Raw genomic sequence first — 88,344 nt, 5'->3', positions numbered from 1 at the left:
GGTATTATCCGCATAATCTTTTAAATTTTTAAATGTGGCATTTTGAAAGTCTGCAAAAAAATTATTTATATAATTATCTATAAATTCTTGCTCTTTTTTGTAGTCTTTTATCTTACCAAGCTCGGTTCTAAAGTCGATTAAATTTTGAGCCTGGGTCTTTAGGCAGGTAAAATCCAATAAACTTTGTGCAAAAATAGTAAATTCGAGCTTTGAGATACCTTTTGCTTTTAACCCTTTGTTTTTACAAATTTGATTTACTTCGTTTATTAGATGAAGTGTCGCGATAAAGGGCTTTATATTGTAAATTTTTGCATCCGCAAATTCTTTATCGACGGGGTTTGGATACTGCCATTTTAAAAAACTTTTTAGATAAAGTTCGCCTAAATCAAGCTTGTCTAGTAAAAAATCTCGCCCCAAATCGGTAATTTTTATAAATTTATTTTCTATCGTAGCAAGTCCAATTTTTTCAAGCGGTTTAAAAGAGGTTCGCCCACGCATTGCGGGGTCTTCATAGTTTTTTGCCTCAAAAATTTCCATCGCCTTATCAAGCGAAATCTCGTTATTCGGGTTATCTATAAGTTTAATTAAATTTTTATCTAACCCGTTATAAAACTGCGAATTTGAAAATCCGTAAACGCGATTTTTAATAAGTCTAGCTTGAAATTCCATCTGAGCTAAGCCGTCCCAAGCTCTGCCGTCCATTTCACTTAACGTAGCTAAAAAATCTTTAAGCCTCTCTGGGTTTCTAACGGTTGTCGAAATCGACCAAACTTTTTTATTCATTGTATTTTTCTTGCAAAATCTTCGGTTGTTATATTTCTAGATTTTATTGTTACCACTTGATATTCCGGCTCTGATGTTTCAATAACTTCTTCTGTATGTTCTTTTGTGCCACCAATTAAATTATAAATACTACTTGGACGCATATTATCTGTATTGGTTTTTTTAGTTATGATTTTTTTAGTGACTGGTTTAATAATCTCTTTTTCGGCACTCTCTAAAATGGTCATTTTTTCTTGAATGTCAAAAACTTTCATTTTAAGTTTTGGAATTTCTAAAATACCCAAACTCTCATTTGTATCTGGATCAAATATCTCTCCGTCTTTTTGAAATACAATAAATATATCGGTTTGATTTATATTATCAATCCTACCTTTATTTATAGTTACCTTAGTATTATCTATTATCTTTATTATCTTTGCTTCCATTTTTCATTCATCTCCTCTTAGTTTTTGAATATCGTAGTTTTTTAGTATTAAGCTAAAGTATAATTTTCGCATATTATTATCTCGCTTTTCATTTAACCAATAAAATTTAATATGATAAATTATATTATCACTTTGTATATGTTTAACACACCCAATCCCTATAAAATTTTCTACATCATATTCATCTATATAATAAACTTTTATTATATCTTCGTAACTTAACTTTATAGGAGAGTTGTTTTTAAATAAAAAACACCCTTGTAACTCTTTTTTTAAATCCTCTAATGGAAGTTTTTCAAACATATTATAAGTTAAAAAATATTTTTGATTACAATTGTGTATATACCCAACTAAAAGCGTTATAATAACAATAGATATAAATATAACAAGAATAAGCCATTTTATACTTAATACTGAATTTATATCAATACAAAGAGTAACTATTGATGATAAAAATCCTGCAGTAGCGATAGATACTGAAAAGATGTGTTTTTTAAAATAATCAACAATACTTTTTATCATTTATCGACCTTTACAAAAAACACTCTCTCAAAATTATTATCTCGTCTTGTGTTGCCTACGTTAAATTCCCTATGTTTTTGCTCAAAAATTTTAACTTTTCCTCTAGCACCCAAAATTCGCACTATATCTTCATCGCTGATTTTCGCATTACTTCTGTGGTTTCCTTTATTTGCCATATTGTTGTATGAAAAAAGTATAAATTTACACTTTGCATTTTGCACTAAATCCGCAAAAAGCTTTGTCGCATTTACGCCGCTATATCCGCTTTTTATCTTGCTTCTATCAAATTTTTTAGCCACTCCAAATACTTGCGGTTTGCTCCAAAGTGCCAAATTTTCAAGTAGATGATAGCTATCGCTATATTGTCTTGAATTATATGGTGGATCAAGATACAAAACTTCGCAACTTATCCGTTTTATTAGCTCATTTGCGTTAAGTTTGTAAATTTCGTTTTCTTTGTTATTTTGCCTGTTGATTTGCGGCAACAAAAGCTCAAATTTACGCTCTTTTATCTCTTTTTTGATATACGCGTCGTAGTGCCCGACGGTGTTTGCTATCTTATCTATGGCATAAATTAGCGAAGTTATAAGTATAAATTTCTCTTGTTCGTTTATCTTTTTTGCTTTATATAAATTTTCAATTTCTTCTCTTATTAGACCTATTTTTACGGCATTTTCTAAGCTAAAATAAAGGTTGCCGAAATTTGACGAGAAATAGTTGTCTTTTTTGCTTTTTAGCCCGTTTAATTTTTTTAATATTTCTAAAATTTTGCTCTCATCAAATTTTTCAATCCCTAAAAACGTGTTTAAATTTACAAAATTATGATAAAGCAAATCATTTGATATTATTTTATTATCAGGTTTATTAAAATACTCACCCACAACGCCGCTTCCTGCAAATATATCGCAAAATTCTGCGAAATTTCCTATTTCATTTTGCACTATTTCGCCGATGAAGGGCAAAATTTTAAATTTATTTCCAAGATAGCGTCGTTGGTGGATTTTCAAAATTTTAACCAGCTTTCTATCTCATCTATCTGCACTTGCACACTAACATTTGCCGTGCCGCCTTTTGAGCTTCTAGCCTCTTTTGACGCATTTAGATCTAGAAATTTCACGACATCAGCACTTAAGCTCTCATCTATACTTGAAAGCTGTTCGCCTGTTAGTTCGCTTAGATCTACGCCCAAATTTTCAGCATACGCCACGGCTTTGCCCGTGATAAAGTGTGCGGTTCTAAACGGCACGTTTTTCTCACGCACAAGATAATCAGCCAAATCCGTCGCACTCAAATGTCCTTTTTTAGTAGCTTTTAGCATATTTTGCTCGTTAAATTTAGCCTCTTTTAGCATCTCATTTAGTATATGCACGGACGTGAGTGCGGTATGGACACTATCAAATACGCCCTCTTTATCCTCTTGCATATCTTTATTGTAAGCAAGTGGAAGTCCTTTCATAGTGGTTAAAAGTGCTATCAAGTTGCCATTTACGCGTCCTGTTTTACCGCGTATCAGCTCTGCTACATCTGGATTTTTCTTTTGCGGCATTATCGAGCTTCCTGTTGAGTATGTATCGCTTATCGTTACGAAGCCAAATTCTTGCGAACTCCATAAAATTAGCTCTTCGCAAAGCCTTGAAGCGTGCGTCATCAAAACGCTTATGTTAAATAAAATCTCTAACGCAAAATCACGGTCAGATACGCTATCCATCGCATTTTGCGTAGCACCTTTAAAGCCAAGCTCACGTGCCGTCATATCCCTATCTATCTTGTGCGGAGTGCCTGCAAGTGCGGCAGAGCCTAGCGGAGATAGATTATTTCGCTCAACAGAGCTTAAAAAACGCTCAAAATCGCGTCTAAACATAAATGCATAAGCCATCAAATGATAAGCAAGGCTAACAGGCTGTGCGTGCTGAAGGTGCGTAAAACCTGGCATCAGCGTGTCTTTATGCGACTTTGCAATATTTGCTAGTGTGGCAATGAAAACGCGTAGTTCAGCCATTATCTCCTTGCCGCTTCTTAACACGAAAAGGCGAAAGTCAAGAGCTACTTGATCATTTCTGCTACGCGCGGTGTGAAGCCTACCGCCAAGCTCCTTGCCAATGATCTCACTTAGGCGCTTTTCCACACTCATATGGATATCTTCATCCTCTATCTTAAACTCAAATTTACCACTCTCTATCTCGGCTAAAACCTCATCAAGCACTTTGATGATAGCCTCAGCCTCGTTTTGCTTTAAAATCCCGCAACTTCCAAGCATTTTTGCGTGCGCCTTAGAGCCGGCGATATCCTCACGGTATAAATTTTTATCAAAGCCGATAGATGCGTTAAATTCCTCTAAAAGCCTGCTACTCTCACCTGAAAATCTCCCCGACCACATCTTTTTCATAACTTTTCCTTTGTCAAATTTAAAAGCGTTATTGTATAAAATTTAAGCTAAAAAAGCGCTCACGCCACACCGGTGCGCAAAATTTCACTATGCGTCTTTGGCGGAACGCCAAACATCCTGGCATACTCGCGACTAAATTGCGAAGGACTCTCGTATCCCACGTCAAATGCAACCTGTGCAACGCCGATCCTTTTGTTTGCCAGCAAGTTTTTAGCCTCCTCTAAGCGGATCTTTTTTTGAAAGGCAAGCGGAGATAGCGACGTGATAACTTTGAAATTTTGATAAAGTGAAGACTCGCTCATATCATAACAGCGCGCAAGCTCTTTAACGCTTAGCTTCTCTTTAAAATCGTTTTTTATCTTAGCGATAACTCGTGAAATTTTATTAGATACACTGCCTTGCATCGCAAATTTGCTTAGGAAATACCCGCTTTTGTCGTTTGTTACAAGGGTATAGAGTATCTCTTTTTTTGCAAGGTCCGCTAGATAGTTTATCTTTGATTTTGGCTTTTCAAGTAGCCAAACAAGCTTTAAAACCGGCTCTAAAATTTCATCAGTTGGCTCGCTAAAAAATACACCTTTCTCACTTTTTTCACTCTTTTGTAAACTTCCTTCGTTTATATCTACGCTTTTTAGCACCTCATAGACCTCTTCAAGGCTAAATTTTAACGCCAGCGAGATATACGGCTGTTCCTTTGAAGCTTGTGAAATTCGCACTTTTAATGGCACGTGAGTAGATGAGAGAAGATAGGTGTTTTCATCATATCCGTACATATCGTCACTAAAGCCCACTGCTTTAGCTCCTTGTAGAATTATACATAACGATGGTTCGTTTATCACGCTTAAAAAATCATGCGTAGTATCACTGATATAAAAATTAAGTGAGTCGATATCACTTTTAGCCAAGCCGTTTATGCCGTATTTTCCAAGCAGAAATTCTTTTGTTTGTTCTTTAAGTTGTTTTATACTAGTCATCTTTCCCCTCTCTTTAAATTTTACAAAATTATAGCTAATTTTAGTAAATTTGTAGAATTAGGCATAAAGTTATAAATTTTTAATAAACGCGGTGTCATTTTATAACATAGCAATCAAAAAGAAAGAAAATTTAAAATTTTAATCTAAAAACAAGTATTATATGCTTAGAATAATAAATAACACTATTGCGTTAAGTCAGAAAAATGATATAATCGAGGAACAATATGGGAAATAAATTAAGAGTGCGATTCGCGCTCGCTAAAAAGTTAATTACAATCTACCTATTTACCCATATTGCTTTATAATTTATGGAACTAAATCAACTCAACTCACTGAAAAATATCTCAACAAGCTTCAATGTTCCAATAGACTTTCTACAGTCAATCTTATATAATAAACACAATAAAGAATATATTGAAATTTTTAACATACCAAAGAAAAATCCAAAACAAATAGAGAAATATAGAGAAGTTATAAAGATAAATACCCCATATAATATATTTTACAAAGAGTTTCTTTTTAATATCGAATAAGAAATAAAGCAAAATCAAGACCATTTTATCAGCGATATAGCACATGGTTTTATAAAAAATAAAGGCATACTAACAAATACACAAACGCATTTAAATAAAATATGCATTGATGACCTAAGAAGTGGATTAACGGATACATAAAAAACAAGCTTTTTCACTACTGCGAAGACAATATGTCAATAAGAGAAAAGTATATTTCAATACTCAGAGAATTAAATATTGAAGCTCAAATAATGTTTAAATCAGAAGATAAATCAATTGATGAAATGAGCAAAGAAGTCTATCAAAGCAACTACTACACTTTATTTAATTGTTTGATAAAAAATGTATTAAGAAGATATAGAAATAATACAAACATTATAACCTTTGAGGAAAATTCAAAAATTTCAGCAACAAGATTGCAACAGATTGTTTTAGAAAGAAAAGATTTTCCCAACCACCATAATAATTAAAAGTGACAAAGACGACATTTTGCTATCCATCCCAGACTACATTTTAGGGATATTAAGAGACTGCATGAAAGAAGACTTTTCCCAAAGAATAAAAAAACCAAAACCAGGACAGCGATTATACCAAGATATAAATTTTTATAAAATTTCAGACAAAATTAGATTAATTGCAGATTTAACAAATGGTCGATTTTTCACTAGGCAAAATAAAGATAAGGCGGATTGTTTAAAAATCAATGAACATATACATAAAAATCGTAACACAACTTGACACATATGCTAATGGATATCAATCCAAAACACACATAAAAAACCACGATAAACCAAGTATATAATAAAACCCAGTAATCATCTACAATGAGCAGATATTTTAAAAATCAACAAAACAAAGTTAAAAGATAATAAAGAGAAAAAGTAGTGGTGGGTTCACCAGGACTCGAACCTGGGACCATCCGGTTATGAGCCGGATGCTCTAACCAACTGAGCTATGAACCCGCCAGTTGAATTGAAGTTGTGATTATACACGAAGAAAGCTTATTAAAAACTAAAATTTAAAAAATTTAGTAAAAAATTTCAACGCTCATGCCTTGTGGCGTTTTTATCGACAAAATGAAATTTTGTATCTGTATTTTGTGAAAAACCACTGTAATTTTGGCTTTTACCGCCATGCATATCAATAATGCCCTTTTGACTAGAGATCAGTAGCGAAATAAAAATAGATAAAATAATTAAAGTTCTCATATATTTAGCCCCAAATTTGGGGCTTTTGTATTATTTATAGTTTTTTATCGCAGAGTCTAGTATAGCTTGTGCTTCGCTAGCACCTTTAAATTCTTTGACCTTAACCCATTTGTTAGGTTCTAAAATTTTATATGTTTCAAAGAAATTTTTAACCTTATCAAGTGTCGCTTTTGGCAAGTCTTCGTAAGATTTTATCGCGTCATATCTAGGGTCGATCTTACTAACAGGCACAGCAAGAAGCTTTTCATCCATACCGGCTTCATCTTCCATGACCAAAACGCCGATCAGGCGACAAGGTATCACACTGCCCGCTTGAAGAGGATATTCATTTAGCACTAAAATGTCAGCCGGATCGCCGTCAGCTGCTAATGTGTTTGGCACAAAACCGTAGTTTGCAGGATAAAACATGGCCGAGTAAAGCACTCTGTCAACTACCACTGCACCACTTTCTTTATCTATCTCGTATTTTATGTTTGAACCATAAGGTATCTCTATAACTGCATTTATTTTATCCGGATTTGAGCCGACTTTTATCTTTGAAATGTCCATTTTGTTCCTTTATAGTTAATATGATCCAAAATACTAATACAAACTTGCTTTTAATCTAATAAAGTCACCATTTATTGCCTTTTTATTTACATCAAAACATCTTTATAATATAATACCATTTGGTTTTCTTATGTTTAAACTAGGAGTATATTTTGTCTTTGCTGATTTTAGGAAATAAATATAAATTTGATCAACTAGACATTGATAGATTGATGTTTAAATTTCAAAATATAGATTTCGTAAAATACCGCGACAGACCGTCAAGGGAGGTAAGAAAAGAGCTAGAAAGCTTACTGGGGGATAAGCCATATAAATACATAGTCATAAACACAAAAGCCTCCGTGGATCCAAAAATGATAAAATACCTAACTCTTTTGCAATTTAGACTTCAACATAAACGCATAAAAATCATCACGATAGAACGACTACTGGAAAAATATCTATACAAATGCTATATCCCGGATGATGATAGGGATTTAAATTTTTTAAGCGACATAGAACCATATAATACCATAGAATACGCAATGAAAAGAGCTATTGACTATTTTGGTTGCATGCTACTAGTTTCTGTCCATTTTTTCATCAAACCGTATATTAAGAAAAAAACAAGAGAGCAATCTCCCGGGAAAATATACTTCGCGCAAAAAAGAGTAGGCATAAACAACCGTGAATTTAACTGCATAAAATATCGCTCAATGTCACTGGATGCCGAAAAAAATGGTGCTCAATTTGCAACAGATAACGACGAAAGAGTATTTAAATTTGGTGACTTTATGCGAAAAACAAGAATAGACGAGATACCTCAATACAAAAATGTATTATGCAGCGAGATGCACCTTATAGGTCCAAGACCGGAACGTAGACACTGGATAAATATATTCGAAAAAGAGATACCATACTATAACGAACGCCATTTGGTGCGACCAGGCATTACTGGCTGGGCACAAGTAAACTACCCATACGGCGCTAATTCGTATGATGCCAAGCAGAAGCTAATGTATGATCTTTATTATATAAAACACTGGTCGCTATGGCTGGAGATAAGGACTATCATAAAAACAATATTGGTAATTTTAGGCAAAAAAGGTATATAGGCTTTTTATTTAGGCGACTAGCCATCTATGAAAATATACACTTAATCCAATTGTTTAACGAGTATTTATCATAAATATCTTGCCTAATATTAACATAAGGCATATTTAAAAAACAATCATTTATTATAGGTTTTTTTCTATCTATCACCAATATATTTAACTCATTATAAAAATCATATTTTTTAATGCTTGAGTTGGTGGTTATAAATTTCTTGCCAGCTCCAAGCATTTCAATAGTTCTCATCGTTAAACCTTTTTGGCTTGGATGCTCTATATCTATTACCGCCTTAGAGTCACCAATTATACTTAGTAGCTCATCCTTACTTAAAGAATTGAAGTGGATGTCGTTTTGGTCTATACTCTTAAAGCTACCTTTAAACAATCTTTGTAGCCCAAACAATAACCTATTTGGTGAATAAAAATAATGAAATACCTTAAAATCTTTTTCCAGCTTCTTTACAATAGGATATCTATCGCTATGAATAGTACCAACGAAAGATATATCATACTGTGGGCTTTTAGTAGCATGCTTTAAATTTTTATAATCGTCAACATAAAATAGCGGCAGGAACTGTATTTTTTTATCAACGTTAATATCATCCGGATCAAATGTAAAAAATTTATCTGCTACGCCAAGCAATTCAAATCCATTTTTTTTATTTTTTATAGAGTCCCACATATAAACATAAGTTTTAATATCAGGATGTAATGATTTTATATTATTAACCAATTCACTATTGATGGTTTCTGGAGAAACCAAAAACAGATAGTCGATCTTTAATTTTTTAGTCTTAAGGGTAATATCACCATAGTATTTATATATGCTTTTCTTGATAAAAAATTTAAAATTAAGACGAATAAAAACCTTTGTTAAAAAATCATTCTTAGGTCTTTCATCAAAATATATTACACTTGCGCCAAAGTTTTCCAACTCTTTTTTTATTTTATTTTCATAACCAAAGAATTTTGGAGCCAATAGCAGAATCGTTTTACCATCTAGATTCATAACTATTTATAAAGTCCTTTCTTTTTCATCTCTTCTATACTTTTTTCATAATTATCTTCGACAGTCTCCTGTGCATTTACCCAAGATGTAAATCTTTGCATCCCCTCTTCAAAACTCACCCTTGGCTCAAACCCAAGCTTGTTTTTTATCTTAGTCAAATCAGCATAATTATCCTTTATATCCCCAAGCCTGTAATTGCCAGAAATGGTTATCTTAGAACTGCTTTTATAGGCCTTAACTAATGTATTTGCAACAGTATTAACATCTACAGCTTTCCCTAAGCCCACATTAAAAACTTCATAATTGGCTTCATCTTTTTCTATGCCTAAAATAGTAGCCTCAACAACGTCATCCACATAAATAAAGTCCCTACTCTCTTTGCCATCTTCAAATATATTGATATCATTTCCATTTTTTATACGAGTTGAAAAGATAGATAGTATCCCCGTATATGGATTGCTTAACGATTGCCCTGCTCCATATACATTTTGATATCTAAAAGCGACGGCTGGTATATTTAAGGATTTACCCATTAACATAAATATCTGCTCTTGCACTTGTTTTGTGATGCCATAGATAGAACTTGGATGTATTTTACTCTCTTCGTCAGTGGCAAGAAGTTTAGCGTTTTCTCCACATACGGGACATTTTACAGCAAAGTCACCCCTTGACATATCCCTATCTTTTCTTTCATTCGGATATACTACACCACACTTTTTGCATTCGTATTTTCCCTCGCCATAGATAGACCTAGATGATGCCACTACCATTTTCTTTACACTGTGTTTTTCGTTTGCCAAAATATCTAGAAAAATAGAAGTACCTTTTATGTTCACATCGGTATATTTTTTTATCTCATACATAGACTGACCAGTTCCTGTTTCAGCTGCTAGATGGACTACGACATCAACACCATCAAGCGCCTTTTTCCAATCATCATAGTTTAAAACTGTGCCTTTTATAAAATTCACTTTATCCTTAATGCTCTCATAAAGTGGTGAGTAGTCTCCGTGTATTTGAGGCGAAAGGTTATCCAAAACCGTTACACTATACCCTTTTTCTAATAGCTTTAAACTAAGATTTGATCCTATAAAACCAGCTCCACCTGTTATTAAAACATTTTTATATCTCATCTATAAATTCTCCTTTTTTATCTGTTTTTCTCCATATTTTAGCTTCCTCATCATATCTCTTTACTATCCTAGCAGGAATACCGACTATAACACAGTAATCAGGGAAATGTCCCCGTACAACCGCATTTGCGCCAACTACGCACTGCTTTCCAAGTATGGTACCCGCTTGTATAACCGCACCATATCCTATAAAACAGTTTTCGCCTATACATGTTTCTTTGATTATATTTTTTTGATCCAAGATATGCTCGTTAATCTCTTGATAGTCATGGTCAATATTTGTAATCATAACATTTTCTAAAATAGTTGTATTTTTTTCAATCACCAAGTTTGATGCGGAAGTAACATGTAAATTTTGACCTACAGATATATTTTCCTCAAAAGTTATAGAAGCATCATTGCCAACAACTTCGATCCTAGCTCCTGGAAAAATCCTAACTTTTTTATTTATAAAAATCCTCTTAAAATTTCCTATAAAAACAGGCTTTCCTATATATGATGGAAGTTCAAATTTGCCAAAAAATGGTTTATATAACAATCCCCTTAAAATCCAAAATAGCTTAAATATCATTTAGATATCCTTACTATAAGCATTCTTCTAATATATTTTGCAGTTAGCCATAAATAAAAACCAAAATATTCAAATAAATTTATTTGTTTTCTTTTTTTTGCTCCTTTTAAAGCCAAAATCTCACCTTCATACATTTTTGGCATATTTGCAGAAAGACCTGATTCTCCAAAACTTCTTTTTCCGCCACCTGTATATACCAAAAATTCATTTAAAACATAAATTTTTGTTTTACTAGCGCACCTAAGCCAAAAATCGCTATCCTCTGCGCCAACTAATTTCTCATCATATCCTCCAACCTCAAAAAAAAGACTTTTATGAAACATTACAGTGGGAGTGCTTGGCCACCATTTAAATAATATCTCTTTTGAGCTTACACTATATAGCCTTTTTTTTGACTTTCCAAAAAATGGATATACTTCATTGTTTCTATTAGTCCCTATAAATTTTATATCAGTATTTTTAATAACCTCATCTATTTGTTTTTGTATTTTATCAGGAAGCCAAATATCATCAGAATCAAGCAATGCTATCCATTCACCAGAGGACTCTCTGATGCCTATATTTCTAGCACTAGAAACACCTCCGTTTGGTTTATTTATAAGCTTTATGGTTCTATTTGTTTGATTATTTAAAATAATCTCTTCAACTATTTTTTCACATCCATCAGTTGAACCATCGTTTACTACAATAATTTCTAAAGGTCCTTTATATGTTTGATTTAATATAGATTCAATAGCATTTTTTATAGTAAATTTTGAGTTATACATGGGAATTATTACACTAAAATTAATATATTGCATTATAAAATTTTACCTTTAAAGAATTTAATAACAGGAATTTCAATTTTCAAATGAAATATTATTGACGCTATAATACAAGTAAAAAATATAACGAAAAAAGCAATTACTGCTGTGGTAATTTTATAACTAACTAAATCTAAAATCACAAATATTTTTGCAACAACTACCATAATGGGATAATGCAAAAGATACAATGAATATGAAGCATTGCCTAATAAATTAAGTTTTTTAAATTTTTTAAAATTATAACCCTCAATTTCAGTCCTTACAATAAATAATATAATTAAACTACTAGCTACTCCGTAACAAATAATTCTATATTCTTTTAGTAAATTGTATTCAAGCATAGTATCAAAAGCTATTATAAAATATAAACCAAATCCAATAGAGCCTATATATTTGATAAAAATACTTTTCAGACTATACTCACTTATTTTTGAAACCATTATACCCATAAAAAATAAAATTATATAATGACTAAGAAAAAAACTAATCGGGAAAGATGATATTATTCCATAATAAGCTATTTGCAAAAATAAGAAGAGTAATAAAAAAATGAAAAAAGTAAATTTATTTAATATAAGCAATGCAAAAAAAATATAAAATATAATTTCGTACTGCAAAGACCATGCAACAGCAATAACGGGAGCGCCTGTACCACCTACAATATCAATGTTCTGCGGAAACAAAAGTAAAGATTTAACTATTGTTGCGATATCCTTGGGTAATACGTTAGATGATGATGAAAACAATGCTAAAATATATACTATCACAAAAACCATCCAGTAAGTTGGGAATATTCTTACAAAACGTTTTTTTATATAATCATAAATCTTATTTGGCTGGGATAAATCATTTTTATGAGCATTATAAATAATAAATCCACTTAAAACAAAAAAATTCAACACCCGAAGAACCAAAAGAGAAAGGTAAATAAAATTCTGATATTCCAAAATATCTCTCACTATACATAATTCCACCCAAATGAAATAGCAAAACAAATACTGATGCGAATGCTCGTCCTATTTGAAGTGAAAAATACATTATTTAATTTCCTTTTTATATTTTAATTCTTGTAATTTTAAAATAAAAATAAATAATATCAAATAAATCCACCCCCCCAACGTACCAGGCAAAAATAAACTAAAAACAGCATATGAATATATATACTCCAAATTCTCATAAGTTAAAGTATTTTTAGCAATATAATATAAAAGTAATAAAAATAATAATGTATAAATAAAACCATACATTGTTAAAAAATCAAGAAGTCCGCTATGTACTTTATATTTTATATCATATTTTTCATTTGAAGCATAATCTGAACCTAACCCAAATAAAAAGTTTTTATTACTAGCAAATAATTTCTCCATTGCATCTCTATTTATTTTAAATCGAATATAATTTGATTCATCAAATAATTCAGTAATTCTTGAATATGTAAAAGATGAAACTTCTGTAAAATTTATATTTTTTACAAAAAACGAAAATGAAACTAAAAAAATATTTAGTAAGATTAATAATGTTACAAAATTAATTTTCAATAGTTTATAAATACTTTTTATTTGTTTTAAATAGTTCAAAGCATACAAACATAAAATAGCAAGAATAAAATTTCTACTTAATGTTAGTATTCCCAATATTAAAAATATCGACATTAATATTTTTGAATTAATTTTTCTTGATAAATAAAACGCAAATAGTATATATAGCCCTGTAATATTAGGGTCAATAGAATTAGAACTAAATCTATTAGTAAAACAAAAACCCATTTTATTAATATATTGTATTTCAAAATAAATAAAAGTAAAAACTAGAAATATAAGTAATATTGTAAAAATTTGCTTATTATATTTATCGCTATCAAAAGTGAAAAATAAGAAAGGCACAATTAAAATAGGTTTTATATATAATTTCAATTCAATTTGTGTAAAAAATGATTCAATATACAATACAGTATAAATTAAGATAAATATTATAGATATTAAGACAACTTTTTCTTTTTTAATTTTTTCTGCGAATAAATAAACACCAAAAGATATAAGTAGTAATATATATATAATGTTTTTTATATTTTCAACAAACAAAAAACTACTTTCAACAAAAGTATTTGATATTAAAGCTAATAAAATTAAAAATAATAGTATTTTTATAGCTACATCTTTTTTGTTATAAAGAAACAAAGAATTATTAAGTTTTAAATCATTTTCTTTTAATAAATTATTTAATAACACTAATAACCCCATATAAAAAATATTTTGAAAAAATTGATTTTATATTTTTGTTAATTATAAAATTTAAAAGCCATCTATTACCTAGCATTTTATAAAGCGTGAAGCTATCTGCAAAATTATTCCTATTATTTGATTGAACAATTTTGTCAAAATAGACTTTAAGTTTGTTTAAATCAATTTTATTGGCTTTAATTCTATCTTTATGAGAGATTATAAAACTTAATTCAATTTCTTCTTCTGTTCTTTTGTAATTGATTAGATTTAAAGCTTCATTGAATATATTTGTATAAACTTCTTTTCTTTGTGACTCATTTTTATCCGCCACTCTTGTTATACTTGTTTCTAAGAATCTATAATTTAAAAGGACTCTTGGAATATTATAAAATTTACCAACTTTTGCAAGTTGAGTCCAAAGGTGATAATCCTCTGCATTTTTAAAATTCTCATCATACCAAATATTATTGTCCACAAAAACACTTTTTCTCATTATCACGGATGGATGAGCAAAACAGCAAGACATAATAAGATTTGCCTTTATTTCTTTATCTTGTTCAAAATATTTAAATACCTTATCTTTTCTATTTTCACCAAAAATATTCACCCAGCTTCCACAAACAACAATATTCTTATCATTTTCCATTATTTTTAATTGCTCTTCAAACCTAGTGGGCAAACTGATATCATCAGCATCCATTCTAGCTATATATTTACCTTTGGCTATTTGTATGCCTTCATTAAGGCTTGCTACTATGCCCCTGTTCTCTCTGTCTATTAAAACTATTCTTTCATCTTGTTTTTTATATCTTTCTATTATGCTTAAACTATCATCAGTTGAACCATCATTTATGATGATAAACTCGCAATCTTTATAGGTTTGATTTAAAATACTCTGTATTGCTTCATCTAAATACTTTTCTGCATTATATACAGGCATAATGACCGATATTTTCATTAATTCCCTTTTCTTTTCCAATTTTCCCAAACAAAATAATAATCATATGTCAAATAGTGCGTTTTTGATAATTCCGCCCTTATTAAATCACGTTTTACGTGAGCATTGTCTATAAATTCGTGAAACTGAACTTGAATATTATCTATTATTTTTATTAATCCACTATCTATTAATGCTGGTAGTATTTCAAATTCTCCACCCTCTACGTTAATTTTAAACAGATCTATTTTGTTTATATCAAGTTCTTGCAACACATCAACAACCGATCTAATTTCTATCGTTTCAGTATTATGATTTATTAAAAATGTAGATGATGCATCATCTTGTAATGATATTTGCATTGCGCCATCTTTATCTGAAAGTCCGCATTTAAAAACAGAAACCGATTTATTATCTTTAAAAAGCAACTTAATATCATCTGCATATTTAGACACTGGCTCAAATATAAAAATTTTAGATCCATATCTGTCAAATATATTCCTTGAAAAATCACCTTTATACCCCCCCCCATCTATCACAATACTATTTCTGTCCAATGCATATTCCAACCTTAGTGTTTCATCGCCACGATCCTTAACCCACCTAATATGTGCTAACAAAAATTTATCACGAAGCACATGCGCTTTAAACAAATAAGAAATTCTTCTTATAATTGTCAACACAACCTCTTTTATCCTGCTCATAAAGTCTCCTTATTTAAATTTTTATCCACTCTTCGCAAACTATATCCTTACTTTGTTCTTGTAGTTTTTTATCTGCAAACCATATCTTTGGTGCTACCACAATTTTATTTTTATTTTGATTTAGCCAAGCACCCCACCAGCCAAACGTACTATTAGCAATAATATTATGATTGCATAAACTCATAAGATAAATATCTTCATGTGGAATTCTCTTTTTTTTACAATCTATATAGATACCATTTTGTATAGATAAATTATTTTTTACCCACTCTATATCATCGGAAAATACAAAATAGCTTATGTTTGCTATTTTATCTTCTAAGTACCTCATAGACTTATTATAATATTCAATACTGCAAGCTCCATGAATTAAGATGTTGTTATTATTTACAAAATCGCCTCTTCTTATATGAATAGAGCAACTATTTTGTGAATTTAGTATTTTTTTTTCTACATCTTTTGTGTAGTTTGAAAATTCTTGATTTATAGTAAATTGTTTCAAAACAACTTCTCTAATATCTTTAAAATATTTTTCACATTGAAAATATCCATCTAAATAACGATTGTCTTTAATTTCTAAAAGCTTTTTATCAAAAAGTAAACTATTTTCTCTAATTATTTTAAAAAAATCAATTCTCAATCTTTTTAAAACTTTATGAAAAATAGTATTTTTATAAAATCTATTATTTTCATCTTTTGTTGAATAATCCAAATCAATATAGTATTTATCCAATTGGTAGCCGCCATGAAGCTTATAGGTTTCAAAAGCTGATATATCTATTTTAACTTCATATCCTTTTTGTTGCAAGGCTTTTGCATAGGCATATCCAAACATCTGATTTCCAAGACCGCCTATTATTTTAACTATAATCATAACCCAAACCTTTTTTATAAATAAAATATATTGTTCCCAAAAAATAGATTCCAAAACTACCTACAACTAATAAATTTAAAATTAAACCAGTCTCAAAATTGAATAAATAAGTAAAAAAATATGGAAGAGAGACTAAAAAACTAAAAAAAATCAATTTAAAATCTATTTTAAAATCTATTAACTTTTTCATAGAAATATACATAATAATCATTGTAGATAATCCACCTATTAATAATGCAATTGGCAGATAAAATTCACAATTCTCTCTTAAACTACTAAAATAAACTAAAATAATAGTTACCAAACTTCCTATAACATAAGGTATCATAAATTTTTTTGTATTCATTTCTGATTGAGAAATATTGCCGAAAAGATTTGAACTTATTCTAAAAAACTCAATCCATATTCCAAAAATAGTAAAAATATAAACACCATAATACTTCTTATCGACTAAAATTTCAACCATATATTTTGATAAAAAAGTTAAAAAAATAGCTAACATAAAATAAATAGGTAACGATTTATTTATTAAACTTTCAATAGCTTCTTTTCTTTCTCGTGTAGTCACATTTGTTATTTGTTTATAATATATAGGATGAAAATATTGCATAACAATTGATTCAACAGTAGAAGCAATTTGCGAAGACACAGCCAATCCAATGCCAAGAAATCCTAAAAATTCTAAACCTATATTTTGCTCTATTAAAATTCTATATCCACTATTTTGAAGCCACATAAAAAGTGTAGCTACAGATAAGGGGAGTACAAATACTAGAATAGATTTTATTTTTTCTTTTGTAATTTTTTTTAAACCGTAAGAAAATCCATGAAATTTTTCATTTAATCTATTTTTTAGTATAAAAAAGCCGATAATTAAAAATAAGGTATTTGAGGCTAATGTCCCTAGCAGCCAATTTTCCGCACTATTTCCAAAAAGACTTATAAACAAACACCCAAACAATATAATCCCAAATGCTGTTAAACCTGTTAAAATGGTAAAACTAAGCCTATAATATAACATGTTTAATAATGGCAAAATAGTTTGATTTAAAGTCATAAATAAAATAAATAAAAAAATTAAACTAAGAAAATATTCTAGTTTTATCTCTTGTGAAACACCAAAACTATAAATAAAAAAACTTACTATTACTGAAAATATCGAGATACCCATCAAATATAAAAAATACAATCCTAGATTATCAAGCAATAATTTTTGCTTATGCCATTGATGGGTATGTCGATTTATGTATTGCCCAAATGGGCTAATAAGTGACAAGACAAAAAAAGTATAAATTGTAGTAAATATGTAAATATTTCCCATCTCTTTTGGCTCTAATAGTGATGTAGAAACTCTAATAGCAAGAATCATAAGGATAACTTGAAGTAGTTTTCCTACCACAATGATTAAAAAGTCACTTTTTGCTTTATTTAATATCATTTAAAATTGTTTTCACTATGGTATTTGCAAAAAACTCTGCTCTAAACTGATCTGCCTGAGAACTATTTAAATAATTCTCAATAGCATCTAAATAGTTTAGATATTTTTCATCTGATAAGTTAGTTATATATTCATATAATTTTTCATAACTATCAAATTCTCTTTTATCTATAAAGCACTCTTTTGGAATATGTTCTGTTATATTATTTGCACCCCAGTATATTGGGATACAACCAGCAAAAAAACAATCAAATATTTTTTCTGTTATATATCCAACTATATCTCTTGCATTTTCATAACAAATAGCAAATTTATATTTTTCTAAAACTTCTTTTTTAGAATCTATCTTACCTTTATAGCTTGGAAAATTTGATTTAAAACATTTAAATAATTTGGATAATTTTAATTTTCTAAACCCATATCTAACATATTTATTGCTAAACAAATATTCATCCCACCCCACCCCATAAAAATCAAAATCATTAGGATGATTTTTTTCAAACCATCTTATAGCTTCTATTCTTCTACTGTAAAGTTCTAGTTGATGATTTACTTTTTTATTTCCTGCTATTAATGTACAAAGTTTTTCTTTTTTAGACAAATCTTTATTTATGCTTTTTGGGAACAAATGAGAGAAATTTATCTTAAAATATTTTTTATTATCAATAATTTTATCATTCCATGTAAATATTTTATTAAAATATTTATGCTTTTCCAAATTCCAATTTTCAGGCTTAATTAACTCACTTTCAAAAAGTAAAAGGTATGATTTTTTAATATCTTCTCTGTTTGGTAAAATTTTTGGCATATCATTATAAATAACAATTTTTGATTCGTTTATAGAATTAATATCTTGTGTTGACAGATTAATTCTATTTTCAAAGAAAACATCTTTTAGCTTAAAATACAAATACGCACTATTGTCCCTATTAACAATAAAATCATTTATGTCAAAAACTTTATTTTTCAAATAAATACTTAAAAAAAAAGATGCTTTAATCATTCCAATTCCAACCTTTGAAATATATTTTTGGCTTCTGAGGGGGGGCTAATCCACCATTGTGAATTTTCAATTATTGCTATCTTTTTTTGTTCAAATCTATATCTAAGAATTCTTGCCGGACTTCCTACAACTATTGCATAAGACGGCACATCTTTTGTTACAACAGAATTTGCTCCTATTACCGCACCATTACCTATTTTTACACCTATTTTTATTATTGAGTCCACTCCTGTCCAAACATCATTACCAATTTCACAACAATTTTTTGTTAATTCCTCAAATGCGTTTTCATAAAAAATCGAATTTGTAAAAATTTTACTTAAATCATGTTCTCCTTGTCCAATTGAAACATTATTTGCAATAGAGCAATAATTGCCAATATTTACCTTTGTTAAGTAACAATATTTTCCTATATAACAATAGTTACCAATGGCTGTAAAATCATCCGTTACACAACTTTCCATAATCGTCACATTATTTCCAATCCTGGTTTTAAAATTAACAAATTCTGATTTAATAATTAGATATTTATTTCTATTCAAAAATTTTATTGTTAATAATTTAATAATTCTGATAGATAGTATTAATTTAATTATATGTTTAATCAATAATATAGAACCTCTGCTAAATATTTAATCTCATTCCCCAAATCAATCTGATGATTTCCTACAAATAATCCATTTTCATGTAAATAATCAGCATTTTTGAGTTTCCCGTGTATCTCATAATCAAAATATTTCATAACATCATTTTTTGTAAAATTTCCGGTAACTATTGGTCTACAATCTATTTTTGCATTCGTAAGTTTTTTAACTATATCCACTCTATTAAGTTTTGAGGTAGGTTTTATAATAAGTGAAAAGCCAAACCAAGAGCTATTGCAAATATCTTTTTGAATAATAAAATCAGGATGATTTGAGAATAACTTTTGAAAAAGCTTTGCATTTTCTCTTCTTTTAGCTAAAAAAATTGGAAGTTTTTTAAGTTGCTCTACACCAATTGCTCCGCTCATTTCTACAGGCCTAACATTATATCCTGGAAGCACAAACCTAAATGACTCTTCAAACCAATTATCACTTTTTATACAAACTTTGTTTTCTTTAGGCAAATTTCTTGTCCATCCATGGGCCCTAAGAGATAATAAAATATGGTAAAGCTCTTCATCATCTGTCACTACAAATCCGCCCTCCATTGTTGCCATATGATGAGAAAAAAACGTAGAAAATGTTCCCATTATTCCAAATGTTCCTGTTTGTTTGCCTTTGTATGTTGCACCCATTGACTCGCAATTATCTTCCAATAAAATAATATCTTTATCTTTAATTATTGAAAAAATTCTATCAAAATCATTTGGATTTCCAAGAAGATTTACAACCATAATCATTCTAGTCTTATACGATATCGCCTCTTGTAGCGCATTCAAATCATAATTTAAGGTTTCTAAATCTATATCTACAAATTTTAATTTTAATCCGTATTGATAAAGAGGATAATATGTAGTAGACCACGAAACGGCAGGAACTATTACTTCATCTCCTCTTTTTAATTTTGAGTTTTTTGTATAAAAGAGTGCTGCTGTAGCTATTAAATTTGCCGCTGAGCCAGAACTTACCATAACCGCATATTTACTACCAACAAAACTACAAAAATCCTTTTCAAATTGTGCTACACTCTCACCCATGGTGTACATATCTCTTTTAATAACACTATTAATTGCTTCCAGCTCCTTTTCATCCCATGTTGATGTTGCCAATGGATAGTTAATTGTCATTTTAATACCTCTTTATTTATTAATTTTTTACCTAATTCTATAAACGGCTGCTCCACAAATCTATAAGTAATCACACTTAAGATTAAAACAACTATAAATACGAGGGAGCATAGTAATATATAATTTAAAATTTGGTTTTCAAACACCATCACCCCCCCCCCAATAAAATTATTCTTAATATATCCTATAATTGGGAAATGTATCAAATATATTGAAAACGATAGTTTGCCTATTTTTTTTAAAATAATATTATTGAAAATAAAGATATGATTATAGCTATTTAAAATAAAAAATAACCCTAAAATAAAACTAAAAATCAACGCCGTTCCGGTGATTTTTACATAAGACAGGACAATAAATGCTAATACCAAAACAATAACAATAGGACTTTTATACTTAATAGATATACTTTTTATTAAATTATTATTGTGATACTTATATATTAATCCTCCAAATGTAAAAACTACAAACCATATAATAGGTGAAAAATATAATTGGATTCTTTCTAATTCTGTAAAATTTATAATTTTTGAAGCCATAAAACCCATTAACGCTAATAACAAAAAAAACACTGTTATTTGCAATAAATACTTTCTATAAACATATAATAATGGCAATATTATATAAAATGAAACCTCAACAAAAATAGTCCATTCAACACCCAATATGCTATTAAAATAGTTAGTAAAAAAACCATTAATAAAAAATATATGTGCAAATAAATTAAAAATACTATTTACACTTTCTATGTCTTCCATATAGTACATTTGACCATCAGAGATACTAAATACAACTATTAAAACTAAATAATACGCTGGTGCAATTCTAAAAAATCTGCGAAAATAATATGCTCTATATCCACATTCTTGACGTACGTCTAAACTACGAAACAAAGTAAATGCACTAACTATAAAGAATAAAGCTACTCCATATTTTCCTGATCGTAAAATATTTTCTATTCCTAATGGCAAATGCTCTATATTATAGAATTCTAAAAATATTGTAAAGTGAACAGCTAAAACCATTAATATAGCAATACCTCTCATAGAATCAATATAGTCAAGATTAAATTTATTCACTTAAAAATTCTTTTAAATAATATTCATAAGTTTTTTGAATTCCATCTTTTAAAGATGTTTTATATCTCCAACCAAAATTTTTAAGTTCAGCATCGTCTATAAGCTTTTGCTTCATTCCTACTGGTTTTGATAGGTCATGAGTAAAATTACCTTTGTATCCAATAACTTCTGCTATAGCTTTATAATACTCGTTTATAGTATAATCGTGACCCAAACCAACATTTATATTTTGTGGCATTTTTTCATAGTTTTCTAGTGCAAAATATGTAAAGTCTGCCAAATCTTCAACATACATAAACTCTCTTCTTGCTTTTCCATCGCCCCAAATCTCAACAGTATTCTGATTATTTACTTTCGCTTCATAGATTTTTTTAATAACAGCTGGAAGCATATGCGAATCTTTTGGATTAAACTTATCATATCTTCCGTATAAATTACATGGGATAATTGTTTTGTATTGAAACTCTTTATTTTCTCTATTAATATATTCACAAAGTCTTGTTGATGTTATTTTTGCTATTGCGTACCCTTCATTTGTCGGTTCAAGTTCGCCTTTGAGTATCAACTCTTCTTTTAAAGGATTAATAGCATTTTTTGGATACATGCAAGAGCTACTCATATTTATAAATTTTTTAACCCCATTTTCATACGAACCCATAATGATATTTAGTCCAATCTGAGTATTTTCAGCCAAAAAGGCAACAGGATTAGCCAAATTGGCTTGAATACCACCAACTCTTCCTGCACAATGGATTACAATATCAGGCTTAGTTTCTTTAATATAATTATCAACTAATTTTCTATCCAAAAGATTTAAATCTTTACTCGATGGGGTTAGAAGAACATGTTTTTTTGACTTCTCAAACTCAACTATATTTCTTCCAACCATTCCGCTAGAACCAGTTATTAGTATTTTTTGCATACAAAACTCTACTCGTAATAGCTCATAATTTTATATCCACCATTTTTAAGATAGACATCTTTTATCATAAGTTTTAGGTCTGACTTCATCATATCATCTACCAAATCTTGCAGATTAAATTCCCTTTTCCAGCCTAGTTTTTGCTCAGCCTTAGTAGGATCGCCCAGCAATAAATCAACCTCTGTTGGTCTAAAATATCTAGGATCTACGCAAACGACTATTTGCCCTATCTTTAGATGAGATATATCTATGCCTAGCTCTTTAGCTTTTTCTAAATTTAAAGACTCAACCACGCCAACTTCATCTACGCCGTTTCCTTCAAATTTTAAATTTATCCCAGCATATGCAAAGGCAAATTTCACAAAGTCCCTAACAGCCGTTGTTTGTCCAGTTGCTATAACCCAGTCTTCTGGCTCATCAGCCTGAAGTATCATCCACATCATCTTTACATAGTCTTTTGCATGTCCCCAGTCTCTTTTTGCATCAAGGTTTCCAAGGTATAGCTTGTCCTGAAGTCCTAGTGCTATTTTTGAAGCTGCTCTTGTTATTTTTCTTGTTACGAATGTCTCACCGCGAACAGGGCTTTCATGGTTAAATAAAATTCCATTACAAGCAAACATTCCGTAGGCCTCTCTATAGTTTACAGTTATCCAGTAAGCATACATCTTGGCTACTGCATATGGGCTTCTTGGGTAAAATGGAGTCTTTTCACTCTGTGGCACCTCTTGTACTTTTCCATAAAGCTCTGAGGTTGAAGCTTGATAAATTTTTGTCTTTTTAGTAAGTCCCAAAAGTTTTACTGCTTCAAGAATTCTTAAAGTTCCAGTACCATCCGCATTTGCTACGTACTCTGGTGTCTCGAATGACACGTGAACATGACTCATGGCAGCTAAGTTATATATCTCATCAGGCTGTGTTTCTTGTATGATTCTAGTTAGGTTCATACTATCGGTCATGTCGCCATAGTGTAAATGTAAATTTACATTTTTTTCATGTGGATCTTGATAAAGGTGATCTATTCTATCCGTGTTAAATAGCGATGAGCGTCTTTTTATACCATGTACTACATACCCTTTTTTTAACAAAAACTCAGCCAGATAGCTTCCGTCTTGTCCAGTTATGCCTGTAATCAGTGCTACTTTTTGTTTTATCATTTAATATTCCTAATAATTTTTAATCTCTTTTAAAATCATCTTCAATGCGTATTATATCATCTTCACCTGTATATTCACCAACTTGAGCTTCTATGAGAACTACAGGAATTTTTCCTTCATTTGACAATCTATGAATCTCACCCATTTTTATATAAGTTGATTCATTTGGTCGTACAAGTTTTGTTTCATTTCCTACTGTTACTGTAGCTGTTCCAGAAACAACTATCCAGTGCTCATTTCTATGAAAGTGCTTTTGTAAAGACAGTCTTTTGCCTGGCTTTACTTCAATGCGTTTTATCTTGTATCCATTTGTTTCTTCTAGTATAGTGTAAGAACCCCAAGGCCTATGGCCCACAAGATGAGTATCTATAAGGTATGAATTTATGCTTTTTAGATTTTCTACTACTTTTTTTACTTTTTGGCTAGAACTTTTTTTTGATACAAGCAATGCATCTTTTGTGTCCACAATCGCCAAATCTTCAACATCAATTGTAGCTATTTGTCTGCTTTCACATAAAATTAGATTATTTTTAGAATCAATTGAAACATGCTTTTCGCACCTAGTATTTCCATCACTATCTTTATCAAGTTCATCATAAAGTGAATCAAAACTGCCAACATCACTCCATTCAATACCACTAACTATCATTTTTACTTTATTAGATTTTTCCATTACAGCATAGTCTATTGAGTTTTCTGGGATTTTCATCATATCATCATGCTTGATACGTATAACGTCTGTTTTAGAGGCATTTTTAAAAGCGATTAGCGATGATTCATAAATTTTAGGAGAGTATTTTCTTAGCTCATCTAAAAACACTCCAGCCTTAAACATAAACATACCGCTATTCCAATAGTAATTGCCGGCTTCAACATATTTACTAGCAGTTTTAAAGTCCGGCTTTTCATGAAACGCTTTTACGTCACCCAGTGTGTTCTTAAGCTCTATATATCCAAAACCAGTTTGTGCAAACTCAGGATTTATACCAAACGTTACAAGAGTATTATTCTCTGCAAATTCTTTTGCCTTTAAAACAGCTCTTTCATACTCTTTTTGATTCTTTATCAGATGATCAGAAGGAGTAACAAGTACTGTCTCTTCTTTGTCAATAGCAAAACAAGCAAATGCTATTGCTGGCGCAGTGTTTTTACCGAATGGTTCTAGCAAATAATCATTTTTTATTATACCCATCTCTTCGCTTTGATCGAGTGCCAAAAAATATTGTTCACAACTTGAAACAATAAGACTCTTATCGCACAAAGATGAATTTCTCTCTAGCGTTGATTGAAACAAAGATTTACCATTAAACAATTTAATAAACTGCTTAGGCATAAGTGTACGGCTTATAGGCCATAGACGAGTGCCACTACCACCACAAAGTATTATATTTATCATTTGATTTTTCTTATTAATATTTCAATTTTCTCTTGAATTTCATTCAAAAATATCTCATTTTTAGCTTCAAATCTTGTTACAATAACAGGAGTAGTATTTGAAGCGCGTACTAGCGCCCAGCCCTCTTCAAATTGGATTCGAACGCCGTCTATCTCGATAAGATTTAAAATTTTAGGTAAGTCACATTCATTATGTTTTATACGTCTTTTAAGCTCTTCGACTATTTTAAATTTATCCTCTTCGCTTACTTTTATCTTTATCTCATCGGTACTAAAAACAGGTGGCATCTTGTCAAGTTCACCATCAAGATCAAAGCCTTTATTAACAAGCTCCAAAACTCTCATCATCGCATAAAGTGCGTCATCAAAACCAAAATATCGCTCTTTAAAAAAGATATGTCCACTAACTTCGGCAGCAAGATCCACATTTAGCTCTTTCATCATCTTTTTTATATTACTATGTCCGGTTTTGCCCATGAAAACTTCACCGATCTTAGCGATCTCGTCATACATATTTTGCGAGCATTTTACCTCACCTAGAACGCGTGGATTTTGCATATTTAACGCATAAAGATAAGCTAACTCATCACCCTTTATATCACGCTTTGGAGTGATCACCGCTATACGATCGCCATCGCCGTCAAAACCAAAGCCAAGCTTTACATCACCACCGTCAATAAACCTAAAAATGTCCTCTAAATTTTCCTTTTCACTTGGATCCGGGTGATGGTTTGGGAAATTTCCATCGGGCTCAGGGTATAAAATTTTAGCATTTAAGCCAAGTTCCTTTATGATAGGTACGACACTCACGCCTATCGCACCATTTGCGCAGTCGATCACAAAAGGCTCTTTAAAGCTCTTTAACCCCGCAAATTCTTTAACAAAAAACTCTTTATATGGTGTTAGAATGTCAAATTTCTCGCAAGCTACATCGTCATCTATACGCGTGCTTTGATCTATTATTTTATTTACTTCAAGTTTTAATTTTTGCAGATCATCACCAAAAAAGCTATCTTTTTTTATAGTTATTTTAAACCCATTATACTCTTTTGGATTATGTGAGCCAGTTATCATAACATTTGCGTCAAAATAGTCAGCATACACACTAAAGTATCCCACTGGCGTAGGAAGCAAGCCTATGTCATAAATTTTAATACCGCCAGCCTTATTTAAACCACTAAGTAAAAATTTAAATAACTCGCTCGCACTTAGCCTTGCATCATAGCCAACGCTTAGTGTTTTTACACCAAGCTCTTTCATTTTTAAACCCAAGGCATATCCGATAGCTTTTACACTAGTTTCATTGAGGTCTTGATCAAAAATACCGCGAATGTCGTATTCTCTAAAAATATTATCAAACATTATTTTTAAGCTCTTTATTTTAAATTTATTGCAGAAAATTAAATATTTTGCGTAAATTATAGGCTAGTTTTGGTTAAATGTTTATTAAATTAAAGTCGTATTTTTGTGTATTTTGAAGTATTTTTGTATGTTGTAAAATAAATTTAGCCCGCTAAAAAACGGGCTAAATTTGATGGGCTTACATCATTCCGCCCATACCACCCATTCCGCCCATATCAGGCATTGCAGGAAGTGGTTTATCTTCTTTTATCTCACTAATCGTAGCTTCTGTGGTTAGAAGTAAGCTAGCTACTGAAACAGCGTTTTGAAGAGCTACACGCTCAACTTTCACAGGATCTATAATACCTGCTTCAAACATATTTACATACTCGCCGTTTGCAGCGTTAAAGCCAAAATTCTCATCTGCACTAGTTTCAACTGCATTTGCAACTACACCCGCGTCAAAACCAGCGTTTTCAGCGATTTGGCGAAGTGGAGCGCGAAGTGCGCGACGAACTATCTCAGCACCTATTTTTTCATCGCCTGCAAGGTCAAGTTTTACGCGTTTTGAAGCAAGGATAAGTGCAGAGCCACCGCCTACAACTATGCCCTCTTCTACGGCTGCGCGAGTTGCGCTTAAAGCGTCATCAACGCGGTCTTTTTTCTCTTTCATCTCGGTTTCAGTAGCAGCTCCTACTTTTATAACAGCTACGCCTCCGCTTAACTTAGCTAGACGTTCTTGAAGTTTTTCACGATCATAGTCGCTTGTAGTTTCTGCGATTTGAGCTTTGATTTGGTTGATTCTAGCGTCTATTGCGGCTTTTTCTCCAGCACCATTTACGATAGTTGTATTATCTTTGTCGATAACTACGCTTGAAGCTTGTCCAAGATCATTTAAAGTAGCACCTTCAAGAGTTCTGCCTAGCTCTTCACTGACAACTTCACCACCTGTTAAGATAGCAATATCTTCAAGCATAGCTTTTCTTCTATCGCCAAAACCAGGAGCTTTTACGGCAGAGATATTTAGTACGCCGCGAAGTTTGTTTACTACAAGTGTCGCAAGTGCTTCACCTTCGATATCTTCAGCGATTATCAAAAGAGGTTTTCCTGTTTTTTGTATGGCCTCAAGCACAGGTAAAAGATCTTTTAAATTTGCGATTTTTTTGTCAAATAACAAGATGTATGGATTACTTAGTTCAACTTGCATTTTTTCAGTATTTGTGATGAAATACGGGCTTAAATATCCACGGTCAAATTGCATACCTTCAACTACATTTAGCTCGTCTTCGATAGACTTTGCCTCTTCAACAGTGATAACACCGTCTTTTCCAACTTTTTCCATAGCGTCAGCTATCAACTTGCCGATGCTGTCATCTGAATTTGCAGAGATTGTTGCGATTTGTGCGATCTCTTTTGAGCCTGAAACTTTTTTAGAGATATTTTTTAGCTCTTCAACAAGAGCAGCTACTTCTTTATCCATACCGCGTTTTACTTCGATTGGATTTGCACCTGCAGTTACGTTTCTAAGACCCTCTTTAAATATCGCATGAGCTAAAACTGTCGCAGTCGTAGTGCCGTCACCAGCTTGGTCGTTTGTCTTGCTAGCAACTTCGCGAACTAAGCCTGCACCCATGTTTTCTATAGTATCTTTTAGATCAACTTCCTTGGCAACACTCACGCCATCTTTTGTGATAGCAGGTGCACCAAAGCTCTTTTGGATAAGCACGTTACGTCCACGTGGCCCCATTGTTACCTTAACAGCGTCATTTAGTTTTCTAACGCCCTCATACAAGCGGTTTCTTGCGTCATCTGAGTAAAAAATTTCTTTTGCCATTTTATTTCCTTTTTAGTTTATTTCTTATTTTATTACACCTAAAACATCGTCAAGATTTAAGACTAGATATTGCTTGGCGTCAAGCGTGATTTCAGTGCCTGCATATTTGCCAAATACAACTGTATCTCCTGTCTTTACACACTCTACTTCGCTACTTACCGCTAATGTTTTACCGCTTAAAGGTTTCTCTTTTGCGTTATCGGGTATAATAATACCTGAAGCGGTGGTTTTTGTTTCTTCCACACGCTCAACTAGAATACGTTTGCCTAATGGTTGAAAATTCATCGTTCATCCTTTTGGTTAAATTTCAAATTTTAGCACTCTTTATTTTTGAGTGATGAAATATTAGCATTTTTTTCGTTAAAAGTCAATTATTGATACGAGCTTTTTCAATAAACTTTAGTCTAGTAAGCTCAATATATATGATATAATAAAATAAATCTTAAAGGATAAATATGAAAATTTTAGCCTACATCGCAGGAATTTTAATTCTCACTGTATTTTGTGTATTTGGTTTTATCTTTAGCAGTTTTGGCAACTCTATGATCGCTTCTTATGCGCAAAATTTGGCAAAACAAAAAGCAGGCATAGAACTTAGTTTTGATAAATTTGAGCTTGGCATTAGCAAAGCGGATATAAATGCTAAAGTTAATAATGAAATATCAGCAAGTATAAATGGTGATTTTTCGGTATTTTCCCAAAATATGGATCTTACTTACGAAATAAATGCAAGCGACCTAAAAAGCACAAATTTAAAACTCACGCAACCGATCGCGTTAAGTGGCAAAATAAAGGGCAAATTTAACAACTTTGATGCAAACGGAGCAGGAGAAGCCCTTGGATCAAGTATAAATTTCTTAGCAAACATTAAAGAGTATAAGCCTTTAAGCTTACAACTAAACGCAAAACAGCTAAAAATAGATGAGATTTTAGCCCTTGTCAAGCAGCCGATATATGCAAGCGGACGTATCGATATCACATCAAATATAACCGAACAAAACGACATGCCAAACGGGATGGCTGAAATTTTAATATATGACGCGGTAGCAAACAATGCTTTGATATCACGTGACTTTAACGTAAGCTTGCCTAAAAATTTCACATTTAAAGGCGCTGCAAATGCGCAAATAGCAAACTGGATCACAAATGTAAAAAGCACTCTTATCACGCCTATCGCTACTGCAAATACGACAAAAACAGTGTATAACATAGACAATAAGTCGTTAAATACAGACTTTATGATCGAGATCAGTGATCTAGCCAAACTTGAGCCTATCATCAACCAAAAATTAAACGGTGCTCTAAAAGCTAACGGCGATCTTACTTTTAGCGACTATAAACTTCAAAATTTAAATGCCGTTATCGACGGGCTTGGTGGCAAGATAGATGCAAATTTAAAAGACGGCAAGTTGCTAGCTAAAATTCACTCCGTTAAGCTTGAAGAAGCGTTAAAACTAGCCACACAACCCCCATACGCAACTGCAAACATAAACGCAACTGCCACTATTGAAAATTTAAACGATGCTAAAAATATCAAAGGCAATATCGCTCTTACAAGTGATGGCAAAATAAATAAAAACGAACTTAAAAAAGTAGCAAATTTAAACCTAGCAAAAGATGTTGGCTTTAGCCTAAACACCGATGTAATCATAGCCAAATCAATAGCTAAATTTAAAGCAAATTTACTTAGTGAGCTGATAAAACTAAAAGACGTTAGTGGTGAATTTGATATACAAAAACAGAGCTTAAGTAGCAAATTTTCACTTCTTGCGGATGATCTGGCAAAATTTGAAAGTATCACCCAACAAAAACTAAGCGGAGCCGTAAATTTAAACGGCGATATCAAAGTAGTAGATAAAGTTTTAAGCGAGCTTGGAATTTATGGAAGTGTGATCGGCGGAGAGATAAATGCCAAATTCAAAGACCAAAACCTAAATGCCACACTTAAAAACGGCTCACTAAAAGATGCATTTTTATTACTTGCTCAAGCACCGCTTGCAAATGCCAAACTAAATTTAAGTGCAAATTTAAGTTCTATAGATCCAAAAAACCTAAATGGCGACATACTCTTGTCATTTACTAACGGTGAAGCTTACGAAAAAGAGCTTAGCAAACTACTAGAAAAAAGCTTCCCAAGCGGAGTAAAATTTGAAGCCACATCAAACATTAAACTCGCAAAAAACGTAGCAGACTTTACTACGGATGTCAGCTCGACGCTTTTAAATTTAAAAGATACAAGCGGGAAATTTGACATAAATAGCGGCAACCTAAATGCTAAATTTAACGCCTTTATCCCGGAACTATCAAGGTTAAAATTTGCTACAGGACGAGAGTTAAAAGGCGCACTTAACGCAACCGGGGATATTGTAAAAAGTGGTGAAAATTTAATAGCCAACCTTAACTCAAATGTCTTTGGTGGCACAATAACTGCAAAACTTAACAACAACGATCTTAATGCCATCTTGCAAAATTTCACCTTTAAGGACTTAACCGACACATTAAACATGCAACATATTTATGACGGTATAGGAGATGGCAGGCTAAACTACAACCTAGCTTCACAAAAAGGCGACTTTAATATCGACATAAACGAAGGCAGACTCGTATCAAACGGCTTTACAAATACCATAAAGACATTTAGTGGACGCGACATAACAAGTGAAATTTACAAAAACGGCTATCTAAAAGGCACGATAAATAAAAATCTTATAAACTTTAAAGCCCAGATGAGTACACAAAGAAGCGATATAAACGTTACAAACGGCACTTTTGATACCACGTCGCAAGCTATGAATATCCCGGTTGATTTTAAATACGAAAAAACAGACGCTAAAATCGCCATAACAGGCACCACTCAAGATCCAAAATGCAGCGTGAGTTCAGAATACCTTAAAGGCAAAATCACAAAAGAGATAGATAGGTTTTTAGATAAAAAACTTGGCAAGGATGGTAACGAAACAAACTCTAGCACGACAAAAGATGCTATAAAAGGGCTTTTAAAAAGGTTGTTTTAAGTAAAATGGCGAGAATTGGCTCGCCACTAATTTTTGCAAGTAGTTAAAATTTAACAACATCGCCGTCATTTGGGATGATAATCTTACTCTCTATACCTTTTTCTTTTACAAATTTACGCAAATCTTCGCGGCCTACACTTGCGTGATTAACCGCGTCCATATGAACGGCTATGATTTTAGTGTTTACAAACACCTTTGCGGCGTGTTCTACATCGGCTTTTCCCATTATGATACCGCTATTTTCAAAACCTAAAACTCTAGCGTCGCCAGTATTCATCACAACTACGCTTGGGTTAAATTTATTAAGCGCCTTATTTACATCAGCCGTCCACAAAGTATCGCCCATAACATAAAGCGTCTCATGTCCTTTAGTCTCAAAGACTACGCCCATCGCATCACCTAGGAGTGCTGAAAGATTTGGGTTAGCATACATCTCCACAGTGCCGTGCGCACCGCCTGTTTTGCTTAGTTTTACACCATCAAATTCCACACTGTCATATATAACTTTTATATTCTTAAAACCTTGTGAAACAAGAAGCTTTGCGTCGGCATTGTGCTGGACAAACACAGGTAGCTCTTTTGGTAAAATTTGTGCTGCTACTTCGTCAAAGTGGTCAGGATGAGTATGGGTGATAATGACAGCATCCACACCTTTATACACCTCCTTTACATCCGTCGGAAGCTCTATTAGAGGATTTCTTAGATGTGAGTTTAAAGTGCCTTCAAAGCCTGGATATTTGCCTTTTGGCGCAAGGTATGGATCTAGCAAAAAGACTTTGCCCGCATAGCTAATCTTAGCCGTAGCGTTTCTGATGTGTTGGAAGCTATCTTATGCAAAAGCCATGAAATTTAGCCCAAAAAATAGGGCAACTATAAATAAAATTTTATTTATTTTCATATTTTCTCCTTTATTTTTAATGCGTTATATTACATAAATTATGTAAACAGACAAAATTTATCTTAAACTAGATCTTTACTACTAAATATAAAATAGCCTGCCGTAAGCAAGATAACACCCAAAACTATAGGATAAAAAATCGAATACAAAACAAAACCCATTGTGCTAAAATTTGTGAGTATAAAATTTGAAGCCACGCCGATAACGGCTAAATTTGGATCAAACAAACTAATAGCAGCAACCCTAAAAACCTCGATGGGATTAATGAGTGCTATAAAAAATATAATATCCTCTCTAACACTACTTTTCATCAAGAACCCTATCAATGCCAAATCCATAAAAGCAAGCAGAACCAACCAAAGCAAAAATGCTACACCCTGCCCCATCTCTTGATTTTTAATCAAAGCCGAGATAAAAAATCCAAACGACAAAAAGACTATACTAAGTGAAAAAAGCAAAGCCGTATAAAAGCCTAAAATTTGCCACGGTATCTCTATATCTTTAGCAACTCCGGTAACAAGAGTTAGCAAAAGTGCAAAAACCAAAGGCGTAAATATAACAAATATCCTACCAAGCGCTTTACCAAAGTAATACTCCGCCAGACTAATAGGAAAACTTAGGATGTATTCTAGTAAATTTGTGTCCCTATCGGCATTTATACTTCGCACGGTAGAGACTAGTATAAAAATAGGCACGATAATAACGCAAATTTGAATAAACAGTAGCAAAAGCCTAGTAAGTCCCGAAAATCCAAGAACACGAGAGTCAGTAACTCCGCTAAATATAAACGTTATCACAAGTCCCGTAAACACAAACATATAAAGCAAGAACCACCTTGAGCGAAACGACTCTGTAATGTCAAGTTTGGCTATTAAGAAAATATTACTCATTCGTGATCTCCTGTGGTTTCGTCTTTGATAATTTCGCCAAGATCCATCTCTATGTATCTATCGCAAATTTGCTTTACCTCATCGACCCTGTGCGAGATACAAACAAGTGTTTTACTTTTAGCAAACTCATCCAAAAGCCCTATAAAATTTCCTCTTGCCTTTGGATCAAGGTTTGCCGTTGGCTCATCAAATATAAGCACATCACTATCTTTTGAAAAAGCTATGGCAACAAGCATTTTTTGCTTCATGCCGCCTGAAAGCTTATAAAAAGGCTTGTTTAAATTTCCATTTAAATCAAGCTCTAATTTATCGCAAAAAAACTTAATGCGATCAAATTTAACATCAGAAGTTTTGCAAACAAACTCACAAAGCTCTTTTAGACTAAATTTCAAAGGCGGCGGAGTTTGTGGCACAAATGATATGTTTTTTAAAGCATCTTTTCTTGATAAAAATGGATCTGCGCTACATACTTTTACCTCGCCGTTATTTGGTCTAAATTCGCCCAAGATTATACGCATAAGCGAGCTTTTGCCCGCCCCATTTTGTCCGTATATTACGACTTTTTGTGATTTTTTAATATGCAAATTAATATTTTTTAAAATATTTTGCGAGCTAAAAGTCTTTGTAATGCCTTTTAAAATTATCACTTTTATCCTTTTAGATTAATCTTTTAAAACCGTTGTCAAATTTAAGCGCATCGTGATGACATACGTCGATACAGCGTCCACAAAGCGTGCAGTCGCCACCAACTAGCCTAAATTCTTTTTTATCTTCATCGCCGCTAAGCTTGGCGTTTTTCTTAGTTATCTCAAGCACGTGTGGCACTAAACAAGTGTCTATACAAACAAGACAGTGATCACAAAGCTCTTTGTTCCAGCTTACCTTGATGGCATTTGTGCGAGTTAGAAGTGAGTAGGTTGCACCGATAGGGCAAAAATACCTGCACCAAGCCCTTCTTGAAAAGAAAATTTCCACAAAAAGAACAAACACTACAAACCATATCGCATGAAAATACCCATATATGATAAACCTTGAAAATATCCCAACGACGCTAAAAATTTCAAACACAAGTTGAGAGCTTGCAAAACTCATAGTCAAAAACAAAACAGCAAAGACGTATCTCCATCTAGGGTCAAAATTTCGCCTTGATATGATCTTTTTAGCGGCTAAATTTTCATGTATCTTCTCGCCTATCTCGCCTAAAAGCGAATACGGACATATCCAGCTACAAAACGCCCTGCCCCCGACAAGAGCGTAAAAAAACAAAATCGTACATGTACCGATAATTAAATTTATAGCAAATTCATGTGTCGCGGCAAAGACCTCAAAGCTCATAAACGCATCCGTAAGATGAAAGCCAAGCATTCTTGAACCGCTGATACTTCCTTCTAAAATTTGAATATCCGCATAGTATGAAAGGATAAACAAAAGATGGACTAAAACTATGCTAAATATCCGCCATGAACGGATACTTAAGCGTTTTTTACCCTGCTCGTTTTCTATTACTAAAGTATCAAAAAACCCCGTTTTTGCTACCGTGCAACGGGTGGTGTATTTGTTCATTTTTCATTACCGCTTTTAAAATTTGAAATTTCATCAGCTAAGAGCCCCAGATCCGTATCGCTGACATTTGTCAAAAGTCCCTTCATGAGAGAGTTTTGAATTTTGTCTTCTTTATACTCTTTTAGCCTTGATAAAATTTCATCCTTACTTTTACCACTTATATCAGGAGCCATGACGCCTTTACCGTTAGCACCGTGACATGGAGCACATGTTGTAAGGTATCTTTTGCTCGTGCCTGTGGTTGGCTGATTAGCAACCATGTTTTTAAGCTCTTTTATCTTTTTAAGCTCTTCGTCATCTTGTAAATTTATATCCGTTTTTACCTCAACTTTTGGCGCGATCGTCTCTTTTGGTTCAAGCTTAACTTCACTCTGTTTTGAAGCAGGAGTATTAGAACTCATCATAAAAACCATAAGAGCTATTATCAAAACACCGATGATTATTGCTATTTTCTTACCCATGTTATTTTCCTTTTCTAAACTGTTCGTTAAAGTTACTTATCTCATCCGCAAGCGATCTTATCTCTGTATCGCTCATGTTTTTTATAAGGTCTTTCATCAAAACATTTGCTTTTTCTTTGTTTTTGTAAGCGCTTATCATATTAAATATCTCATCGCTACTTTTAGTTAAAAGCGAAGGGCCTATGATGCCGTTTGCATAGTCATCGTGACAAGCGGAGCATTTTAAGATAAATTCCTTGCTAAGCTGACCCTTTATAAGCTTTAAATTTATAACCTCAAGTGGAGAGCGAACCATAGCCAAAGCGCCGACAGATCGACTTACGCTACTGTCATCAAGCCCGAAAGAAACGCGCTTTTGACCATGTATATCGTAGGTAAAAAAGTCTGAATTATCCTTTTGTTTTGTGTTATGGTTACTTGCTTTTTGTATCTCTATCGCAGGAGCTTGGTTTGTGGCTAACTCTGCTTGTGCGGACTGCTTGGTTTGAGTCATTTTACCTTCACTCCCTTTGCCGTTATCACAACCGCAAAGTAGCGTAAACGCCGCCAAACAGCATAAAAATTTATATCTCATTAGCCCTCCTTGTAAATTTCATTATATTTTTTATTTGGTATTATGCTAATAATCTGCGCCAGACAAACCTCCGCACAAACACCGCAACCTACGCATTTTTCTTTTATATCGGGTAAATTTGCACCATCTTTTGTCCGTCTCATCGCTATAGCCTCATCTCCAACAGGACAAAGTCTAACACATAGATCACATTCGTTATCAACTCTTTGTTTTATCGTCTCTTTTAATGCCTCTTCACGTTCGTTATACGTTTTTCTTTCAAACATTTTTAAGACGCCGTTTTGGTTGATGTTTTCATTTTTATAAGCAAGGCAGGAATTTACGTCACCCAAAACCGCAATCCCCATTAAAACATCGCTAATACGAGTCGTATGATGATCTAACGCGCCGCTTGGACAGGCTAATACACACGGAAAAAGATCACATAGATAACAGCCTCTATCATTTGGCGATATATATGAAGTGCCGTTTGAGTATCCTTGTGTTATATCAAGCAAATTTATGCTGTGATAAGGGCATACTTGAACGCACTGCCCGCATTTTATACACAAAGCTTCGAAATTTTTAACGGCACCGGGCGGTCTTAGATACAGTTCATGAGAATTTGTCTTTGGAAGCAACTTTCCCGCTCCATACCCAACTCCTGCAGCAACTACGGTAAATGCTATAAAATTTCTTCTATTCATACGCTTGTCTTTTCTTTGTTTGGTTTCATTTTTGGACTTTTATCTTCAAGTAATTTTATAGGCTCTGAAAACGGAGCTAATTTAGCCAGGAAATTTAATCCACTTATAATACTTGAGCCGTAAAAAAATCTCAAAGTCGGATAGTATTGCCACAGCCTATCGGCATAAACAAAATTTACATAGGATACATCTCCTATGCTGTTACGATCCAAGTCATACCCCTCATACTCGTCAAAGTAGTTACCCTCCCAGTATATCTGGTCGATCTTAGAGCCCGGGGTGTCGTTTATCGCCGTGTCCATATTGCCGATAAAGTCATTGTTTAAAAAGATACTTCTTTCTTGTGTAGCATGGAGTTGAACGCCGACTATGTTATGTAAAATTTGGTTGTTCTCAAAGCTGTTCAACGCCCCTGGATTTAACGGAGACCTATCAAGATAAAATCCTCTTGCATTATAAAGCAAGATGTTATCTTTTATATCAAAGTCAGAAACATCCTTTAAGGCTATGCCAACCCCAAAAGCACCGCTTGAGCCGATAATGGTGTTATTTTTAACAAGCGATTTGGTGGAAAACATAAAATACATCCCAACGGCACCGTAGCTAAATTTATTCTCTTCTATTAGGTTATTAGACGAATACATCGTATGTATCGCATATCTGTTACCATAACCATGGTTACCTCTTATCGTATTACTACTAGAAAACCACGCCACGATATCACGGCTATTATAAACATAGTTTTTTTCGATCAAATTCTCATGCGAATACCACGCTCTAATAGCATCGCCTCTTTGCGGTATATCAAACCCATCTTTTGAAGTTATGTTGTTATCTCTTATAATAGAACCATTGCACTGAGATAATTCAACACCAAAAAGCACATCTTTTATGCGATTTTTTTCTACAAGTAAGTTATTGCCGTTTAGGCAACTTATCCCGGCATCAAGCGTCATCTGACTGATGCCGCTGCCTTCGATATTTAAATTTATAAGCTTAACGTTTTTGCTAGTAACTTTTATAACGCTTGAAGTTTTATCTCCCTTTATAACGGCATTTTGTCCTTTGCCGATGATGGTTATCGCCTTATCAACGACAACATTACCGCTATAAATTCCGTCATTTAGCCAAAGAGTATCACCGTCTTTGGCTAAATTTATAGCCTCTTGTAGCGGATTTGAAAGACCAAAGGTGGCGATCATAAAAGCTAAAAGCAAAAATTTCATTTTTTAAGTTCTTTTTTCTTTGAAAATACAGCCAAGATACAAAGAACACTCATTGCTATCATAATCCAAAAACCGATACTAGGGTATGAATGTGTTGTAAATTGCGCTACTTTACCATCACCAAGAACTGTCGGCATAAATGGTTTTATCTTAAACGCTCCCCACTCTTGCATGTTGTGTCCATACCAGTAAAGCCAGCCCGCAAACGCTCCCATAAAAAGCACGGGCGCTATAGTTGGAAGCACCATAAGCAGTGAGTTGAATTTACCGTCATAATACAAAAACGCAAGCATACATATCGTAGAGATAAGTAGATAGTATGGAGATATGGCACGTTCTACATTACCGCCGTGCTCCATAGGATACATGCCGATGTAGTGATTTATAGTGTTCATCTCATGAACCTCTCCGCTATATCCATCAACATGAAAATAAACAGGAATTCCGTTAGGAAAGACCTCTTTTGGATAGTTAGGAGCTTCAAGAGAAACATACCATACAGGAAAAGACGGCGTTCCTATCTCAGCCCTACTTTCCAACATCTTTTCAAGACTTGAAGCCACGTCTTCTTTTAGTAGGTGATTTTTATGCTGAAACGAAGTATAAATGTCGTAAATTTTATAAGAGTATCCAGGTAGGCTTTCACCTGCAGCTATCTTTGCATTTGCCCCAAAAAATCCAAGAACCGGCACGGTAAAACAAACAGTCATTAAAACTAGCGCGATGATCGTATAAATTTGATACTTTTTCATCTTTTCTCCTTGTGTTTAAATTTCTAACAATTCATTTTAAATTTTTAGAAATTTAAACAGTTCGGGAGAGCTTTTCTCTCCCGAATTTGCACTACATGCCGGCGTTTTCATCGATCCATTTTAGATACTCTATGATATCTTTTGTCTCTTGATCGCTCATGTTTTGGTTTGGCATTCTAAGGTTAAAGTAATCAATCATTGACTTGATATACTCATCATTATAGAATTTAGCAGGGTCTTTAATAAAGTCAAACACCCATTTCTCGCCGTTTTCATGTCTTAGTAAAACACCGGTTAAGTCTGGACCGGAGCTTACTTGACCTATGACGTGACAACCGTTACAACCACCTTTTAAGTAAGCCTCTTCTCCTTTTGCGGCAGCCGCACTCATAGGAGTTGCTATCTCTTTTGCCAGATTGTTTTTAGCTCTTAAACCAACATCGGCGGTTTTTACCATGTATTGCCATACTTGATACTCCCAAAGGATCGCGCCGTTTACATCGCCTTTTTTGTAAGCTTCATCAGCCTTAGCCTTAGTTTCAGGGATCCTACCGTATTGATCTAGGGCATCAACAACAAGCTCTTTTACTTTAGGATACTTCTCGTATCCTTTTTCTTTTAAATACGCCACAACGCCTTGTATAACATCATCAGTTGCTTTGTTTGTAGCTATGACCTTTTCGTATTCAGCTTTTAAAGCCTCGGGGCTTAAGGTTTTTAGCTTGCTAACCTTGGCTGATTCGTATTTTTTATTTGGATCCTTAACATACAAATAACCCATCATCTCAAGGTGAAGCGCAGAGCAAAATTCAGTACAGTAGTAAGGAAAAACACCCTCTTCATCAGCAACAAAATTTACAGTTGCGGTTTTGCCAGGTTCAAGCGATGCGTGAACGTTGTAAAGATCTACAGTAAAACCATGTGTTTCATCCTGCGCACGCTCTAGGTTTGTAAGGTGGATAGTTACGTTATCACCTTTATTTACCTCGATATGCTCAGGGTTGATATGGCTTCTTACCATTGTCGCATAAACAGTCACGTTGTTGCCGTTACGTTCGATTCTCTCTTGACCGGCTAAAGTAGCAGCTGGGTGAGCCTTGCCTGTTCGAGAGTTTGTTCCCATATTGTAAGTCGCGGCAGGATTTAGCTTGCTAGCTGCGATCGATACCACGTCATGTGGCTCGCCAAGCGGTATAGGAAGATCGTATAAAAGCTCCATTTTAGCACCTGTTATATCTATAAGCTGGTGGTTTTGCGGATGTAAAGGACCGACCGGGTTAAATCTATCAAGAGAAAGTTTGTCTAAAGCGATAGCATATTTGCCTTTTGGCTTAGCAGACTTACCTTCCATAGTATCAAGGTGTCCGATGTTATAGTGGACATTTATCCTGTCAAGAACCTTTAAATTTTTATAATCCCATTTTACGATCTGACTATCAACATACAATGATGTATATAAAATTCCATCCTTCTCGTCAAATGAGGTGTGTAAAGGTCCAAGACCAAGCTCGACTTGTCCGTGAAGCGTTTTTTTCATGTCAAGCACAGGTATACCATATGGATCGGTGCCTATAAATTCTTTCTTATCGATTAACGCCTTGATCTTTCTAAAGTCAAAAACACTAGCATGAGTGTCTAGCTTACCACCGATGATGATGTATCTGCCATCAGGGCTCACGTCGATACCGTGCGGACTTTTTGGCTCAGGGATCAAAAACAACGCTCCGGCTTTTACTGCAGCTTCTATAGTAACAACTCTATGACCGTTGATCTCCATGTAGTTTTTCTTATCCTGTGCAAGTTTTTCTAAAATTTGCCAGTTATAAACGTGCATGTAATCAGTGTCGTTCCTACTTGCTCCCGCCTCAAATGGAGGAAGTCCCTTTTCTATACCACCTGTATACATCTCTGAATTTATAGAGTTTGTAAAAGCCCATCCAAAGCTCTCGCCTTTGCCTGCATCGCTTAAGTCTTGCCAGTAAGGAGGAAGTTCAAGAGTAAATGAAGCTTTCTCGTCTATCTTACCCTTTTGATAGTCAAATTTCCAAAGAGTTACAGCACCGCGATACACCGCCTCATACTCCTCTATCGGGTGATAGTTGTTATCAAACGGGGCTGCATACTGAGCGGCTTCGATGACATACTCGGTATTTGGAGTAACAAAGCTTCCGCCGTGTTCGCTTTTTATAACCGGGTTTACAACGATCTGACTTGTTTCAAAGTCATGTAAATTTATAACACCGATTCTAGGATTGGCCTTATCGTTGATAAAGAGATAGTCTCCAACATACTCACCATTTTTCTCCGTAAGCGCCGGGTGGTGAGTATCACCCCATGTTATCTCTTTGCCTCTGATGGCACCGCTTTTTAAGATCGCTTTTGACTCCTCGTCATAGCCGTATCCTTGCCAAGGTTCGGGCGTAAAAACTCCGATATACTTATAAATTCTCATGGAAGGGACGCCGTAAACCAAAACTTGACCACTTTGTCCGCCTGATGAAAAAACGATGTAATCATCTCTCTTGCCGCTTGGTTTATATGTCTTAGCAGCAGCTAATACGTCTTTCTCGCTTAAGCCACGCTCTTTCATGATCGTTGCAAGATCACTTGAAAAAGCACCGCTTGTAGCAAGAACGACGCCAGCCACGCCGACAATAGCAGAGCGTAAAAAACCGTTCATCTAAAATCTCCTTTCTTGTTAAGATTTATTGTTAAATTTAACCTTACCGTTTAGCATCACCACGACGATACTCTTGTTATGACCAAAAATTTTAACCACCGTGTCGGGATTTGCACCATAAATTTTAATATCCTTAAATTTCAAATCACTCTTATAAATTTCTCCATTTTTTAGCCCCATATAAATTTCATCATCTATCAAAGCTAAACTTTTTACACCAAAGTCTGAAATTTTTATGTAGCTCCCATCTTTTAATGTCAAAATTTCTCCGTTTGCAAGACCAAAAACCACATCACCCAAAAGCTCTTGCGAGCTTAAAACAACACTTTTTGTCCTAAATAGCTCTTTAGCTTGTAAATTTGTCAAATTTATCTCATAAACCGACCTATCCCAGCCGGTCACTATCGCCCTATCATCCAAGATAATACAGCTTGAAACTCTATAAATTTTATCAAGCTTAATCGTGTGTAATTTATCTGTTGCTACATCATAAGAGATGAATGTGTTCTTGCCGACAAAAGCATAAAGTTTGTTATTTTTAAATTTTAGATAAAAGATAGAAGTATCTAGTCCAAAAGATGATGCATCAAACACACTCTTGTCATGTGTGCCGTTTTGATTAAATTTTAAAATTTCACCATCGTTAGTTCCGACATATAAGCTATCTTTATCAAACGAAGCTGAAGTTAGCCTTTTGCCCTTTATGATACCGACTTCATCTTGCGTGTTTAAATTTATGATCTTAAGTAAATTTTGATTATCAAAAACAGCTAAGAGATCGCCGTTTTGGCTGTAAGCGCAACCGCCTATATCACCGCTTGTAATTTCCAAGTGCTGACTTGAATTTGCAAATAACAAACTCGAGAATATGATCATGTAAAATATTTTTTTCATGTTTTTCATCCTCTCTTGGTGTTATCATAGCACTAGATACGGCAAAGAGCGTTGATTTGTGTCAAGATTTTGAATAATTAGTTAATAAAAAATATATTTGTGTAGCATGGTAACATTTTAAATTTCTAAGTGATAATTACATAACTATTTTACGAATTTTTGCTCAATTTTAAAGCTTTTATCAATAAGCAAAAAATTTCAAAATTGTTTCTAAAATACCCATAACCAAGCAAAAACAAAGGCAGCAAGGTATGTTTTGAAGTTAAGTTTTTAAATTTATTTTACTTTGAATTTATAAGTTTAATAGTCAGAGTAGTCTCTACACAACTCTGACTATTAAAAATTAAATTTATTTTATTTTTGTTTACTTTATTGCCTTAGATCAAAGTCGATAAAAAGACCGATCTTTTTGCCGTTGCTATAAATCTCAAACCTATATCTCATCACGGTAAGCAAACAAGAGCTTAAGACAACATTTGAAACGTAACCATTTTCGCGCGGCTCAAGTTTGGCTTTTATAACACCCATATCCATATTTACGCCGCTTATCTCAAGGCTTGGATTTTTAATATCACTAAGGCCTTCTATCTTAACAGTAACAGGCTGCATGGTGTAGATAGGTTTTGGAGAGAGCGCAAAGCTTACTTTTTTGCCTTTATACTCAACCTCACACGAGTGTTCTTTGTTTAGATCGCAAGGCAGAGGAGTTAGTTCGGTATCCAAAACAACCTCATTATTTTGCAAATTTTTTGGCTTAAAAAACAAATACGCCGAAGCACCAAAAACAGCTATCAGTAATGTAAGTATGATCATAAACTTTTTCATCTCACTCCTTTTTATTTTTGATCATTATAGCACAAAGAATTATTATGCTCTTTTTTGAGAAATTTAAACCTAAAATAGCTTTTTGTAATATTTAAGTAAGAACAATTTGACGTCAATGTCAAAATTTATGATATAAAATCAACAAAACAAAAGAAGGTCTAAAGAAAGCATTTATCATGACTACAAGCCTTTTAGACTCTGCGTATAAGTGTATTAAAAAACTTGGCGAAGAAAATATTATTTTAACAAACAAAAGCACTTTTGCTAAATGTATTTATAATTACATATGTAAAGTTATCAAAAACAAAATGATAGATTAAAAGTTTTAGGACGGTATGTAAAATGATAAAAATAGCCTTATATCAAATTACAAATTTTTCATAAAACAAGTTATTGCAAAAATTTAATATCTTAAATTTATATCTACATTTTAGCCATAAATTTCAAAGCTCTCTAAGCTTTGCTATCTCGTCACGCAAGGCTGCAGCTTTTTCAAACTCAAGCGCATTTGCCGCTTCAAACATCTGCTTTTTAAGCTCTTTTACGATTTTAGCTCGTTCGGCAGCCGGCATTTTTTCCATATTTTTAGCCTTTTGATAAAGCACACCCTCATCTTCGACATGCAAGCTCTCTTCGATATTTCTCGTTGCAGAACGCGGAGTGATGTTGTTAGCCTTGTTATACTCATCTTGCATTTTACGCCTTGAGGTCGTGATGTCTATCGCCTCTTGCATGGAATTTGTTACCTTTTTGCAAAACATCACAACTTTGCCGTTTACATTTCTAGCGGCTCGCCCCATGGTTTGTATCAAACTGGTTCGTGAGCGTAAAAACCCCTCTTTATCCGCGTCCATTATGGCTATAAGTGAAACCTCTGGAAGATCAAGTCCCTCACGAAGCAAATTTATACCGACTAGCACATCATAACTGCCACTTCTTAAACCGCGTATCAGCTCATTTCGCTCTATGGCGTCGATGTCTGAGTGCATATACTTTACTCTAACGCCAAGTTCAGTATAGTAGCGAGTTAGCTCCTCAGCCATCTTTTTAGTTAAAACAGTTATCAACACACGCTCGCCGCGCCCAACCACTTCTTTTATCGTATCATATAGGCTCTCTACTTGATTATCACTATCTCGTAGCTCTATAAGCGGGTCTAAAAGCCCGGTAGGACGCAAAACCTGCTCATATACATGACCTTGCGAGAGTTCAAGCTCAAGTTCGTTTGGTGTGGCTGATACAAATAAAAAATTCGCATTTTTATTTATAAACTCATCAAATTTAAGCGGTCTGTTATCAAGCGCGCTAGGCAAACGAAACCCATACTCCACAAGAGTTTCCTTGCGACTTCTATCTCCTGCATACATACCGCGAAACTGCGGTAAACTAACATGACTTTCATCGACTATCACTAAGAAATTTCCATCATTTAGTAATTTAAAATAATCAAACATTGTATATGGAGTTTCACCCTCGCCTTGTCCCGTAAGATGACGTGCGTAGTTTTCTATACCCTTACACATCCCCGTGCTGCCAAGCATTTCAAGGTCAAATTCCACCCTTTGCTTTAAGCGCTGATGCTCGACAAGCTTACCCTCTTTCTTAAAAAATTTAAGTCGCTCATCAAGCTCTATTTCAATATCTTTGATAGCTGACTTTAAACGCTCTTCACGCACGATAAACTGACTTGTTGCATAAAGCGTAAATTTATTTATATCTTTAGTTCGTTTGTTTTCAAGTATGTCAAAATGATACATGCTTTCTATCTCATCGCCAAAAAATTCCACTCTAAGTGCCTCATCACCCCAGTACGCCGGGTAAATATCGACCACATCGCCGTTTACTCTAAAGTTACCACGATCAAAATAAGCATCATTTCGTTTATATCCCATATCAACAAGACGGCGCAAAAGCGAGCGCTGGCTTAAATTTTCACCGACATTTAGATATTGCACCATGCCTTGATACTCGCCCGGATCGCCCAAACCGTAATTAGCCGAGACAGATGCTATAACTATAACGTCATCAAAACTTAACAAGCTAGCGGTCGCGCAAAGACGCATACGCTCAAGCTCCTCATTTACAGAGCTATCCTTTTCTATAAAAAGGTCTTGACGCGGGATGTAGGCTTCTGGCTGATAGTAGTCGTAGTAACTTATAAAATACTCCACGTGGTTATTTGGGAAAAAGCCTTTAAATTCGCTATAAAGCTGTGCTGCAAGAGATTTATTGTGTGTCATTATTAAAGTCGGCATTTTTAAATTTTTTATCACATTTGCCATAACAAAGGTCTTACCGGAGCCTGTTATACCCAAAAGCGTGTTGTAACGGTTACCACCACGTATGCTACTAACGATACCGTCGATAGTGTCTTGCTGATGCTGTGTTGGGCTAAATTTACTTGAAATTTCAAACTCATTTTTCATCTTAAATTCCACTTACATTAAATTCAAATTCATAAATTTTACATTTTAGCCAAAACAATCTTATTTCAAGGCAAGTTTTTATATAAATTTTATATTTTACAAGAGAAACTCTCACGCTCCTAAAATTTGAGCTAAGCAAATACGAAGCCAAAATTTAGCGAGATACTCGTGTTGAGCAAGTAAAGACATCAAACATCACGCTGTCACTCTGCGCAAACTACTTAAAGTACTCTCATTGTTAGCTATATTTTAGCCTTTGCGTGCTAAAATACAAACTTAAATTTTAAAAAAGAGGTGAATCATGTTTGAAGAAAACAAAGTACTAACCACATTAACAAGCAAAGTAAATGACCTACTTGAAAAATATGACGAGGTAACAAAAACAAACGAAGATTTACATAATCAAATCGTAACTTTAAAAGCGCAAAACGAAGCTAAAACAAACCAGATCGCACGCCTTGAAGAGGAGCTAAACAAGAAGAATAGTGAAACTGATGACGTGCTTAAAAAGATAGAAGCGGTTTTAGGAAAATAACTCGGATAACTAATGAAGCAAATCACGCTTACAATACTTTCGCGCGACTACACTATCACTCTTGATGATGATTTTGCCAAAATTTTTGAGCGTGATTGGCAAAAATTTCTAGGCGGTCAAAAATTTCTTGACCCCAAAGACGTTTTAAACGCATTTATAGAAAAATGCTACGCTGACTACGCCAAGGAAAACGACCTAAAGCGTATCATCGAAAAAATAGACAACGCCATCTTAAAGGAAGATAAATGAAAAGAGCTGCTTTTACGATGATAGAGTTGATATTTATCATAGTTGTCGTCGGTATTTTAGCTGGAGTGGCTTTGCCAAAGATATTTTTCACGCGAGATGATGCGATGATAACAAAGGCAAGAACCCAGATCGTAGCCATACAAAGTGCCATATCAGCAAAATTTAACGAATCTTTAATGAGCGGAGGAGGTGCGGTTTATCCAAATTCCCTAGAAGGCTCTAACGCTTCATTGCTTTTTGACGGCGTTCTTGTCCAAGGCATTAAACCGGCAGCTAACGAGTCATCAAGCGGCTGGAGAAACGTGGGCGATACATACACGATACGAATTTCCACAAGAAGCACAAGTTTTACCTATAATGCAACTGACGGCTCATTTACTTGTGATGACGAAGGTCTTTGTGAAGAACTAACTCAGTAATGCACTTTTACAAAGTTTCTTTTAGTGGCTTAAATTTATCCGCTCTAACATATCATTCAGATAAAAAGATAGAAAATTTTACAGCCGTAAAAGTAAATCTAAACAGAAAAGAAAATACCGGATATGTGGTTTCACAGTGTGATGAACCGGACTTTAAAACACTTGAAATTTTAGAAATTTTACCCTACTCTTTAACTAAGATGCAAGCCGAACTTGTTAAATTTATAAGCTACTACTATACTTGTAACTTTGGTGTAGCCATCGGTCTTTGTGAGGAAAACACTACCAAAGATACGCAAAATTTTACGCAAAATTTTAATAAAACTCCAACGCTAAACGAGAAGCAAAACAGCGCGTTAAATTTTATCAAGTCACACAAAACAAGCCTGCTTTTTGGTGATACAGGAAGCGGTAAAAGCGAGGTTTATATCGCGGCTATTAAAGAAATTTTAGATAACGGTGAACAAGCATTATTTTTAATGCCTGAAATTTCACTAACCCCTCAAATGCAAAAGCGGCTTGAGGGATTTTTCGGTGAAGCAGTAGCCATCTGGCACTCTAAAATTTCAGCAAAGAAAAAAGGTGAAATTTTAGAAAACATCGCAAACGGCAAGGTTTTACTTGTTGCAGGCGCTCGCTCGGCTCTGTTTTTACCGATGTCAAATTTAAAGCTTATCGTTGTTGATGAAGAACATGACGATAGCTACAAAAACACAGGCTCTCGACCTCACTATAACGCTCGCGATCTAGTGTTGTTTTTATCAAGTAAATTTGACGTCAGAGTCATCCTAGGAAGTGCTACACCAAGCCTAACAAGCTTTCACAAACAGCCTGTTTTTCGTATGCGAGGGACATTTTTTAATTCACAAAAATTCTTCATATACGATGAGAGTGAAACAGGACTTACTCAAATTTTAAAAGACGAGATCGCAAAATGTCTGGCAAACAAAAAACAAGCCGTCATCTGCCTGCCAACACGCGCAAATTTCAAATATCTCGAGTGCAAAGAGTGTGGAGAAAGCATAAAATGTCCATTTTGCAGCATAGGTATGAGCTTTTACAAAAAACAAAATGTGCTTAAATGTCAATACTGCGAATACAAAATGCCAGTCACACAAAGATGCGAAAAGTGCGGTAGCCAGATGATAGAGGCTAAAAAGATCGGCACGAGCGAGCTTTTGGAACAACTACAAAACGAATTTGCAAATGCTAGAATTTCAAAATTTGACCGCGATGAGATCACGACACAAAACAAACTCGTAAAAGCATTAAAAGAATTTAACGACGGCAAGATCGATATCCTTGTGGGAACACAAATGTTAAGCAAGGGACACGACTATCATAACGTTGATCTAGCCGTGATAATGGGTATTGACGAGCTGCTAAATTATCCTGATTTTAGAGCAAGAGAAAAGACTCTGGCTTTAAGTATGCAAGTAGCAGGACGTGCCGGCAGGAACGGTATAGGACGGGTTATCGTCCAAAGTCGACAGCGTGAATTTTTTGAAAACTACATTAGTGATTATGATAAATTTTTAGCCGATGAGCTTAGTTTTAGAGAGAGTCTTTATCCGCCTTTTACTAGACTTTTAAGAATAATCATCTCACATAAAAACGAAGCAAGCACCAAAAAGATCATGGATGAGATGATACTTAGGATAAATTCACTTCAAAACGATCAAGAATTTCAAGTGATAGGATATGGGAAATGCGCGATCGAAAGGCTAGGAGATAAATTTCGCTATGAAATTTTAATAAGAAGCTCCTCCCATCTACCGCTTATAAATATCGCAAATATCTGCAACCAAGAGCATGCCGATATCGATATAGACCCTGTAAATTTTAGTTAAATTTCAAAAAATACGCGAAATCAAATTTTAATCCTACTTTTTATATAATAATCTTTTACTTTTAAAGGCTAAAAATTGCAAAGATATCCGACTAAACAGATAAAAATCAAAAACGTAGCTATCGGTGGAGATGCACCTATCTCGGTGCAGTCGATGACATTTTCAAAAACAAAAGATATAAAAGGCACACTAGAGCAGATAAATCGCCTATACTTTGCGGGATGCGATATCGTGCGCTGTGCTGTGCTTGATAAAGAAGACGCTTACGCGCTTAAAGAGATAGTTAAGCAAAGTCCGCTTCCGATAGTTGCCGACATTCATTTTAACTACCGCTTTGCGCTAATTGTTAGCGAATTTGTAGACGCCGTGCGGATAAATCCTGGCAATATCGGCTCAAAAGAGCGTATAAAAGCGGTAGTTGAGGCGTGTAAACAGCGAAATTTACCTATTCGCATAGGCGTAAATTCGGGTTCACTTGAAGAGCAGTTTGAAGATAAATACGGTCGCACTGTTGAAGCGATGGTAGCTTCAGCTATGTATAATATAAATTTACTTGAGGATTTTAACTTTACTGACATTAAAATTTCACTTAAATCAAGCGATGTAGAACGAACTATGGCGGCTTACCGCGCGCTTCGTCCAAAAGTTATTTATCCATTTCACTTGGGCGTGACGGAAGCGGGAACAACATTTCACGCTACGATAAAATCAGCTATCGCTCTTGGCGGACTGCTGCTAGAAGGTATCGGCGATACGATGAGAGTTAGTATCACGGGCGAGCTAGAAGAAGAGATAAAAGTCGCAAAGGCGATACTAAAAGATAGTGGTCGCCAGCGTGAGGGACTAAATATCATCTCGTGTCCGACCTGCGGGCGCTTACAAAGCGACCTGATGGCCGCCATAAAGATTGTCGAAGAAAAGACCAAACATATAAAAGAGCCGTTAAATGTAAGCGTAATGGGCTGTGTGGTAAATGCTATCGGCGAGGCAAAGGGTGCAGATGTCGCCATAGCATTTGGCAAGGAAAGCGGACTAGTCATGCGCCGTGGCGAGGTTGTAGCAAGACTAAAAGAGAGTGAACTAGTGGATCGGTTTTTACTAGAACTTGACGAGGAGATAAAGAGCCGTGGCGAAAAATAAATTTGAAGCGGTTGATTTTCACAACCTATACGACCTTGACATGGAAAGAGCGATACTAAGCTCGATACTCCTAAATAACGATGTTTTAAGTGAAATTTCAGACATTATAAAACCAAGTGACTTTTATCTAAAGGGACATGCTGAAATTTATACAGCGATGATGGAGTGCTTAAATTCCGACCTACCTATCGCTACTTCATTTTTAAAAAACAAGCTCGGAAGCAATTTTGATGAAAATTTAATGGTAGAAATTCTTGCCACAAACTCTATTATCGACATAACAAAATACGCAACCGAACTCAAAGAAAAATCAATCAAACGCAGTCTTATCAAGATCGCCCAACAAATACCAAGCAAAGTAAGCGAAGACAAGCCAAGTCGCGATATGGTTGATGAAATGAGCCAAGAGATTTACGCACTCATCGAAGGTGGTGTTTCTGGCGGCATAAAACAAAGCCAAGAGATCATCGAAAACATGCTTGAACATCTAAAAAAACAAGCAGAACTTGAAGATAGAGATATAGTCGGTATCGACACCGGTTTTAGAGAGTTAAATGAAATGACAAAAGGCTTTAAAAACGGCGATCTTATCATCATCGCTGCGCGCCCCGGTATGGGAAAAACAACGCTTTGTTTAAATTTCATAAGCCATGTTTTAAAAAGCGGCAACGGAGTTGTTTTCTTCTCTCTTGAGATGCCTGCAGAACAGATAATGATGAGAATGCTCTCAGATAAAACATCCATACCGCTTCAAAATTTAATGACAGCAAAAATGGACGACGAAGAGTATCAAAAGCTAAGCGACGCGTGTAATGACTTCATGCAAAGCAAGCTTTTTGTCCACGATAGCGGATATGTAAATATCCACCAAGTGCGAACACAACTACGAAAACTAAAGTCCATGCATCCTGAAATTTCACTTTGTGTGATTGACTATATCGGTCTTATGATGAGCACGAACAACTTTGCCGATCGCCATGTGCAAATCGCCGAAATTTCCCGCGGATTAAAGCTTTTAGCGCGCGAACTCGATATGCCTATCATCGCACTTAGTCAGCTTAACCGAAGTCTGGAAACCCGCGCAAACAAACGCCCTATGCTAAGCGACCTAAGAGAGTCTGGCGCGATAGAGCAAGATGCGGATACTATTTTATTTGTTTACCGCGAAGAAGTTTACCTCGAACAAGAAGAGCGCGAGAAAGAAAAACGCATGAAAGCCGAGGGTAAAGAGTATAAAAGTGAGGTCGTCTTTAACAAACTTCAGGAAAATGCCGAGATCATTATCGGCAAAAACAGAAACGGCCCTGTTGGCACTGTTGAAGTTTTATTTCACAAACAGCACTCTCGCTTTGCAGATAAGCCTTACGGAGCAGCTCATATGGCGGAATTTCAAGGATAGTGAAACTTTTTAACAAGCGCGTTTATTATCTATATTTCGCGCTTTTTTGCTTTATTGTCTTTTGCATAAACCTAACCTCATCTTATATTCAATACAAAAATTTCATGGACATTGGCGAGCAAGAGATCATCGCAAAGGTAGAGCTTGTCTACACAAAAACAAACGAGTCTAATAAAACATATAAAATTTTACGCCTAAAAACAAACGGCTTTAGTTTTTATACCGTGCCTCGTAAAAATATAAATTTTAAACCCTTTGATGAGCTAAAACTTACTGTCATAAACCTTGATGTTAAATTTATTGATTATTTGCGAGGAGTATTTTATATGCCGTCAAACGGCATCACTCCTCTTGAGCAGAGTAAGACACCGAATTTAAGACAAAAGGCACTAAATTTTATCTCTTTGCAACATGAAAACGATAAAATTTCATCTTTATTTATGGCTCTTTTTCTAGGTGCTGCAGTCTCAAAAGAGCTTAGAGATGACATCTCACATTGGGGCATGGCTCACCTTGTAGCCATAAGCGGATATCACTTAGGCGTGATAATGGGAGTTGTATTTTTACTTTTGGCACCTGTTTATAGGTATTTTGGAGCGAGGTTTTTCCCGTATAGAAGCTATAAATTTGACATTAGTGTTATCGGTTTTGCTCTGCTTTGTTTTTATTTTTATATGATAGGTTTTGTGCCAAGCTTTTTACGAGCTTTTACGATGAGCATTTTTGGCTTTATGCTACTTTGTAGAAATATCAAAATTTTAAGCTTTAACACGCTTTTTATCGTTGTTTGTTTTTGTGTGGCGTTATTTCCTAGCTTGCTTTTTAACATAGGTTTTTATTTTTCTTGCGCAGGTGTGTTTTATATATTTTTATATCTGCACTACTTCAAGGATAAATTTAGCATACTCACGCACTCTTTGCTTTTAAATTTTTATGTATTTTTGGCGATGGAAGTAAGTGTGCTTTACTTTTTTCCGCTCATTAGCTTTCAGCAAATAGCCGTTATACCGCTTAGTTATATTTTTATCTTGTTTTATCCTCTCAGTTTCATACTACATTTGTTTGAGTATGGCGGAATTTGTGATGAGCGGTTGGCTTGGTTTTTAAGCTTTAAGTTAAGCTTTACAAATGCCACTATACCGCTCTTAGCATTTCTAGGCTACAACCTACTCTCTCTTTTAGCTATAAAATTTAAAGCCGTTATGCTAACCTTACCCCTGCTTGGAGCTCTTTGCTTCATTATCTTTTGCATTTTCTAAAAAACTGCAAAGCTTAAACCCGTAAAGAAAGATGATCCATGAGATGTATATCCATACAAAAAATAACAGCGCCACAGAAAATGAGCCATAAATACTAAGGTAAGTTTTGTTATTTGCAGCATAAAAGACAAAGATATTTTTGCCAAGATACCAGATAAGTGAGGCTACAAATGAGCTTAAAAGTGCATTTTTAAAAGCTATAGGACGACTAACAGAGATGAGATAAACTATGCAAAATATCGCCCAAATTATAAGATATGGAAAAATGCTTAAAAAATTTATCCAATTTGTGTATTCGTTAGAGTTTAATAAATTTTGCAATAAATTTGAGAGATAAAAGCTAAGTCCAAGCCCGATAGGAGCCAAAGTTATAAGCGTCCAATACACGCTAAGAGAGCTAAAAAAACCACGTCCTTCACTTTTCATTATCTTGTTTATTACGTATTCATAATCTATAAAAAACATTATCGAAGTAAATATAATAGCCCCAAGTCCAAGTACCCCAAGTGCAGAGCTGTTTTGTAAAAATGTCTCGATATACCCTGTGATCGCCTCTTGATTTGATGGCAATAAAGATGAGAATATAAACTCTTTTATCTTACCGTAATAAACGCTAAAGCTGGGCATCTGCGTGAAGATAGAAAATGAAATAAGAAGTACCGGGATGATAGAGAGTATAGTGTGAAAGCTAAGGCTTGATGCGTAGTGAAACAACTCTTTATCTTTTGCTTTTAATGCTAAATTTAACCAAAGTTTGAAATTTTGCTTAATGTTTGCTTGTCTCATTTACGCCTGCTTTCTTTGAAATTTTCACAAAAATAATATGTAAAATAGTTGAAATTTCTAAACAAAATGAGCAAAATCTAACAAAAAGGGCGCATATAACGCCCAAATTTTATAATCCCATCTTGCCTGGGTTTAAGATATTATTTGGATCAAAAGCTCTTTTTATCTCTCTAAAAAGCGCCATTTCGGCATCACTAAATGCCAAAGGCATAAATTCCGCCTTGCTAATACCTATACCGTGTTCGCCAGAAAGTGTTCCGCCAAGCTCAACCGTTATCTTAAAAATTTCCTCTATCGCCTGATGTCCGTTTTTAACTTGAGAGGGGTCATTTTTATCAGCTACCATTACATTTGTATGGACATTTCCATCGCCAGTATGCCCAAAACACGGCACTTTTACACCGTATTTTACAGATACCTCGGCTATCCTTTTAAGAAGCTCCGGAAGTCTTGAGCGTGGCACCGTGATGTCTTCATTTAACTTTAATGTGCCATAGATATTTATAGCTTGAGAGCAGTTTCTGCGCGCAAACCAGATGTCATTTCGTTCGCTCGCGTCTTTTGCTATCTTAAATTCACCAGCTCCGTTTTCCTTAAATACACGCTCTATCGTCGCCAAGTCTTGCTCTAAACCAGCCTCAATATCACCATCTACGTCAGTTATCAGCAATGCCCCTGCTTCTTTTGGTAAACCTTTGGAGAATTTCTCCTCTACCGCATTTATACAAAGAGCGTCTAAAAACTCCATAGCTACCGGCGTTACTCCTGCCGCCATACTTTTATATACGGCATTCATGGCAGTTTGGACACTTGGGAAAATTCCCATTGCCGTCTTGGTAAATTTAGGCTTTGCTATAAGTTTTAACGTGATCTCCGTGATAACAGCTAAAGTGCCCTCTGAGGCTATTAAAATTCCTGCTATGTTATAACCTGCAACATCTTTTATAGTGCGTTTTCCAGCACGTATAACCTCGCCATTTGGTAGCACGGCACGAAGTGCCATTACATAGTCTTTGGTTATGCCGTATTTTGCCGCTCGCATACCGCCTGCATTTTCACTGACATTTCCGCCTATAGTAGAGTAGTCTTGACTGGCAGGATCTGGTGGATAAAACAGTCCTTGCTCCTCAACCACGCGCTGCAAGTCCATGTTTATGCAGCCTGGTTGCACGACTGCAACCATATTTTGCATATCTATCTCTAAAATTTTATTCATATGCTTTTCAAAGGCTAAGACCAAGCCGCCTTCATGAGCCAAAGCCCCACCCGTAAACCCGCTTCCCGCACCTCTTGGCACGATTGCAAGCTTGTTTTCGTTGCAGTATTTTAAAATTTTACTTACATCACTTTCATCCCCAGGAAAGAGCACGCCGTCTGGCAAATGACGCTTTCTAGTTGCGTCATAGCTATATGCCATTAGGTGAGCTTGATCAAAATAAGCATTATCTTCACCTAGCAAATTTTGAAAGAATTTTATATGTTTTTTGTCTAGCATAACTATCTCTCTTTATCAAACAGCAAGTCATAGTGCTGGTCGTAATTATTAATATGCGCGCTATCTAGCTTCCAAAACACCGTATCTATCCCACTAACTCTAGTGTAAAATGGCAGTTGATAGTATTCAACTTCACCTGTTTCAAATTCTTTTAAAATTTCAAAACTTTGGCAGTCGGCAAAGACGCTTCTTCCGTCCATAGCAACAAAGATAAGTCCTGCCGCACTTTGTGAACACATCTTTCTAAAGTCATCGCGATTTGGATTTGGCTTATATTCATAACTTAAATAAGCACCGACAAGATCGGGATGTATAAATATCATATTAGGAAAAGCAGAAACTATCTCATCATAAATTTCTTTATTTGGAACAACGATAACGGAACGATTATAAAGGTAGTTTAACACCACCGTATCACCTACCCTAGGTGCAACTCCAGGTAAAGGAAGGGCTGATTGCTCAAGCGTATCAAACACTTCAAATCTAACCTTAGCAAAGCCGCCGCTTTTAGATACAACGCTAACACGAGCTATGATCGTGCTTTGTGTATTAAATTTATGAAGCACTACACCGCTTGAACCAAGAACTATCTCCGGACTATCTACGATCGTAGCCGTATCATCTGCATCTATGCTTAAAATCGGTGTTTTGTATTCATTAAAATGAAAACTGGCCGCAAAAACAGAATTTAAAAAAAACAGTAAAATAAAAACAAAACGCTTCAAGCAACATCTCCTGTGTATTCTAAAATTTTAATGATTATAGCTTAAGTTACTTTATTTTTTGCAAAATTTAAAGAAATTTTTAGTAAAATCAAATCTATTTTTACGCTAAGGATGTTGATGCTACGGGCTTTTACAACTTTTTTATTATTATTTATAAATTTATACGCCATAAATCCGACCGTAGAAGAGCTAAGCTGGCCAAATGGTATATCATTTTTAAATTTCTTAGAAAACAACAAAATGCCGCTTTCGCTTTTTTATGAACTTTCAAGCGAAGATAAAGAGCTTGCTGCAGAGATAATTGCAGGAACAAAATACCAAATTTTAAAAGACAAAGACCAAAACACTATCCAGGTTTTAGTTCCTGTTAGTGACGAGTTGCAGCTACATATCTTTAGAGATAAAAAAGATAATTTTAGCCTTGAGTTCATACCTATATCATACCAGTCTTACGATAAAGTAGTAAACATCAGCATACAAAAGTCACTCTCTGAAGATCTGTTTGACTACACAGGCTCTGCATCTCTTGGAATAGCGATAAGGCAAATTTTTAAAGGTGAGGATATAGACTTTAAAAAACTTCAAAAAGGCGACCGCATAGTGGTTGTTTATAACCAAAAGATCCGCATGGGAAAGCCGTTTAATACGCCTGAAATTTATGCCGCCATGATAGAAACAAGAAATAAACGCTACACGATGTATAAATTTGAAGATAAATTTTACGATAAAAACGGCAAAAAAAACGATAAATTTCTGCTTGTCCGCCCGTTATTAAATGCTCGCATAACATCACCTTTTACAACAAAACGCTTCCATCCTATCTTGCAAAGATACCGCGCTCACTTAGGTGTTGATTATGGTGCTCCAAGAGGAACTCCGATACGATCTGCAGGAGATGGAACAGTAAAATTTGTAGGAACTAAAAGTGGATACGGCAAAGTTGTTATCATAAAACATGCCGGTGGCTACGAAACACTTTACGCGCACGTAAACGGCTTTGCCAAAGGACTTAAAACAGGTCAGAGCGTAAAACAAGGCGCACTAATAGCATATGTTGGCTCAAGCGGGCTTAGCACGGGACCGCATTTACACTTTGGTCTTTACCAATCAAACAAACCTATCAATCCAGAAAGCGCGCTTAAGACGGTTAAAAGCGTAACAAACGCAAAAGAGATGGCTAAATTTAAAGGCGTAGTAAGTTCAAATGACGCGCTAATAAAAAAAGCTATAGCGCAAGGTGAAACGGATAAGAAATTTGAATTTTTTCCAAATATTATAGAATTTTAAAGAGGCGAAATGGGCGCAGAACTTGAAGAAGCTAAAGAGATAATAGATCAACATCTAAACGAAGAAAACGAAAAGGTTGATCTTACGCCGTATGATCTGGCTCAACACCTTAAAACCTTAAAAAAACATGACGAAGATCTTTATAATGAATACCTTGAAAAGCTAGATCCTGAAAGTCTTGGTGACGTAGCTATCGAACTTCCTGATCACATGCTAAAAGACGTGATCGAAACCATCCCTTCAGAGAAGATCGTCGAAGCACTTGAAGAGCTTGAAAGTGACGACGCTACAGATCTTTTGCAATACATCGAAGATATCGATGAGGAAAAAGCAAAAGAGCTTTTTGACGGACTTGACAAAGAGGATCAAGACGAAATTTTACGTCTTAGAAGCTACGACGAAAACGAAGCCGGCGCATATATGCAGACCGAGCTTTTTAGTGCAAATTTAAACGAAAAACTAAGCACGGCGGTTGAGCGACTAAGAGAGCAAAAAGAGCTTGGCGAACTAGAAAACGTCTCGCAACTGTTTATAACCGATGAAAGGCACATCTTAAAATTTGCCATACCGCTTGAGGATTTGATACTTTTTGACTTTAACTCTAGCCTAAAAGATATCATAGAAAAAAGTGAAGAGGATAAATACAAACCGCACGTTGCTATGGACAACGACCCTATAGAAGAGGTAGTAGAGGTTGTTCAGGATTATGATATGAACTCTATAGCCGTTGTGGACACGAGAGGAGTTTTGCTTGGTCGTATCACAACAGATGACATTCACGACTTTATTCAAGAGCGAGCAACGGAACAAATTTATAACCTCGCAAACGTAGGTGATGCCGATGAAGAGGAAAATTCTCTCTTAAATGCAACCAGATCAAGAGGAATTTGGCTTTTTGTAAATTTATTTACCGCTATCATCTCATCAAGCATCATAGGTCTTTTTGACGACGCTATCGCAAGCTATGTCGCGCTTGCCGTTTTGATGCCCATAGTTGCTTCAATGGGCGGCAATACCGGCACTCAAGCACTTACTGTTACCGTTAGACGCCTAGCTCTTGGCGAGATAGAATTTAAAAACGCCAAACCAGCCCTTATCCGAGAGCTTGGTATCGCTTTTATTAACGGACTTATCTTTGCGGTGTTAATCGGGCTTGTGGCGGCATTTTGGTTTAACAGACCGATGCTTGGCGTTGTTATAGGAACAGCCATGCTTACAAATTTCTTCTTTGCCGGATTTTTTGGCACGGTGATACCGCTGGCTTTAAAGAAATTTAACATCGATCCTGCTGTTGGCTCAAGCGTTTTACTTACTACAGTAACTGATGTAGTTGGATTTTTTAGCTTTTTAGGACTTGCAAAATGGATACTACTATAACTGATATTAAAATTTTAGAATGCACAGACTCAAAATTTGTCCGTCCTTACAGGATCAGCTTCACGCAAGACGGTATGCGCCGCAACTGGGACTGCGTGCATGTGCACGATAGCGTTTCGATATTGCTTTATCATGAGAACAAGGATGCTTTCTTACTAGTTAAGCAGTTTCGCCCTCCTATCTGGTATAACCTAAGCAAGAGTGGAGAAAATTATGAAGAAATGGGCTACACATACGAACTTTGCGCCGGGCTTATGGATAAGGGCTTAAGCGAAGAGCAAACCATCAAAGAAGAGGCTATCGAAGAGGTTGGCTTTAAGTTATATAGTGTCGAGAAAATAGCCGTCACACACGGAGCTCTTGGCTTTGGAGGCAACAAGCAAACAATGTTTTACGCAGCTATTAACGACGATATGAAGATAGGTAGTGGCGGCGGGATAGACGGTGAACGCATAGAGCTTGTCTATCTTAAACTAGAGCAAGTGCGCGAATTTATGACAAATGAACAAAAGATTAAATCCCCAGGTTTACTTTTCGCATTTATGTGGTGGGGAAACAAATTTAAAAGAGATATAGTATAAATTTACGCGATATCAAAGAAATTATAAAATAAACATTTATCTTAAAATCGTTAAATTTAAAAAGAAATCTTTTTTAATATCGCAAACAAAATAACAAACGCCAAAAAAATACCTACAAGCAAAATGTAATCAGACATTTTTAGCTCCATTTGTGAAACTTCTTCGGTATTGTAACAAATTTTTTAAAAACCTGCAAAATTTAAACATAATAAAGATATTTATTAAGGCAAATATCATACAATAAAACAAAAATCAAAGGATAATAATGAGTAGAAAACAAAGCCTTTTTATCAACAGAGAACTTAGCTGGCTTCGTTTTAATTCGCGAGTTTTAGCACAATGCAACAAAGACATTCCTCTGCTTGAAAAGCTTAAATTTTTAGCCATTTATACGACAAATTTGGACGAATTTTATATGATACGTATAGCTGGTCTTAAACAACTTTTTGCCGCAGGTGTAGTAACTAGCGGTAGTGACGAAATGAGCCCGTTAGATCAACTTAGAGAGATACGAAAATACCTGCAAAACGAACATAAAATCGTAGAAGCGCACTATAACGATGTTAAAAATTCTCTCGCGAAAGAGAATTTATTTATCAAAAACTACGAAGAGCTTGATGAGGGTTTAAAACAAAAATGCGACACATACTTTTTCTCAAATATTTTACCTGTAATAGTTCCTATCGCTGTTGATGCGACGCACCCTTTTCCGCATTTAAATAACCTTAGTTTTTCGCTAGCCGTGAAACTTTCAGACGTAGAGCATCCTGAAATTTTAAAATACGGCATGATACGAATTTCTCGTGTTTTACCAAGATTCATACAGCCAAACGAGAATGTCTACGTGCCTATCGAAACGATAGTAAAACGCCACGCAGAAGAGATATTTCCAGGATATAAGCTCATTAGCTCATGCGTGTTTAGAGTTACCAGAAACGCCGATATAGTCATAGAAGAGGAAGAAGCCGATGACTTTATGATGATACTAGAACAAGGCTTAAAGCTTCGCAGAAAAGGCGCTTTTGTCCGCATGCAAATCGCTCATGACGCAGACCCAGAGATACTTGAATTTTTAAATTCTCACATGAAAATTTTCCACAAAGATATTTATTATTCAAAGATACCACTAACATTAAGCTCGCTTTGGCAAATCGCCTCAAACAAGGATTTTAGTCATCTTGCAAATCCTCTTTATACGCCAAAAACTCTCCCGCCATTTGGAGAAAATATTAATATCTTTGAAGCTATCGATAAAGAAGACATTATGTTAATGCACCCTTATGAGAGCTTTGATCCGGTTGTGCAGTTTGTAAAAGAGGCGAGCAAAGATCCAAAGGTTATTTCAATACGCATGACGCTTTATAGGGTCGATAAAAACTCGCCTATAATCCAAAGTCTAATAGACGCTGCAAGTGATGGCAAACAAGTAACGGTAATGGTTGAGCTAAAGGCGCGTTTTGACGAGGAAAATAACCTACACTGGGCAAAAGAGTTAGAAAACGCCGGCGCACATGTTATATACGGTATAACAGGATTTAAAGTCCATGCTAAAGTTAGTCAGGTCATCAGACAAGTTGGAGATAAACTTAAATTTTACATGCATTTTGGAACAGGCAACTACAACGGTAGTTCTGCAAAAATTTACACCGATATTAGTCTATTTACTTCAAGAAATGAATTTGCCAACGACTCGACGATATTTTTCCATATCCTTTCTGGCTATAATAAAAATCGCCGCCTTCAAACCCTCTCAATGTCGCCATTTCAGATAAAAGAGCGCATCATAGAAAAAATAAAATTTGAAGCAAGCAAAGGCAAAGAGGGTAGGATCATCGCCAAAATGAATGCTCTTATAGACACCGATGTCATAAACGAGCTAAGCAAAGCCTCAAATGCAGGAGTAAAGATCGATCTTATCGTAAGAGGCGTATGTGGACTTAGGCCAAATGTAGCAGGTAAAAGCGAAAATATCCGTGTGCGTTCAATCATCGGCAAGTATCTAGAGCACGCGAGAATTCTATACTTTAAACACGCTGAGCCTAAAATTTATATCTCAAGCGCCGACTGGATGCCTAGAAATTTAGAGCGTCGACTGGAGCTTATGACGCCTATTTACGAGCCTAGACTTCAAGAGCGAATGCTTGAACTTTTAGAACTTCAACTAAGCGATAACGAACTAGCATTTGAGCTGCAACAAGACGGCGAATACAAACAACTAACGGTAAAAGATAACGAAAAGTCAATAAATAGCCATGATGTTTTAGAAGCTTATGTAAATAAAATTTACAAATCCCTAAAGAAAGACACGGATAAGGCAAAAGCCGATCTTATCGCAACAAAACTACTAAAAGAGAGTTAGGTCCCGCAGTTTGTGGGACTTTTGCCTTTATTAAATTTAATACCCTAAACCAAAACAGGTTCGGGTTTTAGCTTCATGCTTGGAGCGGTTTTGCTAAATTTAATCAAATCTTCTGTTGTTTGAACGCTAAATGGAAGTCTAGAGAGTGAAATTTTTAAAATTTCAGCTGCAGCTATCGCGTCATTTAAGGCACGATGATGAAGGTTGTTGATGCCAAGTAACTCTTTTAACGAGCCAAGACCGTATTTTTCAGAGGCTATCGTCCTGCGAGCTAGATCTATGGTGCAAAGTTTGCGATTTAGAAGCATTCCTAGCCCTATTTGATCCAAGCTTTGCGAGATAAATCCATAATCAAAATTTACATTATGAGCAACAAAAAGTGATGTTCCTAAAAATAACTTAAATTTCTCCAAAACATAGCTAAGGCTTGGAGCACCCACCAAATCATCTGTGCTTATGCCTGTTAGCTCTGTTATGTTTTCAGGAACAAACGGCGCTGAAACAAAGCTTTCAAAACGCCCTATTTCGACTGAATTTTTTATCTTTACCGCACCTATTTCTATTATTTGCCCGGTATTTATACCACCGCTTGTCTCTATATCTACCACACAAATTTCTTGCTCGCTTATGTCCCTAAAGCGCGTTAAAAGCTCAATCTCATTTTGTTCTGTCTTTATGATATCAAGCCCCAAAGCACACCACATATCAATATCTCTAACATCCATAAATCCACTTAACTCTTCTATATCTGAAAATTTGGATATGAACTCGTAGTAGCCCATGTTATGGGTGCATAGTAAATTTAAGAGGTTATCAAGACGTTGTTTTCTTGGCTTCAAAACTCAAGCTTTATCGCGCGGATCGCCTCCGCGTATGAATTTGATGAAAATACATAATTGCCCGCGACTAAGATATCCGCTCCTGCCTCATCAAGATCTGGCGCATTTAAGCCATTTACTCCGCCGTCAACCTCGATCATGCATTTTGCATTTTTCTTTTCTATTAGCTCTCTTAGTGCACGAATTTTTTCATAAACAACAGGCATAAAGCTTTGCCCGCCAAAACCAGGATTTACGCTCATTAAAAGCACCATATCCACTTCGCTAACTATATGTTCGATCGAATTTACCGGAGTATGCGGGTTTAAGACGATACCTGGACTTATGCCATTTTTACGGATATGGTCTATCAGTCTTAAAGGATGCTTTTCCTCTTCTATGTGAAATGTTAAAAATTTAGGCTTTAAGGGCAAGAAAAGATCAACAAAAAACGGGTTATTCTCAACCATTAAATGTATATCAAGAGGTTTTGTGGCCACCTTTGCCACAGCATTTACAACAAGCGGTCCGATGGTTAAATTTGGTACAAAATGCCCATCCATAACATCAACATGGACAAGATCAGCGCCGGCTTCACAGATAGCTTTTATCTCCTCATCAAGCCTTCCAAAGTCAGCTGATAAAATACTAGGAGCTACATACATTATCATTTTTCCTTATTTGCTTATAAATAACACGCCTAAATTATCATCTTCTTTAATGCCAAGCTCGATAAGTGCGCCATTGCTAACATCATCATAAAACCTATCGTCTATGAAAAATTTAGACATACTAACACCGACATTCATATCTTTTGAGATAAAAAAGGCTAAAATTTTATTCGCTATTATACTTAAAAGTTTCTCATAACCACTTAAAATCGGGTCAAATTTGTCATTTACTCCGACAAAAATTTTACTCATTTGCTCTAGCTTTTCCCTCTTTAAAGCAACAACAAGCCTCATATCAAAATCACCGTAAAAAACTATACACGCGGTTAAAAGGTCGTTATTTACACGAAGGTCACAAGCTGACACCTTCATACGAACTGATAAAATTTCATTCCCCAAAAGTGCAGAAACAGAATTTGTCGCACACTCTATGATAAAAGGCAAAATTTCAACTATACCCTTTGAAATATGCCTTGGCTGATAGCTAAAAGCATCTTTTGGTACATAAACCGTGCCGTTATCATCAAGAAATTCTTGTAAATTTTTATATAAAAGCACATTTGTTTGCTTTAGCCCTTCGACTAAATTTGGAGATAAATTTTTTTCATTTACTCCGCATATTATAAGTATTGCGCCGTATTTTGCGCTGTATTGGGCAAGCCGGATCAAAAAATTTGCCCCATGGACGTTTATCGTCGTATTTATCCAAAATATAAATAGCTTAAACCCGACTTTTAACATATTTTTATGATAATCCATATTAAAAATCTCTATAAAAGACGAGTCGATAATACCGTTGGTTTTATAAATAACAGAGTTATCCTTGATAAAAGTTTGCAAAAGCGACGGTTTTTCAACTAAGTGTGTTCTTGCGGTAATTGCGTATTTGTATCTCTTTTTTTGATTAGAAAACAAGGTTTTGTTTTTAGAAATTTGGACCTTATAGTTGCGCTCTTGAAGTCTTTTTTGCAAGTCCTCTCTATGCTCCTGTGACTCTACAAAAAGCAAAACAGAACCTTTTGTGTCCACAAGCGTCCTATCAAGGAAAATCCTTGCTATATCTTCGGTTTCAAAAAGTGAAAAATTTATAGACTTGCTAAATGAAGTTTTCATCATTATATCGTGCAGTGCAATACTGTAATCACAAATTCCAACTTCGACTTTTAGCTCTTTTGAAAGCTCTTTTAGTCTAACTATGGCTTGGTTAAGCCATGCCGGAGCAAAAAACACGACATCCTTAAAAGAGAGTAAAAGATGTGAAACACCTCTGGCTCTAACCAGTTTTACGCTCTCATCATCAAGTAAATAATGCGGGGTATGAAGCTCTAAAAACCCAAACGCACGAATAACTGCAAATGATGAGTTAAAGGTTATTTTCATGAGCCAATGCCTTTTTAAAATTAACCAACATCTCGCCTGTCACATCAATATCTAAATTTAAGATCATATCAAAACCCATATCTGAAAATTCAGGCCTGCAAAACTCATAAATAAGCAAAATTCTTAAATAATCGCTAAGCTTTTTATACTCTTCATTTAAGTTTTCAAGCTCAAAACCAGCCGTTTTGCAAACCAAGTCAAATAAGCTTGTGCCATATAAATTTTTTAAAATTCTATCATAACTAACATCTGAATTTCTTACTACGTATTCAAAATTATGAGATAGATCAGAAAATATAATCTCACAAACCACAATACTCAAAAGAGCGTATGCGCTAAGGTGTAAATTTCGATCATTTTTTTGTTCTAAATAGCTTATAAGTCTGTTCCAATCAGATAAAATTTTAGCATTTAGTTCGACTATTTTTATAGCATTTGTGTTAAAAATTTTCCAATTTTTAGGAATTTTAAAAAATATAAAATACGAATACACAATAAGCTTAAAAATATCAGGTCCCAGCAAATGCGAGATAACAACAATATCTTTGCTATTTATGTCTACCTTTGTGCCAAAATCAACCTTGCGCAAAAGCGTAAAAAAGTATGTTTTAAATGTTTTATCTTCTGATATGATTTTAATGGCTTCAGCTATTTGAGAATTTAAAAGAAGTCCTTTACACTCTTGTAAATTTTTAGAAAGTAAAAGAATTTGCTCTATTTTTTTATCAATTTGCTCTTTTAAAAGCATTTGTGTTCCAAAATAATTTAATTTTTTTAATTAATTCGTATTTTATCTATTATTTTTTTAAAAATCAATACGAAAAGTATCTTGTATCTTTAAGCATTCCTTTTGTTTATTTTAGATACAATCAGCAGAAATTTTTGTTTATAAGGAAAAAAAATGTCAAGAAGATGTGCCATAACAGGTAAAGGTCCTATGATTGGAAACAACGTAAGCCACGCCAACAATAAGACTAAAAGAAGATTTATGCCAAACCTAAGAACGATTCACGTTACTTTAGAAGATGGCACCACTAGAAAAATCAAAGTTGCTGCTTCAACTCTTAGAACAATGAAAAAGCAATCAAACTAGTATGTAAAATGAGAGGAATTTATGTCTTTTATAACAAGGCTTAAAAAATTCCTCAACTGGTCTAGCTCAACAAAGCCGGAAATAAACCTCAACACCGAACTATACGAACAACTAAAGCCCTTCAGACTTCCGCTTATCTGCGTCGTTTTAATGATGACGGTAGGTTCGCTCGGATATGTATTTATCGATAACTTTTCATTAATAGACGGCATATATCAAGCAGGTATGACATTTACCACGGTCGGTTTTACCGAAGTCGCACCTATATCGACAAAAGGACGACTTTTTACCATCACCTTTATATTGCTTGGTTTTGTTGTTTTTACGTTTTCTATCGGTATCTTGGTGGAGGTTTTAAAAAAAGGTCTATTAATCGGTATTTTAAAGGAAAGAAACATGCTTTATAAGATCGCGAGACTAAAAAATCACTTTATAATCTGCTATCATAACATATACACCATAGAGCTTAGTGCACAATTTAGAGAAAACCATATACCTTTTGTAGTAGTGGATAATAGGGATGATCTAGCCGAACTTGCAGAAGAACATAAATACCCCTACTTTATCAAAGCTCAGCCACATACCCAAACAGCATTTTTAAAAACTCACCTCTCAAGCGCAAAGGGACTAATAACTCTAAGCCCAAACATCGCTGATAATATCGCACTAATCGCTTCGGTTAGACTTTATGAAAAAGAGATCGGTAGAAAAAGACCATTTTTCGTAATGACCAACTCTGACAACGAAGATGATACCGAACGCCTTAAAAAACTAGGAGCAAATAGCGTTGTTAGCCCATCTCGTCTAGTAGCACAAAGACTAAGCGCCATGAGTGTACGTCCTGATATGGAAAACATGTTAGAGCAGTTTTTATACAAAAAAGACTCACCGATCGATATAGAGGAAATTTTAGTGCCTGACTACTCGTGGGTTAGATTTAAAAGGTTAAAAGAGACGCATCTGCGTAATATCACAAACGCCGACGTGGTAGGTATCCGCGACATGAATAACAAATTCATACCGATGCCAAACGGCGATACTCTCATAGGCACTGGGACAAAACTTCTAGTTATCGGAACGGTTGACGGTATACGTCTTACAAAACGCGTGATAAAAAGCAAACACAAACCAGAGGAATTTAAATATGTTTAAAATAACTGCTCTACAAAACGGGCTTGAGAATGTTGATGGATTTTATTTTGGAGGAGTAAAGTCAGGTTTTAAAAAAGATGCAAACGATCTAGGCTTCATAAGAAGCGACGAAGTCGTAGATGTTAGTGCAAATTTTACAAGTAATAAATTTAGAGCCGCTCCTATAAGGCATTTTTTAAAATACCCTAAAAATTTTAAAACAAATTTCATCTTGCTAAATTCTAAAAACGCAAATGCAATGACCGGAGAAGCTGGAGTTAATGATATAGATACTCTTTTTACAAGACTAAAAGAGACATTAAATTTAAACCTTGTAAATCCGATCATGAGCTCAACCGGCGTCATAGGATATAGGCTAAATATCGATAAAATCTCAGCATCGTTTGATAAATTTGAGCTAAATTCTCGCGACAGCAACGCAACCGTAAACGCGATAATGACAACAGATAGCTTTAAAAAAGAGCTTGCTTATGAAGTAGAGCTTAAGGACGGTTCTAAATTTAAAATAGCTGCGATATGCAAGGGTGCAGGTATGATAAATCCGGCATTTGCAACCATGCTTTGCTTTATCTTAACCGACGCAAACATACCAAAAGAAGATATGGATGAACTTTTAGATGGTGCAGTAAAACAAAGCTTTAACTGTGTAAGCGTGGATGGCGATACCTCAACAAATGACACCGTCATGCTTTTAAGCTCACGCAAATCAAACTCTTATAATAAAAATGCTTTCAAAGAAGTTTTAAATCTACTTACAAAAGAGCTTTCTCTTATGCTAGTTAAAGACGGCGAAGGTTCAACAAAAGTAGTAGAATTTGAAGTAAAAGGCGCAAAAAATTTAGAAGAGGCTCAGCGCGCAGCAAAAGCTCTTTCAAATTCGCTTCTAGTAAAGACGGCGATATTTGGAGAAGATCCAAACTGGGGACGCATAGCCTCAACTATCGGCGCTAGTAATGTAGAGTGTGATGAAGACAAGCTTGTAATCTTTTACGACGATGTGTTGCTTTATGATAAAAATCACAAAGAACTTGACAAGGCTCGCGAAGCCGATGCTCACGCGATAATGCAAAAACCAAACTACAAAATAAGCTGCGATCTTGGTGTGGGAGAAGCAAATTTTAGCGCATACGGATGTGACTTGGGTCATACATATGTTAGTATAAACGCTGATTATCGTTCATAGTCAAACATTTACTCTCTTTTGTTAGAATTTGTAAATTTTTAACAAAGGAGACCTTATGTTACATGAGCACACGGATCTTATCAATGAGTTAAAAACAAAAAACGCACGTTTTGCTTCACTTTGTCAGAAGCATAAAGAACTAGATGTGCAGATAGATAGAGGCTCTTTGGGTGCAAAAGAGCTTGAAATACTAAAAAAAGAAAAACTAAGATTAAAAGATGAAATTTATTCTGAAGTTTTAAAGTATAAAAATTCTATATAAACCTAAATCATAAACTCCGGCTCGTATTTATTGCCATTTACTCTAACCACGCGAGCCGGGATCCCAACAACCGTAGCGTTTATAGGAACATTTTTTAAAACAACCGAATTTGCACCGATCTTTGCACCATCTCCTATAGTTATCGCTCCAAGTATTTTTGCACCTGCAGCTATGGTTACTCCATTGCCAACCGTTGGATGGCGCTTGCCACACTCTTTTCCCGTGCCGCCAAGTGTAACTTGATGATACATCATCACATCATCTCCAATCTGCGCAGTCTCTCCTATAACAACACCCATACCATGGTCTATAAAAAATCTACGACCTATCGTAGCACCAGGATGTATCTCGATACCGGTTATAAATCTTGAAATTTGTGAAATAAATCTAGCTAAGAAAAAGCGCTCTTTTTTATATAAAAAGTGCGCGAATTTATGTATCGCTATAGCATGAATGCCGGGAGTGTTTATAAGTATTGCTACAAAACAGCACTTTTTAACAGAGGGGTCTTTCTCTTTTACGACCCCTACTAGCTCTTTTATCTCAGCCCAAAAATTCATATCACACACCGTAAAGTTCAGTGCTTAGGTATCTTTCGCCATTATCCGGAGCTATAAAAAGAACCTTTTTACCTTTTCCAAGCGCCTTAGCCACGCGTCTTGCGGCAACATAAGCAGCACCACCGCTAATACCAAAAAGTATACCCTCGCTTTTAGCAACTTCTCTTGCGCCAAGCATAGCATCTTCGTTGCTGATTTTTTGAATTTCATCAACAATATCAAGATTCATCGTATCAGGAACAAATCCAGCACCAATGCCTTGAATTTTATGAGGTGAAGGATTTCCGCCGCTTAATACAGGTGAAGCCTCAGGCTCTACGGCTACTATTTTGGTGTTATAGCCTTTTTCTTTTAGTTTTTTAGCAACACCGCTTATAGTTCCACCGGTGCCAACTCCCGCAACAAAAGCATCAAGCGAGTCAAAGTCGGCTATGATCTCAACGCCAGTATTTAGCTCGTGAGCCTCTGGGTTAAATTCGTTTTCAAATTGACTTAACATCACATGATTTGGCTGGGCAGCTAGCTCGGTAGCACGCGCTATAGCACCCTTCATACCTTTTGCTGCTTCGGTTAGCTCTAGCTTTGCTCCATACGCCGCTACTATCTTGCGACGCTCTATACTCATACTTTCAGGCATACAAAGGACGACCTTAAATCCAAGTGCGCTTCCTACCATGGCTACGCCTATTCCGGTATTGCCGCTTGTAGGCTCAACTATAGTATCGCCGTCTTTTAGCTTACCGTTTTGTAGCATTTTTTGTATCATGTTAAAAGCGATTCTGTCTTTAACAGAACTTCCTGGATTAAAAAATTCAAGCTTAGCATAAATTTCAGCTTCATTTTCGCCTGATTTTAGTTTAACTACCGGGGTTTTGCCGATAGTTTGTGTGATATTTTCATATATCATTTAGGTCTCCTTTAAAAGTAATAGGAGTATTTTACTCCATGAAATGTAAATTTAAAGTAACTTTATCAAATTTTTGTATTTTTTAGTACCAATTCTCCGCTTTCGCTCAAATTTTTGCCTTTGAAATTTTCCTTGCAAAACTCAAGTATGAGTCCATGGTATAGCTTTAAAATTTCAACTTCGTCGTATTTATCGCCTAAAATTTTATAAATTTTATCGTATTCAAGCGCGCTCAACCACTCGGAAGCCTCATCATAGCTTTCAAATTCATATCCTAAATGAGTTAAAATTCTAAGAGCATACGCATCAACTACCATATATGGTCTATTACAAGCATAAGCTAGTATCGCATCGCACGTCTCGGCGCCAACGCCTTTTACGCCAAGTAGCCACTCCCTATCAACACTCTCTTTAAAATTTTCAAAATTTTCAAATTCACTCTTTATTGCAGTGCAAAGTCCATTTAGCCTCTTTGCCTTTGTGTTGTAAAATCCGCTAGGCTTTATAAGCATAGCAAGTTCTTGCACAGATAATGACAACACCGCATCAAGGCTTAGCTTGTTTGCAGTTTTTAAATTTAAAAGAGCTTTTTCTACATTTTTCCATGCGGTATTTTGAACGAGTATCGCACCGATAACAACTTCAAAAGTGCCCTCCTGTGGCCATCTTAACTCGTTAAAATCATCTCTTGTTTTGGAATTTAAAAGCGTCAAAAAAAGCTTAGTAGATGTCATTTAAAGCTATCCTTAAAAGCTATATAAAACTGCTTTGCCGTGCGTCCGCTACGACTTGCACGCAAAGTTGCATAGTTTTTAGCAAGCTCGTGAAGCTTCTCTTTATCTCCGGTATAATCCTTAAAATAAAAATCAACTATCTTTAGGTAGTCGTTAAAGCTACCTTGATAAAAACTTATCCAAAGACCAAATCTATCAGAAAGAGAAATTTTCTCCTGAGTTGCATCCGAGTAGTGAATTTCGTCTTGACTAACAAGAGTTGAAACATTATCGCTTTTATACTCGCTTAAAAGATGTCTTCGGTTTGAAGTAGCGTATATCAGGACGTTTTTAGGTGGTTTTTGTATAGAACCTTCCATGATCGGCTTTAAAAATTTATACTCTTTACTACCATCTTCAAAGCTCATATCATCGCAAAAGATGATAAATTTAAACTCGCTTTTTCTAATCTCATCTATGATTTCAGGCAAAAATCGCAGGTCATCACAGCCTATCTCAATAACCCTAAGCCCTTTTGTATAAAATTTAGTAAAGACAGCCTTTACTAAACTACTCTTACCGCATCCACGCTCGCCCCAAAGCAAGACGTGATTTGCCTCTTTTGAGTCTATAAATTTTTGAGTATTTTCAAGCAGTTGTTCTTTTTGTGTTTCTATGCCAAGGAGTGAATTTATATCTACAAAATCAATATCGCTAACCGCTACAAGCTCGTTTTTGCGTTCTCTAAAAACCGCTGCTAGGACATTTTCCCAATTAATCATTTAACCTCATTTCCTTTCTTAAATAGCTTAAAATTTCCTCAACTATATCGTCGTCGTCTTTGCTTCTTGACTTAAGTCTTACTTTTTCATCATTTTCTTTTGTTAAAACAATATTTTGATCAGCATTTGAGATCGATTTAAAACCGCATTTTAATGCTAAAATTTTTATGATTATAAGCTGTAAAAATTGAGCCGTATAAACATCTATCTTGCCAAATCTATCTTCAAGCTCACTTGCTATCTCATGAACAGCATTCACCTCATCACATTTGCTAAGTCTTCTATAAATTTCAAGACGCAAACGATCCTCTCTGATAAAATCTTGGTTTAAAAAGGCGTTTATGCTAAGTTTTAAGTCGATTTTATTTAACTTCACGCTTTGTTTGTTTAGAAGTAAATTTATCTCATCTTCAAGCATTTTTAAATAGAGCGAATACCCTATCGCTTCAATATGGCCGCTTTGCGCCTCGCCCATGATATTTCCACCACCTCTAATCTCAAGATCGTGATACGCAAGAACGCTTCCGGAGCCTAAAAATGAGTTACTTTCAAGCGCTACAAGCCTTTTTAGTGCATCTTTTGAAAGTGCTTGCTTGTCTTCAACTAAAAAATAACAGTAAGCCTGTTTATCGCCTCTACCAACACGACCTCTAAGCTGATGTAAGTCTGCCATGCCGAATTTATTTGCATTTTCGACGATTATTGTATTTGCGTTTGGCAAATGAATCCCGCTTTCTACTATACTTGTGCAAAGAAGCAAGTCGTATTCGCCATCTTCAAATTTAATCATCTCATCTTCCGTGACCTGGGCGCTTATCTTTGAGTGAAGGACGAGAATTCGTAATTTCGGTAAAATTTTAAGCAAATTCTTTTTGGTTTGCTCCATGTCAGCAATGTGATTATGTATATAAAAGACCTGTCCGCCACGCCTTAATTCTCGCATGATAGCCTCTTTTATAACCTTTTCGTCCCACTCTCTAACGTTTGTTCTAACATCAAGTCTTGAGCTGGGCGGAGTTTGTAAAACAGAGTAGGACTTGATCTGACTTAAAGCCATGTTTAAACTTCTTGGGATCGGCGTCGCACTCATGCTTAAGATGTGCGAAGTGGCTGAAATTTCTTTTAGTTTTTCTTTTTGCTTTACGCCAAATTTATGCTCTTCATCAACAACGATAAGACCCATTTTAGAAGCTTTTACGCTAAGTAAGGCATGGGTTCCTACACAAACGCAAGGTTCGCCGTCATTAAGCGCCTTTGTTATAACAGCCTTTTCTTTGGCGCTTGTAAATCTATCAAGCCTAAAAATTTTAATATCAAATCCATCAAAACGTTCTTTTAAGTTTTTATAGTGCTGCGAACTAAGTAGCGTCGTGGGAACAAAAAATAACGACTGAAAGCCAGACTTAACACAAGCAAATATCGCATTCATAGCAACTTCTGTTTTGCCAAAACCAACATCGCCGCTTAGCAAACGGTCCATCACGCGACCGCTTTTCAGATCGCTTAAAATTTCCTCAACAGCTCTTGTTTGGTCTTTTGTGTATTCAAAATTTGCCTTTTGGCTAAATTTTAGATACTCAAGATCGTTTTTATCTATCACTTCACCGTTTACTAGCTCACGTTGTGCTGCCATTGCTATGATTTTTGAAGCGATAACAAAGAGTTTTTCTCTAACTTTTTCTTTTATTTTTGCAAAACTTGCCTTGCCAAGCCTATCAAGCACTGCCGCCGAACCACTTTGTGCTATATATCGATCGATCATATTTAAGTGCTCTACCGGCAAAAGTAGTTTATCGTCATTTTGGTAAGCAATAACAACAAACTCTTTTGTCGCACCCAAAACGGTAACTTTCTCAAGTCCTAAAAATTTACCGATACCGTAGTCCTCGTGCACGACGTAGTCATTTATCTTTAGCTCATCAACGACTAAACTTGCACGTTTTACGCGTGATTTTTTCTCAAATTTATTTAGCGAAATTACGATATGTTCGCTTGAGGTTAAATTTACAACAAGCGGTGAGTTTATAAATTCTAAATTTTTAAATTCTCTTAAGTCGTATGTATTAAAAAGCCCTTCGTTTCTTGCTAAAACGGTGATCTTTTTATTTTGATTTAGTTCAAAAAAGTCCTTGTTTGGCGTTACGGATAGATCTTTATAAACCTTTGCTTCTGGCAAAATTTCAATGCTTTTAAGCGTCTTTAAATCACGCTCGAAATCATCAAAATTTATCTCTTTTACAAGCTTGCAGCTAAAATTTGTTAGATAATCGACAAAGTCATCTATCACCCAAAACCCAAGTGAATTTATATCACCAAGCAAAGCATCCGTATTTAAAGAGCCGATCTTCTCATTTACGTTTTCAAATTCATCTTTGCTTAAATTTGCAATAAAAGGAGTTATCTCAACGCTCTCAAGCTCTATTTTATGGCTGATTTGCGTTGACGGAGAGTAATTTCTTATACTCTCAACCTCATCGTCAAAAAGTAAAATTCTAACCGGTTCATCCGAGCCTATCGCAAAAATATCAATAATATCGCCTCTGACACTAAACTCACCGACACTCTCGACGATATCTACTGCCTCGTATCCAAGACGCATAAGATCATCCGCAAGCTCGTTTAAATTTACCTTATCGGCAAAATTTATACTTTTGCTTTGCAAGTGTTTTTTTGCAGGAAGCGGGTTTAAAAGCGTGCATACTGGACTTATAATAATCTTTTTGCCATCAAATTTATAATACTTGCTAAGAATGGTAGAAATTTCAAAAAGCTCTTGACTAAAACTACGAAGATCATCTCCGAAGCGAGCACGAAAATCAGGAAGCTTAAACGACTTGTATCCTGCAAATTCCGCCGCATCGGCACATAAATTCGCCTCTTTATCATCTTCGCAAATTAAAATTTCGCAACTATTTTTTGAAAGATACTCATAAACCTTTGCTTGCATAAAACTCTCTTAAAAATGCCTCTACCAAATAAAACGAACCAAATGCCAAATACTTCTCGCCTTGATCAAATTTTACACCGCCAAATTCTTTCCACTCAAAGCCAAGCTCGTCTAAAGTATGCTTTATTTCGTTTGTTGCAAGCTCTCTACCGTCACTTGGATACTCAAAAACCTCAACACGTTTTATGATAGGTTTTAGTGCCTTTAAAACCGCACGGTAGTCTTTATCAAAAAACGAGTTATAGATAAGAACTAATTTCTCATCCTTAAATTTTCTTGCTATGGCTTGTGCGCCAAGTTCATTATGTCCGACGTCTATAAATACATTTGGTGCGATTTGTTCACATCTTCCGCTAAGATCGAGTGCTTTTAAATTTGAAATATCAAGCTTGCCTAGTATTTTTTTGGCAGCTGCTGCGGCTAAATTTAAATTCGAATACAAAAACTCAGGTAACGCAAATTTCTTTTCATAGGCTTTTAAATTTTCATAGTCGTTTTTGTCTAAAATTTCATTTGCATAACTAAGCTTAGCATCTTTTTCTGCTGCTATATCGTTGGCTATTTTGGCACATATAGGCTGCATTGTGTCGTTCATTATCGCTTCGCCACTCTTGCTTATGGCATTAAATTTAGTCCTTGCTATCTCTTCTATGCTTGAGCCCAAAACCCCAACATGATCAAAACCGATAGGAGTAAACAGGCTAAGCCTTTTATTAAAGACGTTTGTCGCATCAAACTCTCCGCCTATACCTGCTTCACAGATAAAATACTCACACTCTTCAAAAAGCACCGCAGCAAGTAGAGTAGCATACTCAAAATAGCTTGTCTTAAAGACAAATTCCTGAGGTAAAATTTCAAGCAGTCTCTCGTGAGCTTTTTGTAAAATTTCATCACTTGCAACTTTGCCGTTTAGCCAAAATCTCTCATTAAACTCAAAAATATGCGGACTTGTATAGTGCCCCACACTCTTTCCATTTAAATGCAAAATTTGAGCCAAAAACCTACCCGTGCTACCTTTCCCGTTTGTTCCTATGACATGCACGATCTTAAATGGCTTTATGTCCGAACATATCTTCTTCCATGCACACGGCATACGTTCATAATCCATCTCTTTATAAAAAAGTGGTTTGCCGTTTAGTAAATTTTTTAAATTTTGCAAATTTTACTCTATAATCTTTGGCATTACTTGGTTGCGACCGTTTTGTTTTGAGCTATAAAGCATCTTGTCGGCACTCTCAAGAGTTAAGGTTTCATTTATGTTAGCACTTCTTGTTGCGACTCCTGCACTTATAGTAACCTTGATACGGTCGTCTTTATATATAAATTTAAAACCCTCTATCACGCTTCTTACCTTGTCGGCAAATTTTACAGCATCGTTTAAATTTGTATTTGGAAGTAAGACGATAAATTCCTCTCCACCGTATCTACCGATAAAGTCTATTTTTCTAACATGTTTTTTAAGAAGTTGCGCAACGGCTGAAAGTATAACATCTCCGGCATCATGCCCATATCCGTCGTTGATCTTTTTAAAGAAATCAATATCAACAAAGCAAAGCGAGTAGTCGATACCGTATCTCTTATAAGCGTCCTCTATCTTTTGAAGTTCGCTCATTAGTGCGCGTTTTGTGGCGACTTTGGTTAAAAAGTCCTCTTTGCTTTCTAATTTTGCCGCTTCAAGTTCTTTTTCAAGCGAGCTTACACGCTCTTTTAGCTCCGAGATGGTTTGTTGTTTTTTGTTCATCTCATTGCCAAATTCTCGACTTTCTATCTCTAAAGCGCTAGCAACGTTTAAAAGTATCGTTCTTATCTGCTCGATGCCCGTTCTGTTTAAAGTGACATCTTTTAGGTTGTTTTGAATGTCTTGCATCTTTAAAGAGCTGGTTTTAGAACTTGCGGCTATGTCTGAAATTTTATCCCCGATAGTTCCAAGCACGACATTTAACGAGCCTACCTTTTCTTTTATCTCTGCTCTATCTTTTTCTATCCTAAGATCAACAAAAGAGCTTATCTTGTCTTGTAGATCTTGCTCACTAAGTCCTAGTGGATTTTTCTTTATAATGCCTGTCAACTCATCAAGCTTATCGCCAAGCTCGGTCGTTATCGAAGGCTCTAGCATCTTTATAAAAAGTTCCGTTATGGCCGCGATACCGGAATTTTCATTTTTAACAGTTAGGAAATTTTCAAGTTCCTTACTCATCTCCTGTAAATCATCAAAGCTTTTAACTCCATAGTGTTTTAAAAAGTCTAGGTATTCGTCATTGTATGAGCTAACAAAGTCAAACCACCTTTCTCTCATCGTATCTAGTGTTTGCGGATCATACTTCTTGGCTAAAAGTTGCATACCCTGCTCTGCCAAAGCTTTTGCATCTTTATTATGCAGGATAGAAACAGCCTGAAGAATTCTTCTAGCAAAAGCATTTAATGACTGGTTTGTCTTTACATCATCTTCATTAGACTTAGTAGCACTCGTGCTCCTACCTAGTCTTGCCGTCATAAACGCCACAAACTCATCTACTGTTTTTATGTTAAGCGATAGTGCTTGATTTTTATACTCTCCTCCGAGCCTTGAGATGTATTTTTCTATTTTTCTACTTTCTTCAGTACTAAAGCCGTATTTTTTTGAAATTTCATTAAATACGTCGGTGTAATTTTCCGGTGTTAGCATTAAATGGCGGTTTTTGATCTCTGTTAACGCCTCTTTTACTATTTGGCTAACGGTTACGGCTGCCATTTTGATATCCTTTTAGTGCTAAATTTGCTATGTACTCATCAAATGCTTCTTTTGAAGCCTCTTTTATCGCTTCATATCTTTCGGTATCACTTATGACACTATCTGCATATCTGGTATTTTGCAAACGCCTTGCGATACTAAAGTCATGCTCTCCGCTTGTGGTAATATTTACAACACTTCCATCCTTAAGCCTTGTTTTAAAATTTAAATTTAAAATAGCCCTATATGAAGTAATGTATCCGTATTGATCATAAACAGCGGCCTGATACGACAATGAGCCTACTGATATAATTATTGACATATCGGCATTTTGATCATCACTTAGTGTTTTGTTAAGACGTGAAACGACGCCCTCTTTTACAGCGTCTTTTACCCAAACGCTATTTTTTGGCTCGGTTTTGCTAATGATAACATCAACATAAACACTCTCACCGGTCATTTCTTTGGTAATTTTAGACACAGGTTTATACCCACATCCAGCAAGCATCAAAGCCATAAAAACACTAATAAAAAACTTCAAATTTTATCCTTTGATAACCAAATTTACAAGTTTGCCTTTGACATAAATTTCTTTTATAATCTCTTTGCCTTCAAGCCATTTTGCCGTTTGTTCTTTTGCTTCTTTTAATACTTCACTCTCACTAGAATTAGCGCTCATCTCAAATTCGGCTCTTTTTTTACCATTTATCGTAACGGCTAACTTTATCGTGTCTTTTACAAAAACCTCGTCTAAAATTTCTATCTCGCCAAAATTCTTTCTACCAAAAAGCTTATCGCTAAGCTCACATGCGATGTGTGGTACGATAGGCTCAAGTAAATTTAAGATGATGAAAAATCCCTCTGCGCTTACCTCATCGTTATCTTGAGCGTTTATGGCGTTCAATGCCTCCATGCAAGCAGCTATCAAAGTGTTAAACGTAAAGCTTTGAGTAAATACATCACGGGATTTAGCAAGTGCCTCATAGACCTTTAGACGTGCGTATTTTTCCTCTTTGTTTAGACCTGCATGCTCTATGGCTGGAATTTTATCGCACGGCTTGATGCTTTGAGCCCTATCCCAAAGACGGTTTAAAAACCTATAAGCGCCCTCTACTGCACTGTCGTTCCATTCAAGCTCTTTTTGAGGAGGAGCGGCAAATAATATAAATAGCCTTGCCGTATCGGCTCCATATTTGTTTATGATATCATCGGGATCTACAACATTGCCTTTGCTCTTACTCATTTTTTTGCCGTCTTTTAAGACCATTCCTTGAGTAAGCAAATTTTTAAATGGCTCGTCATCTCTCATATAGCCAAGATCGCGAAGAACTTTTTGGAAAAATCTCGCATAAAGCAGGTGAAGTATGGCATGCTCGATACCGCCGATGTATTGATCGACATTCATCCAATAATCAACGCCTTTTTTATCAAGTGCTGTGTCGTTCCATGTGCGCTCATCACTAGCGTATCTAGCAAAATACCAACTGCTTTGCACAAAAGTATCCATAGTATCCGTCTCTCTTATGGAATCACAACCGCATTTTGGACACTTCGTATGTTTCCATGTCGGATGTTTATCGAGCGGATTTCCCTCTCCTGTTATCTCAACATCATCAGGTAGAGCAACCGGTAAATTTTTCTCATCTTCAGCCACAACGCCACATTTTGGACAATGCACTATCGGTATCGGAGCACCCCAGTATCTTTGGCGAGAAATTCCCCAATCCCTAAGTTTAAAATTTACCACTCTTTTTCCAAGCTTTAGCTCTTCAAATTTTTCTATCATAGCCATTTTGGCTTCTTCGCTACTAAGTCCGTTTATAAGTGGAGAATTTATAGAAACACCGTAGTCGCCGGTGGCTTTTGGACGCATTATCTCGCCATTATTTTCCTCTGTCTTAATAACAGAAACTATCGGTAAATCAAATGCACTTGCAAAGTCAAAGTCACGCTGATCGTGTGCAGGAACAGACATGATAGCACCGCTACCATAGTCGGCTAGGATGAAATTTGCAACCCATACAGGAATTTTTTCATTAGTAAGCGGATGGGTTACATAAATTCCCAAGAATACACCGTCTTTCTCGCTAGCTTGGCGCTCTCTTGGGCTTTGGTTAAGGATTGATTTTATTTTTGACTTTTTATCTTCATCAAGAGTGTTGCCGTCTAAAAGCGCTTTAACAATAGCATGCTCTGGAGCTAAAGCCGTATATGTAACACCGTAAATCGTATCAGGACGAGTTGTAAATACCTCAAAACCATCAAATTTATCGCCTAAAATTTTCTTTGAATCATCATCAAGATAAAATTTAAATTCAAGACCAAAGCTTTTACCTATCCAATTTTCCTGCATGGTTAAAACTTGACTTGGCCACTTGCCCTCAAGCGTTTTAAGGTCGTTTAATAACTCATCTGCATACTGCGTTATCTTAAAATAATACCCAGGAAGCTCTCTTTGGACAACCTCATTGCCACATCTCCAGCAACATCCCTCTTCTACCTGTTCATTAGCCAGAACGGTTTGATCGTGCTCACACCAGTTTACTATGGCGCTCTTACGATAAACCAATCCCTCTTTAAACATCTTTATAAAAAAGCTTTGCTCCCATTTTGTATAGATAGGATCCGAAGTCGCAAGCTCACGTCTTTTAGAAAAAGACAGTCCTAAAGTACGAAGCTCTTTAGTCATATAGTCTATATTTTCATAAGTCCAAATTCTAGGATGAATTTTATTTTTTATAGCTGCATTTTCAGCCGGCATACCAAAGCTATCAAAGCCTATCGGATGAAGCACGTTAAAGCCTTGCGTGCGGTAATATCTAGCAAGAGCATCGCCTATGGAGTAGTTTCTAACGTGACCCATATGTATACGACCGCTAGGATACGGAAACATGCTTAGGATATATTTTTTAGGCAGGCTATAGTCGTCTTTTGGTTCAAATTCCCCATTTTTAGCCCAAATTTCTTGCCATTTTTTCTCTATATCCAAAGCATTGTATTTTAAATTTTCAGCCATTTAATATCTCCTAAAATTCTTCTTGAGTTTTTGCAGACTCGATCAAAACAAGTGCTAATGAAAAGACGTTTGCGATAACTGCTCCTATAACAAGCGAGTAGCAAAGTGTCATATTGGCATTAACCTGAAGTACCACAAATGCCGGTATAAGGTGCAAGTCCGCAACAAGCGAACTAGCAAAAAGCTCCGCAGAAAATATGTTTTTAACACCGATTTTAAGTAATGTTGAAACAAGATTTATACTAGCTGCAATAAAAAGCGCTATTTCATTTTTATCATACAAAAACTCAGCTGCAGTAGTTAAGCTCATAAGAGCGAAAAATATATATACAACCTTTCCCCAGTTCATATTAACTCCTTATACTACACCCTTTTCATACATAGCGCGCTCACGCTCTCTCTCTTTTTTAAGCTTCGCTTTTTCTCCAAGCTTAGCCCTATACTCATCCACGCTAAATTTAAGCCATACAAGAAACGGAGATGCTGTATAAACCGAGCTAAATGTTCCTATCAAAACACCAACCATAAGTATAAATGAAAAACCATTTATCATATCTCCGCCAAACATATATAGTATAAATACAACTATAAATGTCGAACCTGACGTTAATATCGTCCTTGATAGTGTAGCCGAAACAGACTCATTTATGATACCGTTTATATCGTTTCGCTTGCTTGTAGTTATACTCTCTCTTATACGGTCAAATATAATAATAGTATCATTTAATGAGTATCCAAGCACCGTTAGCACGGCAGCTAAAGTATCTAAATTTACATCTATAGCAAAAAGAGAAATAGCACCAAGCGTGATAACAACGTCGTGAATTTCAGATATAACAGCAGCAAGTGCAAATCTCCACTCAAAGCGAAGTGCTATATATATAAGCACCGCTCCAAATGAGATAAGTATCGCCATAAGTGCCTTTTCTCTAAGCTCTCCACCAACCTTTGGTCCAACTATATCAACACGTCTTATCTCAACGTTGCCTGTATCTTTCAAAAGCTCTTTTGCTACAGCGCCGATATCAGTGCCTATATCTGAACTTGAACCCGAAAAACGAACAACCACTTCGCGATCGCTACCAAATTCCGTTACAGAAGCATTTTTTAACATTTCGTTTGCACTAAACGCATCTCTTATCTTATCAAGAGGTGCTTTTTCATCATATCTTAACTGTATAAGCGTGCCTCCTGAAAAGTCTATGCCGTAGTTTAGTCCCTTGGTTGCAAGCAAGAAAATAGAGCCGAAAAATAGTATAGCAGAGATGATGACTGAAGGAATTTTAAGCTTCATAAAGTCATAGACTCTAGCCTTTGTAAAAATTTGCATTATTAACCCTTAAATTTATTTATCTCTTCTGTAGCCAAACCACAGCCTTGTGTTACCACTTCGTTCTATCTTATCTATAAATAGATCAAAAAATCCGTGTGTTCCAAGTATCGCAGTAAGCATAGATATTAAGATACCGATACTCATTGTTACCGCAAAGCCTTTAACCGGTCCCGTGCCGTATGCGTATAAGGCTATAACTGTAATTAGTGTCGTGATATTTGCGTCCACAATAGCGCTCATAGCATTTTCATAGCCCTTTTTCACGCTTGTTTTAAGGTTTGCTCCCTCTCTTAAGAACTCTCTTATACGCTCATTTATGATAACATTAGCGTCAACAGCCATACCGATAGTAAGAACGATACCGGCCATACCAGGTAGTGTTAGAGTTGCTCCAAAAAGCGCCATTACGGCAACTAGGATTATGATATTTGCCACCAAAGCGATATTTGCAAACACGCCCGACATTCCGTAGTAAATCATCATAAAAACAACTATAAACATAGCGGCTCCTGCAAGTGCTGTCATGCTTTTTTGTATACTTTCAGCTCCCAAAGATGGTCCTACACTACGTTTTTCAAGTACTTTAACGGGAGCAAGCAAAGCGCCGCTTCTAAGCGCGATAGCCACGTCATGGGCCTCTTCTACACTAAAGCCGCCACTTATCTGACCGCTTCCGCCGCCTATCCTTTCATTGATCACGGGGGCTGAATAAACCTTACCGTCAAGCACTATAGCTAGACGTTTTCCAACATTTGCTCCGGTAAAATCACCAAAAATTCTAGCTCCTTCGGAATTAAGAGAGAAATTTATTATAGGTTGATTGTTTTGTTGAGAGAAAGCAACTTTCGCATCTGTTAGCATGGAGCCATCAAGAACAGGGATGTTTTTAACCACGTATTTAAACTGTTCGTTTTTAGCGTCTGGATATATAATATCGCCGTAACTTTCAGCTTGTGCCGCACTCATAGTGTTTGCTTGATCTTGACGTTTATCGTCTACCGCCATAAGCTGCAAATGCGCTGCTTTTGCGATAAGATCGCGAGCACGTTGCTCATCTTCTTGAGTTTTGATACCGGGAAGTTCGACTAAAATTTTATCCTCACCCTGTCTTGCAACGGTAGGTTCTGCCAAACCAAATTGGTCTAGTCTGTTGCGTATCGTCTCAACAGCTTGAGCGATAGCGTATTCTACCGTAGCAGCACGCTCCTCTTGGGTTAGCATTATTGTGTATTTCAAGCCATCTTTTTGAATTTCTAAGCCTACTATCTCTTTTAGCGCAGCATCTATTTTAGGTGCCTCATCGCTATCAAGTAGGGTAAATTCTACGCTATCTTGTCTGATTTTAAATTTATCGATTAAAACATCCTCTTTTTTTGCATAGTAGTTTATGCTTCCTGCGATAGATTTTATCTTGGAATTTATAGCCTCGTGTGTTTCAACACCAAGAAGCATGTGTAAACCGCCTTGCAAGTCAAGACCTAGTGAAATTTTAGATCCGCCTTGAGTTTGCAAAAAAGAAGGCATCGAAAAAACGATACCAAACACCAAGGCGATTATAAGAATAATCAGCCTATAAGTTACCTTTGTACTACGCATGTTTTAGGCTTCGATCTTTTTAGCCACAAACTCGCGTGAAAGACGAACGATTACGTCATCGTTAAGCTTTACTTTGATAAAATCGTCTTCCGGTTTAACCACTTCACAAATAAGTCCGCCGCTAGTGATGATTTTATCGCCTTTTTCCAAAGCTTTTATCATCTGAGCATGTTGCTTTTGCTGTTTTTGTTGTGGTCTTATAACCAAAAAGTAAAAAATCGCAAAAAGCACGATTAGAGGTAGTAATGAAGCAAAAAAATCTCCGTTTTGCATGGGTTTCCTTAGTTTTAAATTTTTTAAGTAGATATTTTAGCACTAAAATTATAATAAAAGCCTTTGTCGGCGCATTTTTACTGGCAAACTTTATTTTTTTAGCACCTTTTAACAACTCTTTGTTTGATCTTATGTCACCATTTCTAACGCTTGCAGGGATATATACCGTGATCACTTCAACTAGAGCTGGTTTTTTTGCGGCTGGATTTTTTAGTGGAATTTTGTGGTTTTACTGGATAAGTTTTAGCTTTATTTATTACGACTTAGGTTGGTTAATCCCAATTGTGATTTTATCTATCGCTACTATTTACGGGTTTATTTTTTGGGCGGCAAGCTTTCCAAGTTTTATCACACTAAGAGCCGTGGTACTTTTTGTTTTTAGCTATATTCATCCGTTTGGATTTAATTGGTTTAATCTTGAAGCAACACTTGTATTGGGCGCATTTGACCCAAGCGCAAGAGGTCTTGCTTTTATGTTTTTGGCTGCGATATCTTTAGCATATTTTTCTAAAATTTATAAATTTATAGCGGTTTTTATCTGTCTTGTTTGCGCCTTGCAGTTTGATAGCAAAGATGTCAAAATTTTGCCATTTGAACTACAGCTGACAAATTCAGATATTTTACAAAGACAAAGATGGGATAAAGAGCTAAAAAATAGTTTTATAAATGAAAATTTGGCCGTGATAGATGATGCTATCAACAATGGCAAACGAGCTATATTAATGCCAGAAAGTGCCTTTCCTACATTTATAACACATGAATCAAATTTACAAACAGAACTAAAAGAAAAATCACAACAAATCGCAATCATTGCAGGCGGTTTAGCCTATGAGAACAAGCAAATTTATAACTCCGCCTTTTTCTTTGATAAAGGCGAAATGAAACGCTTTGACAAGCTAATCTTAGTGCCTTTTGGAGAGGAAATTCCGCTTCCAAATTTCATAAAAGAGATAATAAACAAGATGTTTTTTGACGGTGCGCAAGATTTTCAAACAGCAAAAACGTTAAGTGATTACGAGATAGACGGAGTTAAGATACGTAATGCGATATGTTATGAAGCGACTCGTGACGAGCTTTATGAGGGAAAATTTGATGTTATGTTTGCCATTACCAACAACGGCTGGTTTAAAGCCAGATATTTTCCTTCAACAGAGCCTATTTTGCAAAGAAATTTATTAAAGTATTACGCTACAAAATACAATAAAACCATATATCATAGTGTAAATGGAAGTCCAAGCGAGATAATTACACCAAAAAAGAGCCTGTTTAATTAGGCTCTCATAAAAATTTATTAAGCTATCAAGCCTTTAAATAGATTAACGCTGTCAAGTTTTTCCCATGGATATTTTGCATCGCCAACTTGACCTTTTGCAGCAACTTTTGCATATAAAAATGTATCTTTGCCGGGCTTATCAAGTCCAAATTTATTGGTTATCCATTTTGGAGTTAGAGGGAAATTTTGCATAACAAAATTTGAAAGCATATCATCATTTATGCCCTCCACTTGCGTTCCCATCGTATCAACACTAACAGAAGTTGGTTTTGCAACACCTATAGCATAGCTAATTTGAACTATGCACTTTTTAGCAAGTCCTGCCGCAACGATATTTTTAGCTATATATCTAGCCGCATAAAGACCGCTTCTATCAACCTTAGTGTAGTCTTTTGAACTTTGCGCACCACCGCCTATCGGGGCATATCCGCCAAAACTATCTACGATAAGCTTACGTCCTGTTAAACCACTATCGTGAAGCGAGCTGTGATTTACATATCTACCGGTTGGGTTTATGTAGATGATAGTTTTTTCTTTATTATATAGCTCTTTTGGAAGTCCGGTATCATCGATAAGTTCTTGAACCAAATTTCTAAGCTCTTTTATACCCATTTCTTCTACGCAAGGTGCTGAAACGACTATAGTATGGATACTTTGAGGCTTGCAATTTTCAAAATTATCCTTTGTGCCGTAATCAATAGTAACTTGTGTTTTTATATCAACCCCTAATTTATCAGGATTTGCTTTTGCAAATTTATAGACTTTATTGCACAGCATACGAGCATAAGTTATAGCTGCAGGCATGTATTCTTTCGCCTCACAACTTGCAAAACCAAACATAATACCTTGATCGCCGGCGCCTATCTCTCCGCTTTCTTGATCAACTCCTTGGTTGATGTCAGGACTTTGTTGGTTTAAATAAACCTTAACCTCAATATCATCAGGATGCAAACATTGCTCTTTTGTAAAATTTGACTTACCGTTATATCCGATATGAGCCAAAGCATCCTTTACGATGCGCTCATAGTCGCGATATGAAAGGCTTACTTTTGAGTTTATTTCTCCTCCGATAACGATATTTTTACCTGCAACAAAAACCTCGCTTGCAACGCGACCGTTTGGATCTTCTGTTAAAATTTTATCAACGATACTATCAGCAATTATATCGGCGCATTTGTCAGGATGTCCCGGACTTACGACTTCAGACGTAAAAAGATACATACATTTTCCTTTATCCTTAAATAATTAGGCGTAATTGTAGCATTTCATCTTAAAATTTATATTAATCAAATATTAAATTTTATTTCTTTCAGCCTTTTTTGGATATACTTAAGTTTTATCTTAAATTTAAAGGTGGTGAAATGAGCGCTTTTTCAAAACTTGCCAGACGCTATGCCGACGGCAACTTGATCGTTCAAATTTTAATAGGCATTATTCTTGGTGCCATCGTAGGTTTTTGGGGACACTCACAACTTGGCGCAGGTGGCGAGTCTGCCAATTTTGCAAATAGTATTTTAAACACTATTTCTATACTTGGCAACCTTTTCGTCGGCGCACTTAAGGCCGTAGCTCCGATACTTGTTTTTGTTCTAGTTGCAACATCGATAATAACAAAAGAGTTTGGCGAAACAAAAGGCATGGGTAAGATCGTATTTTTATATCTTTTAGCTACATTTTTAGCAGCCGTTGTAGCAGTTTGTGCAAGCTTTATGTTCCCTGTTGAACTTGTCTTAAAAGGTGTTGAAACGGCACAGCTAAGCGCCCCTCAAAACGTTATAGATGTATTAAAAGACCTTATATTTAAAATCGTACAAAACCCCGTAGTTGCAATAAGCACCGGTAACTATATAGGCATAATCGCCTGGGCTGTAGGTGCCGGTATTGCGCTTAGAAGTTGCTCAAAAGAGACTAAAAATGTATTTAAAGATGTTAGCGAAGGTATCACAAAGATCGTTAAATTTGTAATCCGTCTTGCTCCGTTTGGTATTTTTGGTCTTGTTGCGATTAGCATTCATGAGACAGGGTTTGACGCTCTTGCTGGATACCTAAAACTTATCTTAGTTTTAGTTGGTTCTATGCTGTTTGTGGCCTTTGGAGTAAATCCTCTAATCGCATTTATAATAACAAAGAAAAATCCATACCCTCTTATAATGACAACAATTAAAGAGAGTGCCGTAACTGCGTTTTTCACTCGTTCATCTGCAGCAAATATCCCTGTAAACATGGCTCTTTGTAAAAAACTCGGTCTAAAGGAAGAGCTTTACTCTATCTCTATACCTCTTGGTGCTACCATCAACATGGCTGGCGCGGCGGTCACTATAAGCGTTTTAGCACTTGCGGCAGTAAATTCTCTTGATCATATTACCGTTGATTTTGCAGATGCACTTTTACTTAGTTTTATATCAGCTATCGGAGCATGCGGAGCTTCCGGAGTTGCCGGTGGTTCATTACTACTTGTGCCTCTTGCTTGTGCACTATTTGGAATTTCAGACGATATCGCTATGCAAGTCGTTGCGGTAGGATTTATAATCGGCGTTATCCAGGACTCTGTCGAAACTGCATTAAACAGCTCGTCTGACGTTGTATTTACGGCGATTGCTTCAGAAACTATCAAATAATAAATTTGGCGTCACAAGGCGCCAAATTTACATTAACCTTTAAAACTTGCTTATATCTCATTTTTTCTGTAAAATATTCAAAAAATATTTGAAGGTAATAAATGAGCAAATGGGATCTAACTCCACTTTTTAAAAATACACAAGAACTTGAAAATTTTACATCAAAAACTAAGCTTAACTGCGAAAAATTTAAAGCTAAATTTGAAAAGAAGCTAGCTTTATTAAACGAGCAAGATTTTAAAAACAGCATAGAAAATTACGAAAGTCTACTCTCTGACATCTCAAAAATAATGACTTATGCCCTTTTAGTCTTTGCAAAAGACACAAAACAAGGTGCATTTTATGCTAAATTTGATGAAGAGTGCACAAAAGCGCAACAAAATTTGCTATTTTTCGAGATAGAATTTAATGAGCTTGATGAAAAAATTCAAGACAATTTTATACACTCATCACCAAAATACGCCTACTATCTATCAAATTTACAAAAACAAAAAGCACATCAACTAAGCTTAAAAGAAGAAGAGGTTCTGCTTCGCACTTCAAACACAGGAGCACAAGCCTTTGCAAGACTTTTTGACGAAAGTATGAGTGCAATGAAATTTAAATTTAAAGATAACCTGTTAAGCGAAGAGGAAATTTTAAGCAAACTTCACAGCGCAAATAGAGATGAGCGCAAAATGGCTGCAAAATCACTCTCAAAAGAGCTTAGTAGACATCAACATCTTTTGACATATATCTACAATATGATAAAAACAGATCTTGCAACATCTTGCGAGCTACGAGGCTTTGATAAGCCAGAAGCGCCACGCCATCTTGATAATCAGATCACAAAACAAAGCGTAGATGCACTTATTAAAGCAAGTGAGGATAGCTTTGGTCTCGTGCACGAATACTACCGAAAAAAACGTGAAATTCTAGGTTTTAAAAAGCTTTATGACTACGATAGATACGCGCCGTTAAAAAGTGGCGACGAAATTTATAGCTTTAAAACAAGCAAGGAGATAGTTTTAAAGGCTTTTAATAAATTTAGTCCAGAATTTGGCAAGATCGCCAAAATGGCGTTTAAGGACGGCTGGATAGATGCTTATCCAAGCGACGGCAAAAGAGGAGGGGCATTTTCGCACTCTGGCTCAAGTGACGCCCATCCATACGTTTTGCTTAACCACACAGACCAAAGGCGCGACTTATTTACTTTAGCTCATGAGCTTGGGCATGCCATACATCAAAAGCTAAGTTATAGCGTAGGCTATTTAAATTCCGACACTCCGCTTACTACAGCAGAAACTGCTTCGGTATTTTGCGAGATGTTGGTTTTTGACTATGTTAAAAATACACTTGCACCAAAAGAACGTCAAGCACTTATCGCAAGCAAGCTTGAAGATATCTTTGCAACACTTTATCGCCAGATAAATTTTACTACATTTGAAAGACGCATTCATGCGCACAAAGGCGAGATAAGTAGTGACGAGTTAAATAAAATTTGGCTTGAAGAGAGTGCGAAAATGTTTGGAGATAGCGTTATTTTAAATGATTATTATAAAATTTGGTGGAGCTACATCCCACATTTTATCCACACTCCATTTTACTGCTATGCCTACTCTTATGCACAACTTTTAGTTCTTGCTTTATTTGGACTTTACAAGAGTGGCAAGTGTGAAAATTTCGTTGAAATTTATACTAAGTTTTTAAGCTTTGGTGGCTCAAAAAGTCCAAAAGAGCTTGTTTTAATGTTTGGTTTTGATATAGACAGTGATGATTTTTGGCAAATAGGTCTAAAAGAGATTAAAGAGCTTTTGAAAGAATTTAAGGAGGTAAATTAACATGTTAGAAAGCCTTTTAGATAACGAAGAATTCTCTCTTTTGATGAAAATGCACGTTTACGAGTGTATAGACTTTCTACTGCAAAACAACGTAAATTTCTCCATTATGGCAAATCTCCCGCTTGTAAATTTTAATCCACCGCTTCCACCTGAAGTGAGTATAAATTTTAACATGCCGGTTATCATGTTTAGCCTTGGCGGATACACGTTTGAAAGTGCTATTTTATCACAGGAAGAGCTT

Annotated in this window: 85 protein-coding genes and 1 tRNA gene (1 of these 86 running past the window's edge); 23 read left to right on the top strand and 63 right to left on the bottom strand. The window is 35.3% G+C overall.

Annotated elements, in window-relative coordinates; translation table 11 throughout:
* The 6 genes from CCAL9328_RS05810 to CCAL9328_RS05785 all read right to left on the bottom strand — a co-directional run.
* Window positions 1-783, bottom strand: a 783-nt coding sequence (locus CCAL9328_RS05810; protein ID WP_170000239.1) for an AlwI family type II restriction endonuclease, incomplete at its 3' end; no start/stop codon positions are given.
* The gene (locus tag CCAL9328_RS05805) at window positions 780-1,208 is read right to left on the bottom strand and encodes a hypothetical protein (RefSeq protein WP_170000238.1); all 429 of its coding nucleotides are present in this window, start codon (window positions 1,206-1,208) and stop codon (window positions 780-782) included. The genes CCAL9328_RS05805 and CCAL9328_RS05810, both read right to left, overlap by 4 nt.
* Before the next feature lie 3 nt (window positions 1,209-1,211).
* Window positions 1,212-1,730, bottom strand: coding sequence for a hypothetical protein (locus tag CCAL9328_RS05800; protein ID WP_169935529.1), 519 nt, complete (start codon window positions 1,728-1,730; stop codon window positions 1,212-1,214).
* Window positions 1,727-2,737, bottom strand: coding sequence for a DNA adenine methylase (locus CCAL9328_RS05795; RefSeq protein WP_283240779.1), 1,011 nt, complete (start codon window positions 2,735-2,737; stop codon window positions 1,727-1,729). The genes CCAL9328_RS05800 and CCAL9328_RS05795 overlap by 4 nt, the downstream gene beginning before the upstream one ends.
* The gene (gene argH, locus CCAL9328_RS05790; RefSeq protein WP_170000237.1) at window positions 2,734-4,116 is read right to left on the bottom strand and encodes an argininosuccinate lyase; all 1,383 of its coding nucleotides are present in this window, start codon (window positions 4,114-4,116) and stop codon (window positions 2,734-2,736) included. The genes CCAL9328_RS05795 and argH overlap by 4 nt, the downstream gene beginning before the upstream one ends.
* Before the next feature lie 59 nt (window positions 4,117-4,175).
* A complete protein-coding gene (locus CCAL9328_RS05785; RefSeq protein ID WP_170000236.1) occupies window positions 4,176-5,090 on the bottom strand; it encodes an AraC family transcriptional regulator in 915 nt (304 codons plus the stop codon).
* A gap of 706 nt (window positions 5,091-5,796) precedes the next feature.
* Between CCAL9328_RS05785 and CCAL9328_RS05780 the strand changes: the two genes are divergently transcribed.
* Together CCAL9328_RS05780 and CCAL9328_RS05775 are read left to right on the top strand one after the other, a co-directional pair.
* On the top strand, window positions 5,797-6,075 hold the full coding sequence (locus CCAL9328_RS05780; protein WP_169971549.1) for a hypothetical protein: 279 nt from the start codon (window positions 5,797-5,799) through the stop codon (window positions 6,073-6,075).
* A gap of 64 nt (window positions 6,076-6,139) precedes the next feature.
* Complete coding sequence (locus CCAL9328_RS05775) at window positions 6,140-6,343, top strand: hypothetical protein (protein ID WP_170000235.1); 204 nt, start codon at window positions 6,140-6,142, stop codon at window positions 6,341-6,343.
* A 147-nt stretch (window positions 6,344-6,490) separates the two neighbouring features.
* On the opposite strand, the gene CCAL9328_RS05770 is transcribed toward CCAL9328_RS05775, so the two are convergent.
* The 3 genes from CCAL9328_RS05770 to ppa all read right to left on the bottom strand — a co-directional run bounded on the left by CCAL9328_RS05770 (window position 6,491) and on the right by ppa (window position 7,362).
* A tRNA-Ile gene (locus tag CCAL9328_RS05770) sits at window positions 6,491-6,567 on the bottom strand.
* Between the two features lie 78 nt (window positions 6,568-6,645).
* Window positions 6,646-6,813: a hypothetical protein gene (locus CCAL9328_RS05765; RefSeq protein WP_169971547.1), complete on the bottom strand. Its 168-nt coding sequence runs from the start codon at window positions 6,811-6,813 to the stop codon at window positions 6,646-6,648.
* A gap of 30 nt (window positions 6,814-6,843) precedes the next feature.
* Window positions 6,844-7,362: an inorganic diphosphatase gene (gene ppa, locus CCAL9328_RS05760; protein WP_169935518.1), complete on the bottom strand. Its 519-nt coding sequence runs from the start codon at window positions 7,360-7,362 to the stop codon at window positions 6,844-6,846.
* A 152-nt stretch (window positions 7,363-7,514) separates the two neighbouring features.
* Between ppa and CCAL9328_RS05755 the strand changes: the two genes are divergently transcribed.
* Window positions 7,515-8,456: a sugar transferase gene (locus CCAL9328_RS05755; protein ID WP_249318040.1), complete on the top strand. Its 942-nt coding sequence runs from the start codon at window positions 7,515-7,517 to the stop codon at window positions 8,454-8,456.
* A 25-nt stretch (window positions 8,457-8,481) separates the two neighbouring features.
* Here the strand turns inward: CCAL9328_RS05755 and CCAL9328_RS05750 are convergent, their stop codons facing one another.
* The 20 genes from CCAL9328_RS05750 to groES form a co-directional block, all read right to left on the bottom strand.
* Window positions 8,482-9,462, bottom strand: a complete 981-nt coding sequence (locus CCAL9328_RS05750; RefSeq protein WP_169971545.1) for a WaaS/CpsH family glycosyltransferase — start codon at window positions 9,460-9,462, stop codon at window positions 8,482-8,484.
* 2 nt (window positions 9,463-9,464) lie between these two features.
* Window positions 9,465-10,595: an NAD-dependent epimerase/dehydratase family protein gene (locus tag CCAL9328_RS05745; RefSeq protein ID WP_170000234.1), complete on the bottom strand. Its 1,131-nt coding sequence runs from the start codon at window positions 10,593-10,595 to the stop codon at window positions 9,465-9,467.
* A complete protein-coding gene (locus CCAL9328_RS05740) occupies window positions 10,585-11,166 on the bottom strand; it encodes an acyltransferase (RefSeq protein WP_170000233.1) in 582 nt (193 codons plus the stop codon). Before CCAL9328_RS05740 ends, CCAL9328_RS05745 begins: the two co-directional genes overlap by 11 nt.
* Window positions 11,163-11,966: a glycosyltransferase family A protein gene (locus CCAL9328_RS05735; protein WP_170000232.1), complete on the bottom strand. Its 804-nt coding sequence runs from the start codon at window positions 11,964-11,966 to the stop codon at window positions 11,163-11,165. Before CCAL9328_RS05735 ends, CCAL9328_RS05740 begins: the two co-directional genes overlap by 4 nt.
* Window positions 11,966-12,931: an acyltransferase family protein gene (locus tag CCAL9328_RS05730; protein WP_170000231.1), complete on the bottom strand. Its 966-nt coding sequence runs from the start codon at window positions 12,929-12,931 to the stop codon at window positions 11,966-11,968. Before CCAL9328_RS05730 ends, CCAL9328_RS05735 begins: the two co-directional genes overlap by 1 nt.
* Before the next feature lie 78 nt (window positions 12,932-13,009).
* Entirely contained in the window at window positions 13,010-14,200 is a 1,191-nt protein-coding gene (locus CCAL9328_RS05725) for a hypothetical protein (protein ID WP_170000230.1), read from the bottom strand.
* Window positions 14,187-15,152, bottom strand: a complete 966-nt coding sequence (locus tag CCAL9328_RS05720) for a glycosyltransferase family 2 protein (RefSeq protein WP_170000229.1) — start codon at window positions 15,150-15,152, stop codon at window positions 14,187-14,189. Before CCAL9328_RS05720 ends, CCAL9328_RS05725 begins: the two co-directional genes overlap by 14 nt.
* Window positions 15,152-15,835 carry an FkbM family methyltransferase gene (locus CCAL9328_RS05715; protein ID WP_170000228.1) on the bottom strand — a complete coding sequence of 228 codons (684 nt, stop codon included), beginning with the start codon at window positions 15,833-15,835 and terminating at the stop codon, window positions 15,152-15,154. The genes CCAL9328_RS05720 and CCAL9328_RS05715 overlap by 1 nt, the downstream gene beginning before the upstream one ends.
* A 13-nt stretch (window positions 15,836-15,848) precedes the next feature.
* Window positions 15,849-16,709 carry an alpha-1,2-fucosyltransferase gene (locus tag CCAL9328_RS05710; protein WP_170000227.1) on the bottom strand — a complete coding sequence of 287 codons (861 nt, stop codon included), beginning with the start codon at window positions 16,707-16,709 and terminating at the stop codon, window positions 15,849-15,851.
* Entirely contained in the window at window positions 16,696-18,147 is a 1,452-nt protein-coding gene (locus CCAL9328_RS05705; RefSeq protein ID WP_170000226.1) for a lipopolysaccharide biosynthesis protein, read from the bottom strand. The genes CCAL9328_RS05710 and CCAL9328_RS05705 overlap by 14 nt, the downstream gene beginning before the upstream one ends.
* Window positions 18,134-19,150, bottom strand: coding sequence for a glycosyltransferase family 10 domain-containing protein (locus CCAL9328_RS05700; RefSeq protein WP_170000225.1), 1,017 nt, complete (start codon window positions 19,148-19,150; stop codon window positions 18,134-18,136). The genes CCAL9328_RS05705 and CCAL9328_RS05700 overlap by 14 nt, the downstream gene beginning before the upstream one ends.
* On the bottom strand, window positions 19,147-19,614 hold the full coding sequence (locus CCAL9328_RS11175; protein WP_170000224.1) for a DapH/DapD/GlmU-related protein: 468 nt from the start codon (window positions 19,612-19,614) through the stop codon (window positions 19,147-19,149). Before CCAL9328_RS11175 ends, CCAL9328_RS05700 begins: the two co-directional genes overlap by 4 nt.
* A 140-nt stretch (window positions 19,615-19,754) precedes the next feature.
* Window positions 19,755-20,921 carry a DegT/DnrJ/EryC1/StrS family aminotransferase gene (locus tag CCAL9328_RS05690; protein WP_170000223.1) on the bottom strand — a complete coding sequence of 389 codons (1,167 nt, stop codon included), beginning with the start codon at window positions 20,919-20,921 and terminating at the stop codon, window positions 19,755-19,757.
* Window positions 20,918-22,000: an acyltransferase family protein gene (locus tag CCAL9328_RS05685; protein ID WP_170000222.1), complete on the bottom strand. Its 1,083-nt coding sequence runs from the start codon at window positions 21,998-22,000 to the stop codon at window positions 20,918-20,920. Before CCAL9328_RS05685 ends, CCAL9328_RS05690 begins: the two co-directional genes overlap by 4 nt.
* Window positions 21,993-22,922 (bottom strand): GDP-L-fucose synthase family protein, encoded by a 930-nt coding sequence (locus CCAL9328_RS05680; protein ID WP_170000221.1) that lies wholly within the window; start codon window positions 22,920-22,922, stop codon window positions 21,993-21,995. Before CCAL9328_RS05680 ends, CCAL9328_RS05685 begins: the two co-directional genes overlap by 8 nt.
* Before the next feature lie 8 nt (window positions 22,923-22,930).
* A complete protein-coding gene (gene gmd / locus CCAL9328_RS05675; protein WP_170000220.1) occupies window positions 22,931-24,076 on the bottom strand; it encodes a GDP-mannose 4,6-dehydratase in 1,146 nt (381 codons plus the stop codon).
* Between the two features lie 19 nt (window positions 24,077-24,095).
* The gene (locus CCAL9328_RS05670) at window positions 24,096-25,472 is read right to left on the bottom strand and encodes a mannose-1-phosphate guanylyltransferase/mannose-6-phosphate isomerase (protein ID WP_170000219.1); all 1,377 of its coding nucleotides are present in this window, start codon (window positions 25,470-25,472) and stop codon (window positions 24,096-24,098) included.
* Window positions 25,469-26,833, bottom strand: a complete 1,365-nt coding sequence (locus CCAL9328_RS05665; RefSeq protein WP_170000218.1) for a phosphomannomutase/phosphoglucomutase — start codon at window positions 26,831-26,833, stop codon at window positions 25,469-25,471. Before CCAL9328_RS05665 ends, CCAL9328_RS05670 begins: the two co-directional genes overlap by 4 nt.
* A gap of 178 nt (window positions 26,834-27,011) precedes the next feature.
* Window positions 27,012-28,646 carry a chaperonin GroEL gene (gene groL, locus CCAL9328_RS05660; protein WP_170000217.1) on the bottom strand — a complete coding sequence of 545 codons (1,635 nt, stop codon included), beginning with the start codon at window positions 28,644-28,646 and terminating at the stop codon, window positions 27,012-27,014.
* A gap of 24 nt (window positions 28,647-28,670) precedes the next feature.
* Complete coding sequence (gene groES, locus CCAL9328_RS05655; RefSeq protein ID WP_169935488.1) at window positions 28,671-28,931, bottom strand: co-chaperone GroES; 261 nt, start codon at window positions 28,929-28,931, stop codon at window positions 28,671-28,673.
* Between the two features lie 170 nt (window positions 28,932-29,101).
* Here groES and CCAL9328_RS05650 point away from each other — a divergent pair, with 170 nt between their 5' ends.
* On the top strand, window positions 29,102-31,660 hold the full coding sequence (locus tag CCAL9328_RS05650) for a translocation/assembly module TamB domain-containing protein (protein ID WP_170000216.1): 2,559 nt from the start codon (window positions 29,102-29,104) through the stop codon (window positions 31,658-31,660).
* 43 nt (window positions 31,661-31,703) lie between these two features.
* On the opposite strand, the gene CCAL9328_RS05645 is transcribed toward CCAL9328_RS05650, so the two are convergent.
* The 13 genes from CCAL9328_RS05645 to uvrB form a co-directional block, all read right to left on the bottom strand.
* Window positions 31,704-32,429, bottom strand: a complete 726-nt coding sequence (locus CCAL9328_RS05645; RefSeq protein WP_211436827.1) for an MBL fold metallo-hydrolase — start codon at window positions 32,427-32,429, stop codon at window positions 31,704-31,706.
* Window positions 32,430-32,620: 191 nt separating this feature from the next.
* Window positions 32,621-33,448, bottom strand: coding sequence for an ABC transporter permease (locus tag CCAL9328_RS05640; RefSeq protein ID WP_170000215.1), 828 nt, complete (start codon window positions 33,446-33,448; stop codon window positions 32,621-32,623).
* Window positions 33,445-34,095 carry an ATP-binding cassette domain-containing protein gene (locus CCAL9328_RS05635; RefSeq protein WP_169935481.1) on the bottom strand — a complete coding sequence of 217 codons (651 nt, stop codon included), beginning with the start codon at window positions 34,093-34,095 and terminating at the stop codon, window positions 33,445-33,447. Before CCAL9328_RS05635 ends, CCAL9328_RS05640 begins: the two co-directional genes overlap by 4 nt.
* A 10-nt stretch (window positions 34,096-34,105) precedes the next feature.
* Window positions 34,106-35,011, bottom strand: a complete 906-nt coding sequence (locus CCAL9328_RS05630) for a NapH/MauN family ferredoxin-type protein (protein ID WP_169971498.1) — start codon at window positions 35,009-35,011, stop codon at window positions 34,106-34,108.
* On the bottom strand, window positions 35,008-35,472 hold the full coding sequence (locus CCAL9328_RS05625; RefSeq protein ID WP_170000214.1) for a c-type cytochrome: 465 nt from the start codon (window positions 35,470-35,472) through the stop codon (window positions 35,008-35,010). The genes CCAL9328_RS05630 and CCAL9328_RS05625 overlap by 4 nt, the downstream gene beginning before the upstream one ends.
* Window position 35,473: 1 nt before the next feature.
* The gene (locus tag CCAL9328_RS05620) at window positions 35,474-36,046 is read right to left on the bottom strand and encodes a c-type cytochrome (RefSeq protein ID WP_170000213.1); all 573 of its coding nucleotides are present in this window, start codon (window positions 36,044-36,046) and stop codon (window positions 35,474-35,476) included.
* Window positions 36,046-36,732 carry a 4Fe-4S dicluster domain-containing protein gene (locus CCAL9328_RS05615; protein ID WP_170000212.1) on the bottom strand — a complete coding sequence of 229 codons (687 nt, stop codon included), beginning with the start codon at window positions 36,730-36,732 and terminating at the stop codon, window positions 36,046-36,048. Before CCAL9328_RS05615 ends, CCAL9328_RS05620 begins: the two co-directional genes overlap by 1 nt.
* Window positions 36,729-37,958, bottom strand: a complete 1,230-nt coding sequence (nosD, locus tag CCAL9328_RS05610) for a nitrous oxide reductase family maturation protein NosD (RefSeq protein ID WP_170000211.1) — start codon at window positions 37,956-37,958, stop codon at window positions 36,729-36,731. Before nosD ends, CCAL9328_RS05615 begins: the two co-directional genes overlap by 4 nt.
* Window positions 37,955-38,710 (bottom strand): cytochrome C, encoded by a 756-nt coding sequence (locus tag CCAL9328_RS05605; RefSeq protein WP_169971495.1) that lies wholly within the window; start codon window positions 38,708-38,710, stop codon window positions 37,955-37,957. Before CCAL9328_RS05605 ends, nosD begins: the two co-directional genes overlap by 4 nt.
* Before the next feature lie 91 nt (window positions 38,711-38,801).
* The gene (gene nosZ, locus CCAL9328_RS05600) at window positions 38,802-41,390 is read right to left on the bottom strand and encodes a Sec-dependent nitrous-oxide reductase (RefSeq protein ID WP_170000210.1); all 2,589 of its coding nucleotides are present in this window, start codon (window positions 41,388-41,390) and stop codon (window positions 38,802-38,804) included.
* An 18-nt stretch (window positions 41,391-41,408) separates the two neighbouring features.
* A complete protein-coding gene (locus tag CCAL9328_RS05595) occupies window positions 41,409-42,284 on the bottom strand; it encodes a WD40 repeat domain-containing protein (RefSeq protein ID WP_169935466.1) in 876 nt (291 codons plus the stop codon).
* Window positions 42,285-42,653: 369 nt separating this feature from the next.
* The gene (locus CCAL9328_RS05590) at window positions 42,654-43,109 is read right to left on the bottom strand and encodes a hypothetical protein (protein ID WP_169935464.1); all 456 of its coding nucleotides are present in this window, start codon (window positions 43,107-43,109) and stop codon (window positions 42,654-42,656) included.
* Window positions 43,110-43,552: 443 nt separating this feature from the next.
* Window positions 43,553-45,535, bottom strand: a complete 1,983-nt coding sequence (gene uvrB, locus CCAL9328_RS05585) for an excinuclease ABC subunit UvrB (protein WP_170000209.1) — start codon at window positions 45,533-45,535, stop codon at window positions 43,553-43,555.
* Between the two features lie 301 nt (window positions 45,536-45,836).
* Here uvrB and CCAL9328_RS05580 point away from each other — a divergent pair, with 301 nt between their 5' ends.
* The 7 genes from CCAL9328_RS05580 (at window position 45,837) to CCAL9328_RS11290 (ending at window position 52,386) form a co-directional block, all read left to right on the top strand.
* Window positions 45,837-46,070, top strand: coding sequence for a hypothetical protein (locus tag CCAL9328_RS05580; protein WP_169937426.1), 234 nt, complete (start codon window positions 45,837-45,839; stop codon window positions 46,068-46,070).
* 12 nt (window positions 46,071-46,082) lie between these two features.
* The gene (locus CCAL9328_RS05575; protein WP_169937424.1) at window positions 46,083-46,319 is read left to right on the top strand and encodes a hypothetical protein; all 237 of its coding nucleotides are present in this window, start codon (window positions 46,083-46,085) and stop codon (window positions 46,317-46,319) included.
* Entirely contained in the window at window positions 46,316-46,738 is a 423-nt protein-coding gene (locus CCAL9328_RS05570) for a type II secretion system protein (protein ID WP_169971491.1), read from the top strand. Before CCAL9328_RS05575 ends, CCAL9328_RS05570 begins: the two co-directional genes overlap by 4 nt.
* Window positions 46,738-48,588 (top strand): primosomal protein N', encoded by a 1,851-nt coding sequence (locus CCAL9328_RS05565; protein ID WP_169937420.1) that lies wholly within the window; start codon window positions 46,738-46,740, stop codon window positions 48,586-48,588. Before CCAL9328_RS05570 ends, CCAL9328_RS05565 begins: the two co-directional genes overlap by 1 nt.
* Window positions 48,589-48,663: 75 nt before the next feature.
* A complete protein-coding gene (ispG, locus tag CCAL9328_RS05560; protein WP_169937418.1) occupies window positions 48,664-49,728 on the top strand; it encodes a flavodoxin-dependent (E)-4-hydroxy-3-methylbut-2-enyl-diphosphate synthase in 1,065 nt (354 codons plus the stop codon).
* The gene (locus tag CCAL9328_RS05555) at window positions 49,715-51,127 is read left to right on the top strand and encodes a replicative DNA helicase (RefSeq protein ID WP_169937416.1); all 1,413 of its coding nucleotides are present in this window, start codon (window positions 49,715-49,717) and stop codon (window positions 51,125-51,127) included. Before ispG ends, CCAL9328_RS05555 begins: the two co-directional genes overlap by 14 nt.
* Window positions 51,127-52,386, top strand: a complete 1,260-nt coding sequence (locus CCAL9328_RS11290) for a ComEC/Rec2 family competence protein (protein ID WP_170000208.1) — start codon at window positions 51,127-51,129, stop codon at window positions 52,384-52,386. The genes CCAL9328_RS05555 and CCAL9328_RS11290 overlap by 1 nt, the downstream gene beginning before the upstream one ends.
* On the opposite strand, the gene CCAL9328_RS05545 is transcribed toward CCAL9328_RS11290, so the two are convergent.
* The 3 genes from CCAL9328_RS05545 to CCAL9328_RS05535 all read right to left on the bottom strand — a co-directional run bounded on the left by CCAL9328_RS05545 (window position 52,339) and on the right by CCAL9328_RS05535 (window position 55,392).
* A complete protein-coding gene (locus CCAL9328_RS05545; protein WP_170000207.1) occupies window positions 52,339-53,172 on the bottom strand; it encodes a YihY family inner membrane protein in 834 nt (277 codons plus the stop codon). The genes CCAL9328_RS11290 and CCAL9328_RS05545 overlap by 48 nt on opposite strands.
* Window positions 53,173-53,281: 109 nt before the next feature.
* The gene (locus tag CCAL9328_RS05540; RefSeq protein ID WP_169937411.1) at window positions 53,282-54,667 is read right to left on the bottom strand and encodes an FAD-linked oxidase C-terminal domain-containing protein; all 1,386 of its coding nucleotides are present in this window, start codon (window positions 54,665-54,667) and stop codon (window positions 53,282-53,284) included.
* Window positions 54,668-54,669: 2 nt separating this feature from the next.
* Entirely contained in the window at window positions 54,670-55,392 is a 723-nt protein-coding gene (locus CCAL9328_RS05535; protein WP_169971482.1) for a plasminogen-binding N-terminal domain-containing protein, read from the bottom strand.
* 117 nt (window positions 55,393-55,509) lie between these two features.
* Between CCAL9328_RS05535 and CCAL9328_RS05530 the strand changes: the two genes are divergently transcribed.
* The 4 genes from CCAL9328_RS05530 (at window position 55,510) to CCAL9328_RS05515 (ending at window position 60,996) form a co-directional block, all read left to right on the top strand.
* Window positions 55,510-56,679, top strand: a complete 1,170-nt coding sequence (locus tag CCAL9328_RS05530; protein WP_169937408.1) for a peptidoglycan DD-metalloendopeptidase family protein — start codon at window positions 55,510-55,512, stop codon at window positions 56,677-56,679.
* A gap of 9 nt (window positions 56,680-56,688) precedes the next feature.
* Window positions 56,689-58,056 (top strand): magnesium transporter, encoded by a 1,368-nt coding sequence (gene mgtE, locus CCAL9328_RS05525; RefSeq protein ID WP_169937406.1) that lies wholly within the window; start codon window positions 56,689-56,691, stop codon window positions 58,054-58,056.
* Entirely contained in the window at window positions 58,041-58,637 is a 597-nt protein-coding gene (locus tag CCAL9328_RS05520; RefSeq protein WP_169937404.1) for an NUDIX hydrolase, read from the top strand. The genes mgtE and CCAL9328_RS05520 overlap by 16 nt, the downstream gene beginning before the upstream one ends.
* Before the next feature lie 265 nt (window positions 58,638-58,902).
* Window positions 58,903-60,996, top strand: a complete 2,094-nt coding sequence (locus tag CCAL9328_RS05515; RefSeq protein WP_169971478.1) for an RNA degradosome polyphosphate kinase — start codon at window positions 58,903-58,905, stop codon at window positions 60,994-60,996.
* A 44-nt stretch (window positions 60,997-61,040) separates the two neighbouring features.
* Here CCAL9328_RS05515 and CCAL9328_RS05510 read toward each other — a convergent pair whose 3' ends face one another.
* The 4 genes from CCAL9328_RS05510 to CCAL9328_RS05495 are packed head-to-tail and all read right to left on the bottom strand — an operon-like array spanning window position 61,041 to window position 64,613.
* On the bottom strand, window positions 61,041-61,835 hold the full coding sequence (locus CCAL9328_RS05510) for a 3'-5' exonuclease (RefSeq protein ID WP_169971476.1): 795 nt from the start codon (window positions 61,833-61,835) through the stop codon (window positions 61,041-61,043).
* A complete protein-coding gene (gene rpe / locus CCAL9328_RS05505; protein ID WP_169971792.1) occupies window positions 61,832-62,479 on the bottom strand; it encodes a ribulose-phosphate 3-epimerase in 648 nt (215 codons plus the stop codon). The genes CCAL9328_RS05510 and rpe overlap by 4 nt, the downstream gene beginning before the upstream one ends.
* 12 nt (window positions 62,480-62,491) lie before the next feature.
* Window positions 62,492-63,865, bottom strand: a complete 1,374-nt coding sequence (locus tag CCAL9328_RS05500; RefSeq protein ID WP_169971474.1) for a hypothetical protein — start codon at window positions 63,863-63,865, stop codon at window positions 62,492-62,494.
* A complete protein-coding gene (locus CCAL9328_RS05495; protein ID WP_170000206.1) occupies window positions 63,849-64,613 on the bottom strand; it encodes a hypothetical protein in 765 nt (254 codons plus the stop codon). The genes CCAL9328_RS05500 and CCAL9328_RS05495 overlap by 17 nt, the downstream gene beginning before the upstream one ends.
* Window positions 64,614-64,766: 153 nt before the next feature.
* Between CCAL9328_RS05495 and rpmB the strand changes: the two genes are divergently transcribed.
* From rpmB to CCAL9328_RS05475, 4 genes are read left to right on the top strand one after another with little or no spacing between them, the layout of a single operon-like run.
* On the top strand, window positions 64,767-64,958 hold the full coding sequence (rpmB, locus tag CCAL9328_RS05490; protein ID WP_169971470.1) for a 50S ribosomal protein L28: 192 nt from the start codon (window positions 64,767-64,769) through the stop codon (window positions 64,956-64,958).
* 21 nt (window positions 64,959-64,979) lie between these two features.
* Window positions 64,980-66,110: a potassium channel family protein gene (locus CCAL9328_RS05485; RefSeq protein WP_169937393.1), complete on the top strand. Its 1,131-nt coding sequence runs from the start codon at window positions 64,980-64,982 to the stop codon at window positions 66,108-66,110.
* On the top strand, window positions 66,103-67,293 hold the full coding sequence (gene argJ, locus CCAL9328_RS05480) for a bifunctional glutamate N-acetyltransferase/amino-acid acetyltransferase ArgJ (RefSeq protein WP_169971468.1): 1,191 nt from the start codon (window positions 66,103-66,105) through the stop codon (window positions 67,291-67,293). The genes CCAL9328_RS05485 and argJ overlap by 8 nt, the downstream gene beginning before the upstream one ends.
* Window positions 67,294-67,348: 55 nt before the next feature.
* A complete protein-coding gene (locus CCAL9328_RS05475; protein ID WP_169937390.1) occupies window positions 67,349-67,555 on the top strand; it encodes an HP1242/YdcH family protein in 207 nt (68 codons plus the stop codon).
* Between the two features lie 2 nt (window positions 67,556-67,557).
* On the opposite strand, the gene epsC is transcribed toward CCAL9328_RS05475, so the two are convergent.
* The 13 genes from epsC to yajC form a co-directional block, all read right to left on the bottom strand.
* Entirely contained in the window at window positions 67,558-68,115 is a 558-nt protein-coding gene (gene epsC / locus CCAL9328_RS05470) for a serine O-acetyltransferase EpsC (protein ID WP_170000205.1), read from the bottom strand.
* Between the two features lies 1 nt (window position 68,116).
* Complete coding sequence (gene cysK, locus CCAL9328_RS05465) at window positions 68,117-69,022, bottom strand: cysteine synthase A (RefSeq protein WP_170000204.1); 906 nt, start codon at window positions 69,020-69,022, stop codon at window positions 68,117-68,119.
* A gap of 65 nt (window positions 69,023-69,087) precedes the next feature.
* Window positions 69,088-69,756, bottom strand: a complete 669-nt coding sequence (locus CCAL9328_RS05460) for an endonuclease III domain-containing protein (protein WP_170000203.1) — start codon at window positions 69,754-69,756, stop codon at window positions 69,088-69,090.
* Entirely contained in the window at window positions 69,753-70,517 is a 765-nt protein-coding gene (locus tag CCAL9328_RS05455) for an ATP-binding protein (RefSeq protein WP_169937382.1), read from the bottom strand. The genes CCAL9328_RS05460 and CCAL9328_RS05455 overlap by 4 nt, the downstream gene beginning before the upstream one ends.
* Window positions 70,510-73,464, bottom strand: a complete 2,955-nt coding sequence (gene mfd, locus CCAL9328_RS05450; RefSeq protein ID WP_170000202.1) for a transcription-repair coupling factor — start codon at window positions 73,462-73,464, stop codon at window positions 70,510-70,512. The genes CCAL9328_RS05455 and mfd overlap by 8 nt, the downstream gene beginning before the upstream one ends.
* Window positions 73,445-74,572, bottom strand: a complete 1,128-nt coding sequence (locus CCAL9328_RS05445) for a Mur ligase family protein (protein ID WP_170000241.1) — start codon at window positions 74,570-74,572, stop codon at window positions 73,445-73,447. The genes mfd and CCAL9328_RS05445 overlap by 20 nt, the downstream gene beginning before the upstream one ends.
* A gap of 54 nt (window positions 74,573-74,626) precedes the next feature.
* Window positions 74,627-76,195, bottom strand: coding sequence for a GGDEF domain-containing protein (locus CCAL9328_RS05440; protein ID WP_170000201.1), 1,569 nt, complete (start codon window positions 76,193-76,195; stop codon window positions 74,627-74,629).
* Window positions 76,176-76,715: an LPS assembly lipoprotein LptE gene (gene lptE / locus CCAL9328_RS05435; RefSeq protein ID WP_169971460.1), complete on the bottom strand. Its 540-nt coding sequence runs from the start codon at window positions 76,713-76,715 to the stop codon at window positions 76,176-76,178. Before lptE ends, CCAL9328_RS05440 begins: the two co-directional genes overlap by 20 nt.
* Before the next feature lie 3 nt (window positions 76,716-76,718).
* Entirely contained in the window at window positions 76,719-79,190 is a 2,472-nt protein-coding gene (gene leuS / locus CCAL9328_RS05430) for a leucine--tRNA ligase (protein WP_170000200.1), read from the bottom strand.
* Window positions 79,191-79,200: 10 nt separating this feature from the next.
* On the bottom strand, window positions 79,201-79,539 hold the full coding sequence (locus CCAL9328_RS05425) for a DUF6394 family protein (RefSeq protein WP_169937372.1): 339 nt from the start codon (window positions 79,537-79,539) through the stop codon (window positions 79,201-79,203).
* A gap of 9 nt (window positions 79,540-79,548) precedes the next feature.
* Window positions 79,549-80,520 carry a protein translocase subunit SecF gene (secF, locus tag CCAL9328_RS05420; protein WP_169937371.1) on the bottom strand — a complete coding sequence of 324 codons (972 nt, stop codon included), beginning with the start codon at window positions 80,518-80,520 and terminating at the stop codon, window positions 79,549-79,551.
* Between the two features lie 15 nt (window positions 80,521-80,535).
* On the bottom strand, window positions 80,536-82,119 hold the full coding sequence (gene secD / locus CCAL9328_RS05415) for a protein translocase subunit SecD (RefSeq protein WP_170000199.1): 1,584 nt from the start codon (window positions 82,117-82,119) through the stop codon (window positions 80,536-80,538).
* 3 nt (window positions 82,120-82,122) lie between these two features.
* Window positions 82,123-82,392, bottom strand: a complete 270-nt coding sequence (yajC, locus tag CCAL9328_RS05410; RefSeq protein ID WP_169937367.1) for a preprotein translocase subunit YajC — start codon at window positions 82,390-82,392, stop codon at window positions 82,123-82,125.
* Here yajC and CCAL9328_RS05405 point away from each other — a divergent pair.
* The gene (locus CCAL9328_RS05405; RefSeq protein WP_170000198.1) at window positions 82,365-83,666 is read left to right on the top strand and encodes an apolipoprotein N-acyltransferase; all 1,302 of its coding nucleotides are present in this window, start codon (window positions 82,365-82,367) and stop codon (window positions 83,664-83,666) included. The genes yajC and CCAL9328_RS05405 overlap by 28 nt on opposite strands.
* Before the next feature lie 17 nt (window positions 83,667-83,683).
* On the opposite strand, the gene metK is transcribed toward CCAL9328_RS05405, so the two are convergent.
* A complete protein-coding gene (metK, locus tag CCAL9328_RS05400; protein WP_169971452.1) occupies window positions 83,684-84,886 on the bottom strand; it encodes a methionine adenosyltransferase in 1,203 nt (400 codons plus the stop codon).
* 140 nt (window positions 84,887-85,026) lie between these two features.
* On the opposite strand from metK, the gene sstT reads away from it, so the two are divergent.
* The 3 genes from sstT to CCAL9328_RS05385 all read left to right on the top strand — a co-directional run.
* Window positions 85,027-86,283: a serine/threonine transporter SstT gene (gene sstT, locus CCAL9328_RS05395; RefSeq protein ID WP_169971450.1), complete on the top strand. Its 1,257-nt coding sequence runs from the start codon at window positions 85,027-85,029 to the stop codon at window positions 86,281-86,283.
* Window positions 86,284-86,384: 101 nt separating this feature from the next.
* Complete coding sequence (locus tag CCAL9328_RS05390) at window positions 86,385-88,103, top strand: M3 family oligoendopeptidase (protein WP_170000197.1); 1,719 nt, start codon at window positions 86,385-86,387, stop codon at window positions 88,101-88,103.
* Between the two features lies 1 nt (window position 88,104).
* Window positions 88,105-88,344, top strand: the 5' portion of a protein-coding gene (locus CCAL9328_RS05385; protein ID WP_170000196.1) for a hypothetical protein. The gene runs 201 nt beyond the window's last position; only the first 240 of its 441 coding nucleotides appear in the window; its start codon is at window positions 88,105-88,107; its stop codon lies off the right edge, out of view.

It is taken from the genome of Campylobacter sp. RM9328 (assembly GCF_012978615.1).
Note: the sequence above shows the minus strand (reverse complement) of the source record. Positions and strands in the feature narration are given on the sequence as shown.

Excerpts from the sequence above, each read along its gene's own strand:
- CCAL9328_RS05805 (WP_170000238.1), bottom strand. The coding sequence starts at position 1,208 with ATGGAAGCAAAGATAATAAAGATAATAGATAATACTAAGGTAACTATA.
- CCAL9328_RS05800 (WP_169935529.1), bottom strand. The coding sequence starts at position 1,730 with ATGATAAAAAGTATTGTTGATTATTTTAAAAAACACATCTTTTCAGTA.
- argH (WP_170000237.1), bottom strand. The coding sequence starts at position 4,116 with ATGAAAAAGATGTGGTCGGGGAGATTTTCAGGTGAGAGTAGCAGGCTT.
- CCAL9328_RS05785 (WP_170000236.1), bottom strand. The coding sequence starts at position 5,090 with ATGACTAGTATAAAACAACTTAAAGAACAAACAAAAGAATTTCTGCTT.
- CCAL9328_RS05780 (WP_169971549.1), top strand. The coding sequence starts at position 5,797 with ATGTCAATAAGAGAAAAGTATATTTCAATACTCAGAGAATTAAATATT.
- CCAL9328_RS05775 (WP_170000235.1), top strand. The coding sequence starts at position 6,140 with ATGAAAGAAGACTTTTCCCAAAGAATAAAAAAACCAAAACCAGGACAG.
- CCAL9328_RS05765 (WP_169971547.1), bottom strand. The coding sequence starts at position 6,813 with ATGAGAACTTTAATTATTTTATCTATTTTTATTTCGCTACTGATCTCT.
- ppa (WP_169935518.1), bottom strand. The coding sequence starts at position 7,362 with ATGGACATTTCAAAGATAAAAGTCGGCTCAAATCCGGATAAAATAAAT.
- CCAL9328_RS05750 (WP_169971545.1), bottom strand. The coding sequence starts at position 9,462 with ATGAATCTAGATGGTAAAACGATTCTGCTATTGGCTCCAAAATTCTTT.
- CCAL9328_RS05745 (WP_170000234.1), bottom strand. The coding sequence starts at position 10,595 with ATGAGATATAAAAATGTTTTAATAACAGGTGGAGCTGGTTTTATAGGA.
- CCAL9328_RS05740 (WP_170000233.1), bottom strand. The coding sequence starts at position 11,166 with ATGATATTTAAGCTATTTTGGATTTTAAGGGGATTGTTATATAAACCA.
- CCAL9328_RS05735 (WP_170000232.1), bottom strand. The coding sequence starts at position 11,966 with ATGCAATATATTAATTTTAGTGTAATAATTCCCATGTATAACTCAAAA.
- CCAL9328_RS05720 (WP_170000229.1), bottom strand. The coding sequence starts at position 15,152 with ATGAAAATATCGGTCATTATGCCTGTATATAATGCAGAAAAGTATTTA.
- CCAL9328_RS05715 (WP_170000228.1), bottom strand. The coding sequence starts at position 15,835 with ATGAGCAGGATAAAAGAGGTTGTGTTGACAATTATAAGAAGAATTTCT.
- CCAL9328_RS05710 (WP_170000227.1), bottom strand. The coding sequence starts at position 16,709 with ATGATTATAGTTAAAATAATAGGCGGTCTTGGAAATCAGATGTTTGGA.
- CCAL9328_RS05705 (WP_170000226.1), bottom strand. The coding sequence starts at position 18,147 with ATGATATTAAATAAAGCAAAAAGTGACTTTTTAATCATTGTGGTAGGA.
- CCAL9328_RS05700 (WP_170000225.1), bottom strand. The coding sequence starts at position 19,150 with ATGATTAAAGCATCTTTTTTTTTAAGTATTTATTTGAAAAATAAAGTT.
- CCAL9328_RS11175 (WP_170000224.1), bottom strand. The coding sequence starts at position 19,614 with ATGGAAAGTTGTGTAACGGATGATTTTACAGCCATTGGTAACTATTGT.
- CCAL9328_RS05690 (WP_170000223.1), bottom strand. The coding sequence starts at position 20,921 with ATGACAATTAACTATCCATTGGCAACATCAACATGGGATGAAAAGGAG.
- CCAL9328_RS05680 (WP_170000221.1), bottom strand. The coding sequence starts at position 22,922 with ATGCAAAAAATACTAATAACTGGTTCTAGCGGAATGGTTGGAAGAAAT.
- gmd (WP_170000220.1), bottom strand. The coding sequence starts at position 24,076 with ATGATAAAACAAAAAGTAGCACTGATTACAGGCATAACTGGACAAGAC.
- CCAL9328_RS05670 (WP_170000219.1), bottom strand. The coding sequence starts at position 25,472 with ATGATAAATATAATACTTTGTGGTGGTAGTGGCACTCGTCTATGGCCT.
- CCAL9328_RS05665 (WP_170000218.1), bottom strand. The coding sequence starts at position 26,833 with ATGTTTGATAATATTTTTAGAGAATACGACATTCGCGGTATTTTTGAT.
- groL (WP_170000217.1), bottom strand. The coding sequence starts at position 28,646 with ATGGCAAAAGAAATTTTTTACTCAGATGACGCAAGAAACCGCTTGTAT.
- groES (WP_169935488.1), bottom strand. The coding sequence starts at position 28,931 with ATGAATTTTCAACCATTAGGCAAACGTATTCTAGTTGAGCGTGTGGAA.
- CCAL9328_RS05650 (WP_170000216.1), top strand. The coding sequence starts at position 29,102 with ATGAAAATTTTAGCCTACATCGCAGGAATTTTAATTCTCACTGTATTT.
- CCAL9328_RS05640 (WP_170000215.1), bottom strand. The coding sequence starts at position 33,448 with ATGAGTAATATTTTCTTAATAGCCAAACTTGACATTACAGAGTCGTTT.
- CCAL9328_RS05630 (WP_169971498.1), bottom strand. The coding sequence starts at position 35,011 with ATGAACAAATACACCACCCGTTGCACGGTAGCAAAAACGGGGTTTTTT.
- CCAL9328_RS05625 (WP_170000214.1), bottom strand. The coding sequence starts at position 35,472 with ATGGGTAAGAAAATAGCAATAATCATCGGTGTTTTGATAATAGCTCTT.
- CCAL9328_RS05620 (WP_170000213.1), bottom strand. The coding sequence starts at position 36,046 with ATGAGATATAAATTTTTATGCTGTTTGGCGGCGTTTACGCTACTTTGC.
- CCAL9328_RS05615 (WP_170000212.1), bottom strand. The coding sequence starts at position 36,732 with ATGAATAGAAGAAATTTTATAGCATTTACCGTAGTTGCTGCAGGAGTT.
- nosD (WP_170000211.1), bottom strand. The coding sequence starts at position 37,958 with ATGAAATTTTTGCTTTTAGCTTTTATGATCGCCACCTTTGGTCTTTCA.
- CCAL9328_RS05605 (WP_169971495.1), bottom strand. The coding sequence starts at position 38,710 with ATGAAAAAGTATCAAATTTATACGATCATCGCGCTAGTTTTAATGACT.
- nosZ (WP_170000210.1), bottom strand. The coding sequence starts at position 41,390 with ATGAACGGTTTTTTACGCTCTGCTATTGTCGGCGTGGCTGGCGTCGTT.
- CCAL9328_RS05595 (WP_169935466.1), bottom strand. The coding sequence starts at position 42,284 with ATGAAAAAAATATTTTACATGATCATATTCTCGAGTTTGTTATTTGCA.
- CCAL9328_RS05590 (WP_169935464.1), bottom strand. The coding sequence starts at position 43,109 with ATGAAAAAGTTTATGATCATACTTACATTACTGATAGCTGTTTTTGGT.
- uvrB (WP_170000209.1), bottom strand. The coding sequence starts at position 45,535 with ATGAAAAATGAGTTTGAAATTTCAAGTAAATTTAGCCCAACACAGCAT.
- CCAL9328_RS05580 (WP_169937426.1), top strand. The coding sequence starts at position 45,837 with ATGTTTGAAGAAAACAAAGTACTAACCACATTAACAAGCAAAGTAAAT.
- CCAL9328_RS05575 (WP_169937424.1), top strand. The coding sequence starts at position 46,083 with ATGAAGCAAATCACGCTTACAATACTTTCGCGCGACTACACTATCACT.
- CCAL9328_RS05570 (WP_169971491.1), top strand. The coding sequence starts at position 46,316 with ATGAAAAGAGCTGCTTTTACGATGATAGAGTTGATATTTATCATAGTT.
- CCAL9328_RS05565 (WP_169937420.1), top strand. The coding sequence starts at position 46,738 with ATGCACTTTTACAAAGTTTCTTTTAGTGGCTTAAATTTATCCGCTCTA.
- CCAL9328_RS05545 (WP_170000207.1), bottom strand. The coding sequence starts at position 53,172 with ATGAGACAAGCAAACATTAAGCAAAATTTCAAACTTTGGTTAAATTTA.
- CCAL9328_RS05540 (WP_169937411.1), bottom strand. The coding sequence starts at position 54,667 with ATGCTAGACAAAAAACATATAAAATTCTTTCAAAATTTGCTAGGTGAA.
- CCAL9328_RS05530 (WP_169937408.1), top strand. The coding sequence starts at position 55,510 with ATGCTACGGGCTTTTACAACTTTTTTATTATTATTTATAAATTTATAC.
- mgtE (WP_169937406.1), top strand. The coding sequence starts at position 56,689 with ATGGGCGCAGAACTTGAAGAAGCTAAAGAGATAATAGATCAACATCTA.
- CCAL9328_RS05520 (WP_169937404.1), top strand. The coding sequence starts at position 58,041 with ATGGATACTACTATAACTGATATTAAAATTTTAGAATGCACAGACTCA.
- CCAL9328_RS05515 (WP_169971478.1), top strand. The coding sequence starts at position 58,903 with ATGAGTAGAAAACAAAGCCTTTTTATCAACAGAGAACTTAGCTGGCTT.
- rpe (WP_169971792.1), bottom strand. The coding sequence starts at position 62,479 with ATGTATGTAGCTCCTAGTATTTTATCAGCTGACTTTGGAAGGCTTGAT.
- CCAL9328_RS05500 (WP_169971474.1), bottom strand. The coding sequence starts at position 63,865 with ATGAAAATAACCTTTAACTCATCATTTGCAGTTATTCGTGCGTTTGGG.
- CCAL9328_RS05495 (WP_170000206.1), bottom strand. The coding sequence starts at position 64,613 with ATGCTTTTAAAAGAGCAAATTGATAAAAAAATAGAGCAAATTCTTTTA.
- rpmB (WP_169971470.1), top strand. The coding sequence starts at position 64,767 with ATGTCAAGAAGATGTGCCATAACAGGTAAAGGTCCTATGATTGGAAAC.
- CCAL9328_RS05485 (WP_169937393.1), top strand. The coding sequence starts at position 64,980 with ATGTCTTTTATAACAAGGCTTAAAAAATTCCTCAACTGGTCTAGCTCA.
- argJ (WP_169971468.1), top strand. The coding sequence starts at position 66,103 with ATGTTTAAAATAACTGCTCTACAAAACGGGCTTGAGAATGTTGATGGA.
- CCAL9328_RS05475 (WP_169937390.1), top strand. The coding sequence starts at position 67,349 with ATGTTACATGAGCACACGGATCTTATCAATGAGTTAAAAACAAAAAAC.
- epsC (WP_170000205.1), bottom strand. The coding sequence starts at position 68,115 with ATGAATTTTTGGGCTGAGATAAAAGAGCTAGTAGGGGTCGTAAAAGAG.
- cysK (WP_170000204.1), bottom strand. The coding sequence starts at position 69,022 with ATGATATATGAAAATATCACACAAACTATCGGCAAAACCCCGGTAGTT.
- CCAL9328_RS05460 (WP_170000203.1), bottom strand. The coding sequence starts at position 69,756 with ATGACATCTACTAAGCTTTTTTTGACGCTTTTAAATTCCAAAACAAGA.
- CCAL9328_RS05455 (WP_169937382.1), bottom strand. The coding sequence starts at position 70,517 with ATGATTAATTGGGAAAATGTCCTAGCAGCGGTTTTTAGAGAACGCAAA.
- mfd (WP_170000202.1), bottom strand. The coding sequence starts at position 73,464 with ATGCAAGCAAAGGTTTATGAGTATCTTTCAAAAAATAGTTGCGAAATT.
- CCAL9328_RS05445 (WP_170000241.1), bottom strand. The coding sequence starts at position 74,572 with ATGGATTATGAACGTATGCCGTGTGCATGGAAGAAGATATGTTCGGAC.
- CCAL9328_RS05440 (WP_170000201.1), bottom strand. The coding sequence starts at position 76,195 with ATGGCAGCCGTAACCGTTAGCCAAATAGTAAAAGAGGCGTTAACAGAG.
- leuS (WP_170000200.1), bottom strand. The coding sequence starts at position 79,190 with ATGGCTGAAAATTTAAAATACAATGCTTTGGATATAGAGAAAAAATGG.
- CCAL9328_RS05425 (WP_169937372.1), bottom strand. The coding sequence starts at position 79,539 with ATGAACTGGGGAAAGGTTGTATATATATTTTTCGCTCTTATGAGCTTA.
- secF (WP_169937371.1), bottom strand. The coding sequence starts at position 80,520 with ATGCAAATTTTTACAAAGGCTAGAGTCTATGACTTTATGAAGCTTAAA.
- secD (WP_170000199.1), bottom strand. The coding sequence starts at position 82,119 with ATGCGTAGTACAAAGGTAACTTATAGGCTGATTATTCTTATAATCGCC.
- CCAL9328_RS05405 (WP_170000198.1), top strand. The coding sequence starts at position 82,365 with ATGAAGCAAAAAAATCTCCGTTTTGCATGGGTTTCCTTAGTTTTAAAT.
- yajC (WP_169937367.1), bottom strand. The coding sequence starts at position 82,392 with ATGCAAAACGGAGATTTTTTTGCTTCATTACTACCTCTAATCGTGCTT.
- metK (WP_169971452.1), bottom strand. The coding sequence starts at position 84,886 with ATGTATCTTTTTACGTCTGAAGTCGTAAGTCCGGGACATCCTGACAAA.
- sstT (WP_169971450.1), top strand. The coding sequence starts at position 85,027 with ATGAGCGCTTTTTCAAAACTTGCCAGACGCTATGCCGACGGCAACTTG.
- CCAL9328_RS05390 (WP_170000197.1), top strand. The coding sequence starts at position 86,385 with ATGAGCAAATGGGATCTAACTCCACTTTTTAAAAATACACAAGAACTT.